The organism is Micromonospora sp. LOL_013 (assembly GCF_048060315.1).
Classification (GTDB): Bacteria; Actinomycetota; Actinomycetes; order Mycobacteriales; family Micromonosporaceae; genus Micromonospora_E.
This window is the reverse complement of the sequence record NZ_JBHMIQ010000002.1, coordinates 57,672-170,656: the sequence shown is the minus strand read 5'-3', so window position 1 is coordinate 170,656 and position 112,985 is coordinate 57,672. Positions and strand designations below refer to the sequence as shown.

Here is a 112,985-nt window from a genome sequence, read left to right as displayed (position 1 = left end):
AGGTGATCGTGAACCACCGCCGCAGCGCGTGCACGTCCCCCCGCTCCGCGGCGAACACCCCGATCTGGCAGGTGACCGAGGAGGCCACCAGGATCGCGGTGAAGACCGTCGCGTACGGGATGTTCAGCTGTGGGGTGTGCTCCTCCCACATGCTGTAGTCCGCCGCACGGATGGAGAAGTACATCGCGAACAGCGCCGCGAAGAACATCAGTTCGCTGGAGAGCCACACGATCGTCCCGACGCTGACCATGTTCGGTCGGGTCAGCGAGTGGATCCGGCTCTTGTCAATCGCTGGGGCCGCAGTCACGCGGTCATTATTGCTGCCGGTCAGTGCCCACGGACGGCGGGGTGGCAAACCCGACCCGTCGGTGGGCCGGATAACGTCGACCGAGGCCGCTGGCCTAGCCTCGTCATGTGGCAGATGTCGCTGCGATGGCCGTCCCGCCGTTCACGGTCTCGGCCCTGTTCACCGAGATCCAGCTGACCAACTGGCTGGCGCTGACACTCGTCGTGGCCGCCGGCCTCTACCTGTACGGGGTGCACCGGCTACGACTGCGCGGCGACCGGTGGCCGGTGTCACGCACCGTACTGTTCCTCGGCCCCGGACTGGGTGGCATCGCCGCCGTCACGGTGAGCGGACTGGGCGCCTACGACACCACTCTGCTGTCAGTGCACATGGTCCAGCACATGGTGCTGTCGATGATCGCGCCGATCTTTCTCGCCCTGGGCGCACCGATCACCCTGGCGCTGCGCACCCTGCCCGGCAACCCGCGGCGCCGCCTGCTCGCCGTCCTGCACAGCAGGTACGCCCGGGTGGTCGCCTTCCCGCTGGTCGCCTTCGGCCTGTTCGTGATCAACCCATTTGTGCTGTATTTCACTGATCTTTACCGGTTGACCCTGGAGAGCAGCCTCGCCCACGAGTTCGTCCACGCCCACTTCATCATGACCGGCTGCCTGTTCTTCTGGCCGCTGGTCGGGCTCGACCCGCTGCCCGGCCGCTGGCCGTACCCGGCCCGGGCGCTGCTGATGGTGCTCTCCGTGCCGTTCCACACCGTGCTCGGGCTCACCGTCATGCAGAGCAGCACCCTGTTCGGCGGCGACTGGTATCCGTCGCTCGGACTGACCTGGGCCGACCCGTGGGCCGACCAGGAGGTGGCCGGCGGCGTCCTGTGGGCCGGCGGGGAGTTCGTCAGCGTCACCATGCTCGCCGTGCTGGTGGTGCAGTGGATGCGCCAGTCCGAGCGGGAAGCCCGACGCATCGACCGGGAACTCGACCGCCAGGAGGCGCGACAGGCCCGCGTGGCGGCCGCCGCCGACTGACCCGCTCGCCGGACGCGACCCGGACGGACGGTACGATCAGCGCGCAGCTACGAGGTGGGAGTCGAGCGAGAAGATGACCGAGCGCGTGCACACCGTCCTGCTCTACAGCGATGACCCGCAGGTACGGGACCGGATGCGGCTGGCCGTCGGCACCCGCCCCGCCACCGACCTGACCGTCGAGTTCGTCGAGGCGTCCGACTACGCCGGCTGCGTCCGGCTGGTCGACGAGTACGAGATCGACCTGATGCTGCTCGACGGTGAGGCCACCCCCGGCGGCGGGCTTGGTATCGCCCGGCAGATCAAGGACGACCGCGCCGACGCGCCGCCGACCTGCGTGGTGATCGCCCGCGCCGCCGACCGCTGGCTGGCCTCGTTCGCCGAGGTCGACGCCACCCTGATGCACCCGCTCGACCCGGTGACCACCGGCCAGACCATCGCCGGCATGCTGCGCGGCCGGTCCGGCAAGCTGCCCGCCGCCTGACCCACCCCTGCACCGAGCCGCACCGTCCACGCTCCGCCGCACCGCCCCGCACCGCGCACGCCCCCATCGCACCTGGGAGAGGCCCCATGGGTGAACGGTCCTGGCCGAATCTGCTCAACGCGCTGCTCGCTGGCGAGCAGCTCTCCACCGCCGACACCACCTGGGCGATGGACGAGATCATGACAGGCTCCGCCACACCCGCGCAGATCGCCGGCTTCGCCGTCGCGCTGCGAGCCAAGGGCGAGACGTCGGCCGAACTGGTCGGGCTGGTGGAGGCGATGATCGCCAACGCGGTGCCGGTCGGTCTGCCGGACGCGCTGCGCGCCGACGCGGTGGACGTCGTCGGCACCGGCGGCGACCGGGCGCACACGGTCAACATCTCCACCATGGCTGCGATCGTGGTGGCTGCGGCCGGTGCCCGGGTGGTCAAGCACGGCAACCGGGCTGCCTCGTCGTCGTGCGGGGCCGCCGACCTGCTGGAGCACTTCGGCATCCCGCTCGACCTGGGCCCCGAGGGGGTGGCCCGGTGCGTCGCCGAGGTCGGCATCGGGTTCTGCTTCGCCGCCCGGTACCACCCGGGGATGCGGCACACCGGGACGACCCGGCGGGAGATCGGCGTACCGACCGTATTCAACTTCCTCGGCCCGCTGACCAACCCGGCCCGGCCCCGGGCCGGGGCGATCGGCTGTTTCGACACCCGGATGGCGCCGGTGATGGCCGAGGTGTTCGCCACCCGGGGCGACACTGCACTGGTGATGCGGGGTGAGGACGGGCTGGATGAGCTCAGCACCGCCGCCCCGACCAGGGTCTGGTTCGCCGCCGACGGCGTGGTGCGCGCGATGGTCGTGGACGCCGCCGAGGACCTGGGGGTCGCCCGCAGCGCCCCCGGTGATCTCCGGGGCGGAGATGCCGCCTTCAACGCCGACGTCACCCGCCGGCTGCTCGCCGGCCAGACCGGTCCGGTCCGGGACGCGGTGCTGGTCAACGCCGCAGCGGCGCTGACCGCTCAGGCGGTACAGACCGGCGCCGCGCCGGTTGACGAGCCGCTGGAGACGATGCGGGCACAGTTGGGCCGGGCCGCCGAGGCAGTGGACAGCGGCGCCGCCGCCGCACTGCTGGACCGGTGGGTGCAAGTGGCCCAGTCGGCTGCGGGTACCACCACCGGGCCGCAGATTCGATGACGTAGCGTAGTCGCCGACCGCAAGGCTACGCGTACCTGCCGCTGATCCTGCGCTGGGTGCTGTACGTGGCGAGCGCCTCGCTCACCGTATGGATGCTGGCTACCGCCGGACCGGGAGTTGCTGCCCGGACTGCTGCTATTGACCGTCGGTCAGGGTGTCTGGGTGGCACTGCGGCCTGGCGGCTGCGGCACCCGCAACTGCTGCTCATGGTCGGCGAGGTGATCTACCGGTGATCTTCGCCCACGCGGCGGTCAAGGTCATCCGCCGACCCACCGTCGACCGCTGCGTCTGGTCCTCGCCGGAGCGGATCGGCACCTCGGTAGCCGTCGCCGGCTGGGTGCGAAGCTGCGCCGCCGCAACAATCGGTGACGGCCGGCTCAGCCGAAGCGGGTGATAGTCAACTCAGTGCTCGGCCCGGCTCAGTGCTCGGCGGTACGCCGGGTGCCGGTGTAGTACTCGAACAGCAGGCCGGCTGCGGTGGCGATCACCGAGAGCAGGCCGAAGATCAGCAGCCACCACTGCCAGAAGACCAGGCCGAGACCGGCGATGGTGGCGGCCAGCGCCACCCCGAACGGCCAGTAGCTGCCCGGGCTGAAAAAGCCGACCTCGCCCGCTCCGTCGGAGATCTCAGCGTCCGGCCGGTCCTCGGGACGCAGATCGATCCGACGCGACACGAACCAGAAGAAGCCGCCACACATCGCGCAGAGCAGGAAGGACAGGATCAGCGCCGTGGTGCCGATCCACTCGACGTGCCCGAGCTGCCCGTAGGTCCACGCCGGGTAGACACCGGACACGACGAGCAGGAACGCCGCGACGATGCCGAACAGTCGCCACTCGGTCTTCATGACCGGCCCTCAGCTTCCCGCGCCCTGGGCGCTCGCGTTCCCGAAGTTCTGCGCGTCACGCTTGGTGTCGAACGGGAAGGTGGTCACCGCGTACGGCTCCTCCCCGATCGCGGCCAACGCGTCCGGCGTCGAGCTACCGGCCTGCTTGGCCGCGATGAACTGGTCGTACTGCTCCGGGTCGACCACCCGCATCTCGAAGTTCATCATCGAGTGGTACGTGCCACACAGCTCGGCGCACCGGCCGACGTAGGCACCGTTCTGTTCGACGGTCACCTCGAACTGGTTACGGATGCTGCCCGGGAAGACGTCCCGCTTGAACAGCAGCTCCGGCACCCAGAACGAGTGGATGACGTCGGTACTGGTCTCCTCGAACCGGATGGTCCGCTCCGACGGGACCACCAGCACCGGGATGAGGTCGGAGGAACCGACCGTCGACGCCACCGTGTTGGCGTCTTCACCGACCCCGTCGCGGTAGTTGAACTGCCAGTTCCACTTGAACGCGACGACCTCGACGGTGACGTCCGGGTCCTCACTGAGCCGGTCGACGTCGGTCTGCACGACGGCCGTGTAGTAGAACAGGACCGACACGACCAGAATCGGCGCGATGGTGTAGAGGAACTCCATCGGCATGTTGAACCGGGTCTGCACCGGCAGCTGGTCGCCGCGCTTGCGGTACCGGATGATGCACCAGAAGATCAGGCCCCAGACAAAGACGCCGACCGCGAGCGCCGCGATCACCGAGGCGATCCACAGGTCGTACATCCGGTGGGCCTGCGGGGTGATGCCCTGCGGCCAGCCGAAGCCGCCGAACGCCTCCCCGACGTCGCAGCCAGTGAGCAGGGTGAGCAGTGCCGCGCCGCCGAGACCGAGCCCAGCGGCCCGGAACCGGAGCTGTCGCCGGCCGGGCGCGCGCCATGCGTGCGTCGGCTGCCGGCCGTCGGCCGACGGCTGCCCTGCTGAATCGCTTGCGACCACCTGGTCCTGCCTCCCTCGCGGTGCCACCGATGCCACCTGTGGCAGCCGGATCGACCTGGCCACGCGTGACGACATCGGCGATCAAAGGCGTCACCGACGGTCGCAGATTACTCGACCCGACGGGTCACCATCGGCGTGGGGTCTGGTTTGTCACCCGCCACGACCACCTGCGGGCCAGCCCACGGCCGGTACCGTCGACGGCTGTGGACTATCTCGACGCCGCGACCGCCGCACCGCTGCACCCGGTTGCCCGGGAGGCGCTGTCGGCGGCGTTGACCGACGGCTGGGCCGACCCGGCCAAGCTGTACACCCGGGCCCGCCGGGCCGGTCAGCTCCTCGACGCGGCCCGGGAGGTCACCGCCGACCTGCTGCGGGTTCGCACCGACGAGATCTCCTTCACACCCAGCGGTACGGTCGCCGCGCACGCCGCCGTCCTCGGCGGTCTCGCCGGGCGGCGTCGGGTCGGGCGCACCCTGGTGCACTCGGCGATCGAGCATTCGGCGGTGCTGCACGCCGGGCAGCGGCACACCGCCGACGGCGGCGAGTCGGTGTCGGTGCCGGTGAACCGGCTCGGCCGGCTCGATATGGCCGCCTGGTCGGCGGCGGTGGCCCGGCCGGGTGTGGCGTTCGCCGCACTGATCAGTGCCAGCCACGAGGTGGGTACCGTCCAACCGGTCGCCGAGGCGGCCCGGGTGTGCGCCGCGCACGAGGTGCCGCTGTACGTCGACGCCGCCCAGTCGGTCGGCCGGGTGCCGGTGCCGGACGGCTGGTCGGTGCTGACGGCCAGCGCCCACAAGTGGGGCGGGCTGCCGGGCGTCGGGGTGCTGGCGGTCCGCAAGGGCACCCGGTGGGAGTCGCCCTACCCAACCGACGATCGGGAATTCGGCCGCACGCCCGGAGCGGTGAACCTGCCGGCGGTGGTCGCGTCGGCGGCGGCGCTGCGCGCGGCGGCCGCCGAGGCGGACACGCAGGCCGCCCGGCTGTCGGCACTGGTGGACCGGATCCGCGCGACGGTGGCGGCGACCGTGCCGGACGTGGAGGTGGTCGGCGACCCGACCGACCGGCTGCCGCACCTGGTCACCTTCTCCTGCCTGTACGTCGACGGCGAGGCGCTGCTGCACGCGCTGGACCGGCGCGGCTTCGCCGTCTCCTCCGGCTCGTCATGTACGTCGTCCACGCTGCGCCCGTCACACGTGCTGGAGGCGATGGGGGTGCTGTCGCACGGCAACGTCCGGGTGTCGCTGCACCGGGACACCACCGACGCGGAGGTGAACCGGTTCCTGGCCGAGCTGCCGCAGGTGGTGGCCGACCTGCGGGCCGAGGCCGGAGTGGTCGGCCTGTGACCGACGACGACGCGGTGGCGCAGCCCCCTGACGACGAGGTGGCGGAGACTCTCGACTGCCTCGGTCGGCGTTGCCCGCTGCCGGTGATCGCGCTGGCCCGGCGGCTGCCACAGCTGCCGGTCGGGTCGGTGGTCCGGGTGCTGGCCGACGATCCGGCGGCCGCCCTGGACATCCCGGCCTGGTGCCGGATCCGGGGCCAGGAGTTCGTCGCCGCGTCGACTGTCGCCGGCTCTCCCGCCTTCGACGTCCGCCGCACCCACTGAAGCCTCTCGCCGAACTGCTAGTGGATCAGCAGCACCACCGATGTGAGGCTGAGATACCTTACGACGCGCAGGTTAGGTATCTCAGCCTCACATCGGCGTGTCCAGAGGGTCGGCCGCCCGCGCACGCTACAGGTAACGGACGTCATGCTCGGGTCGAAGAGGTGCGTGCGAGGATGGCGGGTGTGAGCGCGCAGAACGGGTGGAGCAAGCTACTGGAGTCCAACCCTGGGCACTCACAGTGGTACGTCGACCGGTTCCGGTCGCTGGCCCGCGACGGGGCCGACCTCGACGGTGAGGCCCGGCTGGTCGACGCGATGCTGCCCCGTACGGCGCGAGTGCTGGACGCCGGCTGCGGTCCAGGCCGGGTCGGCGCGGCGCTGGCCGCCGCCGGTCACGACGTCGTCGGCGTCGACCTGGACCCAGTGCTGATCGACGCCGCCCGGCAGGACCACCCGGGCCCGCGGTGGCTGGTCGGCGATCTGGCCGAGTTGGACCTGCCCGCGCAGGGCATCACCGACGGCTTCGACGCGATCGTCAGCGCCGGCAACGTCATGACGTTCCTGGCTCCGGACACCCGTCAGGAGGTGCTGCGCCGGATGCGGCTGCACCTGCGCGACGGTGGCAGGATCGTAGTCGGGTTCGGCACCGACCGGGGCTATCCGGTCACCGACTTCCTGGCCGACCTGCAGGCCGCCGATCTGGTCGAGGATCTGCTGCTGGCGACCTGGGACCTGCGCCCGTACCGCGACGACTCCGGTTTCCTGGTCGCGGTGCTGCGGCCGGCCTGACTCACGCGGTTCAGGTCAGCTGGCGACCGTCGGGCGGGTCGACCCACACCAGCTGTACGGGGTGGACCATCCCGTACATCCGCAGCGCTGCCTTGATGCCGCTGAACGGGTTGGGCAGACCGCCGTTGGTCGGTACGACCACGGCTTCGTCGTCGAACGCCAGCCCCCAGCCGAGCACTCCACCGTCCTCGCCGGCCTCGGTCTCCGCACAGATGGCGAAGCGCGCCGGCACCTGCTCGGACGCCTGCTCTGTCATCATCTGCCGGACACGCTCAGGCATCTCCGACTGACGTCCTACCTCGTCGAGCTCCATAGCAGCCCCCTCGAACGTTTATGGATACGTATAGGTTAGCGGCTACGGATGCGCTCGGCTAGACTTCTCTGGGTACAAGAATCGGGAGACGGTGATGGGCACTCAGGTGGATCCACTTGCGCTACGTTGGCTGCTCGGCGTGGAACTGAGTCGGCACCGGCGAGCGGCGCAGCTCAGCCTGAGCGAGCTCGCCACGACGACCGGGATCGGCAAGCCGAAGCTCGGGCACATGGAATCCGGTCGCTACCACCAAGCGCCAGACGACGTTCAAGTTGTCCTGCAGGCCTGCGGAGTCCCGGCGGCGACCGTCCAGCAACTGGTGACACTGGCCGCTGCACGCGCGGACGCCAAGTCCTGGCTGAGTCGCTGGGCGGACCTGATTCCGGGCTTCCTCCGGACGTACGTAGGGTTGCTCGACATGGCCGAGCGGCTCTTCACGTTCGAGCCGATGGTGGTGCCCGGGCTGCTCCAGTCCCGCGACTACGCTCAAGCACTGACCTCGGCAAACCGCTTCTACCGGCCCGATCAGGCACAGTCGTTCGCCGAGTTCCGGCAAGTGCGGGCAAGCAGGCTGGCTGCCCGGCATGATCTGACCTTCCAGACCGTGATCGGCGAAGCTGCCATCCGCACACCCGTGGGCGAACCGTCGATCCGCCAGGCGCAGCTGGAGCATCTGATAAACGTGGCTCGCGGCGGACAAGTCACCGTGCAGTTGCTGCGGCCCGAGGACGGCCCGCATCAGGCCAGCGCCATTGGGCAGTTCGCACTACTCGAGTTCGGTCACGGCATCCGGCCGGTGGCATACACGGAGCTTCTCGACGACGCCATATTCGTACATGACCTCGATCGGGTCCGCACGTACCAGTGGGTCGCCGACAACCTTCGCGAGCTCGCGCTCCCGCCGGCTGAGACCCTCAACCACCTACAAGCGGAGCTGACCCGGTAGGCCCCCGATCAACGTGAGCTTGCCCAGGACCGAAGATCAGCGGGCCGGCCGAGTCAGGCCGGCAGGTGGGCGCGGACGTCGTCGGCGGCGGCGTCGCCGTACGAGTCGGCGAGCCGCTTGAGGAAGATGTCCGGCTTGACGGCGTACTCCTGCGGCCCGGTGGTCTCCAGCACCAGCGCGGCGAGCAGGCAGCCGACCTGCGCGGCGCGTTCCAGGCCGAGGCCCCAGCCGAGGGCGGCGAAGAAGCCGGCACGGAAGCCGTCGCCGACACCGGTCGGGTCGTCCGCGACCACGTCACGGGCCACCGGTACGTGGATCCGCTCGATGCCCCGGCCGGTGATCTCCACCCCGTCGGCACCGAGCGTGGTGACCCGTACCGTCACCAGGTTGAGCACCTGGTCGCCGGTGAGGCCGACCTTGCTCTCCAGCAGCGACCGCTCGTACTCGTTGGTCAGCAGGTACTCCGCACCGTCGATGAGCTGGCGGACGTCCTCGCCGCTCATCCGGGCCAGCTGCTGGGACGGGTCGGCGGCGAACCGGTAGCCCCGGTCGCGGCACTCGGCCGAGTGACGCAGCATCGCCTCGGGGTCGTTGGCGCTGACCAGCACCAGTTCGAGGCCACCCACCCGGGCGGCGACCGGCGCCAACTCGATGTTGCGGGCCTCGCTCATCGCACCGGCGTAGAACGACGCGATCTGGCACAGGTCGTCGTCGGTGGTGCAGACGAAGCGAGCCGTGTGCGCCAACTCGCTGACATGCACCGAGTCGCAGTCGACGCCGTGGCGTTCCAGCCAGGAACGGTAGTCGGCGAAGTCGGCGCCGACCGCGCCGAGCAGCACCGGACGCAGACCGAGCTGGGCCATCCCGAAGGCGATGTTCGCCGCCACCCCGCCCCGGCGGACGACCAGGTCGTCGACGAGGAACGACAGGGACACCTTGTCCAGCTGGTCCGCGATGAGCTGACCCGCGAACCGGCCGGGAAAGTGCATCAGATGGTCGGTGGCGATCGAGCCGGTGACGGCGATCTTCATGTCGGCCCTCGGGTGTCGGGGTACGGAAATCGTGCGCGGGCCAGCTTACCGGGACGGGGGCCACCGTACCCCGCACCTGTCTCAGCTATGCACGTTCAGCGCACAACTGACCGACTGCCGCCCAGGGCCGGACTGACGTCTGCCCCGGACGGCACCGAAACGGACCGGTCGGATCAGTGGAAGGAGTCGCCGCAGGCGCAGGAGTTCTGCGCGTTCGGGTTGTCGATGGTGAAACCCTGAGCGTCGATCCGGTCCGCAAAGTCGATCTTCGCGCCGGTCAGGTACGGGGCGCTCATCCGGTCCACCACGACCTCGACGCCGCCGAAGTCGTCGACGATGTCCCCGTCGAGCGACCGCTCGTCGAAGAACAGCTGGTACCGCAGGCCGGAGCAGCCGCCGGGCTGGACGGCGACCCGCAGCCGCAGGTCGTCGCGGCCTTCCTGGTCGAGCAGTGCCTTGACCTTTTCGGCCGCCACGTCGGTGAGGACGACGGTGGTCGAGGCGGCGGTCTCGGCCGTTTCGGACTGCGCTGATGTGCTCACGTGAAGGTCTCCCCTGCGACGGTGCGAATTCGTCCGTATCAGGTAACGCTAACCGGCCGGGCGACGATTCCCAATCCGGGTGGCCACAATCCGTACGTGATCCGCCGCGCATCCCAGCATCCGGAAGATCATCAGCGGAAGATCACCGGAAACTCGCCGTCCCCCGGCCACCGGCACGCCGTCAGCGGCTCCATTGGCCGGCCAGCCGGGCGGCGATCCCACGCAGCCCGTCCGCCGGCCGGGCCAGCGCCTGCGCCAGCCCACCGCCGGTCTCGCCGCCGAAGTGGTCGACCAGGGCGTACGCCTCGGTGACCCCGGCCGCGGCCGACTCCCGCCGGCCGGTGGACACCTGGCCGGCGACCACCACGCAGGGCAGTCCCCGGTCCCGGGCCGCGCCGGCCACCCCGGCGACCACCTTGCCGCGCAGCGACTGGTGGTCGAACGACCCTTCACCGGTGATCACCAGGTCGGCGGCGTCCAGCGCGGCGGGCAGCCCGATCAACGCGGTGACCAGGTCGATGCCCGACTCGCACCGCCCGCCGAGGGCGAGCAGCGCGGCGCCGATGCCTCCGGCGGCGCCGGCCCCGGGCAGCGCGGCCAGCTCCGGCGGGCAGCCGGGCAGGTCCGCGACCAGGACGACGGCGAACCGCTGCAGCGCGGCGTCGAGCAGCAGTACGTCGGCCCGGTCGGCGCCCTTCTGCGGCCCGTACACGTTGCTGGCCCCGTGCAGCCCGGTCAGCGGGTTGTCGACGTCGGTCGCGGCGACCAGCTCGACCCCGCGCAGCCGGGGTGCGCCGTCGAGGCGGTCGACCCCGGCGAGGGCCGCGCCGCCGTACGGCAGGGCGTAGCCGGCGGCGTCGAGCGGGGTGACCCCCAGCGCGGTGAGCATGCCGGCTCCGGCGTCGTTGGTGGCCGACCCGCCGAGCCCGACGACCACCCGGCGGGCACCGTGTTCGACCGCCGCGACCAGCAGCAGTCCCAGGCCGTACGAGGTGGTGTGTTTCGGGTCACGTTCGGCCTCGGTGAGCAGGTGCAGGCCGCACGCCCGGGCGCTCTCCACGTACGCGGTCGGTCCGGCGGTCGCGGTCCCCCCGGCCCCCGGGCCGTCGACCAGCAGGATCTCCCCCGGTACCGGTCGGCCGAGTGGGTCGACCGTCGGTACCGGGACCCGCCGGCCGGCGGTCGACTCGGCCAGCACCTCGACGAACCCCGGACCGCCGTCGGACAACGGGCGCAGCACCAGCTCGTCGGTGGGTGCCCGGTCCCGCCACCCGGTGGCGACGGCGGCGGCCACCTCGGCGGCGGTCAGGGTGCCGGCGAACTTGTCCGGACAGATCAGGACCCGCATGATCTGGCAGTGTGGCAGGCCACACTTGGGCTGGTCGCAGGCGGGCGGACCTGTGCGAGCATGGATCTCGTGACTTCGACGTGGGTTGAGCCTTCCAGCACCGCGACCGCTCTGTTGCTGCTCGGCCGGGGCAGCGACCCGGCCAGCGAGCGCGGCGTCGACTGCCCGGGTGAGCTCCCGGCACCCAGCGATCCGGACCTGGTCGCCCGGGCCACCGCCGCCAAGGCGGCGCTCGGCGACCGGGTCTTCGTGCTCGGTCACCACTACCAGCGCGACGAGGTCATCCAGTTCGCCGACGTCACCGGCGACTCGTTCAAGCTGGCCCGGGAGGCCGCCGCACGGCCGTCGGCCGAGTTCATCGTCTTCTGCGGTGTGCACTTCATGGCGGAGAGCGCCGACATCCTGACCGGCGACGCGCAGCGGGTGGTGCTGCCGGATCTGGCCGCCGGCTGTTCGATGGCGGACATGGCGGCCCTCGGCCAGGTGGAGACCGCCTGGGAGGCGCTGGCCGACGCGGGCGCGGCCGACTCGACGGTGCCGGTGACGTACATGAACTCGTCGGCGGACATCAAGGGCTTCGTCGGCCGTAACGGCGGGGTGGTCTGCACGTCGTCGAACGCCAAGCGGGCGTTGACCTGGGCGTTCGAGCGCGGCCAGCGGGTGCTGTTCCTGCCGGACCAGCATCTGGGTCGCAACACGGCGGTGCTGGAGATGGGGCTGGACGCCGACGACTGTGTGCTCTACGACCCGCACAAATCCGGTGGTGGGCTGACCGCGCAGCAGCTGCGCGAGGCGAAGATGGTGCTCTGGCGGGGACACTGTTCAGTGCACGGTCGGTTCACCCGCAGCAGCGTCGACGAGGTACGGATGCGGGTGCCCGGGGTCAACGTGCTGGTCCACCCGGAGTGCCGCTACGAGGTGGTCACCGCCGCCGACCAGATCGGCTCGACGGAGTACATCATCCGGACCATCGAGGCCGCCCCGGCCGGATCGGCGTGGGCGGTCGGCACGGAGCTGAACCTGGTCCGCCGGTTGGCGCTGGCCCACCCGGACAAGCAGGTCATGTTCCTGGACCGGACGGTCTGCTACTGCTCGACGATGAACCGGATCGACCTGCCGCACCTGGTGTGGGCGTTGGAGGAACTGACCGCCGGCCGGGTTCCGAACCAGATCACGGTCGAGGCGCGTACGGCGCATTTCGCCCGGGTCGCGTTGGACCAGATGCTGGCACTGCCCTGATCGGATAGCTGACGCCACACCGCCAGATCACTCAACGTAGTCTAAGTCCTACGTATACGTGCCGTCGTTCCCGAATTCGTGCCAATCGCAGCCGCTGCGGGATCCCACTTTCATCACGGAGCGCTATGCTGCCTCAGGCGACGAACGGGCAGCGCGGATCTTCGATGCTCCCCGGTGACAGCCGGTAACCGGATGTCACCCGAGGTCCACCGACCGCCGGCTCCGTACGTGGGTCGTCCGGTTTCACCCACCGCCGGCCGGGACATGTTCATCCCATCTCGCCGGGCCAGCTCCACCCCACAAGACGGCAGCATCGACGCGCTGGAGGTTTCCTTGACCGACGACGTCCTGATCGTGCACGGCGGCACTCCCCTGCACGGGCAGATCCGGGTCCGAGGTGCCAAAAATCTCGTCTCCAAGGCGATGGTGGCCGCCCTGCTCGGTGACGAGCCGAGCAGGTTGTACGACGTACCGCGGATCCGCGACGTCGAGATCGTCCGAGGCCTGCTCGAACTGCACGGGGTCAAGGTCAGCGACGGCGTCGAGGACGGCGAACTGGTACTCGATCCGTCCAATGTGGAAAGCGCCTCGTTCGACCAGATCAACGTGCACGCGGGGTCCAGCCGGATCCCGATCCTGTTCTGCGGCCCGCTGCTGCACCGGCTCGGCCACGCGTTCATCCCGGACCTCGGCGGTTGCCACATCGGTCCCCGGCCGATCGACTTCCACATGCAGGCGCTGCGCGAGTTCGGCGCGGTCGTCGAGAAGACCCCGCAAGGGCTGCACCTGACCGCGCCCAACGGTCTGCACGGCACCAAGTTCGAGCTGCCGTACCCGAGCGTAGGCGCCACCGAGCAGGTGCTGCTGACCGCCGTACTCGCCGACGGGGTGACCGAGCTGCGCAACGCCGCGGTCGAGCCGGAGATCGTCGACCTGATCTGCGTCATGCAGAAGATGGGCGCGATCATCAAGGTGCACACCGACCGGGTGATCGAGATCCACGGCGTTCCCCAGCTCGGCGGCTACTCGCACCGGCCGATCCCGGACCGGATCGAGGCGGCCAGCTGGGCGGCGGCGGCGCTCGCCACCGGCGGCGACGTCAACGTGCTCGGCGCGCAGCAGGCCGACATGATGACCTTCCTGAACGTGTTCCGGTCGGTCGGCGGCGCGTACCAGGTCACCGACGCCCGCCCACCGCGTGTCGGCAGCGCCGGCCAGGAGGGCGGCATCCGCTTCTGGCACCCGGGCAACGAACTGCGCGCGGTGGCCCTGGAGACCGACGTGCACCCGGGCTTCATGACCGACTGGCAGCAGCCGCTGGTCGTCGCATTGACCCAGGCCCGTGGGCTGTCGATCGTCCACGAGACGGTGTACGAGCAGCGGCTGGGCTACACCGAGGCGCTCAACACGATGGGCGCGACGATTCAGGTCTACCGGGAGTGCCTGGGCGGTACGCCGTGCCGGTTCGGCCGGCGCAACTTCAAGCACTCGGCGGTGATCGCCGGGCCCAGCAAGCTGCACGCCGCCGACCTGGTCATCCCGGACCTGCGGGCCGGGTTCAGCCACCTGATCGCGGCGCTCGCCGCCGAGGGCACTTCCCGGGTGTACGGCGTCGATCTGATCAACCGCGGGTACGAGGACTTCGAGGCCAAGCTGGCCGACCTCGGCGCCCACGTGGAACGCCCCTGATCCGGACGCGTCCAGTCGCTGACCCGACGCGTCCGCGCCCGGATTTGACGTACCCGTGCCCGGTTCGTGCTCTCGCGGGCCGGGCCGGGCCGGGCCGGGGCGTCCGGTGCCCTCGTTCGCCGTCCGGCGAACGACGACCGGGTGCGAGGTGCGGGTGACGCACCTGGTTGGCTACCCTTCACGCGTGCCGTCGCTGTTTCGCCGCAAGTCCGCCGATGTCGTGGAAGCCGACCTGCCGGAGGACGATGTTCCCCCGTCGCAGGACGAGGCCGGGTCCGTCCGTGCCCGCCGGTACACGCCGAGCAAGAAGGAACTCGGTGTGGTCACCCCGAAGCGGCCGGCCGCCGGCCGCCGACCGGCGGCGAACGCCAAGCCGCTGACCAAGCAGGAGGCCCGCGAGCAGCGGCGGGCCCGCCGGGCGGCGATTTCGGAGGAGTTTCGCCGCGAGGGCGGGCCACGCGACCGTGCCCCGGAGCGCGGGCTCGCCCGCGACGTGGTGGATTCCCGGCGTACGGTCGGCACCTGGTTCTTCGGTGGCGCGCTGCTCGTGCTGATCGGGTCCGGCCCGACGATGCCACCAGCGGTGCAGTTGGCGTCGAACCTGCTCTGGGTGACCTTGGCGGTGCTGGTGGTCGTCGACTCTTTGTTGATCTCCCGCCGGATCCGCAAACTGGTGCGGGAGCGGTTCCCCAAGTCGGACCAGCGGATGGGCGGCCTGTACTTCTACGCCATCATGCGCGCGATGACGTTCCGCCGGATGCGCACCCCGATCCCCCGGGTGGAGCTCGGCGACAAAATCTGACCTGCCCGGCAGGGGCTTGGCGGGCTACGGCACCCGAGAGCCGGAGCACCTCGGCGGGGCGGAAAAGACACTGTTTCGATTCAGTACGGGCGGTTCGGTGGCGTCGACCGAGCCCGCGCGGCTACCCTCCATCCGCAACCACGCCGCCACTGGGCCGGGGGGACCCGATCGGGTTGCCACGGTCGCTCAGCGAGTATTCGACGAGGTGACACGCCGTGAGCGAGCCACACGGACCGCTGACACGGTTCTCGCCTGCCCGGCGGGCCGCCCGTAACGACACCCCCGGCGAGGTGCCGGCGTGACTGAGGGGTACTTCGACCGCCGTTGGCAATCCTGGCAGTGGGAGGACGACGGCGCACCGGACCGTTCGGCCGACGGACATCGCGACGTCGGCTGGGACGACGACGACCGGTGGGAAGCGATGCGCCGGGCGCGGGACCACCGGCCGCAGGAACCGGCCTGGGCCACCGATCCGACCAACGAATGGGTGCCACTGCCGGGTCAGCGCTACCCCGGCGACAACGGTGCGGGTCGGTCGGCCCGACGGGAGCCGACCAGCCGCGGTGTCAGCCGTGGGCGAGCCAACGTATACCAGGCCGGTTCCGGATCCGGGCGGGCACCTGTCGGCGACCGGACAAACCAGCCCCCGGCCCGCAGGCCGCAGATTGACGCCGACCGGGCCCGGCGGGACGGTCGCCGCGAGACACCACGCCCGAACGAACCTACGCCGGAAGCCGCCGGGGCCGCCGGCTGGTTCGCCGAGGGCGACCAGCAACAGCCGTCCCACACCGACGGGACCGGCCGTCGGCAGCATCCCGACGACGTGTTCCACCAACGCCGCCGGCATCCGGACGATGTCGGCCACGAACGCCCCTACCCACCGGAGCGGCGCCGTGGTGGTCCGCCCGCCGATCGGGACCGGCCGCAATGGCAGCCGGCTGAGCCGTTCGACCGGGACCGGCCGCAGCCTCGGGATCAACGGCCGCCGGCGCGGCCGGACGGTCCGACGTCCCGGCGGGATCCGCACCACCTGGCAGGCCCACCGGACGGCCCTCGCCGGGACGGACAGCAGCCCCCGGGCACCGACCCGCGTCGCGCACCGCAGCGCTGGCATGCGCCACCACCGACGGCACCCGCACCGCCACCACCGACGGCACAGACGGCACCGCCCCGACCAGCCGATCCGGTAGCCCCGTCCCGTCCGACAGCGCCCCGGGGTCGTCCGATCTCCGGCGCGGTCCCGCCACCGCCGGGTCGGATACCCACGGCAGGGGCCGGCCCCGGCGGCCGGATCCACCGACCGGTTCCGGGTCAGACCGGCGAGCAACTGCCGATTCCGGTCTCCGCCCCGGCCGGGCCGCCCCCGGAGTTCCGGGTACAGACGCCGACCGGCGAGCACCCGCAGATCCGGCGGGTCCCCCGAGGGGGGGATGCCGCCGAACCGGAGTACGTGGTGCGGGCCAAGGCCGAGCCGCGGCACGCCCCGCCGCCGTACATCGTGCGGCCGCAGCCGGACCAGCCAGCACCGCCGCGACCAGTGCAGGTCTCCCCGGCGGTACCCGTGGCTGAGCCGCCGAGGCCGGTCTCCCCCACCGCCGCACCGTCCGGTCCGGTCCCGTCGGAGGCGCCGGTCCCGGCCGAGGCCCCAGTTCCGGCCGAGGCCCCAGTTCCGGCCGAGGCCCCGGTCCAGTCGGACGTCCCGGCGCCACCAGCCGCCGCGTCGGTCCGGCCGGATCCAGCGCCCGCTGCGGAGACCTCCGCTGCCGCCGCTGCCGCAGACAGCGTCGGCGTCGGCGTCGGCGAACCGTCCCCGCTGCCCGACCAACTCGATATTGACCCGGCTGCCGGACTCACCGACGATCCGATCGGTACCGCCCCGGACGACAACGATGGCGGGTCCGACTCCGGCCCAGCCGGGCCGCCGGCCAGTCCGGACACTGTCCTACCGGTCACCGGGACCGCCGCCGGCTCGGCCACGGCGCTCGGCGCACCCACCATGCTGGCCCCGCTCGTGCAGCCGGACCTGCCAACCGACGAACCCGACCCGGCGCAGGATCCCGAGACCGCACCGGACGACACCGAGCCTCAGCTCAGCGATCCCGAACAGATGCTGTCGGCGTACCACTGGCGTTTCCACCACGAGACGCTACGTGAGCTGGTGGACAATCCCGACGAGTTCCGGGCCATCCGGGACCGGCTCACCGAGAAGATCGAGCCGGCGACTGACAACGCCACCCGGGCCCGGCTGTTGAGCCTGCGGGCGGTCGTCTCCCGCATCCTCGGCGACCTCGGCAAGGCACTTGCCGACGCCAAACTGGCGCTAGCGCACGCCGAGGCGACCGGGGAACTACGCCGGGTCGCGATCGCCCAGGCGCGGCTGGCGCACGTGCTGCAGTGGCGGGGTGACTTCTCCGAGGCGGACCGGTTGTTCGAGGAGGCCAACTCGGCCGAACTACCGGACCGGCTGCGGGCGACGATGCATGAACACGCCGGTCGGTCCTGCTACGACCAGGGCCGCTACATGGAGGCGTGCAACCACTTCGAACGTGCGCTGGAGCTGCGTAAGGTCGAGGATCCGGACCTGATCGCGCGTACCGAGCTGGCGCTGGACGCGGTGTTCGCCAAGGTCGCCGAGAACGGTTGGGGGCCGTACCCCCGGGACCGGGAGGAGATTCTGCGGCTGCACCGTCCGCCGCGACCGACCTTCAGCGACCAGGCCCAGCAATGGGGGTACGCGGGGGTCGACGGTGAACTGGTGATCGCTCCCGGCTACGCCGACGTCCAGCCGTTCCACGAGGGGGTGGCCTGGGTCCGCCGGCCGGAGGCCAAATGGTGGGAGCTGATCGACGAGTCGGGGACGACGGTGATCGCACCAACCGCCGGCTACATCGGGGTCGGCTCGTTCTCCGACGGCCTCGCCTGGGTCACCGCCGACGGCACCGGCAGCTGGATCGCCATCGACCGGAACAACACCGTGGTGATCGGGACCGGCTTCGAGGACGTACGCCCGTTCCGGCGCGGCGTCGCGGTGGTCCGGCGCGGCGGCTGGGGCGCGGTCGACAAGACCGGCCGGATGCTGCTCCCGCCCCGGTTCGGCGGCTTCCCGACCGCGCTCACCGACGGCCGCTACATCGACGGCTTCACCGACGAGGGTCTGGCGATCATCGACTCGGGTGGGCGCAAGGGCGTGGTCGACCGGTCCGGACGGATGGTCGTACCACCGGTGCATCCGGCGATGGCGATCCATCCGGTGGCGTTCCTGGTCGCGGCCCCCGACGGACACTGGGGGGCGTTGGACCGGCGCGGGGAACCGCTGATCGACCCGGTGCTGCCCAGTCGCGCGGACGTGATGGACGAAATCGACCGGCTGCTGGCCGACACCAAACCGCTGCTGTGACGCCGCGGTACTCGGTGCCCGTACCGGACAACCGGTCCGTTGGCACCGTCGCGAGATCGATTTACCGCTGTACGCAAGCTTATGCCGAACGCCCCGGCGGGCCGACGGCCGACTAGGGTTGAGGCATGGAATTCCGACACCTAGGCCGCTCCGGCATGCTCGTCAGCGAGATCTCCTACGGAAACTGGATCACCCACGGATCGCAGGTGGAGGAAGAGGCAGCCAACGCCTGCGTACGCGCCGCGCTGGACGTCGGCATCACCACCTTCGACACCGCCGACACGTACGCCGGCACTCGAGCCGAGGAGGTGCTCGGCCGAGCGCTGCGTGGCGAACGCCGGGAAGGGCTGGAGATCCTGACCAAGGTCTTCTGGCCGACCGGCGAGGGACGCAACGACCGGGGATTGTCCCGCAAGCACATTATGGAGTCGATCAACGGCTCGCTGCGCCGGCTGCAGACCGACTACGTCGACCTCTACCAGGCACACCGGTTCGACTACGCCACTCCGCTGGAGGAGACGATGGAGGCTTTCGCCGACATCGTGCATTCCGGCAAGGCCCACTACATCGGGGTCTCCGAGTGGAACGCCGCACAGATCCGTCAGGGCCACGCTCTGGCCCGTGAGCTGAAGATCCCGCTGGTGTCCAACCAGCCGCAGTACTCGATGCTGTGGCGGGTCATCGAGGCCGAGGTGATCCCGGCCAGCGAGGAACTCGGCGTCGGGCAGATCGTCTTCTCGCCGCTGGGTCAGGGTGTGCTCACCGGCAAGTACCAGCCTGGTCAGCCACCGCCGGCCGGCTCGCGGGCCACCGACCAGTCCGGGGGTGCGACGTTCATCGCACGGTTCATGACCGACCAGACGCTGAGCACCGTGGCGCAGCTCAAGCCGCTGGCCGAGCAGGCCGGCCTGTCGATGGCCCAGCTGGCCCTCGCCTGGGTGCTGCAGAACCCCAACGTGTCGTCGGCCATCATCGGTGCCACCCGGCCCGAGCAGGTGCGCGACAACGTCAAGGCCAGCGGGGTCCAGCTGGACGGCGGTGTGATGAAGGCCATCGACGAGATCCTGGAGCCGATCGTCGAGCGGGACCCGGGTCGGACCGTCAGCCCGGCCAGTCGGCCGTAGCCGGCACCGTGCCAGGTCATGCCGCTGCGGCACACCGCAGCGGCATGACACACTGGCCGACGCGTTCGGCCCGGCACGGGTACCCCGCCGCCGGACCAGGCAGCCCTCAAGACCAGAACCGGATCAGCGCCAGACCGTAGCTGTAGAGCGGGGCGGGCAGCCCGAGCAGGTCGCCGAGCCGGAAAACGGCCTGGAAGAACGCGCCACCGATCTGGTCGTCCCACAGCAACGCGAACAGGCCGATGAAGCCGAACGGCGCGAGCACCTGGTAACCGCGCTGCCAGGCCGGCGGCAGCCACGGTTGGATCATGTTGCCGCCGTCCAGTCCGGGGACCGGCAGCAGGTTGAGCACACTGGCGGTCAACTGCAGAAAGCCCAGCAGGGCGATCCCTGCCCAGAACTCCTGTCGGGCACCCGGATCCACGCCGACGAGGAACGGCACCGCGAGCACCACCGCGAGGGACACGTTGACCGCCGGGCCGGCGAGGCTGACCAGGGTGTGCCGGACCCGGCCCGGAATGCGGTGCCGGTCCACCCAGACCGCGCCGCCGGGCAGGCCGATCCCGCCGAGCAGGACCACCAGCACCGGCAGCGCGACGGACAGCAGCGGATGGGTGTACCTGAACGGGTTCAGGGTCAGGTAGCCCCGGTGCGCCACGCTGCGGTCACCGAACCGGTAGGCGACCAGCGCGTGCGCGTACTCGTGCAGGCAGAGCGAGACCAGCCAGCCGCTGACCACCAGCACGAAGACGGCCAACCGGGCGTACCGCTCACTTGACCAGGCGAGTGCGCCGCTGCCGGCCACCAGGGCGACCAGGACGAGGAAGACCGGGCTGGGCCGCCAGCTCGTCGCCGGCCGACCGGCCAGCGGGCCACCCGACGGCCCGTCGGACGGCACCGGCCGCATCTCACTTGCCTGCCGGCAGCAGACTCATCTGGTACTCGGTGCGGCCGTCTTCCAGCAGCTCGACCGAGGCGACGCCCGCTGCGGCCAACTCCCGCCAGGTCTGGCCGATCCAGGACTCGGCGTCGGCCTGGGTGCCGAACGTCTCGGTCGGCCCCTGCGCGGGCTGACCTTCCGCGTCCACGTACCGCCAACTCCATGGCATATCGCTGCTCCCGTTAGCTTCCAGTGCGCTTCAACCCAGTGCGCTTCAACCCTCGGCGATGGATGCCCCCAAGCCTAGCCGCGACCGGTGACATCCCACCGCACCGGAGCACCGCCGGCACCGCCCCGGCAGGTCACGGCCGGCCGCGCCCGCCGTAAGGTACGGGCATGTCCGTTGGCGGGTGGCAGTCCATTCTCGTGCTCGGTGGGATCCGGTCCGGCAAGTCCGACTACGCCGAGTCCCTGGTCACCGGGAATCCGGTGGTGCGTTACGTGGCGACGGGAGCGGCGGATCCGTCCGACGCCGAGTGGCTCGCCCGGATCGAGGAGCACCGGGCACGCCGGCCGACCGACTGGCACACCGACGAGGCCACCGGGGATCCGGGCCGGCTGATCGAAGCGATCTCATCGGCCCGTGCGGAGGAGACGCTGCTCGTCGACGACGTGGGCGGCTGGGTCGCCGCGCTGCTCGATCCGGCTCGGCAACCGGCCGATGACCGGGGCGCCATCGCTGAGCTCGCCGCCGCGGTGCGGTCCTGTCCGGCCCGGTTGGTGCTGGTCAGCCCGGAGGTGGGGCTGGCGCTGGTGCCGTCCACACCGGTCGGCCGGGCGTTCGCGGATGCGCTCGGCCTGACCAACCAACTGTTGGCCGAGGTGGCCGACGCGGTGGTGCTGGTCGTGGCCGGACAGCCGGTGCAGCTGAAGTCGACCGGGCTGGCCGCAACCGAGCAGGCCAGGCCGGAGCCGACCGAGCAGGCCAGGCTGGCGAGCGGCCCGGAGCAGCCTGAGCAGGCCGGCCCGGAGCTGGCGGCGGCCGATGGTTCCGGCACGGCGGCGCAGATCACCCCCGGGATGACCCTGCCGATGCCGGCAGAGAGGACCCGGGCCGCCGGCGTCGCCCGGCTGGGCCGGCTGGACCTGCCCGGCGCCGGGTTCGGTGCGCTCGAGAATGTCATCGGGTTCGCCGCCGGTACGCAGGACGCGGCCAGCCCGCGACCGTGGGACCCGGTCCAGGTGGTGCTGATCCACGGCGACCACGAAGGTGGAGTCGCCGCCGGCGACAGCCCGCAGGACTCGGCGCGCCGGGCCGACCAGGCCCGCGCCGGCCACGGGGCCCTGGCGCGGCTGGCCGCCACCGCCGGTGCGGTCGTCGACGTCGTCGCCGCTCCCGTCGCCGCCCCGATCGAACACCGATCGGCGCTGACCCCCGACGAGGTGGACAGCGCGTTGGCGACCGGGTGGGAGATGGCGCAGCGGGCCGGCCGGGCCGGCGTGGCGGCGATCGTCATCGCCGCCTGCGGCGCGGGCGGTGCCGCCGCAGCGGCCGCGGTCGTCGCGGCGACCACCGGCGCGGAGCCGGCGGCGCTGCTCGGCCGGGTGCCGGCGGCGGGCGGAAAGGTCGACGACGACGCGTGGATGTCACGGTGCGCTGCGGTACGTGACGCGCTGCAACGCACTCGGCGCGGCACCCGTGGTGCCCGGGAGGTACTGGCCGAGTACGCCGGCGGGGAGATCGCGGTGGCCACCGGGGTGCTGCTCGGTGCGACCACCAACCGGATCCCGGTGCTGTTGGACGGTCCGGTCGGGGTGGCCGCCGCGCTGGTCAGCCGGGATCTCGCCGGCCAGGCCCGGCACTGGTGCCTGCTGCCCGACCATGGTCGGCAGCCGACTGTGCGGCACGCGGCGGACGTACTCGGCCTGACCCCGCTGCTGGACCTGCGGCTCGACCTGGGTGAGGGCGCCACCGCGCTGGCCGCGTTGCCGCTGCTGCGTTCGGCGCTCGCCCTGGCCGACACGCTCGACGAGCACCCGACGTTCGCCGGACCGGGGCCGGCCGGCCCCGGTCCGGCCGCTGCCGACCCGGTGCGGTGACCGGCGCGCGGCCCACCGGTGCGGTGCACACCGTCTCCGCCGGCGTCCGGCTCGCCGTCACCACCTTCACCGTGTTTCCGCTGCGGCCCGGCGCGGTGCACCGGGCGGCGGCGGCCGTGGCGATGTCGGTCGCCCCGGTGGTCGGCCTCGGGCTGGGCGTGCTCCTCGCAATGGCCCTGCTCGCGCTCTCGGCCGCCGGCACCCCCGCGCTGGTCGCCGCAGCGCTCGTGACGGGCCTGGCCGCAGCGTCGACCCGGGGACTGCACCTGGATGGGCTGGCCGACACCGTCGACGCGCTCGGCTCACACCGGCCCGCTGACGGCGCACTGGCGGTGATGCGCCGGCCGGACGTCGGTCCGTTCGGCGTGGTTGCCCTGGTCGTCGTACTGCTGGCGCAGACGGCGTCGCTCGGGTCGCTACCGGCCGGCCGGTCGTGGCCGGCGGTCCTGGCGACGGTCGCCGCCGCAGTCGCGGCAGGCCGGCTCGCGGTCACCTGGGCCTGCCGCCAGGCCGTGCCGGCCGCCCGACCGGACGGGCTCGGCGCGCTGGTGGCCGGCACCCAGCGGTGGCCGGCGGTGGCGGCCGGCACGGTCCTGGTCGCCGCCGTGGCGGTCGCCGCCGTACCCGACCGCCCCTGGCAGGGGCCGCTGGTCGTGCTGGGCGCGGTGCTGCTGTGGCTGATCTGGCTGCGCCATCTGGTACGCCGGTTCGGCGGGATCACCGGCGACGTGCTGGGTGCCGGCGTCGAGTTCACCAGCACCGCCGTCTACCTCGGCCTGGTGACCGTGCGGTAACCCGGTGGCCGGTGAGCGGCGGCGCCGACCGTGCGCCGGCCGCGGGCCATGGCGATCGGCAACCTCGGCCGCCACGGGTCCGGTGCGCGGTAGCGTTCACCTCGCCAGCCACGTACGACCCGGGGGGACAACCTGATGGCCGCGAGTTCGGACGACCTGCTGCTGCCGGTTCCGGTGCCGGAGTCGCTGGTCGCCACCTACCTGGTCCCGGTGGTACCGCCGGACGTGGCCGTACCGGATGCGCTGGACGCGGTGGACCGGCTCGGTGACCGGCTGTCCCGGCCGGTACGTGACCTGACCCGGCAGGTGCTCGGCAGCCCGCTGATGACCGTGCAGACCCGCCCGGTCGACCGGCTGCCGGAGCTGCCGCCGGACCTGTTGGCCGCGTTCGGGGCCACCGGCGGCCAGCTGGCCCGGCTGCGCACCGCGCAGCGTTGCGTGGTGGTGCAGGCCAGCTACCGGCCGGGTTGGCCGCCGGCGCACGAGTGGGCCGCGCGGGCGGTCGGCGCGGCGCTGGCCGACGCGCTCGGCGTCGACCTGATCGACCTGTTCGGGCTGCAGTTCCTCGACCCGGCCGGCGCGTTGCGGTCGCTGCCCGACGCCGACGGACGGATCCGCCTGGTCGACTGGGTCCTGGTGCCCTACTCCCCCGACGACGACGGGCTCTGGTTCACCACGAAAGGGCTACGTCGGTTCGGGCTGCTGGAGCTGCAGGCGCAGCAGGTGCCGCCGAGATTCGTCCGGGCCTGGGGGGCGATCATGACCGGGACCGCCCGACGGCTGCTGCGGATCTGGACCGAGGCGTTGGCTGAACCGGAGCCGCCGGCCTTCGTCCAGCTGCCGGTGAACCTGCCGGTGTCCGGCCACGACATCGCCGTCGCGTACGGCAACCAGGACCGGCACGATTCGGCGGGTTCTGCGCTCCTGCGGATCGTGCTGGACCCGTCGACCGATCCGGAGGCCGACTCCTTCCTCACCCTCCGTCCGCCGCCGCAGGTGGCCGACAGCGACGCCGGGGACTATTTCACCCAGGTCTGCGGCGAGCTCTTCGGCGCCGGGCAGCCGGAGATCCACTACGCTCGACAGAGCGACGCGATGGCGCAGGCGATCACCACCGCCCGCCGGTCGCTGGGCGAGGTCCGGGCCCGGTTCCTCGCCCGCACGCTCGGCGGTCAACTGCTGGTCAAGTACGGTCTCACCGCGCCGGACGGCCACGAGTACGTGTGGGCCAGCGTCACCGGCTGGCCGCATCCCGGCCGGATTCACGCGGCCAGCACGGTCGACGCGGTCTGCGACCCGACCGTACGGGTCGGCAGCCCGGTCGAGGTGCACGCCGCGGACGTGGTCGACTGGGCGCTGATCAGCGGGGACCGGATGGTGGAGGGTGGTTGGACCGAGTCGGTGCTCGATCAGGGCGACCGGGGCCCGATCGGGCGGTGAACGGCCCGGCCGGGCGCTGAGCCGGGACGCAGGCAGCGCAGCTGGCAGTCAACGCACCGATGACGGCACGAACGGCGGGGTCACCACCCGCATCGGCGCGCGCCGGCCGCGCACGTCGACCTGCACCTCGACACCTTCGGTCGGCACTGCGGCGGTGTCCAGCAGAGCCAGGCCGACGCCTGTCTTGCGGGTCGGCGAGAACGTACCGCTGGTCACCGCACCGACCTGCGCTCCGTCGAGCAGCACCGCCATGCCGGGTCGCGGGATGGCCCGCTGTACGGCCTGCAGACCGCGCAGCAGCCGGGCCGGCCCGGCCGCCTTCTCCGCCAGCAGTACGGTCCGACCCCAGAAGTCCGGTTTGCGCCAGCCAACCGCCCAACCGAGCCGGGCCTGCACCGGGGTGACCGCCACCGTAAGGTCCTGACCGTGCAGCGCATACCCCATCTCGGTACGCAGCGTGTCCCGCGCGCCCAGCCCGCAGGCCCGCGCGGCGACCGGTGTCTCGGCGGCCAGCAGCAGGTCCCACACCCGGCCCGCCGCCTCGGCCGGCACCACCAGTTCGTAGCCGTGCTCGCCGGTGTACCCGGTCCGGCAGACGACCAGGTCGGTGCCGGCCAGCCGACCGGCGGCGAAGCTCATGTACGGATGCCCGGTGGGCAGCCCCAGCCCGGCGAGCAGTCCGGCCGAGGCAGGTCCCTGCACCGCCAGTACGGCGTGCCCGGTGTGCTCGTCGGTCACCGTGACCCCGCCCGGCGCCGCCGCCCGCAGCCGGCCGACCACCTCGCCGGTGTTGGCCGCGTTGGGCACCAGGAACACGTGGTCGTCGGCGTACCGGTAGGCGATGATGTCGTCGACGACGCCGCCGGTGGCGTCGTCGCAGCAGAGCGTGTACTGGGCCGAGCCGGCGGTGATGCGGTCCAGGTCGTTGCTGAGACAGGAGTTGACGAACGCCGCCGCGCCGGGTCCGGTGACCCGGGCCTTGCCGAGGTGCGACACGTCGAACACGCCGACGGTGTCACGCACCGACTCGTGCTCACGCAGTACGCCGCCGCCGGCGTACTCCAGCGGCATCTGCCAGCCGCCGAAGGCCGCGAACTTCGCGCCGAGCGCGACGTGCCGGTCGTGCAGTGGGGATTTGCGCGGCGCGCCGTCCCCGGTCATGGTCACCTCGGTCATGGGAGGCAACTTACCGGCGGACCCGCAGGTGGCTAGCATCGGCGGGGCACCACCCCGTCCGGCGGAGCAAGTTGCGCCGGAGACCAACCCGCCGGTCGCCCACAAGGCGACCGGCCCAGCTGCCCGGAGATGCCGAGTGACATCAACCACCACAACCCTGGACCTGGTCGACACCGACCCCGCTGAGCTGGCCGTGGACGCGCTGGTGATCGGCGTACACAGTCAGGACCAGCCGGACGCAGACCAGGCGGCGGACGGCGCGCCGGGCACGACGCCCGCCCTGCTGCTGGCGACCGGGGCGGAGAGCATCGCGGTCGCGTTCGAGGGTCGACTGACCGAGACCCTTAGTCTACTCGGCGCCACCGGAGCCGCCGGCGAAGTGATCAAGCTGGCCACGCTCGGTACGGTCGGGCCGCCGCTGCTGGTCGCAGTCGGGCTGGGTCCGGAGCCGACCGGCGCGGCACCCGCCCCGGAGACGCTGCGCCGGGCCACCGGCGCGGCGGTACGGGCGCTCGCCGGCACCTCGCGGGTCGCCGTGGCGCTGCCGGTCCCGGATGACGCGGACGGACCGGCGGCACTGCGCGCGGTCGCCGAGGGCGCGCTGCTCGGTAGCTACCGGTTCGCCGGCTACAAGACCCGGCCGCAGCCGGGTCGACGGGCACCGGTCGCCTCGATCGCCCTGCACGTCACCGACGCCGCCGACCCCGCGGTGCGGGCCGAGGTGGCCCGGGCGGAGGCGGTCGCCGCGGCGGTGATCGCCTGCCGGGACTGGGTGAACACCCCGCCGAACGAGCTGCGGCCACCGGCGTTCGCCGATTCGGTACGGGACGCTGCGGTCGCCGCCGGGCTGACCGTGCAGGTGCTGGACGAGCAGGCGCTGGTCGACGGGGGCTACGGCGGGATCCTCGCCGTGGGCGGCGGCTCGGCCGCACCACCCCGGCTGGTGATCCTCTCCTATACCCCGCCGGAGGCGGCCCCGGACGCCCCACGGGTCGCGCTGGTCGGCAAGGGCATCACCTTCGACACCGGCGGAGTGTCGATCAAGCCGGCGCAGGGCATGTGGGAGATGAAGTCGGACATGGCCGGCGCGGCCGCCGTCGGGGCGGCGATGCTGGCGATCGCCGCGCTGCGGCCGTCGGTGCCGGTCACCGCGTACCTGCCGATGGCGGAGAACATGCCGTCGGGTATGGCGTACCGGCCCGGCGATGTGGTGACTATGTTCGACGGCAAGCGGGTGGAGGTGCTCAACACCGACGCCGAGGGCCGGATGGTGCTCGCCGACGCGATGGCCCGGGCCTGCGCGGACGGCTGCGACTACCTGCTCGAGACCTCGACGCTGACCGGCGGTCAGGTGGTCGCGCTGGGCAAGCGGATGGCCGGGGTGATGGGCAGCGACGAGCTGTGTGCCCGGGTACGGGCCGGCGGGGACGCGGTGGGTGAGCCGGCCTGGCCGATGCCGCTGCCCGACGACGTCCGCAAGGGCATGGAGTCGGAGGTGGCGGACATCAGCCAGGTGAACTCGGCGATGGACCGGGCCGGCCACATGCTGCAGGGCGGGGTGTTCCTCCGCGAGTTCGTCAGCGAGGGGGTCGCCTGGGCGCACCTCGACGTCGCCGGCCCGGCCTACCACTCCGGCGAGCCGTTCGGCTACTGGAGCAAGGGCGGCACCGGCGTACCGGTGCGCACGCTGGTGCACCTGGTGCAGGACATCGCGGCCAACGGCTGACCCGTCACAGCCCGACGCGGGTCGGGTGCCGGCCGGCACCCGACCCACGCGGGGACGTCAGCCCCGGTCGGCCCGGTCGGCCCGCTTGCGCCGTTCGTTGAAGTCCCGCATCCGCTGCGGGTAACCGACCAGCGCCACGTCGTAGATCGGGATGGCCATCTTGTGCGCGAAGCGACGGGCGGTGTCCGGGCCGTCGACCCGACGACGGGTCCACTCACCGTCGTACGCGATGAGCATCACCGTCGTCTCGGTAACCGTGGTCCGGGGCTCGATGAACGCCTCGACCCCGCGGCGGCTGCGGACGAACTCCTCGAGATGGTCGAGATCGGCCCGGTTCGCCGGCCGGCCTCCCGGTGCCCCGCTCGACTGCTTGCGCCGACGAAACCACGCCACCGGCGTTCCCCTCCCCCAGCTGACAAGACCGCGCAGGTGCCGGCCGGGCGGCCTGGTGCGGTCGGGCCGGCCCGGCTGTCCCACGCCCGCGCGCATAGACGGACAGGGCAAGCCTACGTTGCGACCACGTGTCCTTGGGCACCTCGTTGAGCGTTCAGACACTACAAGTGACAAGATGGCCGGGGAAAGTCTGCCCGTTCCATGGGACGACGCGGGGGACGGCCCTCCTGTGCAGCGACGTGACCTGGGAGTGAACTGTGAGTGAGCCGAACGGCGGGACCTTCGACCTGGTCATCCTCGGCGGCGGTAGTGGAGGCTACGCGGCTGCCCTGCGCGCCGTACAACTCGATTTGTCGGTAGCCCTGATCGAGAAGGACAAGGTCGGTGGCACCTGCCTGCACCGTGGCTGCATCCCCACCAAGGCGCTGCTGCACGCCGCCGAAGTGGCCGACAACGCGCGCGAGTCCGAGCAGTTCGGCGTCAAGGCGGACCTGGTCGGCATCGACATGGCCGGAGTGAACAGTTACAAGGACGGCGTGGTCGGCCGGCTGTACAAGGGCCTGCAGGGCATGATCAAGTCTTCGAAGATCACCTACGTGGCGGGCACCGGCCGGCTGGTCGGCCCGGACACCGTCGAGGTCGACGGGGCCCGGTACACCGGCCGCAACGTGATCCTGGCCACCGGGTCCTACTCGCGCAGCCTGCCCGGCATCGAGGTCGACGGCGAGCGGATCCTGACCAGCGAGCACGCGCTGGAGCTGGACCGGGTGCCGTCGTCGGCGATCGTGCTCGGCGGCGGGGTGATCGGTGTCGAGTTCGCCAGCGTCTGGCGCTCCTTCGGCGTCGACGTGACCATCGTCGAGGCGCTGCCCCGGCTGGTCGCCGCCGAGGACGAGGAGTCGTCCAAGGCGCTGGAGCGGGCGTTCCGCAAGCGCGGCATCGGGTTCAAGACCGGCAAGCCGTTCGAGAAGGTCGAGCGCACCGAGTCCGGCGTCCGGATGACGATCGCCGGTGGCGAGACCCTGGAGGCCGAGCTGCTGCTGGTCGCCGTCGGGCGTGGGCCGGTCACCGCCGACCTCGGGTACGAAGAGCAGGGTCTGAAGATGGACCGTGGCTTCGTGTTGACCGACGAGCGGCTGCGGACCAACCTGCCGAACGTCTACGCCGTGGGCGACATCGTGCCCGGCCTGCAGCTGGCCCACCGCGGCTTCCAGCAGGGCATCTTCGTCGCCGAGGAGATCGCCGGCCGCAGCCCAGCGGTGATCGACGAGAGCGGCATCCCCCGGGTCACCTACTCGGACCCGGAGCTCGCGTCGGTCGGGCTGACCGAGGCGAAGGCCAAGGAGCAGTACGGGGCCGACAAGGTCAAGACCTACAACTACAACCTCGGCGGCAACGGCAAGAGCCAGATCCTCAGGACGACCGGCTTCGTCAAGCTGGTCCGGGTCGTCGACGGCCCGGTCGTGGGACTGCACCTGGTCGGTGCCCGGGTCGGCGAGCTGATCGGCGAGGCGCAGTTGATCTACAACTGGGAGGCCGACCCGGCCGACGTCGCACCACTCGTACACGCCCACCCGACCCAGGGCGAGGCGCTGGGCGAGGCCCACCTGGCCCTGGCCGGCAAGCCGCTGCACGCACACGCCTGACTAGAGGAGTCTTGTAGATATGCCGGTATCGGTCACCATGCCCCGGCTCGGCGAGAGCGTCACCGAGGGCACCGTCACCCGCTGGTTGAAGCAGGAAGGCGACCGGGTCGAGGTCGACGAACCGCTGCTGGAGGTCTCCACCGACAAGGTCGACACCGAGATCCCGTCGCCTGCGGCCGGGGTGCTCACCCGGATCGTGGTGAGCGAGGACGAGACCGCCGAGGTGGGCAGCGAACTCGCGGTCATCTCCGGCGGTCAGGAGGACGGCGGCCAGCAGGACGACGGTGGACAGGACGACGGTGGGCAGACCGCCCCCGCCGAGCCCACCGCTGGCGCGCCGCAGGAACAGCCGGCCGAGCCGGAGCCGGCCCAGCCGGCGGCCGACAGCGCCCCACCGACGGCCGGTGGCGACGCCACCGCGGTCCGGATGCCGGCTCTCGGCGAGAGCGTCACCGAGGGCACCGTCACCCGCTGGCTCAAGCAGGTCGGTGACTCCGTGGAGGTCGACGAACCGCTGCTGGAGGTCTCCACCGACAAGGTCGACACCGAGATCCCGTCGCCGGTCGCGGGGACGCTGCTGGAGATCAAGGTGCCGGAGGACGACACCGCCGACGTCGGTGCCGAACTGGCACTGGTCGGCAGCCCGGGCGGGGCCTCGGCTCCGGCGGCGCCGGAGCCGGCCGCCGCATCGGAGCCGGCCGCCACGCCGCAGGCCCAACCCGCCCAACCGACGCCGGCGGCCCAGCCGGAGCCGGCCGCTCCCGCGCCGGCCCAGCCGGGTGCGTCGTACGCCAGCCCGGCCCCGGCCGCCGAGTCCGCCGCTCCGGCGCAGGCCACGCAGGCCGCAGCACCGGCACAGCAGAGCGCACCGGCGGCCCCGCCGGCCAGCGCCAACGGTGACGGCGGTTACGTCACCCCGCTGGTCCGCAAGCTCGCCGCCGAGCAGGGGGTCGACCTGGCCTCGGTGCGCGGCACCGGGGTCGGCGGGCGGATCCGCAAACAGGACGTGCTGACCGCGGCCGAACAGGCGCGGGCCGCCGCCGAGCGGGCCAAGGCCGAACAGGCCAAGCCGGCGGCACCGGCCGCGGCACCGACGGCGGCGAAGGCACAGCCCAGCCCGCTGCGGGGCCGGACCGAGAAGATGAGCCGGACCCGGACGGTCATCGCCAAGCGGATGCACGAGTCGCTGCAGAGCTCGGCGCAGCTGACCACGGTCGTCGAGGTCGACGTGACCAAGATCGCCCGGTTGCGGGCCCGGGTCAAGGGTGACTTCCAGGCCAAGCACGGCGTCAAGCTGTCGTTCCTGCCGTTCTTCGCGCTGGCGGCGGTGGAGGCACTGCGCACCTACCCGGTGGTGAACGCCTCCATCGACATGCAGGCCGGCACGATCACCTACCCCGACGGGGAGCACCTCGGCGTGGCGGTGGACACCGAGCGGGGTCTGCTGGTGCCGGTGATCCGTGACGCCGGCGACCTCAACCTCGGTGGGCTGGCGCGGCGGATCGCCGACGTGGCCGAGCGGACCCGGACCAACAAGATCGGGCCCGACGAGTTGTCCGGTGCCACCTTCACGCTGACCAACACCGGCAGCCGGGGGGCACTGTTCGACACCCCGATCGTGCCGTTGCCGCAGGCCGCCATCCTCGGCACCGGAGCGGTGGTGAAACGCGCCGCCGTGGTCGACGACCCGGAGCTCGGCGAGATCATCGCACCCCGGTCGATGGTCTTCCTGGCGCTGTCCTACGACCACCGGCTGGTCGACGGCGCGGACGCCGCCCGGTTCCTCAGCGCGGTCAAGGAGCGGCTGGAGGCCGGCGCGTTCGAAGGCGAGCTCGGCCTGTCCTGACGGCGTTCCACGACAGAGCGACCCCGGTTGCCGTAGCGGTGGGTGCCGGCCGATCCCGGCCGGCACCCACCGCCGTTTTGCACCGGATGGCGGTGGTCCGCATCCGGCACCACCGCGATCAGCGAAGATGTCCGCATGCGCATCCTGCTGGCCGGCGCGTCCGGCTTCCTCGGCACCAGACTGACCGACCACTTGCACAGCTGCGGACACGAGACCGTACAACTGGTCCGCCGGCCGGCGCGCGGGCCGGCGGAGTTCAGCTGGTCGCCGTCGGCCGGGCAGCTCGACCCGGCGGTGTTCACCGGCATCGACGCGGTGATCAACCTGGCCGGTGCCGGGGTCGGCGACAAGCGTTGGACCGACGGTTACAAGGCGTTGATCCGGTCCAGCCGGGTGGACAGCACCACCACGCTGGCCACCGCGATGGCCGGGCTTGCGGCAGCGGACCGACCGGCGGTGCTGCTGAACTCGTCAGCGGTCGGCTGGTACGGCGACACCGGCGACCAGCCGGTCGAGGAGAACGCCCCGGCCGGTGAGGGTTTCCTGGCCGACGTGGCCCGGGTCTGGGAGGCGGCCACCGGGCCGGCCGAGAACGCCGGCGTACGGGTGGTCCGGCTGCGCACCGGTCTGCCGTTGCACCGCGACGGCGGTCTGCTCAAGCCGCAGCTGCTGCCGTTCCGGCTCGGCCTGGGCGGCAAGCTCGGCAGCGGGCGGCAGTGGGTGCCGTGGATCGCCATGCAGGACTGGCTGCGGGCGGTGACCTTCCTGCTGGATCACGATGACATCTCCGGCCCGGTCAACGTGGTCGGGCCGGCGCCGGTGACCAACGCGGCGTTCGGCAAGGCGCTCGGGGCGGCGGTGCACCGACCGGCGGTGCTGCCGATCCCGGCGTTCGCGTTGCACGTGGCGCTGGGCGAGTTCGCCACCGAGGCGCTGCGGTCCTCCCGGGTGTTGCCTGGGGCGCTGACCGAGGCCGGGTTCACCTACCGGTACCCGGACCTGCCGGACGCGCTGCACGCCGCCCTGACGCAGGCGTGACCTCGCACCGGGTGGCTTCCGGACCGGTCAGAGCTCCGGACCGGTCAGAGCAGGGCCGGAAGCAGATCGGTGCCGATGGCGGTGATCAGGTCGCCGGTGCCGGCCGGGCCGGCGCCCTCGACCATCAGCACCAGCCGGTGGGCGCCGACGGTCGCCGCGCTGGCGGCGAGCCGCGCGGCGCACTCGGCCGCGCTGCCCAGTGGGTGGATTCGCAGCAGGCGCTCGGCGTAGCCGTCGAGGTCCCGGTGGGCCGGCGACGAGCCGTCGATCCGGACGTACTCCCGGGTGGTGGCCAGCCAGGGTGGCAGGGTCCGGCGAAGCTGACGCTCGGCGGCGGCCCGGGAGTCGGCGAGCCCGATCAGATGCACCGAGGCGTGCGGCACGACGGCCGGGTCGTGCCCGTTGGCGGCGGCGACGTCGGCGTACCGGGCCAGCGTGGCGGCCTTCGCCGCGTCGTCGTCGTGCACCCCGAGCAGCAGCGGATGCCCTCGGGCGGCCGCGAGGTCGACCGTCGCCGACGAGGTCGCCGCCACCCAGACCGGGATCGGGCGGGCCGGTCGGGGCACCACCGGCACGTCGCGGAACGTGAAGAACCCGCCGTCGGCCCCGACCGTCGCCGCGCCGGAGAGCCAGCACCCCAGCAGGTCCAGCGACTCGGCGAAGCCGTCCCGGTACCGGTCCAGGCCGGTACCGAAGACCTCCAGATCCACCCAGGGACCACCGCGGGCGACCCCGAGCCGGAACCGGCCGGCGGAGACCGTGTCCAGCAGGACCGTCTCCTCGGCGAGCGCGACCGGATGCCGGTTGGACAGTACGGCCGCCGCGGTGCCGACGGCGATCCGACGGGTGGCGCCGAGCAGGTAGCCGGCGAGGGTGGTGGCCGACGGGCACTGCCCGTACGAGACGAAGTGGTGTTCGGCCAGCCACACGCCGCCGAGGCCGGCTGCCTCGGCGGCGCGCGCGTAGTCGACGGTGGCCGGCAGACCGTGTGCCGCCAGCAGGAACAGGTCCACTGCCGGCCGGTTCAGGTCGCCGGCCACCGGCGCGGTGGTCGGATCAGCAGTCACGCAGCTCGGGTGACTGGTTGCGCAGCTGGGCCACCGGGGAGATGAACTCCTGGTAGGTCTCACCGCCGACGGCGGAGAGTTTGAAGGCGGCCACCCGGTGGCAGTTCTGGAAGGCGAACTTGACGCCGAAGTGCCGCTCCAGGCCGCCCCGGATCGCGTCGCTGGCCAGCGCCCGCAGCAGTTGGCCACGCTCGGCCTCGCTGGGAGGCGGCACCGCGTGGTCGGCGAACTCGGCCGTGCCGCCCTGGGCCTCGGCGGCCACCTGGGACACCACCGACCAGGCGTACGGCAGGGACTGGCGTACGCAGTCGACGAACTCAGCATCGTCGATCCGGCCGGCTTCGGCCCGCTCCAGCAGGGCGGCGGGTACGTCGAGGGACATGCTTTCTCCTCACGCTGACGGTCAGCGGACCAGCAGATCTGGCCCGAGTACGAACTCCGGGTCGACCTGGTCGGCGAGGTTCTCGCCGACCCGGTCGTTGGCCCAGGCGGCGGCGTTACGCAGGTGGAACTCCACCGCCTGCCGGGTGTAGCTGGCCCAGTCCTTGCCACAAGCATCGACGGCCGCACGCATCGTGTCCAGCGCGTCACGGTTCGCCGGCTCCATCGCGGTGATCGGCTGGTGTCGACCCCGCTCGGCCGCCTTGACAAAGGCCGACCGGCCGATCCAGGTCAGCAGGTCAGCGCCGACGTGCTCGCGCAGGAAGTCCACGTCCGACTCGTCGTCGATCTTGTTGCCGATCACGTGCACGCGTACGCCGTAGTCGCGGGCGTACCCGACGTACTGCCGGTAGACGCCGACGCTGCGCACCGTGGGCTCGCAAACCAGAAAGGTGGTGTCGAACCGGGTGAACAGCCCGGAAGCGAACGAGTCGGCCCCGGCGGTCATGTCGACGACCACGTACTCGCCGGCGCCGTCGACCAGGTGGTTGAGCAGCAGTTCCACCGCGCCGACCTTGGAGTGGTAGCAGGCGACACCGAGATCGTCGGTGGCGAACGGCCCGGTCACGGCGAGCCGAATGCCGGCCACCTCGCGGACCAGCGCGTCGTAGATCCGGTTGACCCCGGCGACGGTGAGCAGCCGCGAGCCACGTCCGGGCGGGGTGGTCTTGACCATCGCCGCGGCCGAGCTGATCCGGGAATTGTCGCCGCGCAGGTACTCCTTGATGTCGGCCAGGTGGTCGCCCAGCGCCGGCAGCAGCACCGCCTCGTCGTCGCTGGCGCCGAGGGCCGCGGCGAGATGCTGGTTGATGTCGGCGTCGACCGCCAGCAGCGGCGGCGCACCATCGACGCCGACCGGGGTGGCCGCGAGGTGGCGGGCGAACAGGGCCGCCAGGGTGGTCTTGCCGCTGCCACCCTTACCGACAAAACAGATCTTCACCGTGGATCTCTCCCAAACAACTCAACAGGTACGCGTACATTGGAAGTCATTTCCAATAACTTCGTCAAGCCTAGGTACGGCACGGGCGTGTCGGGCGAAATTGGTACTCTCCGCCGGTGCCGACCGCTCCGTCCCCACTGCCCGACAGCGCCGCGACCGACCGGCCGGTGACCAGCGGCCGTCCACCGGGCCGGGCCGGCGGCCCGGCCCGCCGGCGCGCCGACCTGGTCGTCGCGGTGGTCGCGGTGGCCCTCGCCGGCTGGGTCACCAGCGGGCTGTGGGCCGGGCCGGACAGCCGGGCGATCACCGTCAACTCCAGCGACCAGGCGCTGTTCGAGTGGCTACTCGGCTATGGGGCGTACGCGCTGACCCACGGCGAGAACCCGTTGTTCACGTACCTGCTCAACGCCCCCGACGGGGTGAATCTCGCGGTCAACACCTCGATCACCGTGTACGCGGTGCTGTTCGCGCCGCTGACCTTCCTGATCGGGCCACCGGCGACCTTCCTGGTCATCCTCACCCTCAACCTGGCCGGCACCGCTTTCGCCTGGTACTGGCTGCTGTCCCGGCTGCCCACCGGCGACAACGGCGCGCCGTTCGTGCCGTCCCGGCTGGCGGCCGCCGTCGGCGGACTGTTCTGCGGCTTCGCGCCGGCGATGGTGTCGCACGCCAACGCCCACCTCAACTGGACCGCCGGCTGGCTGGTGCCGATCATCGTCTGGCGGGTCCTCGCGCTGCGTGGGCGCCCCGGGGCGCGGCCGCTGGACCGGGGCGGCTGGGTGCGCAACGGCCTGATCCTCGGCCCGCTCGTCGCGGCGGCCTTCTCGATCGCCGCCGAGGGCCTGTTCTTCACCGCCCTGGCCTGCGGCGTGTTCCTCGGCGTCTCGGCGCTGGACCGCAGCCGCGCCGCCGAGGTCCGCGACGCGCTCCCCCGACTGCTGCGCGGCCTAGCGCTCACTGCGGTCGCGGCGACCGCACTGTTGGCGTACCCGTTGTGGTTGCACTTCTTCGGCCCGCAGGTGTTCCACGGCACCGGTTTCGACGCCCGGGTGCACAGCGAGGACATCCTCGCCTACGGGGCGTTCCCAGAACGCTCGCTCGCCGGTGTCGCCGGGCTGGGCACCGGGCTGGCGCCGAACGAGACCGAGGAGAACAGCTTCTTCGGCGTACCGCTGCTGATGTTGACCGTCGGCTGCCTGGTGCTGCTCTGGCGGGCCGCCGATCCCGGCCGCCGGGCCACGCTGCGGGCCCTCGCCGTCACCGCCGCACTGTTCGCGGTGCTATCCCTCGGCCCCCGACTGAAGATCGGCGGGACGATCACCGACATCCCGCTGCCGTACGCCCCGTTGGCCGGCGCACCGGTGTTCAACGCCGCGCTGCCGGCCCGGCTGGCCATGGTGGTCACCCCGGTCATCGGCATCCTGCTGGCGCTGACACTGAGCCTGCTACTCACCCGTCGGGCGGCCGGGCAGGCGCGGTACGGCCGGTGGTGGGCAGCAGCGTTCGCTGCGGCGCTGCTGCCGCTGACCCCGGCCAGTCTGCTCACCATCGAACGGGAGCCGATCCCGGACTTCATCACCTCCGGTGCCTGGCGCGACCACGTCAGCCGGGGCGGGGTGCTCGCCCCGGTGCCGTTCACCCTCGACGTGCTCCCCGACGGTCAACGCTGGCAGGCGTACGCGTTCGCGCACCGGCAGGGCGAGTTCGCCATCCCGTCCGGCTTCTTCCTCGGCCCCGGCGGACCGGACGGCCGGGGCCGGATCGGACCGGTCCCCCGGGCCACCGACGGGCTGCTGCACGAGGTCGCCCGCACCGGCGTGGTGCCGCCGATCACCGACGCCGACCGGGCCGCCGCCCGCGCCGACCTGCGGTACTGGGACGCCGAGGCGGTGGTGCTCGCCGACCAGGTGCACGGGGCGAAGTTCCCGGTCGACGCCGAGGCCCTGCTGACCGCGACCACCGAACTGCTCGGCCCGCCGCAGCGGATCACCGACGTCTGGCTCTGGCCGGCGCCCGAAGGCGGCTGGTGAGCCGGACCACGGACCGGCCCGACCGACCGGTAACGGACTAGGCTGGACGGCGTGACCAGCACCCTTCCCCGCGCGCGCGGGGTCCGAGCCGGAGTCGTCGACTACCAGATCGCCTGGCAGGAGCAGCGTCGACTGCACGCCGCCGTGGTCGCCGGCGAGGAGCCGGACACCGTGCTCCTGCTGGAGCACCCGAGCGTGTACACGGCCGGCAAGCGCACCGAACCGTGGGACCGCCCGGTGGACGGCACCCCGGTGGTGGACGTCAACCGGGGCGGCAAGATCACCTGGCACGGCCCGGGGCAGCTGGTCGGCTACCCCATCGTCCGGTTGCCGGAACCGATCGACGTGGTCGCCTACGTACGCCGGGTCGAACAGCTGCTGATCGACGTCTGCGCCGAGTTCGGGCTGGCCGCCACCCGCCTCGACGGGCCGAACCACAGCGGCGTCTGGGTGCCGGCCGACGACCGTGGACCGGCCCGCAAGGTGGCGGCGATCGGCATCCGGGTCGCCCGCGGGGTCACCCAGCACGGCTTCGCGATCAACTGCGATCCGGACCTGACGGCGTACGACCGGATCGTGCCGTGCGGTCTGCGCGACGTCGGCGTCACCTCGCTGAGCGCCGAGCTCGGCCGGCCGGTGACCGTCGCCGAGGTGCTGCCGGTCGTCGAACGGCACCTGGCCACGCTCGGGTGAGCCGGCAGCTCTCGGGTCCGCCGGCCGATCGATGCCTCGGGTGAGCCAACTCACCCGGTGAACGGCGGCCGCACGGTCGCCCAACCGCCCGAGCGGGCATCGGCCGGCGTAGGCTGGCAAGGGTGACCATTGCTCCGGAGGGACGACGCCTGCTGCGCCTGGAGGTCCGCAACGCCGAGACCCCGATCGAGCGCAAACCCCCGTGGATCAAGGTCAAGGCCAGGATGGGGCCCGAGTTCACCGAGCTGCGCGGGCTGGTGCAACGGGAAGGGCTGCACACCGTCTGTCAGGAGGCCGGCTGCCCCAACATCTACGAGTGTTGGGAAGACCGGGAGGCCACCTTCCTCATCGGTGGGGACCAGTGCACCCGGCGCTGCGACTTCTGTCAGATCGACACCGGCAAACCGGCCGAGTTCGACGCCGACGAGCCCCGCCGGGTCGGCGAGTCGGTCGCGGCGATGGATCTGCGCTACGCCACGGTCACCGGGGTGGCCCGCGACGACCTGCCCGACGGGGGTGCCTGGCTGTACGCCGAGACCGTCCGGCAGATTCACGCACTGCGGCCCGGCTGCGGCGTCGAGTTGCTGATCCCGGATTTCAACGGCGACGCCGGCCAGCTCGACGAGGTGTTCGCCGCCCGACCGGAGGTGCTCGCCCACAACGTCGAGACGGTGCCCCGGATCTTCAAGCGGATCCGGCCGGCCTTCCGGTACGAGCGCTCGCTCCAGGTGCTCACCCGGGCCCGCACGGCCGGTCTGGTGGCCAAGTCCAATTTGATCCTCGGCCTCGGCGAGGAGCGCTCCGAGGTGTCACAGGCGCTGTGCGATCTGCACGCCGCCGGGTGCGAGCTGGTCACCATCACCCAGTATCTGCGCCCGACGCCGCGGCATCACCCGGTGCAGCGCTGGGTCAAGCCGGAGGAGTTCGTCGAGCTGCGCGAGGAGGCCGAGCAGATCGGCTTTTCCGGGGTGATGAGCGGCCCGCTGGTGCGTTCGTCGTACCGCGCCGGCCGGCTCTACCGGCAGGCGCTGCGCCAGCGCGAGGCCCAGCCGCTGGCCGGCTGACCGCCCGGTGAACGGCTTCGCCCCCGGCAACTAGACTCCCTCGCATGGCGAAACCCCAGGAGAAGGTGTCGTTCGGCCAGCGGCTGAAGCAGATCGGCATGGTGTTCTCGTTCACCGCCAAGCGCGACAAGTGGTTCGTCCCGCTGGCGGTGGCCGCCGTCGTGCTGCCGCTGGCGATCACCGTACCGGTGGTGATCGCCTTGGGGTGGATGTGGCTACCGGTCGGCATCCTGGTGGCGCTGCTCGCCGTACTGATCGTGCTGAACCTGCGGTCGAACACGGCGATGATGAACGTCGCCGAGGGCCAGCCGGGTGCGGCGGCCTCGCTGCTGGAGAACATGCGCGGTGACTGGCGGGTGACGCCGGCGGTCAGTTCGACCACCCAGATGGACATGGTCCACCTGGTGATCGGGCGGCCCGGGGTGATCCTGCTCGCCGAGGGCAACCCACAGCGGGTCCGGGGGCTGCTCGGTCAGGAGAAGCGGCGGCTGGCGAAGGTGATCGGCAGTGCGCCGCTGTACGACTACGTGATCGGCACCGACGAGGGCGAGTTGTCGATCCGCAAGATGCGTACGACGTTGATGCGCTTGCCGCGCAACCTGACCGGCAAGGACGTCAACGCGTTGGACAAGCGGCTGACCGCGTTGTCGGCCCGGCCGCAAATACCCAAGGGCGCCATTCCGAAGAACATGCGCCCGCCGAAGGGCGCCTTCCGGCAGACCCGCGGCCGCTGACCGGCGGTCGCCGCCATTGCGGTCCGACCCGGGTCGCGGGCCGGGCGGTGCGGTCGTGGGTCAGCGGGGGGCGGCGACGACGACCGATCCGGCGGCCCGGTCGTGCAGGCCGCGCCGCCCGTCCATCACCAGGGGCGGGATCACCAGGGCCAGCAGCAGTCCGCGCAGCAGTGCCCGGGGTACGCCGATCCGGCCGCCGTCGGCGTCCGAGACGCACCGGATCCTGGCCAGCCACATCCCCGGGGTCTGGGCGAACAGGCCCAGGAAGAAGCCGTACTCGGCGATCAGCACCACCACCGGTGGCCAGCCGGAGCGGGCCGGGTCGGCGAAAAGGCTGGAGATTAGCACACAAAGTAGCCAATCAATCACCAGAGCGCCGGTTCGTCGTAGCAGACTCGGCACCTCGTCACCCTGCCCCGCCGGGCCACCGGTCGCTCCACCCGCAGCCGCATTTGCGCTTGCCGCCACGCTGCCCCCTCCCGATACCCACGAACGGCCAGACTAGTCTGGGCCGTCTGCCGTATCCTGCGGGGGACGATTGGTCGGGATCACGCTCCGCACCGGACGTAACACGGCGGAAACATTAGAGACATGGTGGGGCAACCCTGCGGCCATAGCGTCGCGACCAGCATAGCCATCAGTGCGACGTGCCAGGAGGACGTGTGTTCGCCAATCCCGAGGAACTACTGCGGTACCTCAAAGACGAGGGCGTGAAATTCGTCGACGTACGCTTCTGTGACCTGCCCGGCGTGATGCAGCACTTCAACTTGCCGGTCGAGTCGGTCGACGAGGACATTTTCACCACCGGCCTCGCCTTCGACGGGTCTTCGATCCGTGGTTTCCAGGCGATCCACGAGTCGGACATGCTGCTGCTGCCGGATGTCGCCACCGCCTTCATCGACCCGTTCCGGATCGAGAAGACGCTGGCGCTCAACTTCTTCATCCACGACCCGTTCACCCGGGAGCCGTACTCCCGGGACCCGCGCAACGTGGCCAAGAAGGCGGAGGCCTACCTGGCGGCGAGCGGCATCGCCGACACCGCCTACTTCGGGCCCGAGGCGGAGTTCTACATCTTCGACTCGATCCGCCACGAGACCTCCGCGAACCAGGCCTACTACTACATCGACTCGATTGAGGGCTGGTGGAACAGCGGTCGCGAGGAAGAGGGCGGCAACCGCGGGTACAAGACCAACTACAAGGGCGGCTACTTCCCGGTGCCACCGGTCGACCACTACGCCGACCTGCGTGACAAGATCGTCCGCAAGCTGATCGACACCGGCTTCACCGTGGAGCGGTCGCACCACGAGGTCGGCACCGCCGGCCAGGCCGAAATCAACTACAAGTTCTCCACCCTGCTGCACGCCGGCGACCAGCTGCAGCTGTTCAAGTACATCGTGAAGAACACCGCCTGGGCCAGCGGCAAGACGGCGACCTTCATGCCGAAGCCGCTGTTCGGCGACAACGGCTCCGGCATGCACACCCACCAGAGTCTGTGGCTCAATGGTGAGCCGCTGTTCTACGACGAGACCGGCTACGCCGGCCTGTCGGACACCGCCCGCTGGTACATCGGCGGTCTGCTGCACCACGCGCCGTCGCTGCTGGCCTTCACCAACCCGACGGTCAACTCGTACCGCCGGCTGGTGCCCGGCTTCGAGGCACCGGTCAACCTGGTGTACTCGCAGCGCAACCGGTCCGCCTGCACCCGCATCCCGGTTACCGGCAGCAACGGCAAGGCCAAGCGGGTCGAGTTCCGGGTGCCGGACCCGTCGGCCAACGTCTACCTGGCCTTCTCGGCCATGCTGATGGCCGGTCTGGACGGCATCAAGACCAAGATCGAGCCGCCGGAGCCAATCGACAAGGACCTGTACGACCTGCCGCCGGAGGAGTGGGGCAACGTCAAGCAGGTGCCGGGTTCGCTGCCGGCCGTGCTGGACTCGCTGGAGGCCGACCACGACTTCCTGCTTGAGGGTGGGGTCTTCACGCCGGACCTCGTCTCCACCTGGATCGACTGGAAGCGGTCCAACGAGGTCGACCCGGTCCGCCTGCGGCCGACCCCGCACGAGTTCGCAATGTACTTCGACTGCTGATTCCGGCCGCGCCGGTCCAGCACTGGACGACGGCGGTGGGGGCGGGCCTCGGCTCGCCCCCACCGCCGTTTCGCTGCCCGCCCCGGTCTCGTCCGACGTCCGTCAGCTCGCGTCGGGGTGCCGGGCGGATCGGACCGCCCGCACCACCAGCACGACGATCAGCGCGCACATGGCCACCGTGCCCGGCGCCTTGGTGAGCGCGGCGACCCCCGAACCGTCCGGCAGGACCAGGAAACCGGCGACCGCCACCGGCAGCAGGAACCACCCGGTGCGGTACGCGGCGGCGGCCAGCAACGCCAACGGCCAGCTCAGATACCACGGGTAGACGACCGGCGCGGCGAGCACCGTGGCGGCCAGCGCCAGCCCTGCCCCGAACACCACGGTCCCCCGGTCCCAGGTCGCCGGTGGGCCGACGGAGTCCGCCACCGGCACGGCACGACCGTCCGGGCCCCGCCAGCCGGACAACGGGTCACCGCCGCGCCACACCCGCCACCACAGCCACACGAGGAAACCGGCGAGCAGCGCCAGGCCCACCACGCGGACCGCCCCCACCGCGTCCAGTCGCACCCCGACCAGCCGCCCCAGGTAGTCGATCAGCAGCCCGACAGCGGTCGGCGGCGAGGTCCACTGCCGCGAGTCGCCGCTGCGGGACAGCCCGTTCACCCAGCCCAGACCGAGCCCGGACAGCGCCGTGGTGGCCGCGACCGCGCCGACCGCCCCCGCCACCACCAGCGCCCCGGCCCGTACCAGGGCGGCCGGTCGGCGCGGCCCGGCCACCGCGAGCACCGCCGCGAACGGTACGACCACCAGGGCCGTCGCCTTCACCGCGACGGCCAGCCCGAGCAGCAGCCCACCGGCGACGGTCGCCACCGACGCACCACCGATGCCGTCGGTCCCTGGATCGGTCACACGGGCCGATCCGGCGGCGATCACCCATAACGCCGCGACCAGCAGACCGACCATCAACGCGTCGTTGTGCGCCCCCGAGACCAGGTGGATCAGCGCCACCGGGCAGCCCAAGGTCAGCCAGAGCGCCCGGCCGGCCGGCAGGCCGCACCTGGCGGCCAGACCGGGCAGCGCCACCGCCACCAGCACCAGCCCGGCCACGGCGGTCAGCCGCAGCGCCAGCAGGGTGCCGGTCAGACCGGCACCGACCGCGACCGCCAGCCCGGCGAGCCAGACGACCAGTGGCCCGTACGGGGCCGGGGTGTCGCGCCACAACGGGGCGACCGCGTCGACCCAGGGACAGCCCTGACCGGCCACTCCGGAGTACGGGTCGCCACCGTCGCGCAGGATCCAGCCCTGGCAGGCGTACGAGTAGATGTCCCGGCTGCCCAGCGGCGGCGCCACCAGCAGCGGCACCGCCCAGATGCCGACGGTGGTCGACGCCCACCGTACCGACGGCACACCGTGCCGGGCCGACCACCAGGCCCACACCATCGCACCGGTGCCGGCGGCCCAGGCGAGCACGCTGAGCACGCCGGTTCCGCTGGTGAAGACCGCCCAGCCGGCGGCCGGTGGTTCGGGCAGCGCGCCGCCCAGGCCGGCGGCGACCGCGAGGGCGACCGCGCCGGCCAGACCGACGTAGCGGATGAGGTGGTACCGCGTTCCGGCGTCGCCGCAGCGGTCAGGCACCGAGGACCCGCTCCGCTGCGGCCCGGCAGCGGCGGGCGGTCCGCAGGTAGCCGTCCAGGAACTGGCCGGGGTCGGTACCGCCGAGCAACCGGACCACCCCGGCCAGCTCGGCACCGTGCCGGGGCAGTTGGTCGGTGGCCCGGCCCCGGACCAGCATCAGCGCGTCGCGGACCCGGGAGGCGAGGACCCATCCGTCGTGCAGCGCGGTCGCGTCGGCCCCGTCGACCAGGCCGGCGTCGCGGGCCGCAGCCAGCGCGACCAGGGTACGGGTGTCGCGCAGCGCCGGCACCGCGTGCCCGTGCCGCAGCTGGGTCAACTGCACCGCCCATTCGACGTCGGCGAGCCCGCCCCGGCCGAGCTTGGTGTGAGTGGCCGGGTCGGCGCCGCGCGGCAGTCGTTCGGTCTCCACCCGGGCCTTGATCCGGCGGATCTCGACGACCTGCTCCCGGCCCAACCCGCCGGCCGGGTAGCGGACCGGGTCGGCGACGGCGACGAACTCCTCGCCCAGCGACGGGTCGCCGCAGACGAACCGGGCCCGCAGCAAAGCTTGCGCCTCCCACACCTTCGCCCACCGGGCGTAGTACTGGGCGTACGCTGCGAGGCTGCGCACCAGCGGCCCCTGCCGGCCTTCGGGGCGCAGGTCGGCGTCCACCCCGAGCGGTGGATCGGGGGCCGGCATGCCGAGCAGCCGGCGCAGTTCCTCGGCGACCGCCCGGGCGGCGGCGCTGGCCTCGTCGTCGGCGAGGCCGGGCGGTGGGTCGTAGACGAAGAGCACGTCGGCGTCGGAGGAGTAGCTCATCTCGTACCCGCCGAGGCGGCCCATGCCGATGATCGCGAACCGCAGACCATCCGGCGGCGGCACAGTCTCGACCGCGACCCGCAGCGCGGCGGCGAGCGTGGCGTCGGCCACGGCGGACAGCCCGGCACCGACGGCGGCCACGTCGAGCCGGCCCCGGGCTTCCCGGGCCGGGGCCAGCGCGCCGGCCCGGTTGAGCACGTCGGCGCAGGCCAGCCGGAGCAGTTCGCGGCGGCGCAGGGCCCGCACGGCGCAGACCGCCTGGACCGGATCCGGCGGCTCGCCGCCACCGCTGCCAAGGTGGCGGGCCGCAGCGGCATCGAAGCCGGCGCGCAGCACCGCCGCGTCGCGCGGGGTGAGCTCGGCGTCGGCCGCCAGCATCCGCAGCGCCTCGGGCTCGCGGGCCAGCAGGTCGGCGGCGTACCGGGACAGCCCGAGGGTACGGGCGAGCCGGCCGGCGACCAGGCCTTCGTCGCGCAGCAGCCGCAGATACCAGGGGGTGCTGCCGAGCTTGTCGGAAACCTGCCGGTAGCTCAGCAGCCCCCGGTCCGGCTGGGGAGCGTCGGCGAACTCCTGCAGCAGCACCGGCAACAGGGTGCGCTGGATGGCGGCGGTCCGGGAGACGCCGCCGGTGAGCGCTTCCAGATGCCGCAGCGCCCCGGCCGGGTCGGCGAAGCCCAGCACCTCGAGCCGGCGCCGGGCGGCCTGCGGGGTCATCCGCAGCGACTCGGCCGGCACCCGGGCGACTGATTCGAGCAGCGGCCGGTAGAGCAGCTTGGCGTGCAGCCGGCGTACCTCGGTGGCGTGGCTGACCCAGTCGGCCCGGAATGCCTCGACGACGTCGGTTTCGGGCGTCGAGGCATAGCCGAGGGCCTGGGCGAGCCAGCGCAGCGCCACCGGGTCGGCCGGCACGGTATGGGTACGGCGCAGCCCCTGCAGTTGCAGCCGGTGCTCGACACCGCGCAGGAACCGGTAGCCGCGCAGCAGCGCCTCGCCGTCGGCGCGGCCGACGTACCCGCCGGCGACCAAGGCCCGCAGGGTGGGCAGCGTGCCGGGGGCCCGCAGCGTCTCGTCGACCCGACCATGCACCAGTTGCAGCAGCTGGACGGCGAACTCGATGTCGCGCAGCCCGCCGGGGCCGCGTTTGATCTCGCGTTCCAGCTCGCGGGGCGGGACGTTCTCGATGATCCGGCGGCGCATGGCGCGCACGTCCTCGACCGCCTCCGGGCGCTCGGCGGCATGCCAGACCAGCGGCGACAGCAGCCGGATCCACTCCTGCGCGAGGTCGCGGTCGCCGGCCGCCGGCCGGGCCTTGAGCAGCGCCTGGAACTCCCAGGTTCGGGCCCACCGCTGGTAGTAGGCGAGGTGGCTGCCGAGGGTACGGACCAGCGGCCCCCGGTTGCCTTCCGGGCGCAGCGCGGCGTCCACCGGCCAGGCCACCAACCCGCAGATGTGGATCAACCGGGTGGCGACGGTGGTGGCAACCGTCAGGTCGGCGTTGTCGGCGGCGACGAAAATCACGTCCACGTCGGAGACGTAGTTCAGCTCGTTGCCGCCGCACTTGCCCATCGCCACCACGGCGAGGCCGGGCGGGCCGCTGCCGTCGGGCAGCTCGGCGACGGCGATGTCGTACGCGGCGGACAGGGTCGCGTCGGCCAGCGCGGACAACGCCGCCATGGTCTGTTCCAGGCACCGTCCCCCGGTCAGGTCGGCCGCCGCGATACGCAGCAGGGCCAACCGGTACGCCTGGCGCAGCGCGGTGATCGCCGCCGCGCCGACCAGCGGGGTCGGCGCGGCGGTCGAACCAGCGGCCGTCTCGACGGTCGACGCGGCGTCGGCGATGGTCGGGGCGACGGCGAGGACACCGTCGGCGGTGGGGGCCACCCCGTTCTCGGTGGCGAGCACCGACCACTGGTCCGGGTTGGCGACCAGATGGTCGCCGAGACTGGATGAGGCACCGAGGACGGCGATCAGCCGTCGACGCAGACCGGGGTCGGCGTGCAGGGCGTCGAGCACCGGCGACCCGCCGGTGCCGAAGCCGCCGGTGCCGGTGCCGCGCCGCTGCGCCTCGACGAGCCGGTGCAGCTGGCGCAGCGCCAGATCGGGGTCGGCGGCCCGGGACAGTGCGGTCAGCAGTTCGGCGGCCGGCGGGTCGACGGGCTGCTGCGCCTGTACCTGCCACAGCCCGAGCCCGTCGGGGCCGAGCAGGTCGGCGGCCCGGACGGTGTCCGTGCCGCTGACGTCGAAGCCGTATCGGGCGAGCCGGCCGGTGGCACTGGTCGGTCTGGTCATCGGGGGCCTAACTGCCGAGCAGTGGAAGGGTCCGGGGGATGTCCGAGTCGGGCAGCTGGCCGAGGGCGAGCGCGGCGAACCGGACGGCGAACGGTTGCCAGACCTCCTCGATGTCAGCGAGCACCTCGACGCAGGCATCGACGACCACGTCGGCGGGCAGGCGCAGCTCGGTCAGGATGGTCGACCCGGCCGCCCAGGTGCTGACCATGTCCCGGTCGCACTCGATGTGGAACTGCAGCCCCCAGGCCCGGTCACCGAGGCGGAACGCCTGGTGGGGGTAGTGCGTGGAGGCGGCCAGCAGCACCGCGCCGTGCGGCAGCTCGGTGATCTCGTCGACGTGCCACTGCAGCACGTCCGGCGCGAGTGGCACGTACCGGAACAGCGGGTCGGTGGCGGCGGCGTCCCGCTTGCCGACCAGGGCGGGCCCGATCTCCGGGCCGGCGGCGCTGCGTTCGACGGTGCCGGCGTGCGCGGTGGCGAGCAGGTGCGCGCCGAGCCCGATGCCGAGGGTCGGGATCCGGTGGCGGACGGCCTTGCGCAGCAGCCCTTCGACCGCAGGCAGCCAGCTGGCGGCCGGGTCCGGACCGACGGCGGACGGCCGGCCGCCGAGGACGATCACCGCCGGTCGGTCGGCCAGGTCGGCCGGGACCGGGTCGTCGGCGTACGGGCGGCACACCTCGATCGGCAGGCCGGCTTCGGCGAGCCACTCCCCCAGCCGTCGCAGATCGTCGGTCGGGTCGTTCTCGATCACCAGAGCGCTGCCCACGTGTCGAGGCTATCCAATCGGCCGGGGCGGTGACCGTAGGTGGTCCCTGCGTGCTCGCGGTTGCGTACTCGTAAAATCTGCTCGCTCGGACCGGAACCAAATCTGCTCGTTCGGACCGGGAACCTCGCGTAGTCTCGCGCCGGTGACCGACCCGCGACCGGCCGACCGCCGAGGTGGCGAGCTGCTTTCCCCAGCCGCTGAGCCGGCCCGACCTGGCGCTGCGACGCTGCGCCCGCTCGCGCTGCACCCCGGTGACGAGGTCCGGATCGTGGCCCCGGGTGGGCCGGTCGCCGCGGAGCCGGTCGAGCGGGGAATGGCCGTGCTCGCCGGCTGGGGGCTGCGGCCCCGGTTGGGCCGGCACGCACTGGGCCGGCACGGTTTCCTGGCTGGGACCGACCAGCAGCGGGCCGCCGACCTCGCCGAGGCGTTCGCCGACCCGGCGGTACGCGGCATCGTCTGCGCCCGGGGCGGCTACGGCACCCAGCGGGTGGTGGACCTGCTGGACATGGCGGCGGTGCGCCGGGATCCGAAGGTGGTCTGCGGGTACTCGGACATCACCGCCCTGCACCTGGCGCTGTGGCGGGGTGCCCGGTTGGCGACGGTGCACGGGCCGGTGGCGGCCTGGGACGACGAGCGGACCCCGGCGGTGTCCGCCGGGTCGCTGTGCCGGGCGCTGATGAAGCCGGTGCCGACGGTGCTCGCCCGGTCGCCGGACGAGGCCGGCGCGGCGGTGCTAGTGCCGGGTCGGGCCGACGGCACCCTGCTCGGCGGCAACCTGACCGTGCTCGCGGCCTCGGTGGGCACCGCCGACCTGCCGGACCTGACCGGGTCGATCCTGCTGATCGAGGAGATCGGTGAGCCGCCGTACCGGGTGGACCGACTGCTCACTCAGCTGCGCCGGGCCGGCGCGCTGGATGGCCTGGCCGGGGTCGCCCTCGGCCAGTTCACCGGCTGCACCGACCGGCACGGGGTGGACGTCGCCGAGGTGCTCACTGAACGGCTCGGTGATCTCGGCGTACCGGTGCTGGGTGGGCTGCCGCTCGGGCACGGGCAGACCCCACGCACCGTTGGCCTCGGCGTACCGGCCACCGTCGACGCCGCCGCCGGCACCCTCATGGTCTCCCCCGCCGTGCGCTGACCCGAGCCGGCCGGATGCTCACAGCCCGTTGACAGCTTCGGCATGGGTTGTGTTGAGGACCGCCAGGCACCGTCGGTCAGGTCATCGCACCACACCGCAACGACATCCGGAGGTTGACTTGTCCAGACGGATCACGAGGAAGCGGGCGCTCGCGGGCCTGGCCGCGGCGGGCGTGCTCAGCGTCGGGATCGCGGCGCCGACCATCGCCTTCGCGCAGGAGGGCGCCGAGCCGAGCGCCAGTGCCAGTGCCAGTGCCAGTGCCGACGGATCGACCGGCGAGGAGCGCCGGGCGGCGAAGATGACCGAGTTGGCTGAGGCGCTGGCCGACGAACTCGGCGTCTCCGCCGACGACGTCACCGCCGCCCTGGAGAAGATCCGTGAGGAGCGGACCGGTGACCGGCCCGAACGCGGAGAGCGGCCGGAGGGGACGGCCGACCGGCAGGCAGCGCTGCAGGAACGGCTCGACGCGGCGGTCGCCGACGGAAAGCTCACCCGGGCCGAGGCCGACGCGGTGCTCAAGGCGTACGAGGAAAGGGTGCTCGCCGGCCCCGGACGCGGCGGTGGTCCGGGCCGTGGCGGCCCGATGGGCGGTACGGACGAGGGGCCGGCGGCCGACCAGTCGCCGGACGGCGCCTGATCCGCTCCCGCCCCGAAAGGTCCTGGCGCCGGAACGCCCCTCGCGGGGTTGCTCCGGCGCCAGGATCGTCTTCGCGCCGGCCGGCGGCGGCCGGGGACGACGAGCCGGCTCAGGCGATGCAGGCGCAGACGATCAGGGCGGCGCCGAAGTGCGTCGCGGCGCTGACCCGGGCGGCGGGGTGCGGCTCGTCGGAGCAGATCACCGCGCCGAGCCGGCCGGGGGTCAGCCAGTCGAGCACGGCGAAGGCCAACGCCATGATGCCGAGCCCGATCAGTCCGAAGAGGATCGTCGAGGCGAGCCCTTTGGCGAACGACGGGTAGCTCGTCAGGATCGCGGTGAAGACGATGCCGGCGACGCCGAGCTGGTTGGCGGCGAGCAGCAACGCCGCGTTGCCGTTGCGATGCACCCAGATCAGCTCGCGCAACTTCCCAGGGGTGAGCCAGTCGACCACCACGAAGCCGGCCGCCATCAGAGCAACGCCGACCGCTCCGAAGACGATGCTCTGCCAAGCTCCGGTGAGCAGATCCTCCAGCACGCACGTTCCTCCCGATCGAGTCGCCGCGGGGGCGGCGAGTGTCGGGAGGGACGATAGCGTGGCGGCGCCAGCCCGCTCAGAGCGCGCCGAGGTAGCGGCGACGCTCGTACGGGGTGACCTCGCGGCGGTACTGCTCCCACTCGGAGCGCTTGTTGCGCAGGAAGAAGTCGAAGACGTGCTCGCCGAGCACCTCGGCGATCAGCTCCGAGCTGGCCATCACCTCGATCGCCTCGGAGAGGTTCTCCGGCAGCGACTCGTACCCCATCGCCTTGCGCTCGGCGGCGGACAGCGCCGACACGTCGTCCTCGGAGCCGGGCGGCAGCTCGTAGCCCTCCTCGATGCCCTTGAGACCGGCACCGAGCATCACCGCGAAGGCCAGGTACGGGTTGGTCGCCGAGTCCAGCGAGCGGACCTCGACCCGGGCCGAGTTCGGCTTGCCGTACGCGGGAACCCGCACCAGCGCGGACCGGTTCAGGTGCCCCCAGCACACGTACGCCGGGGACTCGGTGATCCGGTCCGGCAGCGCCTGCGGGAACAGCCGCTTGTAGGAGTTGACCCACTGGTTGGTGACCGCGGTGTACTCGCGGGCGTGCACCAGCAGTCCAGCGATGAACGCCTTGGCGACCTTGGAGATCTTCATCGGGTCGCCGGCGTCGTGGAACGCGTTGCGCTCGCCCTCGAACAGCGACAGGTGGGTGTGCATCCCGCTGCCCGGCTGGTCGGTGAAGGGCTTGGGCATGAAGGTCGCCGCGACGCCGTGCGACAGGGCGACCTCCTTGACCACGTGGCGGAAGGTCATGATGTTGTCGGCGGTGGTCAGCGCGTCGGCGTAGCGCAGGTCGATCTCCTGCTGGCCGGGGGCGACCTCGTGGTGGCTGAACTCGACCGAGATGCCGATCCGTTCCAGGGCGAGCACCGCCTGGCGGCGGAAGTCGCGGGCAACCGCGTGGGTGGTGTGGTCGAAGTAGCCGCCGGAGTCGACCGGCACCGGGGTGGACCCGTCAGCCGGGCTGTTCTCCAGCAGGAAGAACTCGATCTCGGGATGGGTGTAGAAGGTGAAGCCCTTGTCGGCGGCCCGGGACAACGCCCGGCGCAGCACGTGCCGGGGATCGGCCCAGGACGGCGTACCGTCGGGCAGCAGGATGTCACAGAACATCCGGGCGCTCTCGCCGCTGACGCCGCCCTCGAACGGGAAAACCTGAAAGGTCGTGGGATCCGGCATGGCGACCATGTCGGACTCGAAGACCCGGGCGAACCCTTCGATGGCGGAGCCATCGAAGCCGATGCCTTCTTCGAATGCCGCCTCAAGCTCAGCCGGCGCGACCGAGACGCTCTTGAGCGTGCCGAGCACGTCGGTAAACCACAACCGAACGAAACGGATGTCGCGCTCTTCCAGAGTACGGAGCACGAACTCCTGCTGACGGTCCACGTCTACCCCTCGTGACACTGGTCTGCCCGGACCGGTTCCATTCTCCGCGCTGCTGCCCTCCAGCGCAGGACCAGGTGCTGTCGGCTCCCACCTGAGCTGCCCAGTCTTTACCGACCTCGTTACACCGACGTTACGGGACCGCTCCGGTCGCGCACCTGGCGGGGCCAGCCGACAATCCACGCCATTCCGGCGCTTTTCTATTGGCCACCACGAAAGGGATATTAGACCACGATCACCGGGGCACGCCGGAGCATGTCCGCACAGTCACCTGACCGGTCCCCCGTAGCGAGGCGTCGGCGACCGGCGGGTTGGTCGGGGTCGCGCTGGGGGAAGATAGCGACATGCCGACGCTGCGCATCGCCCTCGCCCAGGTCAACCCCACCGTTGGCGATCTACCGGGCAACGCCCGGCTGGTCCGCGACTTCACCCGTACGGCGGTGGACGCCGGCGGGCAACTGGTCGTGTTCCCGGAGATGATGCTCACCGGTTACCCGGTGGAGGACCTGGTGTTCCGGGAGTCGTTCGTCGCCGCCGCCCGGTCCGGCGTCCGGCAACTCGCCGCCGACCTGGCCGCCGACGGGTTCGGCGACGTACCTGTGCTGGTCGGCTACCTCGACGCCGACGGGCCGGCCGCGATCAGCGCCGAGGCCGACCCGGGCCGGGGCCCGCGCAACGCCCTCGCCGTGTTGCACGGCGGCACCGTGGCGGCCACCTACTTCAAACACCACCTGCCCAACTACGGTGTCTTCGACGAGGACCGCTACTTCGTGCCGGGCATCGCGTTGACCGTCGTGCGCGTCTGCGGGGTCGACGTGGCGTTGACCATCTGCGAGGACCTGTGGCAGGCCGGCGGGCCGTTCACCGCCGCCCGCCGCGCCGGCGTCGGCCTGGTCGTCACGGTCAACGGGTCGCCGTACGAGTTGGACAAGGACGACGCCCGGCTGCCGTTGGTGCGGCGGCGGGCCGCCGAGGCCGGCGCCACCGTGGCGTACGTCAACCTGGTCGGCGGCCAGGACGAACTGGTCTTCGACGGCGACTCGATGATCGTCGCCGCGGACGGCACGCTGCTGGCCCGCGCGCCGCAGTTCGTCGAGCATCTGCTGCTGCACGACCTGACGCTGCCGGCCGCGGACGCCCCGGCGCAGGACCCCGCCGCGACCCCGGAGACCGCCGACGCGACGGCCACCCCGGAGACCCCGGACGGCCCGGACCGGATGAGCATCGACCGGGTGGTGGTCGGTGACCGGCCGGCCGACCCGACGGGCGGGCCGGTCAGCGGCGGGGTCGCCGAGCCGCTGCCGACCGAGGCGGAGATCTGGTCGGCACTGGTGCTCGGGCTGCGCGACTACGTCCGCAAGAACGGCTTCTCCTCGGTGGTGCTGGGGTTGTCCGGCGGGATCGACTCGGCGGTGGTGGCCGCGATCGCGGTGGACGCGCTCGGCCCGGACCGGGTCGTCGGCGTCTCGCTGCCCAGTCAGTTCTCCTCCGAACACTCCCGGGCCGACGCCGCCGAGCTGGCCAAACGGACCGGCCTGGACTACCGGATCGAGCCGATCCAACCGATGGTGGACCCGTTCCTGGCCAACATCTCGCTCTCCGGGCTGGCCGTGGAGAACCTGCAGGCCCGGGTACGCGGGGTGATCCTGATGGCGCTGTCCAACCAGGAGGGCCATCTGGTGCTGACCACCGGCAACAAGAGCGAATTGGCGGTTGGCTACTCCACCCTGTACGGCGACTCGGTCGGCGGCTTCAACCCGATCAAGGACGTCTGGAAGTCGCTGGTGTGGACGCTGGCCCGGTGGCGCAACGACGACGCCGTCCGGCGGGGCGACGATCCGCCGATCCCGGAGAACTCGATCGCCAAGCCACCGAGCGCGGAGCTGCGTCCCGGTCAGCTCGACACCGACTCGCTGCCCGACTACGCGCTCCTCGACGGGGTGCTCACCGGCTACATCGACGGCGATGCCGGCCGCGACGACCTGGTCGCCGCCGGGCACGATCCGGAACTGGTCGACCGGGTGCTGCGGATGGTGGACCTGGCGGAGTACAAGCGGCGACAGTCGGCGCCCGGCACCAAGATATCGATCAAGGCGTTCGGTCGTGATCGACGGCTGCCGATCACCAACCGGTGGCGGGAGCCCGGCGACGGATGAGACCCCCGGGTGACCGGGTGAGGTGTGAATTCCTGCACTGAAGCCTCTCCGCGCCGGTGCCACCGGTGGCACCATCGGGACGTACCCCGGGGACCGCGACCGCGGCCACGAGGGTGAGAGGAGACGACGATGTCCCGATCCACGCCAGCCGAGGCCGTCGCACTGTACGGCGGACCGGTCAGCCGCCGGGTCCGCACCCGAGACCTGATCGCCGCCAAGGAACGCGGCGAACGGTGGGCCATGCTCACCTCGTACGACCAGTACACCGCCGCGATCTTCGACCAGGCCGGCATACCGGTGCTGCTGGTCGGTGACTCCGCGGCGAACAACGTGTTCGGCCACGAGACCACCGTGCCGGTCACCGTCGACGAACTACTGCCGCTGGTCCGGGCCGTGGTCCGGGCCACCCGGGGCGCGCTGGTCGTCGGTGACCTGCCGTTCGGCTCCTACGAGGAGGGGCCGACGCAGGCGCTGCGCACCGCCGTACGGTTCATGAAGGAAGGCGGCTGCGGCGCGGTCAAACTCGAGGGCGGCCGCCGGGTCGCCGACCAGATCGCCGCGCTGACCGGGGCCGGCATCCCGGTGATGGCGCACGTCGGCTTCACTCCGCAGCGGGAGCACACCATCGGCGGCTACCGGGTGCAGGGCCGTGGCGACGCCGCCGACGAGGTGATCGCCGACGCCCACGCGGTCGCCGAGGCCGGCGCGTTCGCCGTGGTGCTGGAGATGGTGCCGGGGGTGGTCGCCAAGCGGATCACCCACGACCTGCCGGTGCCGACGGTCGGCATCGGCGCCGGCCCGGAGACCGATGCGCAGGTGCTGGTCTGGCAGGACATGTCCGGCTTGCGGTCCGGCCCGACCCAACGGTTCGTGAAGACCTACGCCGACCTCGCCGGGGTGCTCGCCGACGCGACCCGCCGGTACGCCGACGACGTCCGTGACGGCCGGTTCCCGACCGCCGCGCACACCTTCTGACCGACCGCCGTCACCGTCCGGTCCGGTCGCAACGGGATTCGTCCGGGTCCCGGGGCGGATCCGCCGATCGCCCGGGATCCGGCGGATCTCACAGATCGGTGACCCGTACCCCGGAATGCGCCTTGTACCGGCGGTTGATGGCGATCAGGTTGGCGGTGAACGCCTCGATCTGGTGAGCGTTGCGCAGCCGGCCGGCGTAGATCCCCCGCATGTCCGGGATCCGGGCGGCGAGCGCGGCGACGACCCCCGCCGCCTCCCGGTCCTCGGCGCAGATCAGTACGTCCAGGTCGATCCGCTCGATTCTCGGGTCGGCCAGCAACGGCGCGCTCAGGTGGTTGAAGGCGGCGCAGACCCGTGAGTCGGGCAGCAGCGCCGCGGCTTGCTGCGCGGCGCTGCCCTGCGCCACCGGCAACGGGTACGGGCCCTGCTTGTCGAAGCCGAGCGGATTCACGCAGTCGACCACGATCTTGCCGGCGAGCGGGTCGCGCAGTGCGGCGACGGTCGCCTCGTGACCCTCCCACGGCACCGCGATGATCACCAGGTCGGACCCGCCGGCCACCTCGTCGTTGCCGTCGCCGCTGATCACCCCGGCCGCGACCCCGGGCAACGCGGCGATCTCCTTGGCCGCGGCGACAGCCCGGGTGCCGTCGCGGGACCCGATGCGGACCGGCTGGCCGGCGCGGGCGAGCCGGTACGCCAGGCCCCGTCCCTGGTCGCCGGTGCCACCGATGATGCCGACCGTCAGGCCGGAGACGTCGGGCAGTGTGCTGGCGTCATATCCCATCCGCTCATCCTCACCCACCGGACGGCCGCACGGGACCGGACCGTGACGTCGACCACCCCGGACCAGGCCGGTCACCTGGTCTGACGTGCGTCAACGGCCGTCGACGGCATCGACCGGCCCGGGCTCGTACCGGTCGGCCAGCCGCCGCAACGGCGCGGTGACGTGGGCGTACAAGGCACCGACCGCGCCGTGGCCGGCGGCCACCAGACACCCAGGGCACGGACCATTCCTAGCAGCCGGCCGCCACGTGACGCGTCGGTGGTACGGCGGCGGCCGGCCGGACACGGTGTGCAGATACGGTGGCCGGTATGCCCCCCGGGTCAGCGGCCGGCCTTGCGGGCGGTCTGGGTCCCGGCCTTCTTGGTGGTCTTCTTCGCGGTCTTGCGGGTGGCCGCCGCCTTCTTGGCGGTGCCCCGCTGGGCGGGGGTGGCGTTCCTCGGTGAGGTGGCCCGCTGCACCCGGCCCGCGGTGCGTTTCGTCGCGGCGGCGACCTTCTTCCCGGCCCGGCCGGTGGTGCCCTTGGCCGGCGTGGACCTGGTCGCGGTCGTCGTCGCCGTGGCTTTCGTGGCCGTGCTCCTGCCTGCGGTCGCGGTCTTCTTCGCCGGACTGGTCTTCCTCGCTGGACTGGCCTTGCGAGCGGTGGCCGTCGCCTTCTTGGCTGGACTGGTCTTGCGCGCCGTGGCCGTCGTCCTGCGCGCCGCCGGGCTGGTCTTCTTGGCCGCTGCCTTCTTCGCCGTCGGGCTGGTCTTGCTCGCCGTCGGGCTGGTCTTCTTCGTAGCGGGCTTCTTCGCCGCCGTCGCGGATGCCTTCCGCGCGGACGTCTTCTTCGCCGCCGGACTCGTCTTGCGCGCCGCTGTCTTCGTGGTGCCGGTGCTCGACGCCCGCCGGGCGGCGGGACGGGTCGCGGCTTTGGTGCCAGCAACCATGGCTTTCTCCTCCTTGCGGACTTTCAATGGATTTGCCCCCTATGGAGACAATGGAGTCTCCGGTCCCCGACCCAGGTACGGCCGGACCGGCCTAGCCCTGCTCCCCGGTCCAGCGGGCGTCCTCGGTCTCCCACTCCTCGTTGCGTTCCGACACCCGCTGCAGCGCCTGCTCAGCTTCGGCCTTCGAGGTGTAGGGACCGAGCCGGTACTTGGCGGCACACAGGTCCGCCCCGGACTCCACGCGCTGATGACGAAGGCACCAGAAGTACTCGCCACCAGGTCCGCTGTCGCTCATGAGAACACTGTGCACGGAAAAACGGCAAAGCGCTACCGTTTCGCCCAAAATGTCGCCGCTTCTCCATAATAGACGTGCGCCATTGCGGCCGGCTCCCATGCCGGCAATTGACAGCTCGATACGAAAGGCCGGCAACGCCCCGAGCCAAGTCGAGTCGAGTCGAGTCCATCCTGGGCGGAGCGGACCGGGTGCCGTCGCGGAAACAGAGCCAGGTCAACCGGTCGCGAACGCGGTCTCGATCAGCCGCCGCAGCCCGTGGCCGTCATCGACGGTCACGTCCGGCACCCCGCCGGGCTGGCCACGTTCCCGACCGGTGCGGGCCGAGACCATCAGCACCGCCGCACCGGCTCCGGCCCGCCGGGCGCACGGGACGTCCCGGGCCGGGCTGTCCCCGACGAACCAGCAGTCCGCCACCGGCACGTCGAGTGCCCGCGCGGCGAGCCAGGCGACTTCAGGGTTGGGTTTACGCACCCCGGCCTCGTCGCTGTAGATCTGCACAGCGAACCGGTCGCCGAGATCCACCGCGTCGAGATAGTCGCGGTGCGCCGCGCCGCACAACGTGTTGCTGACGATCGCCAGCGGCAGGCCGGCGGCAGCGGCGGCGTCCAACGCCGCACGGATGCCGGGGCGTACCGCCCAGTCCGCGCGCCGGGTCCACGCGTAGCTCAACGCGGTCGCCTCGCGCAGCACCGCGTCGCGGGCCGGGGCCGGCCAGCCGGGTGTGATGAACTCCCGCCAGACCTGTTCGTGGCCGTACTCCCGGGGGCGGTCCTGCTCGCCGATCCGGTCCCGCCAGGCGGCGTACTCACGTTGCCCGTCGACCAGCGACCGGGTGATCCGTTCGGCGGACAACGCGTCGCCGACGAGCGCACGAAGCCGGTCGACCAGGTGGGTCGGCTGCGGTGAGATCGAGGGGGCGTCGACGAGGACACCGCCGAAATCGAGCAGGAGGGCGCGAGGGGTGGGCAACATCCGACCATCATCCCGGCGGGTGGGCTCACCGGCGACTCCGGGATCCCGCCATGTTTACGCAAACACGGCGAGCACTGCTAGTGTCAGCGCGGCTACCGGCGTACCCCCGACACCGGGCGTCGCCGACGCCGGGAGAGGAAGGTGTCGACGCCCGATGAGTTCGACTGCAGCCGACCCGCCGGGACGTCGCCGACGCCGGGTGTCGATGGCCGACGTGGCCCGGCTGGCCGGGGTCTCCACCCAGACCGTCTCCCGGGTGTCCACCGGGCACCCAGGTGTCATCCCCAGCACCCGCGAGCAGGTCGTCGCCGCGATGCAGCAGCTCGGCTACCGGCCCAACAGCGCCGCCCGGGCACTCAAGTACGGCGAGTTCCGCACCATCGGCGTGATCACCTTCACCCTGTCCACCACCGGCAACAGCAACACCGTGGAGGCGATCGCCACCCACGCCGCAGCCGAGGGTTACGTGATCACGCTGATCCCGGTCGCCGCTCCCACCCAGGACCGGGTACTCGGCGCCTTCACCCGGCTCGGCGAACTCGCGGTCGACGCGGTCATCGTGATCATGGAGGTGCACCTGCTCGACACCAGCACCGTGCTGCTGCCTCCCGACGTGCATCTCGTCGTGGTCGACTCGGATGCCGGTGACCGCTACCGGGTGATCGACACCAACCAGGCCGACGGTGCCCGGCAGGCCGTCCGGCACCTGCTCGACCTCGGCCACCGTACGGTGTGGCATGTCGCCGGACCGCCGGAGTCGTACGCCGCAGAGCGGCGAGCGACCGCCTGGCGTACCACCTTGTCGCAGGCCGGCCGGGAGGTGCCGGCGCTGCGCCGCGGCGACTGGTCGGCCGAGGCCGGCTACCGGGCCGGCCTCGAACTGGCCGACGAACCGGACTGCACCGCGATCTTCGTCGCCAACGACCAGATGGCGCTCGGGGTGCTGCGGGCCATGCACGAACGCGGCCGGGTGGTGCCGCGTGACGTCAGCGTGGTTGGCTTCGACGACATCGCCGAGGCCGGGTCGTTCATCCCGCCGCTGGCCACCGTCCATCAGGACTTCGCCGAGGTCGGCCGGCGCTGCGTCGAGGCGGTGCTGCACCAGGTCCGCACCGGCACCGCACAGACCGGCACCACCCTGGTGCCGACCCGCCTGGTGGTCCGGTCCAGTACCGCCCCGCCGCCGGCACGCTGACCCAGCGGTGCCGACGGCGCGCTGACCGGATCCCACGTCCGGTCAGTGCGCCGTCGGCACCGCCCGTACCGCGACCCCCCGGGGCGGCAGCGTCTCGGCCGGCCCGACCAGCGGTACGCTCGCCACGTCGGCCAACGACACCGGCTCGTCGGTCCGGTTGATCAGGAACCAGTGCTCGCCCCGGACGGCCAACTCGACCCTGCCCCGCAACCGCTCCGGCAGGTCGCTGGTCACCCCGGCCGCCGTCGCGAAGCTGGCCAGTACACCGGCCAGATCGGACACTCCGAGCCGGGTGGAGACGTAGCCGGCTGAACCGGCACCGACCGTACGGCGGGTGACCGCCGGCCGGCCGGCGTACTCGCCGGTGCGGTACGCCGCCAGCACCTCGACCTGCGAATCGGTCACCGTGACGCGGTCGGTCCACAGCTGCCCGGTCGCGCCGGTGTCCAGCAGCACCTCGGCGCCGTCGGGCAGCGGGCCGAACTCCTCGATCCGGATTCCGAGCAGGTCCCGCAGCGCCCCCGGGTACCCGCCGAGCCAGATGTGGTCGTGCTCGTCGACGATCCCGGAGAAGTAGGTGGTCACCAGGTGGCCGCCGGCGGCGACGTGACCGCGCAGCCGGCCGGCGAGCGCCGCCGGCACCAGATGCAGGATCGGGGCGACCACCAGGCGGTACCCGGAAAAATCGGCGGCGACCGGCAGCACGTCGGCCCGGATGCCGAGCGCGAGGAACGCCGAGTACCAGTCGAGCGCCTCCTGCTTGTAGCGCAGCCGCGACGTCGGATGGGAGTCCTGCTCGCAGGCCCACCACGACTCCCAGTCGAACAGGATCGCCGCCGGTGCCGGGGTGCGCCCGGTGCCGGCGACACCGGCCAGGTCGGACAGCGTACGGCCGAGCGCGGCGACCGAGCGGAACAGGTCGCTGTCGGCCCCGGCATGCGGCAGCATCGCCGAGTGGTACTTCTCCGCACCGGCCGCCGACTGGCGCCACTGGAAGAAGCAGACCGCGTCGGCGCCGTGCGCCACATGGGTCAACGAGTCCCGGGCCAGCTCACCGGCGCGTTTGGGCAGGTTGACCGGCTGCCAGTTGACGGCACTGGTGGAGTGCTCCATCAGGAACCAGGGCCGTCCGCCGGCCAGGTTGCCGGTCAGGTTCGCCGAGAAGGACAGTTCGTCGAGGGCCTGCGGTCCCGGGTGCACGTAGTGGTCATTGGCGACGAAATCGACCTCACTCGCCCAGTCGGCGTAGTTCATCCCGGACGACTCCCCCATCACCATGAAGTTGGTGGTGACCGGCACGCCCGGGGTGACCTCGCGCAGGATGTCGCGTTCGGCGCGCAGGTGCGCGCGCAGCGCGTCGGAGGAGAACCGTTTGAAGTCCAGCTGCTGGGTCGGATTCGGGTAGGAGGCGGCCTGTCGGGGCGGCAGGATCTGGGCGAAGTCGGTGTAGCGCTGCGACCAGAACGCCGTGCCCCAGGCGTGGTTGAGCGTGTCGATGTCGCCGTAGCGGTCCCGCAGCCAGGTCCGGAACGCGGCGGCGGCGTCGTCGGAGAAGTCGTAGACGTTGTGGCAGCCGAGCTCGTTGGAGACGTGCCAGGCAGCCAACGCCGGATGGTCACGGTAGCGCTCGGCGATCGCCCGGACCAGGCGCAACGCGTACGCCCGGAAGATCGGTGAGGTGGGCCGCCAGTGTTGCCGGGCACCCGGCCAGACGGTGGCGCCGTGCCGGTCGACCGGCAGGATCTGCGGGTGGGCGGCGGTCAGCCACGGCGGCGGCGAAGCGGTCGCGGTGGCCAGGTCGACGGCGATGCCGTTGGCGTGCAGCAGGTCCATGATGTCGTCGAGCCAGGCGAAGTCGAACTCGTCCGGGCCGGGCTGCAGCCGGGCCCAGGAGAAGATGGCCAGCGAGACGATGTTCACCCCGGCGGCGCGCATGGCCGCCACATCGTCGTCCCAGACCGACCGGGGCCACTGTTCGGGGTTGTAGTCGGCACCGTAGCCGATCCGGGGGCCGCCGTTGCCCGGCCAGCGCAGCCAGCGGTAGTCGACGCCGAATGCCACGTACTTCTCCTCGATGGTCGGGGTGGTAGCGCCACGGGCCCGGCACCGCCGTCGCGGCGGTGCCGGGCCGGGTGGATCAGCTGACGGTGAAGCCCTGGTCGGTGCCGTAGCTGACGCAGGTGTCCCGCCAGGCGTCGAGCGCCTCGGTCAGCGGGGTGTCCGACACGTACGCCTGCCCGACGGTGTCGTTGAACACGCTGTTGGCGTACACCTGGAACGGCAGGTAGGACCAGCCGTCGACGACGCCGCCGGCCGACTGGGCGAAGATCTCGTTGGCCCGCTGCCCGCCGAAGTACGCGAACTCGGTGCCGAGGAACTCCGGCGACCGCAGCTGAGCGGTGGTGGCCGGGAAGGCGCCGCCGTCGACGCGGATCTGCACCCCGTCGCCGGCGTTGGCGTACTCGATGAACCCGTACGCGAGGGCCTTGTTCGCCGCCGCCGACGGCACGGCCAGCGAGCTGCCGCCGTTCTCGGCGCTGGCGGTGCCGCCGGCCTCCCACTGCGGCAGCGGGGCGACCCGCCACTTCCCCGCGCCGTCGGCGACGCCGGAGATCAGGTTGGCCGGCATCCAGGCGCCGGTGGCGAGGCTGGCGATGGTCCCGTCGGCCAGCCCCTGGTACCACTGGTCGCTCCACGAGCTGACCGGGGCGAGCAGGTCCTCACTGATCAGCTGCTGCCAGGTGTCGGCGAACCGGGACGAGCCGTCGTCGGTGAAGTCGATGCGCACCTCGGTGCCGTCGACCTGGAACGGCTGGCCGCCGGACTGCCAGATCAGGCTGGTGGTGAAGCCGGCGTCGCCGACGTCGTTGGTGATGTACACCTGCGGGTCGGCCCGGTGCAGTTCGCGGGCGGCGTCGACGTACTCCGCCCAGGTGGCCGGCACGTCGATGCCGTGCTCGTCGAAGACCTCCTGGTTGTAGAACAGCGCCATCGGGCCGGAGTCCATCGGCAAACCGTGGACGCCGCCGCCGGTGTTCACCGACGACCAGGGTCCGGGGGTAAAGGTGCCGGCCAGGTCGCCGGCCCCGTAGTCGGTGAGGTCGGTGACCGACCCGGCGAGGGCGAACTGCGGCAGCGCGTAGTACTCGATCTGGGCGACGTCGGGCAGCCCGTCGCCGGCGGCGATCGCGTTCTGCAGGGCGGTGTACTGGTCGTCGCCGGTGCCGGCGTTGACCAGTTCCACCGTGACGTTCGGGTAGGCGGCCTGGAATCCGGTGACGACCTCGGCGAGGGTCGGTTCCCAGGCCCAGACGGTCAACTCGCCGCCGGCCTCCAGAGCGGCCCGCACGTCGGCGGCGGAGACCTGCTCGTCACCGGCGGAGTCGGTCGGGTCGTCGCCGGAGCCGCAGCCGGCCAGCGCCAGGGTGGCCGCTGCGGCGACCGCGACCGCCCGCACAGTGGTGCCGTTCATGGGGTGTCCCTTCGGTGATGGGTGGTCACTCCTTGACGCCGCCGGCGGCCAGCCCCGACTGCCAGTAGCGCTGCAGGAGCAGGAAGGCCGCCAGCAGCGGCAGGATGGTCAGCAGCGACCCGGTGATGACCAGGTGGAACACCGGCTGGCCGCCGGCGGTGGCGGCCTGGGCGTTCCAGGCGTCCAGGCCGAGGGTCAGCGGATACCAGTCCGGGTCCTTCAGCATGATCAGCGGCAGGAAGTAGTTGTTCCAGGTGGCGACCATGCTGAACAGCAGCACCGTGACGATGCCGGGTGCCAGCAGCGGCAGGCAGATCTGGAACAGGGTGCGCAGCTCGCTCGCCCCGTCACACCGCGCCGCCTCCAGCAGTTCGTCGGGGATCGCCTCGGCGGCGAAGACCCACATCAGATAGAGCCCGAACGGTGTGATCAGCGACGGGATGATCACCGCCCACGGGGTGTTGGTCAGGCCGAGGCGGCTGAACATCAAAAAGGTCGGCACGGCCAGCGCGGTGCCGGGCACGGCAACCGCGCCGATAACGATCGCGAAGACCGCCCGGCGGCCGACGAAGTCGAACTTGGCCAGGCCGTACCCACCGAGGGTCGCGAGCAGGGTGGCGCCGCCGGCACCGGCGAGCACGTACAACAGGGTGTTGGCCAGCCAGCGGAGGAAGATCCCGTCGTCGTAGCGCAACGTCTCGACGACGTTGTCCCACAGCGCGAAGTCGTCGGCGAACCACAGCCCGAACGAGGAGAACAGACCCGGCTGCGACTTGGTGGCGTTGACCAGCAGCCAGAGCAGCGGGACGAGGCTGTAGACGAGGACGATCCCGGTCAGCGCGGTCAGGGTCAGACTGCGGCCGGGCCGACGCACCCGAGTGAGGCCGGGCGTCATCGACCGTCCTCCCGGATGCCGCGCAACTGGACGAGGTACGCGATCGCCATGGTCACCAGGCCCATCACGATGGCGACGGTGGCCGAGTAGTTGTACTGCTGCCCCGAGAACGACAGCGAGTACGCGTACAGGTTGGGGGTGAAGTAGGTAGTGATGGCGTTGGGTGCCAGGTGCTGCAGGATGCTCGGTTCGTTGAACAGCTGGAAGCTGCCGATGATGGAGAAGATGGTGGCGATGACCAGCGCCCCCCGGATGGCCGGCAGTTTGATGGCGCGGATGACCCGCAGCTGACCGGCACCGTCGACCTCGGCCGCCTCGTACAGCGATGTCGGCACCACGCGCAGCGCCGAATAGAAGATGACCATGTTGTAGCCGACGAACTCCCAGGTGACGATGTTGCCGATGGACAGCAGCACCAGGTCGGGGCGCAGCGGGTCGGGCAGCGTCACGCCGAGCGTGTCGTTGATGTTGCCGACCAGCCCGAACCGGGTGCCGTACATGAAGCCCCACATCAGGGTGGCGACGACGGCCGGGACCGCGTACGGCAGGAAGATCGCGACCCGGAAGAAGCTCCTGCCGTACAGCCGACCGCTGTCGATGGCCAGCGCCACCAGCAGTGCGAGGAACAGCATGATCGGCACCTGGACGGCGAGGAAGACGGCCACCCGGCCGAGCGCCGACCAGAACTGGGGGTCGGTCAGCGCCCGCTGGTAGTTGTCCAGCCCGACGAAGGAGTTGCCGCCGATCAGTTGCCGTCGGTAGAGGCTGAGGTGGATCGCGTAGCCGATCGGTGCGATGAAGACGAGCGCGAAGACCAGCATGAACGGCGCGACGAACTGCCAGCCGGCCAGCGAGCGCCGGCGCGGCAGCCAGCGGGGTCGCGCCGGCGGAATGGTCATCACGCCCAACCTTCGGTTGCTGAGGGGCCGAGGAGCCGAGGGACCGATGTTTGCGCAAACATCGACCTTAGCCAGGTGATGTTAGCGCAAACATCGGGGTCCGATGTTTGCACCAGCCCGACGCCGCGTCAACCCCGTCGCGCGTCACCGGCACGCCGGCCGGACCGACCAATTCAGCCGGTTCAGCCGACTCGTCCGGATCACCGAGATGCTGGTACGCGTACCCCAGGCTGTGCCAGGTGGTTGCCTGCCCGGGTCCGTCCCCGAACTCCCGCAGCAGGCGCAACGCCCGACCGCACCAGTCCAGCGTCTCGGCGTACTCGCCGAGCTGGGCGTGCTGCCAGCCGACCACGTTGAGCGCCTTGCCCTCCCCCCGTCGGTCACCGGCCGCCGCGTAGAACTCGTACGCCGTCCGCCCGTGCGCCAACGCCTCGCGATGACGTTCCTGCCGCTCCCGCAGCAACGACAGGCTCAACTGCAAGGCGGACCGCTGCAGGACGGTCAACGCCGACCAGTGCCCGCGTCGGTCCAGATAGGTGTACGTCACCTGAGTGAGATGCAGCGCTTCAGACCTCAGCCCGGCGGCGACGGCCGCGTCGAACACCGCTTCCAGCACGATGTGCTCGGCGGCGAACCAGGTCAGCGCCGCCTGGCTGTCCGTCGGCAGCTCGGCGACGACACCGGGGCAAGCCGGAACGGGCACCGTCGGCGCCGGGGCCGACACGGTAGGACCGGGGTGAGTACCGAGCAGCCGGAACAGCTGCGCCGCCGACGGACTCAGCGCCTGGTAGGACCAGGAGAAGACGGCGCGCCCCGAGCTGCGGGTCGTCCGGTGCCAGCGCGTCGAGGCGGTGCCGGGCGACCCGCAGCTCGGTGGCGAGCGCCGCCAACGGCATCTGCGGTGCGATGACGGCACGCGCCGCGACCACCGCCAACGCCAACGGCAGACCGGCGCACCGGGCGACGATCTCGTCCACCGCCATCGGCTCGGCGGCGCACCGCCGCTGGCCGACCCGCCGCCGCAGCAGTTCCGCCGCATCCGACGGGTGCAGCAGGTCGAGGGTCAACGGCTGGGCGCCGTGCGCGGCGACCAGCCCGGTGAGCTGGTTCCGGCTGGTCATCACCACCAGGCACTGCGGCGAGCTGGGCAGCAGCAGCCGCACGTGAGCGCTGTCGCGGGCATTGTCCAGCACGATCAACAGCCGACGACCGGCCAACGTGGTGCGGTACAGGGCGGCCTGAGCGTCCGGGTCGAAACCGCGCAGGTTCAGGTAGAGCTGTCCATCGGGGAACCGGTCGGCGACCTGGTGCGCCCACTGCACGACGAGGGTCGTCTTGCCGACCCCGGCGGTGCCGCCGACCGCCACGATCCGGACCGTACCGGCCGGGGTGATCTGCCGCGCCGGGTCGGTGACCGGCGCGAGCCGGGCCAGCTGCGCCAACTCGGTACGGCGGCCGCTGAAGTGCCCGAGCGCCGGTGGCAACTGCCGGGGCACCGCCCGGACGACCAGCTCGACGGGCCCGACCGCCGGGTCCGTCGGCACGGCGACGCGACGCTGCTCGTCGACCCGGTCCCGGGCGCTGGCCAGCGCACCACGCTCGACCGCACTGGCACCGAGCACCGCGACCAGCACGTCGAACCGGTCCGTCGGCGGCAGCGTCTTCCCGGTGAGATACTCCGCCACCGCCGTGTGCGACCAGCCGGCGCGGGTAGCCAGCACCCGGTAGGACAGCACCCGCTGACCCTCGCGGCGGGCGTGCCGCCGCCGCAGCGCCCGCAGCAACGCGGCAAGGTCATCCACTGTCCGCACCCCGGCGGCGTCGCGCACCAGCCGGTCCGGCGGCCGCGTGTCCACTCCGTGCACCATCGCGACTCTCACGACCTTCACCGGTCAGCCGTCACTGTGGCGACCCGCCGTGCGGCGACCCGCTCCACAGCGGATGTTAGTCGATGTACGCCGATGTACGGAGATGATCGTGATCACCATCCCGCCACCGGTCGGCACCGCACCCTGGACGCGTACCGATCCACGGCGGACAGAGAGGATACCGACCCATGTACTGGTCCACGCGGGTACGCGGGTGGCGAAGGCGCACTACGGTCAGGCGGCGGGTGACCGGACGGGGCCCCGGTCACCCGCGTGTTCGTTCCCGGCGTACCGCCCACCACAGGGTCCACCGGCCGGCAGACTGGCCTGGTGAACGACGAGCAGACCGCTGAACGCCGGTCGCCACGTTGGCGGACCTGGGCGCCGCTGGCGGCGCTGACCGCCGTGGTGCTGGCCGGCGGCGTGCTGCGGCTCGCCGGTGCCGGCCCGGTCGCCGACGGGGTGTGGGCGGCCGCCACGTTCGCCGCGCTGCTGCCGGCGCTGCGCTGGATGGGTCAGTCGCTGCGACGGCGACGGATCGGCGTCGACGTCATCGCCGTACTCGCCCTGGTCGGCGCGCTACTGGCCGCCGAGTACCTGGCCGGCGCGGTGGTGGCGCTGATGTTGGCCAGCGGGCACACCCTGGAGACGTACGCGCAGCGACGGGCCAGCCGGGACCTGCAGGCGCTGGTGGCGCACGCACCGCGTACCGCCCGGCGGCGGGCCGCAGACGGCACCGTCGCCGCCGTCGACGTGGGTGAGGTCGTCGCCGGGGACCGGCTGGTTGTCGGCCCCGGCGACGTGGTCCCGGTCGACGGCGTCGTCGAGGAGCCGGCCACCCTCGACGAGTCGGTGGTGACCGGCGAGTCGCGGCCGGTGGAGCGGGCCGCCGGGGAGCGCGTCGCCAGCGGAGTGGTCAACGCCGGGGTCGCGTTCGGGTTGCGGGCCGTCGAGACCGCGCAGGGCAGCACGTACGCCGGGATCGTCCGGCTGGCCACCGAGGCCGGTGCCGGCAAGGCGCCGACGGTACGGCTCGCCGACCGGTACGCCGCCGCGTTCGTCCCGTTCACCCTGGTGCTGGCCGGTGCCGGCTGGCTCGTCTCCGGTGAGTTCGTCCGGGCGGTCGCCGTGCTCGTCGTCGCCACCCCCTGCCCGCTGCTGCTGGCCACCCCGATCGCGATCGTCGCCGGGCTGTCCCGGGCGGCCCGCCGCGGCGTGCTGGTCCGCGACGGCGGCGCGCTGGAGCAGCTCGGCCGCGCCCGTACCCTGCTGGTCGACAAGACCGGGACGTTGACCACCGGCCGGCCGGAGACTACCGACGTGGTCACCGGCGACGGGGCCGACCCGGCCGACCTGCTGCGGCTGGCCGCCTCGGTGGAACAGCTCTCCCCGCACGTGCTGGCCGGTGCGGTGGTACGGGCCGCCGGCAACCGGGGCCTGCGGCTGACCGCCCCGGCCGAGGTGACCGAGGATCCCGGCCGGGGCGTCCACGGCCGGGTCGACGGCCGTACGGTGCGGGTCGGCCAGCCGGACGGGCCGCTGCCGGACTGGGCGGTCCGGGTCCGGGACCGGGCCGAGGCCGACGGGCTGTCGGCGGTGTGGGTCGGCGTGGACGGCGTACCCGCCGGGGCGATCCTGCTGCGCGACCCGGTGCGGCCCGACGCCGCCGGCACGGTGCGGCGGCTGCGGCAAGCCGGGTTCACCCGGCTGGTCATGCTGACCGGCGACCGGCGGGAGGTGGCCGAGCGGGTCGCCGCGCAGGTCGAGGTGGACGACATCGTGGCGCGCTGCCCGCCGCAGGAGAAGACCGCCCGGGTACGCGACGAGTCGGCCCGCGCGGTGACGGTGATGGTCGGCGACGGGGTGAACGACGCCCCGGCGTTGGCCGCCGCTGACGTTGGCGTGGCGGTCGGCGGCACCGGGACCAGCGCCGCGGCCGGGGCCGCCGACGCGGTGCTCACCGGTGACCGGCTGGACCGGCTCGCCGACGCGGTCGACATCGCCCACCGGTCCCGGCGGATCGCGGTGCAGAGCGCCTCGGTCGGCATGGGCCTGGCGGTGGTGGCGATGGCGGTCGCCGCGTTCGGCCTGCTGCCGCCGGTGGCCGGCGCGTTCACTCAGGAGGGCATCGACGTCGCGGTGATCCTCAACGCGCTGCGCGCGCTGCGCCCCGGCCGCCGACCCGCCACGTCGTCACCCGGCATGCCATGACCCTGGTTCAGGCCGCCGACAGGTCCGACAGCGCCGTCATGTGCGGCACCTCGCCACGGTGTTGCCGAGCCTGCAGCACCAGGTTGGCCACGACGAGCGACGGGTCGACCTGCGGCAACTCGCCACGCTCGGCCTGGCACCGAACACCTTCCTGGGCGTCGTCGCCCCGGACCGGTGCTCACCGCTGCCGCCGGCAGAGTAGGCGCAGCCCGTCCCGCTGCACGAAGATCTCCCGCCGTTCGACGGCTGTACCGTCGCGGCCCAGCACGTAGCCGGTGAGCCACACCCAGTCGGCGTAGGTCCAGCGCTTGTCGACGACGGTGACCCGGAAGCGGAAGCCCCGGTCACCGGCGAACTGGACGCTGGCGGCGGCCCCGATCGCCAGCACGTCACCCGGCTCAGGCGCCGGGGTCGATGTCGAGTTCACCGACATACGGCAGCCGGGCCTGATCGTTCTGCCAGTCCCGCAACGCCTGCTTGAGCAGGGACAACTCTTCGACGAGTTGGGCGATACTCTGGTCGCGGCGACGCAGCTCGACGGCGACCTGGGCGACGTACGCCGCGACGTGCCGTGGGTCGAGGCCACGCCAGCGGGTGCGGAACCGCACCCGGGCGACCTGCTCGGCGGTCAGTGGCACCGGCGCGACGTCCCCCTCGTACGTCTCGCCGTTGACGCTGACCGCCGGCGGCCGGTGCCGGCCGGATGAGCTCGCGGATGCCCTGGTCACAGCGCTTCTCCCTCCGGCGGCGGCGGTCCGGGCCAGGTCGACCGCCCGCACCAGGGACACCATCTGACTTTCACCTTGAAGGCGAACAGTCCGGCCAGGAACCCCAGCAGGACCGCGCCGACCAACGCACCGACTTCCACGAGGACCTACCCCCTCTTCAGGTCGGGACGCCGGCCGGCCTCCTTGCCGCGACGCCGGCCGGCGCCCAGGTGGACGGGGATGTGCGAGGCGACGAGGCGGTACGCCGACTTCGGGTCTGCCGGCCCGGCTCTCGCAACCAGAGGCAGATTGACATCTCTGTCGTACGGCTACAAGACTTCAGTGTAAGTTTTCTCCAGACGGCCGACTGGATGGAGTCAGGTCTTGAAAGTTGCGGTAATCAAGGGAAGACTGCCTACCGGCAGGTCCGAAAAGGATCCGGAGGAGGTCTACATGTCACGAGCAAGCGGACCCACGATCGCCCGATGGCAGCTCGGCAGGCAGCTCAAGGCCGCCCGCGAGGCGGCCGGCATCACCCAGATCGCCATCGCCGAGGTGCTCGCCTGCAGCGAGTCGAAGATCTACAAGATCGAGGCCGGTGACGTCGGCGTCGGCCGTGGCGACCTGATCGTCATGCTCGACCGCTACGGTGTCACCGACGAAGATCGCCGCACCACCATCTTCGACCTGCAGAAGCAGGGCAAGCAGCGCGGCTGGTGGTCCAAGTACGGCACCATCCCGATGAACTACAGCATGTACGTCGGTCTCGAAGGCGCCGCCCGCGAGGTGCGCAACTTCGAGCTGGCCATCGTCCCCGGCCTGCTCCAGACCGAGGAGTACGCCCGAGCCGTCGTCGAAGCTGCCTGGCCGGACGATCTCGGCGAGGTGAATCGGCGGGTCGAGCTACGAATGGCGCGACAGGATCGCCTCACCGAGGACCCACCACTGAAGTTCTGGGCCATCGTGGACGAGGCTGCGCTACACCGACGTACGGGTGGCGACGCGGTGATGCGCCGCCAGCTCGACCACCTGACCGAAGTGAGCACCCGGCCGAACGTCATGCTGCAGGTGCTGCCGTTCAGCGAAGGCCATCATCCCGGCACCACCGGATCGTTCTCGATCCTGGACTTCGACGAGGACGTGCACAGCCCTGTCGCGTACGTGATCAGCCCAGCTGGAGACGTGTATCTGGAACGTCCCGAGGACATGAATCGGGTTACGCTTACCTACACCCACCTGCAGACGGCGGCGCTCAGCCCAGGCAAGTCCCGGGACCTGATCGCCGCGATCGCCAAGGACTTGGCGTAGACCAGAAGGAGGGGCGCGATGGACCTCACCCGCGCCGTGTGGATCAAGAGCAGCCGCAGCGACTCGAACAGCCAGTGCGTCGAGGTCGCCCGCAACCTGCCGGGAGTCGTCGCCACCCGCGACAGCAAGGACCCGACCGGCCCGGCGCTGACCTTCGCCCCCTCCGCCTGGACCGCCTTCACCACCGCGCTCAAGTCGTCCCAGCTCTCCGCGTAACCGCCAGCGGCGTGGATGTCTTTCACCACGTCGCTGGCGAAGTTGCGAACCAGAGGTAGCGGAACAGTGACCGCGTTGCGACTGCGTTGCGGTCACGCCAGCTGTTTCGACAGCAAGTTGACCGCCATCGCCCGCGAGCACGCCTCATGACCGCTGAACTCGCCGCCGTCATCGGCCGCGCCCGGTTCCTGCTGCTCGACTTCGACGGACCCGTCTGCAAGGTCTTCGCCAACCACCCCGCGCCCCAGGTCGCCGCCACCCTGCGCCGGCTGCTCGTCGACCAGGGCGTCACCGTCCCGCCCAACCTGCTCGATGAACCCGACCCGCTCGCCGTGCTGCGCTGGAGCGCCACCCTTGACCGGCCAACCATCGTGCGCCAAGTCGACGACGCCCTGCGCGCTGCCGAGTTGGACGCCGTCGCCGTGGCCGAACCCACCCCGTACGCCCAGGAAGTCATCGTGGCCGCCCATCGCGCCCGACGCGGCATCGCGATCGTCTCCAACAACAGCGCCGACGCCGTCAACCGGTACCTGATCGCGCGACAGCTGGACGTCTACATCCACCCCGTCATCGGCCGCCCGTACGCCGACCCCGCCGGCATGAAACCGAACCCGGCACCGGTGCTCGCCGCCATCGGTGAACTGCACGCCCACCCCGAGGAATGCGTACTCATCGGCGACTCACCCACCGACATCGAAGCTGCCCGGGCCGCCGGGGTACCCACGATCGGCTACGCCAACAAACCCCGCAAATACCACAGCCTCAGCGGATCAGACGCCATCATCGGCAGCATGGCCGAAGTCGTCGCCGCCCTCACCGACCGCCGGGTGCAAGGCGGTAGACCCGCGAGTCACGGAGACTGAAGCCGAGTCGTTCGTAGAGCCGGTTCGCGGCAGCACGAGACGGGCGCGACGTCAGGTCAACGGTCCGAGCGCCAGCCTCCCGAGCCAGCCTGACGGCCTCCTGAGTCAGCGCCGCGCCGACCCCGAGACCGCGCGCCACCTCGTCGACCACCACATCCTCGATCCACGCCCGTCTACCGGTCGGGATCGGAAACATCACCAGGGTCAGCGCGCCGACGATCTCGCCCTCGCGGCGAGCGATGAGCAAAGTACTTGCGTCCGACGCCACCAGCTCGTCCAGCGCCGTCAGGTCGAGCGGCTGGGCGGAACGGGACAGCTGTGGAAGGAGCCGTCCGAACGCTTTCACGACCTCGTCGGTGGCGACTCGGACGGCTTCGATCTCGACGCTCATGCTCGCGACTCTATCCACCGGATGCCCCACGCGAGGCGGCCCAGCGAGTTCGGTAAGTCAGCCAGGGTCACCACACTCTGATGACACCCTCGGGTTCGGCAGCGGGCGTGCCGGCCTACGCCGTCGTTGCCGACCGCCTCCTCATCGGGTAATTGGCTCGCCTCGTCGGCGGGAATGCCGGTGCAATCACTGCCATGCGCATCACCTCGGAGACCGTCGATGACGGCATCCGCGAGCAGCTCTTCAGCGTCGGAGACATCCCCGGGGTTCTCTGGACGCCCGCCGAGGGCTCCGGTCCCCGTCCGCTGGTCTTGATCGGGCACGGCGGCGGCCAGCACAAAAAGGGCTGGGAGGTCGTCTCCCGAGCCTTCCCCTACGTCACCTCCGGTGGCTTCGCGGTCGCCGCGATCGACGCGCCCGGTACTGGCGACAGGCCGGAGCACCCGGAAATCCGACGGCTTGTCGCGCTCATCGAGGAACGGGAGGCTGCGGGCGAGCCCTTCGGCCCGGCGTGGCCCGCCCTGAACGACACCGTGGCGGCGCAGCTCATACCCGACTGGCGGACCACGCTGGACGCGCTGCAGAACCTGGACTCCGTCGGCGACAGCCAGCCCGTCGGGTACTACGGCCTGTCCCAGGCCGGTGAGACGGGTATCCGCCTGGTCGCGGCCGAGCCTCGGATCACGGCTGCGGTCCTCGGCCTCGTTGGAAGCGAGTGGCTCACCGGCATCGCAGCGCGGATCACGATCCCGGTCGAGTTCCTGCTGCAGTGGGACGACGAAGGCAATCCACGGGACTCCGTCCTGAAGCTCTTCGACGCACTTGGCTCCGCAGAAAAGACGCTGCACGCCAACCCTGGCAGCCACTTCCGAGTCCCGTCGTTCGAAATCGAGAGCTCGATCCGGTTCTTCGCCCGGCACCTGGGTAGCTCTGGCACCGCAAGCAGTTCCTGACACCACCGAGCGATCACCGATCTGACTCTGCGCGCCCTACGGCCCCCCTACCCGATTGCCGCCCTCAAGGTAGGCAGTCCCGCTGTCCGTCGCCGCTTCCAGCGCGGCGGCGGCCCGCCGAGCCAGCAGCGGCGAGAGCCGCTGCTGCGCCTGCGGCAGGGTCGACCACGCCCAGTTCCGCAACTCCTGCGGCGGAAGCCGGATCGCGTCGGTCTGCGACGCCTCCAGGACGCCGCCGTCGTACACGAACATCACTCCTTCGGTACGGCCGGGGCGAGGCGGCACCCAGTCGACCACCAGCAGCCGGCCGGGAGTGACCGCCAGGCCAAGTTCTTCGGCCAGCTCACGGACCGCCGCGTCGTACGGCGACTCGTCGGCCTCCACCACGCCACCTGGCAGCTCCCAGTAGTCCTTGTACGTCGGCTCGACAAGCAGGATTCGTCCGTCATGGTCGCGCAGCAGCACAGCCGAGCCCATCCGCTTTCGCGGCAATGTCGCGGTGTAATCGTCAGACGGGGAGCTCACCACCGGAGGCTAACCGCCCGAATGTCCGGCTCGCGGCGTCTTCTGCCAGTCAGGACTCGTGGCGGCGGGCCGCCTGTGCCGATCAGGATTTGAGAAGCACCAGCCGTCGCAGCACGGCTAGCGTGACCCTCGGTCACACCCGACAACGACCAGGAGCGACACGACGGGCAAGGCAGACACGGAGGGTTTCTCCGAGGGCGAGCGCACCGCCATGAAGAAACGCGCCGCAGAGCTCAGGAGGGAGACAACCCGCAGTCGTGGTGGCAAGGCAGCCGCCGAGGAACTCGACGTGCTGTCAAAGATCGCCCAAATGGAACCGTCGGACCGCGCACTGGCCGAACGCATCCACGCCATCGTCACCACCAACGCCCCCGAACTGTCCCCGAAGCTCTGGTACGGCCAGCCGGCGTACGCGAGGAAGGGCAAGGTCTTGTGCTTCTTCCGCTGCGGCCAACCTCGCCGACGACAGCGGCCTGTGGCCGACGTCCTTCGCCGTCGCCCAGCTCAGCGAGCAGGCCGCAGAGACCATCGCCGCCCTCGTCAAGAAGGCCGTGAGCTGACCTGCGGGTACGGCTTCGACCGACAGGTGAGCGCCGATAGCGGGGTGAGGTTACGGTACGCTCGCTGCGCCGTGCATGACTGCTGCCCGAGGAGGTGAGTCCGATCAACGCTGTGACAGGTCGGGACTCCCTCCCCCGCATGGTCTAGGGAGCGCCCGCACAAGGCACTCTCGAAAGGCGCGTACGCGCATGCACAACATCCAGGAAGAACACTTCGCCATCGACGGCGTACCCGCTGTGCTCTGGACCTCAGCCGGCAGCGGCACCGACCGACCGCCGCTGATCGTCATCGGCCACGGCGGCGGCCAGCACAAGACCGCTCCCGGCGTCCTGCACCGGGCCCATTGCTTCGTGTCCAGCGGCTTCACCGCCGTCTGCGTCGACGTGCCGAACCACGGCGAGCGGCCGACCGACGAGCGCTACCAGGACATCGTCACCGAGATTCAGACCGCTGCCAGCTCCGGCGGCGACCTGGCCGCGCTGCTCGGCGACTTCCATGCCCTGGTCGCCCGGCAGACCGTCCCGGAGTGGCGGGCCGTCCTCGACCACCTCGGCGCCGGGCCGGTCGGCTACTGGGGAGTCTCGTTGGGCTGCGGGCTCGGCGTACCGTTCGTCGCCGCCGAGCCGCGAGTCCGCGCGGCGGTCCTCGGCCTGGGTGGAGCCAGCGCCGCAGCCACGCTGGACGCTGCGGCACGGATCGCCGTGCCGGTCGAGTTCCTGATCCAGTGGGACGACGAACGGGTCCCCCGCGAGCAGAGCCTGTCCCTGTTCGACGGGTTCGGCTCGACCGAGAAGACGCTGCACGCCAACCCGGGCCGGCACGCCGACCGGCTCCCGGAACACGAACTGGACAGCACGGTACGGTTCTTCATCCGCCACCTCATGCCGCCCTGACCAGCACTGATCGAAGCTGGCATCCGTCCGGATCGGCTCGACCTCAGCAGACCCGGTTGCCGTTCTCGAGACGGCGGGTCCGGCATGCTTGCGCGAGCGCGGCACTCGATCAGCTGCTGCCCCGTACGGCTCCTGACGCAACGCGGACGAACAATCCGTGACCGGCGGAGCGCTGCTGGGCCAGGGCCTCGGGCCAAGGCACCTGGCCCAGCGGCACCTTACGGGCTGGAACAGGTCAGAGACGGCGAGGACGGTGAGCCGGAGCCGAGGAACCCGAAGGTCGCGGTCCCACCGGCCGGTAGTGTGCCGTTGTAGTCCACATTGCGTACCGTCACGCTGGAGCCGCTGGTGCTGAGGCTTCCGTTCCAGAGCTGGTTGATGTTCTGCCCGCTGCCGAGGGTCCAGCGGACGGTCCAGCCGTTGATCGCCGTGCTTCCTGCTCGTACGACCACCTCGCCCTGGAAGCCGCCGGGCCACGAGCTGACGGTCTGGTAGGAGGCGCTGCAGGCACCAGTGGCCGGTGGCGCGGTGGTAGGTGGTGGCGTGGTGGGCGGCGCCGTCGTCGGCGGCGCGGTCGTCGGTGGTGGCGTAGTGGGCGGCGGCGCCGTCGTCGGCGGCAGCGGCGTCCCGGACAGCCTCGGGCCCGCGCAGGCACTGACGATGCCGGGGACGTCGTTTGCGGCGTCGAGCGAGTAGCTGTACGGCGGGTTCGTGAACGGAGTGACGCCACTACCCTGGGCACCTGTGTGACGCCGACCGCTGGTGTTGTCGTAGACGTTTCCCCGCGCGGTGATGTACGTGGGGTTCGAGTCCTGGAACCGGTGCGGGTCCCGTATGTCCTTGAAGTAGTTGTTCTCCACGAGAACGGAGGCGTACGATCCGGTGCCAATGGCGTACGCGTTCCCGGGGGAATTGTAGTAGCTGTTGTAGACGTGGCCTTTGCCAAACAGCATTCGTGGTCCACGCTGGTCAACCAGATCAGCGAACCAGTTGTGGTGGTAGGTGGCGTTCAGCTTTCCGCTGTCGGTGTCGCCGTGGTTCGAGCCTCCACCCACCAGGCTGGCCAGCCTGTGCGAGTGGGAACTGTTGGTGTACCAGAACTTGACCCAGGACACCGTCATGTAGTCGACGCCTCGGGTTAGGTCCAGCAACCCGTCGCTGGCGTCCCACAGGTTCAGGTGGTCGAACCATAGGTGGTGGGCGTTGCGCGCGGCGATCGTGTCGGCCGGGCTGCTGCCCTGGCCGCCACCCTGCACGTTCAAGTTGCGGATGATGATGTTGCTACCGCCGTTGATGTTGATGCCGCCACGGATCGTCGCGTTCGCGTCTGCGCCGATCAGGGTCTTGTTGCTGCCGACCTCCACGGCCGCCGACCCAGTGCTGATCGTGCCGGAGATCCGCAGGACGCGTGGGGTCGAGTCGTTGGCGTACCGCCGTAGGTCGCTAAGCGATGTGACCGTCTGCGGGGCGGCGTTGCCGCCGCCGGTCGTCGTGGCGACACCGTTCGCCGACACTGACGCCCAGCCGAACAGCCGGTCATCGCAACTTGCCAACATTGATGCCGCTGGCTCGTCGGCCGCAGCCTGAACAGCGGCAGCCGACATGCCGGACACGGCGAGTGCCCCGACAGCGGCGAGGGTGACAGCCACACCAAGCACGGTTGTTGTACCTGGTGAACGTCCTGTTGTGAAAACGCTGGTCCCAACGTTCTTCACGAAGTGCCTCCTGATTTCTCCTGCGGTAGACGCGGCCAGAAGTCAGCGGAATCCGACTCAGATGAGCCCAGTTCCCGGGCTACGCAGACCCGTCAGCAGTGCCCATGCCGTTCGGACGCGCTGGCGATCCCGGCCCTGTGGCACCGAAAGTCAGCCGGAAGCGGTCGACCGCACACCGTTCCGTTAGCGTTGAACACACGGCCGTGAACCGTCGGAACGGCGGCCCGGTCACCGGCCGACGGATGCCCTCAACGAAGCACAGATTTCACAGCGCATAGATATTCGACTATGAACGAGATTAACTGGGGCGGCGTCGAGCGTCAAGCAGCTCCAGCCACTCGGGCAACAGCCCGACCGACCGATCCACCTCTCGGAGCTACCGCCGGTCACCTGACCGCCGCCGGTCGGCGTCTCGGATGGCGTGCCGGACAGCAAGGCGGATGACCCAGTAGAGGACGACGAACCCGACCGCGTAGACGACGAGGGCACCAACGGGGACGGCGAGGGAGCCGATCTGCAGGATGTCGGACACGGCACCGACGATAGAACCTTGGCACGAACGTCGATGCCCGCCCTGTTGACGCAGCCGGCGGTACGCGCGTGGCTGTGAGCTGGGGTGGACGGACGAGTCGACCTGTACGCCGGATTCTGTCCCGTACGCGCCGGTTGCCCGGGTCGCGCAGCGGTGGCGGCCATCCATCTAGGCCTACCGTCGCCGGCAGGCTCCAGCGGCCTACCCGCAGACTCGGGCGGGCAGCCCTCAAACGCCTGCGCAGGTCGACGTCTGGCGACGCCGGCCCTCTTGGCCTTGCTCCGGGTGGGGTTTACCGAGCCATCCCGGTCACCCGGGATGCTGGTGGGCTCTTACCCCACCGTTTCACCCTTACCGGGCGTTTCACCGCCCGGCGGTCTGTTTTCTGTGGCACTGTCCCGCGGGTCGCCCCGGGTTGCCGTTAGCAACCACCCTGCCCTGTGGAGTCCGGACGTTCCTCGGCAGCAGGGGACGTATCCCCCCGCTGACGCGGCCGCCCGGTCGACTCGTCCGTCCGAGGATCAATCGTACGCAGCCCACGATCATTGCCCGCCCGCAGGCCCGGCGGACCACCACGACCAGCCCAACAGTGATCTAGAAGAACCATGGTCGATATACCGGCCTAGTCCTTCTAGATCCAAGGCACGACACACGCCCCACAGCCAGGCGGCTCAGGTCAGCAACTCCACCGGTGGCTGGCCCCGCTCGCCCGGCGGCAGGTGGCCGATGTCGTTGAAGCTCACCAGGGTCGGCGGAGCGTCGCTGCGCCACTGCACGATCGTCAAGCCGCAGTTGAACTGGTTCAGCCCGAGCCACCGCCAGAACGGCGCGTCCAACGTGTGCCTGACGGCCCACCCGATCACGAAGTTGTGCGTCACCACCAGCTCATGCCGGTCGACGTCGCCGACCCACCCCCAGTGGGCCACGGCCGCCCGCAAGTGCATAGCGCCGGGGTCGCGCTCCGGCTTCGGGACCGCGTCAAGGAAGTCGGCGTACCGCTGCGGCACCGCCTGGTTGGCGCGCCCGGGTGCCGGGACCGGCGTCACGTCGGCGGCGAGCCGACACTCGTGCACCGCAACCCCGGGCAGGAGAGCCGCGATCTCCTCGGCGGTCTGCGCGGCCCGCGCTGCCGGACCGTGGTGGACGGCGTCGAATGGCACCGCACGCAACCGCTGACCGAGCCGGCGTGCCTGGCGCCGGCCCAGCTCTGACAGGCCAGGGTCGGGCCCGGTCCCGTCGCTGTTCTGCTCGCCGTGCCGGACCAGATACACCAGCGTTCGCGCCATCCGACCATTATCGTCAAAGGATCGGCCAGCGGGTCAGCGTAGGGCGCGGGCATGCAGCAGTACGCCGATACCGACGCCGAAGGCGACGATGCCGAAGCGCAGTACGGTCGGCGGCAGCTTGCGCACCACCCGCGCGCCGACATAGCCGCCGACGATGGTGGCCGGGGCGACCGTCACCGCCGCGGCCCAGTCGACCGGGCCGAAGATGGCAAACACGGCGGCGGTGGTCACCCCGACCGCCGCCGACAGCAGGTTCTTCAGCGCGACGACGCCGTTGAGCGCCTCGTCGAGCACCAGGGCCAGGCCGGCGACCAGCATCACCCCAAGCGCGGCACCGAAATAGCCGCCGTACGCGGCGCAGAAGAAGGTCATCGCCTGCAGTGACATCTGTTCGCGCCCGGCTGGCAGGTCGCGGGGTTCGCCGACGAGGCGCCGCAGCTGGTTCTGGAAGCCGAGCACCGCCGCCGCGCTGATCACCAGGAACGGCACGATCAGCTCGAAGGCCCGGGGCGGGGTGATCAGCAGCAGGACGCAGCCGAGGACCGCCCCGGCGACGGCGGTCGGGACGAGGCGCCACAGCCCGCGTCGGCGCGGCAGGTCGTCGCGGCTGCCGACGGTGCTGGCCACGTAGCCGGGGCAGACCGCGATCGCGTTGGTGACGTTCGCCGACACCGGCGGCAGGCCGACGGCGATCAACGCCGGGAAGGTGATCAACGAGCCGCCGCCGGCCGCCGCGTTGACGGTGCCGGCCGCCAGCCCGGCCCCGACCAGCAACGCGAACGCGGGAAGATCCATCCTGCGAGGCTAGCGGCGCACCGGCCGCCCGGGTCAGACGGTGGCGATCCCAGCGAGGTCAGGGGGTGGCGATGGCGGCGAGGTGGGCGGTGTCGTTGACGGTACGCACCGCCACGCCGCCGTCCGGCCAGGTGTCGATCACCGAGATGCCGGTCGGGTCGAGGTAGAGCCGGTGCAGCAGCGCGTCCCCGGCACCCAGCGCGTCACGCAGCATGATCTTCAGCGGGGAGACGTGCGAGACCACCACCACGGTCTTTCCCCGGTACGCGGTGAGCAGTTCCCGCACTACCCGGCGGACCCGGCCGGCGACCTGGGCGAACGACTCCCCGCCGGGCGGGGACAGTTCGGTGGAGGCCAGCCAGGCGGTCAACTCGGCCGGCCAGCGTTCCCGTACCTCAGCGAAGGTACGGCCCTCCCATTCGCCGAAGTCGCACTCGATCAGGTCGGCCTCGGCGCGTACCGGCGGGTCGCCGACCTCGGCGGCGATCGACCGTGCCGTGTCGACGCAGCGCGACAGCGGCGAGCAGACGATGACGTCGACCTTGGCCCGGATCACCGCGATCCGGGCGGCGGCGGCGGTGGCCTGCGCCGCGCCCTGCTCGGACAGCGGTACGTCGCCGCGCCCGGAGTAGCGGCTCTGCTTGTTCAGCCCGGTCTCGCCGTGCCGGACCAGGATGAGCCGGGTGGCGGTGGCGGTGGTCGGCGGCTCCCAGGAGGCGGCCGGGGCGTCACCGGCCCCGGCGATGGCGAACATCGACGGCTGGGCCTCGACGACCGATCCGACGGAGGCCGGCGGGGCCGCAGACGCAGCCGACGCGGCAGGTGCCGGCGGAGCCTTGGCGGCCTTGGCCGGTTTGCCGGCGGCCTGGTCCATCGCCTGGTTGGCCAGGGTGTCGGCGCGCTTGTTCTGCTCCCGGGGGATCCAGCTGAACCTGACCAGGTCGAACTCGCGGACCAGTGTGGCGGCCTGCGCGGCGAGTGGCCGCAGCCCCGGATTCTTGATCTGCCACCGGCCGCACATCTGCTCGACGACCAGCTTCGAGTCCATCCGTACGTCGACCGAGGTGGCGCCGATCTCAGCGGCGGCCCGCAGCCCGGCGATCAGCCCCTGGTACTCGGCGACGTTGTTGGTGGCGACGCCGAGCGCCTCGCCCCGTTCGGCGAGCACCGTGCCGGTGTCGGCGTCGAGCACCACCGCCCCGTACCCGGCGGGCCCGGGGTTGCCCCGGGCGCCCCCGTCGGCTTCGACGACGACCTTCAAGGCGGCCGTCACAGGCCCGACTCGGCGGTGCGCACCATGATCCGGCGGCAGTCCTCGCAGCGGAGGACCTCGGCCGGGTCGGCCGCCTTGATCCGGCCCCGTTCGGTGGCGGAGAGTTCGAGTCGGCAGCCGCCGCAGCGGCCGGCGCGCATCAGCGCGGCGGCCAGCCCACCCGAGTTTTCCCGGATCTTGTCGTAGAGGGCGACCAGGTCGGCTGGGAGGTCGCCGGCCAGCGGGGCGCGGGCGGAGGTCTTGAACTGTTCCTCGCTGGCGATCTCGGCGAGGTTGCGTTCCCGGGTCTGCTCGACCTCAGCACGCCGTTGCCGGGTGCTGTCGATGCGTCCGGTGACCTGGTCGAGTGCGGCTTGGGCGGTTTCCCGCTGTTCCATCAGCTCCAGTTCGGCGTCCTCCAGCTCGGTCTGCCGGCGGGTCAGTGACGCGAGTTCGTGCTGCAGCGCCTCCAACTCCCGGGCCGGGCCGGAGCCGGCGGTGAGCCGGGCCTGGTCCTTGTCCTTGCGGGCGCGGACCTGGTCGACGTCGCGTTCCAGTCGGGCGATGTCGCGGTCCAGGTCGTCGACGGCGACCTGGGCGCGGACCCGCTCGTCCTCCAACGCCGACAGTTCCCGCGCCAGGGCGTCCAGCTCAGCGTGCTCGGGCAGGGTCCGTCGCCGGTGGGCGAGTTGGGCGAGCGCGGTGTCGATCGCCTGCAGGTCGAGCAGGCGGCGCTGGGCTTGCGGGTCTGCCTTCACGGATGGGGCTCCTCATGGGTGGATGCGGCGGGCGCGGAACGGGCGGGTGCCGTAGGCGTAGGGCGGGCGGGCGCCGTAGGCGTAGGGCCGGCGGGTGCCGTAGGCGTAGGGCGGGCGGGCGCCGTAGGCGTAGAGCCAGTGGGTGCCACGCGGGAGCGGCCGGCGGACGCTGTGTGCAGCGTCCACGGGTCGGTGTCGAGGTCGGAGACGGTGGCGTCGACCCCGAGTTCGCCGGTGAGGTACGCGGCGAGGTCGTCCAGCCAGGGGCGTTCGGTGGCCCAGTGGGCGGCGTCGAGCAGCGTCGGGCCGCCGCTGGCGATCTGTTCGCTGACCGGGTGGTGGCGCAGGTCGGCGGTCAGAAAGGCGTCGACTCCGGCGGCGGTCGCGGCGGCCAGGTAGGCGTCGCCGGCACCGCCGCAGACCGCCACCGTGGTGACGAGGCGTCCCGGGTCGCCGGCGGCCCGCACCCCCCAGGCGGTGGCCGGCAGCACCTCCGCGGCGTGCCGGGTGAGTGCGGCGAGGGTGAGCGGCTGGCGCAGCGTGCCGATCCGGCCGGCGCCCTGGCCGGCGACGGCGGCGGCAGGGCTGCCGGGTGCCGCCGGCGCCAGGGGCCGCAGGTTGGTCAGGCCGAGCCGGTCGGCGAGTGCGTCGGAGACCCCGGGGCGGGCCACGTCGGCGTTGGTGTGTGCGACGTACAGCGCGACGCCGGCCCGGATCAGGTCGTGGACGATCCGCCCCTTGTACGTGGTGGGGGCGACCGAGGAGACGCCGCGCAGCAGCAGCGGATGGTGAGCGATGATCATGTCGGCTCCGGCGTCGACCGCCTCGGCGACGGTTTCCGGTACGCAGTCGACGACGCACCACACGTGCCGTACCGGGGCATCCGGTTCGCCGAGGACCAGGCCGACGCGGTCCCACTGCTCAGCCCAGGCCGTCGGGTAGCGCCGCTCGACGGCGGCGGTCACGTCGGCGACCCGTACCGGTGATGCTGCAGTTGTGTCCACGGCGGCCCAGCTTACCCATCCACCCGCCGCGCTCCGGACGTTCAGGCGCGGCGGCGTCCGTTCGGCTGTGGGGCGTCGCGCCCCGTCGGTCCGGCGGCGTCCCGGTCAGCCGTCAGTGGTGCCGGCGGACAACTGTTCGTCGAGCGCATCGAGGGTGAGGTGCCAGGGGATCCGGTCGATGATCTGGTCCCCCTCACCGGGCGGCCGCAACGGCAGCACGTCGTCACCGAGCAGCACCCGCACCCCCCAGCCACGCAGCCGTGCGACGCTCGCCTGGAACGCCGGATGCCGGGCGAGCGCGGTGTTGGTGAACGGCAGTGTGACGATCGGCAGGCCTTTGCCCTGTGCTTCGACGACCAGTCCGAGGGCGAGGGTGTCGGTGATCCCGGCGGCCCACTTGTTGATCGTGTTGGCGGTGGCCGGTGCAACGATCATCGCGTCGGCGGGGGGTAGTACGTCCGGGTCGCCGGGGTTCTTGTAGTCGACCCGGACCGGGTGACCGGTCTGTGCGGCCAGCGCCGGCAGGTCGACGAACTTGCGTCCGTCCGGGGTCACCACCACGCAGACCGACCAGCCGCGTTGTCGGGCGAGCGTGACCAGCCTCCCGACGTGGCGGGAGGCTGGGCTGCCGCAAGCGATCACGTAAAGAATCCGGGCACCGGCCGGGGTCACACCCTCACCTCTCCATCGATGGGTACGTGGCTGTTGCGAGGTGACGGGTCACACGCCGACCCCCATCTGTTCGGCGAGTTCGGCGACTGGCGCCGACGGCGTACCCCGGGTACGGCGCAGCACGTCGGACATGACGGCATGGGCCACCGGTCGGCAACGGATCTCCGCCGGGGCGAGCCGGTCGCCCTCCAGCAGCATCTCGGTGGCCTTCTCCAGCTCGCCGAACTGGGCGTAGCCGCGGGCGATGTCGAGCAGGTGGTGCGCCCGCCGTTCGGGCAGCAGGGCGCTGAAGCCCGGATCCTCCATGACCACCCGGTGGGTCTCGACCGCCGCCCGTCCCTCGCCGAGCTCCACGGCGGCCGCAGCCCGGTGCAGTTGCACGTTGGTCGGGCCGAAGCAGGTCCAGTAGTGGTTGCGGTTCTCGCCGAGCGCCCGGGCCGCATCGTCGGCACCGTTGACCAGTTCCCGGACAGTTGCGCTGTCGCCGAGCCGGGCAGCGGCCATCGCACCCTGCAGCAGCAGCAGGCCGTAGACGGACAGCTGCTCCGGGGTGCTGCTGCGGCTGTCCGCCGGGGCGAGTCGGTTGGCGATGTTCACGTTTACCTCGAGGGCTGCACGGGACCGGCCGAGGGCCAGGAGCGCGTTGCCGACCCGGCAGGTCGCCACCCCGGTCAGCAGCCGGTCGCCGGCCCGGTGCGACACCGCGATCGAACGGTCGGCGGCCAGCCAGGCGAGATCGTGCTCACCGAGCTTGCGCAGCGTGGACGAGGCAATCTGGTAGAGCTGGCCGAGCAGACTCGCCGCCTGCTGCGCATCGTCGTCACCGGTGTAGTGGGCGTCGGCGGCCTGCGCGTCACGCAGCAGCCGGGGCAGGGCCCGGGCCAGCACCCCGTACTTGGCGTGCTGGAAGGTCAGCCAGGCGTGGTTGGTCGCCTTGTGCATCTCGGCGAGCGGCGGCAGGCTGTTCGTGGGTCGGAAGAACGTACTGATCGAGTCGTAGCGTTCCAGTGCGGCTCGAATCTCCTCCACCTCCACCTGGTCTATGCAGGTGACGCTCTCCGGCCGCCGCTCCGGGTCCTTGCCGAGCAGCAGTTGCGCGTCGAGCTGTAGCACGTCGGCGATCTCGTGGATTACCGAGAACTTGTCCAGTCGGCGCACCCCCCGTTCGACCTTGTCCACCCAACTCTTGGATTTGCCGAGCCGGTCGGCGAACACCTGTTGGGACATTTTGCGTCGGCCACGCCAGTAGGCGACCCGTCGACCGATGGGTAACTCTTCCACGCTCATGTTCCCCCTCGCGGTGCCGGGCACCTAGGAGCCGGCAAACGTGCTGGTCGATGCGGCATCCCCCCGGACACCGGGACCACTGACCGTGCTCATCGCACAGGCAGTGCGTTAGGTCCATCACAGATGGTCGTAGTTTTCGATGCAACTTGCAAAGGGTTGGCAGTCGAAAGTTCCGGCGTGTCGCCGGGGGCGTACCCGCCCCGGCCACGCCGGATCCGGCTGCCCTGATCCGACCGGCCGGACCCGGCAGTGGTCCGGCCGGCACCCAGATGTCTTGGAGGAATCTCGATCATGCGGTGGACGGTCCAACCGCCTTTCGTCCGCCTGCGGCTACGCCGCGGCGCGCTGCGCTACGCCAGGCACGGCTGGCCGGTGACGCCAGGGGCGTACCTGCACCAGGGGCGCTTCCGGTGCGACCGCCCCGGCTGCCCCACCACAGGCTGTCATCCAGCGTTGCAGCACTGGGAACGGGACGCCAGCGACCAGCGCCACCAGGTCGGCTCGTGGTGGCGCCAGCAGCCGCATACCGTCCTGCTGACCACCGGACAGGCGTTCGACGTACTCGACGTGCCGGCCCGGCTCGGCCTGCGGACGCTGTGCACGCTGCGGCTGCGCGGCGGTGCCGCGGCGCCCGGCCGGGGCCAGCTGCGCGGGCCGGTCGCGGTCACCCCGACCGGGCGGTGGATGTTCCTGGTACGCCCGGGTGACGCGCTGCGCCCGGAGCTGGCCGATTCCCTGGACGTCATCCAGCACGGGCCGGGCTCCTGGATCCCCGCCCCACCGACGGTACTGCCACAGGGGCCGGTCCGCTGGGCGGTCGATCCGGACGAGGTCGGCTGGCGGCTACCTGACTCGTACGCCGTGCAGCGGATCATCGTCGACGCCCGGGAAGCCGCCGCCGCGCCACCACGGCTGCCGCAGCCCCGCAGCGCGCCGGTCGGGCCGCTGCCGGGCACCGTACCGCTCGCTCCGGCGGCCGCGGTGTTCGTCCCCCGGCAGACGTCCACCCTGCGCCGGGCGTTGTGACCTTCCCAGCAGTCACCTGCGGGCGACTCCACCGGCCCGGGTGCTCACCCGGGTAGGCGGATCTTCCCGGCTGCCGCCGGCCCGGGACCTGACGGTCCCGGGCCGGCGGCCGTCCTGTTTGCCGGTTGAGGCGCAAGCTGCAGGACCGGGCTGCGTGAGCGGCGGGCGATTGGGTAATGCCCCGATGGCCGTTCGGTACGCATCGGTTCGGTACGGATCCGGGTTACCGGACCTCGCCACCACGGCACGGCCGTCGGGACGTTCGGAGGGAAGGCACGCCATGCTCAGCAGGGAGGATCAACGCCGGTTCGACCAGATCGCCCGCCATCTGCGGACGACCGATCCGGACTTCGTCGCCCGCCTGGGCGATCAGGCCGCCAACCGGCGGAATCGGGCGGCGATCATCGCCTGTGTGCTGCTCTGGGCGGTGGTGCCGCTGCTCGCCCTGTTCGGCGGCTGGATCGCCGCGTCGATCTGCACGGTGGCGCTCACCGCCGCCGGGCTCCTCGCGCTGCGGGCCCGCCGCTGGTAGCCGCGTCCGCCGTCGGCCGCCCGGCGGGAACAGTCGCCGGCCGGCCGCACCGGCAGCCCGGGTCAGTCGTCGGCCGGCGCGGGTTCGGCGAACCGCCGGTAGGCCCGGCCCAGCACCGTCACCAGGGCCGGTCCGCCGATCGCCGGTGACGGCGCGCCAAGCTGGCGCAGCAGCAGGTCGGCGCGGGCCGGCAGGACCGGCTCACGGTCCGGCAGCGGCACCGGTGCACGCCAGAATCCGGCGTCCGACGTGGCGACGGGTTCGGACAGGCCAGCCAGCGCGGGGCCGGCACCGACCGGGGACCTCACCGGCAGCGCACTGGAGTCGGTGGACGGCGGGGCAGCGTCGGCGGACGACGCACCGCCGTCGCCACGGGCAGACGGCCCGTCGCCGCCACGGGCGAGCCGCAACTGACGCAGTAGGGTGGCCCGGTCCCGCCCCCGCCAATGCAAGATCTGGAACGGGTCGGTGTCGAACTCCTCGGCGAGCAGATAGCAGGTAGCGGCCAGATGCTTGCACGGCACCGCCGTGTCGGGACAGCTGCAGCTCATCGCCAGCTCGTCGACCCCGGCCGGGAACAGGGGTGCCCCGGCGGCGACGAACACCTGCTCCAGCTCCGGCGGCAGGTCACCGGCGAGCAGCCGGGCGCTGTACAGCGCCTGACCGGCCAGGGTGCCTTCGATCCGCCGCCACACCGCATCGCCGTAGCGCCGCAGCCCGATCCGTGCCTGGTACGGCCGGGGCCGGGAACCCTGTACCTGGGCGGTCACCACGCCAGGTGCCACAGTCAGGGCGAGCACCTGCCCGGCTCGGGCGTAGGAGCGGCCCCGGGTCAGCCGGGTGCCGAGCGCGAACGACTCCAGCACGTCGACGAAGCGGCGCGACCACCAGGACTGACCGATCGCGCCCCGGGTGCTGCGGGCCCGCAGCCCGCCGTCGACCCGCCGGGGCCGGCCGAAATCGGCGAACGAGCTCATTCGACCACCGCCCCTGCCTCCAATGTAAACAGATCCCGCAGCTGCGCGGTCGACAGCTCGGTCAGCCACTGCTCACCGCTGCCGACCACGGTCGCGGCGAGGCCACGCTTGTCCGCCACCATCGCCGCGATCTTCTCCTCCACGGTGCCGGCGCAAACGAACTTGCGGACCTGCACCGCCCGCCGCTGGCCGATCCGGAACGCCCGGTCGGTGGCCTGGTCCTCCACCGCCGGGTTCCACCACCGGTCCACATGCACGACATGGTTGGCGGCGGTCAGGGTCAGCCCGGTGCCGCCGGCCTTCAACGACAGAACGAACAGCGGCGGACCGGCCCGCCCGTCGCCGTCGGCGTCGCCGCCGGCCTGGAACCGGGCCACCAGGTCGTCGCGGTCCGCCTTGCCCAGGCCGCCGTGCAGGAACAGCACCTCCCGACCGGTGTACGACGACAGGTACCCGCGCAGCATCGCGCCGAACTCGGCGTACTGGGTGAACAGCAGCGCCTTCTCCCCCGCCGCCAACACTTCGTCGAGGATCCCGGTGAGCCGGGCCAGTTTGCCGGAGCGTCCGGCCAGGTGCGAGCCATCGCGCAGGAACTGCGCCGGGTGGTTGCAGATCTGCTTGAGCTTGGTCATGGTGGCCAGCACCAGGCCGCGACGCTCGACGCCGTCGCTGGACTCGATCCGCCCCATCATGTCGTCAACCACGGCCTGGTAGAGCGACGCCTGCTCGGCGGTGAGGTTGCACACCACCTCCATCTCCAACTTGGCCGGCAGGTCGGAGATGATCGAGGTGTCGGTCTTGAGCCGGCGCAGCACGAACGGGCTGGTGATCCGGCGCAGCCGCTGGGCGGCCTCGGCGTCGCCGTGGCGTTCCACCGGTTCGGCGTAGCGGCGGCGGAAACTGGCCGCGCCGCCGAGCAGGCCCGGATTCGCGAACTCCATGATCGACCACAGGTCGGCGAGGCGGTTCTCCACCGGCGTACCGGTGATCGCGACCCGGTGCCGGGCGGGCAGTGACCGGATCGCGACGGCCTGCCGGGTCGCCGCGTTCTTGATCGCCTGCGCCTCGTCGACCATGATCCGGTGCCAGCCGACGCCGGCCAGGTCGGCGGCGTCCCGGGCGGCCACCGCGTAGGTGGTGACCACCAGCCGGGCGTCGGTCACCGCCGCGACGAATTCCGGGCCGCGGGGTCGGTCGGCGCCGTGGTGCACGTGCACCGTCAGGTCCGGCACGAACCGGGCAGCCTCCCGCTGCCAGTTGCCGACCAGCGACATCGGACAGATCAGCAGCGTCGGTCCGGCGTCGGGTTCGTCGGCGGCGAGCAAGGCGAGCAGCTGTACGGTCTTGCCGAGTCCCATGTCGTCGGCGAGTACCCCGCCGAGTCCCAACGAGTCCAGGAACCGCAGCCAGGCCAGACCCCGCTGCTGGTACGGGCGCAGCCGGCCCCGGAAACCGGCCGGCTCGGTCACCGGGGTGAGCCGGCGCTCCACCTCTCCGCTGAGCAGGTCACCGAGCGCCCCGTCGGCGTCGATGCCGAGCACCGGCAGCGGCAGCGCGACACCGTCGCCGTCGCCGTCGAGAGCGACCCGCAGCAGATCGGTGACGGCCAGCTCACCCCCGGAGCGCAGCAGTTTCAGTCCGGCGGCGAGCCGGGTCGGGTCGACCTCGACCCATTCGCCGCGTAGCCGTACCAGCGGGCTCTTGGCCCGGGCCAGGTCCCGCAGCTCCTGTTCGGTCAGCGGCTGGTCGCCGAGGGCGACCTCCCAGCGGTAGTCGACCAGGGCGGACGTGCCGAAGTCGCGGTCGACGGCGACGGTACCCGGGGCGGTACGGCTGCTCGCCCGCAGCCGGGCACCGAGTCGGGCGGTGGGCCGCCGCCACCACGACGGCAGCAGGACGCCGAACCCGGCGGCGTGCAGGGCCGGCGCGCCGTCGCGCAGGAACCGGTGGGCGGCGGCGACGTCCAGGTCCATCCCGTCGGGGGCGGCGGTGCGCAGCGCGTCGTCGATCGCCGGCCACAGGCGGCTGGCCCGGCCGAGCTCGGCCAGCAACGTCTCCTGCGGGTCGGCGGTGTGCCGGGTGAGCGGCTGAAGCTGCCGGCCGCCGCGCCAGATCGCAGCGGCGTCGACCAGCAGGCTCGGCTCGGCGGTGGCCTGCAACGCGAACTCCAGCCGCCAGCCGACGGTGGCGGCACCGTCAGTGGTGTCACCGTCGGTGCCGGAATCGTCGATGGCGGGATCGGGGTCGCGTTCGGGTTCGCGCAGCCGGAACAGGGCCCGCACCGGGCCGCCGGCCGCGTCCCGCTGCCAGTGCTCCAGCTCGGCGACGAGCGCGTCGAGTGCCGCGACCGGGGCGGTGAAGTCCCGCCGGGGCCCGGTCAACGCGGCCAGCCAGGCGTCGCGGGCGGCCAACGGCCCGGACCGGGCACGGTCCTCGGCCAGCCGTACACCGTGCAGCGCGGCGCGGGCGGCGGCGTCGGTCAGCGCGTCCAGTGCCTCGGCGACACGCCGGTGTCCGGTGCCGGACGCCCCGGCGGCCAGCGCCGCCGCCGGGGTGGCCAACGCCAGCGACCGGGCCCACCGTTGGTCGACACCGGTCAGCAGCGGCAGCCAGCAGGCGGTGGCCGACCCGGGTGCCGCGCCGGGCCGGGCAGCGGGTAGCACCCGGCCCCGGGCGACCAGTTCGGCGGCGAACCCGGCGAACAGCGCCAGGTGGCGCACCCCGGCGCCGATCACGAGCCCGCCCGGCAGATCGTCGCCCGGCAGACCGTCACCAGGCGCGATGTCGGCTGCCGGATCGACCTCGTGCAGAGTGCAGAGCACCGGCAACGCCTCGTCGGCGTCGAACTCCAGGGTGGACACCAGCCAGTCGGCGCGGCCGCCGTCGCGGGCCAGCCCGGTGGTCGGCGCGTCGGACTGGGTACGGACCAGCTCCGGTGACTCGACCGGAGCACCGGTGATGGTCGGCAGCCGGACCGCCGTACTGCCGGTGACCGCCTTCACCGCCACCGGCCCGAGCAGTGGGCTCAGCGCGGCGACCAGGGTCTCGTGGCCGGCGGCGAACGGGTGCGGCCGGCGGCGCGGCGGCCGCCCCGGCCGCCGGGGCGGCGCCGACGGCAATGTCGAGTCCTCGGCCCAGACGGCGAGCCGACCGGCGGGGCCGAGTAGCCCCTGCACCACCAGCACACTCACTCCTTCGCCGTCGCACCTGCGCCGATGGTACGGGTGGTCCGGCTGGCACGGCCGACGCCACCGCCGGGGGCGGTCAGCCGTGCCAGGAGCGCCACAAGGCGGCGTATGCGCCGTCGGCGGCGATCAACTCGTCGTGGCTGCCCTGCTCGGTAATTCGACCCTGGTCCAGCACCGCCACCCGGTCGGCGTCGTGGGCCGAGTTCAACCGGTGTGCGATGGCGATGACGGTCCGCCCGGCCAGTACCGCCGCCAACGCCTGCTCGGTCCGGCGAGCGGTGGTCGGGTCCAGTGCCGCGGTCGCCTCGTCCAGGATAAGGATGTCCGGATCGGCGAGCACCAGCCGGGCGAGCGCCACCTGCTGGGCGTGCGCGGCCGGCAGGTCGAGCGCGCCGTCGCCGAGCAACGTGTCCAGGCCGGCGGACAGGTCGGCGTACCAGTCGGCACCGACGGTGACCAACGCGGACCGCAACGCCTGGTCGGACGCTTCGGGGGCGGCGAACCGCAGGTTCTCACGCAGCGTACCGATGAAAACGTGGTGTTCCTGGGTAACCAGGGCGATCCGGCGGCGCCGCTGCGCCGGGTCGAGTTCGGTGACCGGGCAGCCGCCGAGGAGCACCGCGCCGTCGCGGGGCGCCTCGATGCCGGCGATCAGCCGGGCCAGGGTGGACTTGCCCGCCCCGGACGGGCCGACGATCGCCAGCCGTTGCCCGGCGGCCACCGTCAGGTCGATGCCGCGCAGCACGTCGACGCCGCCGCCGTAGCCGAAGGTCAGACCGGTCACCCGCACCTCACGGCCGGTCGGCGTGGCGTTCCGGCCGCGCGGCTCCGGCGGCACCTGCCCGACGCCGAGCACCCGGGCGTACGACGCCAGCCCACGCTGGGCCTGTTCGATCCACTGCAGGATGGTGTCCAACGGCTCGACGGCCTGCTGCAGGTAGAGCGCGGCGGCGACCACCGCGCCGAGGGTGACGGTCTCCCGGTGCAGCAGCAGCCCGCCGACCAGCAACGCGGCACCGATCGGCAACGCGACACTGGCCTCGGCCACCGGAAAGTACACCGAACGCAGTGCGAGGGTGGCCCGCCGGGCGGCCCACAGGTCGGCGATCCGGGTCCGGCCGGCGCGGATCCGTTCGTCGCCCAGCCGCAGCGCCTCCACCGTACGGGCACCGTCGGCGGTGGTGGTCAACGTGTCGGTCAACGCGGCCATCGCCGCGCCCTCGGTCAGGTAGGCCGGGCGCGCCCGACGCAGGTACCACCGGGTCACCGCCACGATCGACGGCAGGCCGATCAGGCCGGCCAGCCCCAGCAGCGGATGCAGCCAGAACACCGCGCCGAGCAGCAGGACCAGCTGCGCGGTGGCGATCACCACCACCGGCACCACATCGCGGACCATGGTGCCGACCGTGGCGACGTCACTGGAGCTGCGGGTGGCGAGGTCGCCGGTGCCGGCTCGTTCGACCACCGACACCGGTAGTCCGAGGACGCGGTGCACGAAGTCCTCGCGGAGCCGGGCAACCGCCCGTTCGCCGAAGCGCAGCCCGACGTACCGGGCGAAGCGGGTGAGCAGCCCTTCCAGCAGGACGAACCCGATCAGCGCCGCCGCCAGCCGATTGACCGCCGCCACCGACGCACCGACGGTGACCACGTCGACGATCCGGCCGAGCAGCCACGGCCCGGCCAGGCCGGCCAGGGCCGCGCCGACGTGCAGCACCAGGATGCCGGCGACCACCCAGCGTTGCTGACCGAGTAGTTCACCGGTCGCCCGCCGGACGGTACGCGGATCGGCCACCGGCAACCGACCGGAGGCGGTCACGGTTGCCCCGCCCCGGGCGTCGGCCCCGCGGCCGGCCCCGCAGTCGGCCCCGCAGTCGGCCCCAGGGTCGGTCCGGCCGCGTCGGTCAGTTCGCCGCCCCGGGCGACCAGCGCTCGGTAGTCCGGGTCGCCGACCAGCAGCTCCGGGTGGCCGCCGATCCCGACAACCCGACCGCCGCGCAGGTACGCCACCGTGTCGGTGACCGCGAGCAGCAGCGGGGACGTGGTTACCAGCACCGTGGTCCGGTCTGCCCGCGCGACCCGCAGCCGGTCGGCGACCCGTGCCTCGGTATGCGCGTCGACCGCCGAGGTCGGCTCGATCAGGATCAGCACCTCCGGCTCCACCAGCAGCGCCCGGGCCAGCCGGACCCGCTGGCGCTGGCCACCGGAGAGGGTACGGGCGCGACTGCCGATCGGGGTAGCCAGGCCGTCCGGCAGCGACGTCAGCACGTCGTCGGCGGACGCGACCCGGACCGCCGCCCGCACCCGTCGGTCACCGGCCGCGTCCGGCTCGTCCGCCCGCCCACCCTGCAGGATCTGCCGCAGCGTGCCGGCGAACAGGTACGCGTCGTGGTCAGCGACCAGGATCCGGGCCCGCACCTCGTCGAGCGCGACCGCGCCCAGCGGCACCGCGCCCCAGGTCACCCCGGACCGGCGGAACCGGCCCAGCCGGTCGGCCAGGGCCTGCCCGTCGCCCGGGTCGTCGGCCGCCACCCCGATCATCCGTCCCGCCGGCACGGTCAACCCACTGTCGGGGTCGTGCAGGTCTGCCGGCTGCCGTGGAGCGGCGGTGCGCCGCACCGCCAGTTCCGTCACCGGGTCAGGGGTGAGCCGCAGCAGGGCCACGATCCGGCGGGCCGCGACCCGGCCCCGGATGAACTGGTAGCTGCCCTCCTGCAGGAACCAGACCGGGACGGTCAGCGCGGCCACGTACCCGTAGACGGCGACCAGCTCCCCGATGGTGATCTCGTCGGCGACCGCCATCCGGGCGGAGATCCACACCACGGCGGCGAGGAACAGGCCGGGGACGGTGACGGTGAGTGCCTCGATCCAGCTGTTCACCGCTGCGACCCGGTAGCCGTGCCCACGCAGCCGCTGAGAGTGCTCGACGTAGCGGTCGGCGAACAGGGACCGACCGCCGACCCCGGCCAGCACCCGCAGCCCGGCGACGATGTCACCGGCGCGGGCGGTGAGCTGGCCCTGTTCCCGCCGATAGGTCTGCTCGGCCCGGTCCAACCGGCGCAGCAGCGGGCCGAGCAGCGCCGCGACCACCGGCACGCCGATCAGGATGACCGCAGCAAGCACCGGCGAGACCGTCCAGAGCAGGACCGCGACCACCAGGTACGCCAGCACCGCGCCGACGCCCGGCCCGGTCAGGGTGAGCACGTGCGAGGTGTGGGTGATGTCGGTGCCGCCGACGGTGGCCACCTCGCCGGTGGCGAGCCGGCTCGGTAGGACCGCGCCGATGCGCGCCAGCTGCCGCGACAGCACCCCGGCGGACCGGGCGGTGGCGTCCTCGCGGATGTAGGTCATCGTGCGGTGCCGCAGCACACCGACCACGGAGATCAGCACCCCGGCGACCAGGACGGCGCCGACCCACCACGCCAGTACGGCCCACCGGCCGGGACGCAGTCCGTCGTCGATCGCCCGGGCCACCAGGTACGGCCGACCGGCCAGGCCGACCATCCACACCGTACTGAGCAACGCGCCGCGCAGTACCCGCCACGGTTGGCGACACACCAGCCACCACAGGTAGCGCACCGGCCCCCGGATATCGGGACTGCCCGGATCGGGGTGCGGGATCAGCGGCGGCACCGGCCCAGGCTAAAACGTCCCAACTCACACCGCCGACACATTTTCCCCCGTCGGCCGGCTGTGTCGTCGGTCACCGGGCACCGCCGAGCTGGGCCGCACCGCGACCGGGCAGCTGGCACCGGTCGGGCAGAATCGGCGGCAGTCCGATGATTCGATCATCGGGGTGGGTCGACCCTGGGATGGTCCTGGCTGGTGTGGCCGGTCGGGGCTGCCGTGCTGACGGCCGCCGGATATGTCACGGCGACGCTGCCCCGACGTCGGGCGCACCAGCACGCCCGGCGCGCCGACGAGCTGTGGCGTGCCGCAGCCGGACCGCAGGACCGGGCATGGGACGCGCCGTCGGCACCGAGGTGGTGACGGCACGTCGCCGACGGCGCGACCCTGGCCGACGCGCCGCGACCGGATGCGTCGGCCGCCGCTGCCACGCTCGGCCAGCAGATCATCGACCTGGACCGCCGGTACGTGCGGGCGAACGAGGTACGCCGGCGACGAACAGGACACGGTCGGCGGCACCGGGGAGCGAGGTGACTTCGTCCGGCGGTACCGTCGACTCACCATGGACTACACCGACCTGCTTGCCGACATCGTCGCCGCCGACCGGGCCGACCGGCTCACCGCCCGGCTGGAGCAGTTGATCGGACGCGGCCGCGAGCTGGCTGGCTCCCCCGCCGTACCGGGGGGCTGAGCGGATGCGCGGCGCGCGGCCGGCGGCCGGCGGTGGCCGGTGGGTGGAGATCTCCCCGGAGCGTCTGCGGGGCTGGCTGGACGGCTTCTACGGCCGGCACGACGGCGCCACCGAGGACGGGCTGACCCTGACCGGGGCCAGCAACGGCGACACGGCGACCCTGCATCCGCCGCCCGGAGTCGACGGGATCAACGACGTCGACGGTCTGCTCGCCGCACTGATCCGGCCGCCGCGCATCGGCCTGCTGCTGGCCCGCAAGGGCGCGGTGGCGGTCGGTGTCGTCGACGGCACCAATGTTGCGGTGTCCAAGGTGGAGCGCCACTACGTGCAGGGACGCACCGCCGCCGGCGGGCAGTCACAGCAGCGGTACGCCCGGCGGCGCGACAACCAGGCGACGGCGGCGGCCGGCCGGGCCGCCGACATCGTGGCCCGGGTGCTGCTGCCATTCTGTCCCGCCGACGCTGAGGAGCCGATCCGCGCGCTGGTCTGCGGCGGCGACCGGTTGATGGTCGACGCGGTCCTCGCCGACCGGCGGCTGGCACCGTTGCTGCCGGTGCGCCACCCGCACCTGCTGGACTGCCCCGAGCCACGGCTCGCCGTGCTGCAGGACGCCGCAGTCGCCGCCCGTCGCGTCCGCATCCACCTGGTGCCGTAGGCCGGACGCCGTCGGCTCAGGAACGAACGAACGTCGCGGTGCCGGTGTTGCTCGGCGAACCCGCGTCCACCCAGTGCATGTCCGCCCGGTCCGACTCCTGCAGGATCAGGGTCCACTGCGCCGCGCCGACGCACAGGGACCGCGAGTTGACCGTCGTACGCTGACGCAGGTGGATCTCCCGGTCTCGAACTGCTCCCGGCCCAGCGGCACCTCCGTCTCCAGCATCAGGACGTGGACCGACGTCGCCGCCGCCCGCTCGTCAGCCACAGTGGCCGTCGCGCCGAACGTACCTCGCCGACCGCCACGTCGGGCGGCGACCTGGGACATCTACCAGGGCCTACATCCATTGGCCGCCACCGCCGCCGTCGTGCTGGCCTGGTTCTACACCGCACCGCCCGGCCGGTTCAACTACCGAGGCTTGGGTGAGGTGACCGTCGCGGCGATCCTCAACGGGCTGTGGCCGATGGTCGCAGTGCTGCTGCAGACCGTTCGGATGATGGTGATGAACCTCGGCGACCGCGGCGATGCTCGGCGTCCTGCTCGGCGCGGTGCTCGCCGGATACCTGGGCCTGTTCGCCCACCGGATGTGGCTGGCCGGACGGACCTGCCCGACCAGCGCACCGGTCGACCACCGCTGATCACAACGACTGGGGCACCAACTGGTCCGGCACCGCCGTCGGTGCCGGACCGGTGTCGTCGGCCGCTGACCGGTCGGCGTCGGCGACCGCCGGCCCGGTGGGTGGCTCGGCGGCCAGCAGTTCGTTGAGCACCTGGATGGCACCGGTGATCCGCAGCAGGGTCTGCTGGATGTCGGCCCGCCTGGCCTCCACCTCGGCGAGCATCTGCTGGCCGGCGCGCAACTCGGCCTCCAGCTCGGCAACCCGCTGTTCCAGTTGTTCCCGCATAGGTTCGTCCGTCCCGTCGAAGGTCGCTTGTCACTCGTTGGAGATTTCGAACTGCCAGAAGGTCCTCGTGTGCGAAGCAGGAGGCTGCCCCGGAATCCAGGTCAGGGCGTGGAAGTATGGGCCGCCGTCATACTTTCTGCCACTGTCCCAGATGTAGCTGTCGTAGAAGGTGTTCCGTAGCTTGCAGACCAGCTCGTTGTCGGCCAGCTTCTTCAGGATCTTCAGCTCACGCTCACCGATGACGACGTCACCGATCCGCACCGTCCTCGCGGTCACCTGCCCGGCATGTACACCGCGATACTCGCCATCGCCCGATCTGAAATGGAAACCGTCCGGGTCCACTTCGAGCTGGTACGCGTAGCGGCCACCGTGCTGGAACCGGATGGCGAGCGTCGTGGGCGGCACGGTGGGCGGCGCCGCGTCGGCCTGTAGCAGCTCCAGGAAGACGAGCTTGCGTCCCGGCTCGACGTCGCGGGCGTCGCGGCGCAACAGCAGATGCCGGTGCTCGGCCCGCACGGCCAACTGGTGACCCTCGACGGCATTCATGCCGACCCCGACCTGGCCGGCCGGGTTGATGGTGAGCCGGGCGGCCTGACTGGTGACCAGCGTCAGCGGGCTCGTCGTCCCGGTGCCCACGATCATCCCGGCCGGCGCACCGAACATCCCGGTGTCGTGCGCCATCACCCGGCCGTCCACCTTCGCCGTGCGTACCGACAGCTTGGTGGTCGCCGTGCCGACCACGTCGACCACCCGCCCCCAGCCGTCGGCACCCGACAGGTCGGTGGTGCCGATGCCGACGTGGCCGTCCGCGCCGACGAAGAGCCGGGTCGTTCCGGCCGGATCCGAGTTGTGGGTCCGCACGTGCAGGCCACGCCCGGCGGCCGACCGTCCGTCGTACTCCACCGAGAAGCCCTGGTTGGCCGCGCCGGCCCAGAACCTTATCCCGCCGCGACGCTGATCGTCGGCGGCGAGCCGGAACGTCAGATGCCGGTCCTGCGGGTCGAAGTCGCCCACGTCCAGACCGCCGCCGACGGCGTCGGTGCCGATCCCGATGCCGCCGGACATCGACAGGCTGGACCGATGGGCGGTGGTCGGGTCGACCGTGACGTCGCCGTTGTCGGCCACCGTGAGCCGGCCGAGCAGCACCGTCGGCCCCTCCAGCTCGGGCGGGGCCTCGGCGGGGGCGACCGCCGTCGCGCCGTTCGGGGCGACCGCCACGACCTTTGGCCGCTCCTCCCAGCGTCGGGCGCCTACCCCTCCGTCCCCGGTCTGCCCCACGTCCGTCGGGGACTCCTGGTAGGCCAGATGCACCTCGATGTTCTGCTGGTTGGCGAATCCCGGACCCAGCGACAGGTCGGTGCCGGCGGCCAGGACGAGGTGCCGGCCCAGGGCGTCGACCGCCATCCCGGCGGAGACGGTGACCGTGGTCGGCTCGTCCGCCGCGGTCAGGGTCAGGCCGTCGCTGACGCCGGTGAGCCGCAGCAGCCGACTCTGCCGGCGCTCGCGGTCCAGGTGGAACTTCTGCTCGTCGATGAAGTCCTGGTCCTCCAGGAACTGCCCGTCGAAGAAGCGGACACGCTTCGATACGACGTCAGGTTGGGTGTAGTCCGCCATCGGACCTCCTCCGGTTTCAGGTCGAGTCGCGCGTGCCGAGCAACGTGTTGCGGTTGAGGACGAGCCGCTCCGGCTTGCCGCCCTCGCGTTCCTTCAGCTCCTCGGATACCAGCCGCATCGTGGGCACCACGACCTTGAGCGCATAGAACGTGTGGGCCGGCTTCTCCCGGTCGATGATCGCCCGCGCGGTCTCCTGCACCCTGCGCAGCTCGTCGCGATCGGCGGCGCCCAGAGTCAGCTGGACCTGGAAGTAGTGGGCGGGAGTGTCGTAATCGTCGAGGATCACCACATCCTCCCGGGTCACCTGGTCGGCCAACGGCCGCAGGTAGATCTCCAGCATGCGGCGCAGCCCGGCCAGGGTCCCCCGCTGCCGGTACAGCGGCACGACCTCCCGGATGAAGCCACGCTTGGTGGCCGCGTCCCAGTCCGCGCGTAGGCTCAGCGCCACCCACCCGGCCAGCCACGGCAGGAAGTCCTCACCGGTGTGCACCGGGTCGATGTAGTCGGCGGACCGCTCAATGGTCTGTTCCAGGCCCTCGACGTCGTCGCGGCCGGTCAGGATCGCTTCGAAGGCCAGCAGGAAACGGCCGGCGAACGGGTCCTCCCGGAACATCGCCGGCAGGTGGTCGAGGTACCGACTCATGGCGTGCCCTCCCCACTCGGCAGGTGGGTGCGGCCGTACGTGTCGTAACCGACCAGGGCCAGCCGGGCCAGCCGGGGCAGCTGGTGCACATCCAACTCGATGCTGCCCGCCACACCGTCGACGCTGGCGGCGGCGACTCCGGCGGCGGCACCATTTGCGTTGACCGGGGTGAGCCGAACGTTCTCGATGTAGTCGAGCAGCGGTGACTGCTCGAGTACGGCGTACACCTCGGACGGGTGGATGCCCTGCCCGAAGGGCCAGCCGGTGCCGGCGGCACCGCCGGTGAGCGGGTCGTAGAACCGGTGCAGCCGGGCCTGTGCGTCGGCGAGGGCGTCGGCCGGCGGGGCGTCCTCGCGCAGCGCCAGGTCGGCCGAGACGCCGATGTCGACGTACTGCGGGCCGACGACATGGTGGCGTACGGTCAGCAGCCGACGCGGCTCGAGAAAGTCGTGCAGCTCGGTGGTCAGCGCGTCGGTGGGCACCGGATGGGTGTCGGTCGCCGCGCCCGGCTCAGGGACGACGATGACGCTGACGTGCGCCGGGGCGGGCGCGGCCGGATCGGCGGCAGCGAGGTTGCGGCCGGCGACGCACCGGACCCGTTGGACCGGGGCCAGCCCGGCGGCCTGCGACTGAGTTGGCCAGGTCCGACGGACCAGGTACTCGTAGTCGTCGGCGGTCGCGGCCCGGTAGCGCTCGTGCAGGTCGGCCACGGTCTGCCGGACGGCGTCGTCGAGCCCACCGGTGGCCGGTGGTGTCCACTCCGGGCCGTTGAGCAGCTGCAGGAAGTTGCGGGTGTGGCTCTGCGGGATCTGGTTGACCTGGTACAGCTGCATCTCGGTCAGCCAGGCCAGCATCTCGACCAGGACGATGCCGGGGTCGCTCGGGTTGTGGTCGGTCCACTCCGGCAGCAGGGCCGGGATCAGCGACCGCGCCTCGCCTACGAGGTCGTCGTAGTCGCGGTCGTCGAGATTCGGCAACGGAATCGGCACGGCGGTCCTCACGCTGGAAGGGTCACGGTGATCTGGTGCCGCCCGGAGTAGACCAGCGCCCGCGCCAGCCACCGGGTCAGGTCCGCGGCCACCGGCTCTGCCGCACCCTGCGCGAGCGAACGGTCCAGGACCGCCGCCAGCCGCTCACCGAGGGCTTCGGATTCGGCCACCTGCGCCACCGCGAGCTCGCGGACATGGTCGACTCCGTCGACGGCGGTGACCGCCGCGTACAGGTCCGAGCGGTGCGGCTTGCGGCCGAACGCCCAGCCGGTGCCGTCCGGTCCGCCGGTCAGCGGATGCAGGAAGCGGTCCAGGGTCTGCTCGACCCGCGCCCGGACCAGCCCGGCGGACTCAGGCGTGGTGGCCACCACCGTGGCGGTGACGGTCACCTCGATCCACTCCGGTCCGGCGACCCAGAGGCCGACGGTCGGCGCGCACCGGGCCCGCAGGTGCTGATCCACCTGGCGCAGCAACCCCAGGCTGGGCGCCGGTCGGGCGGCGGTGGAGACCGGAACCACGATGACCCCGACCCCGCCGACGTCGGCCTGCTGATGCTCACCGCCCGGCTGCTCGCCCGGATCGAGCCACAGGTTGAACGGGTCGAACCCGCTCGGCGGCACCGCCTGGGCCCGGGCCACCTCCGCCGAGGACTCGAACGCAAGGTCCACGAAGTCGTCGACCGTGACCGCCCGGTCACGGTGGCGCAGCGCCTTCGGTCCCCGGGCCCGCACCCGGTCCAGCGGCTCCCAGCCGGCACCGCCGGAAGCCGGCTCGTGGTTGGTCACCGAGTCCAGGTAGGGCACCGCAGATTTCAGGGTGACGACGGTGCCCGCCGGACGGTTTCCCTGCTCACCGCCGCCGGTGCGGTAGGTGATCCGGACGTTGTTCTGCCCGAGCGGCACCACCCGCCCCGCCTGGCCGTCGCCGAATCCGATCTCACCGGTGGCGGCGTCGATGGTGTAGTGCCGGTCGCCCGGCCCGGAACGGTGGAAGTCCGTGACCTCGTGCCAGCGTACCCAGGCCTGCTCAGCATCGTCGGTGACCGCGCCTGGGCCGTCGGCCGCGACGAGCGCGGCCTCCTCTGCCGGCGACGGCCGCTGCGGCTCGCGGACGACGAGCTGCTGGCCGGCCAGCACCGGCGTCTGCGCGGTGGTCAGCCGTTGGCCGGCCTCGGCGACGCCCGATCCGAGGATCTCCTCGGTGCTGGTCGTCGTCTGCGTCGCCCAGGTCGTGTTGGGTGCGACCCGGCGCAGCCGGGGCGGGGTCGCGAAGCTGCCGCGCCGGTGCCGTAGGCGCAGCCAGCGCCGATGCTGACCGAAACGTTCCCGGGCGGTCAGGTCCGGCGGACCGACGAAGCGGACCACGCCACGGTCGCCCAGCGTCCCGGTCTCGTCGATCGCGGCCAATGGCCGCCAGCCGTCGACGCCGCTGTACTCCCACACCAGGTCGGCCCGGTCGGTCAGGTCGGCCCCGGCGAGCCGGTCGGCGGCCACCTCCTCCGGCGCCGGTGGCTCGACCTGGAGGTAGAGCGTGACCGGGCGGTTGCCGAACGGCTGGTCGAAGCCGAGGTAGAGGGCGGGCTCGCGGCTCGGATTGGGGACGAACGGGGTGACCTCCCACGGCTCGTCGCCGTCGCGGTGGTGGGTGACGAGGCGGAAGTCGTTCTCGGTCACGCAGGCCTGTGCCGGGACCGCGGCGGCGAGACCAGCGCGGGACCGCCACGACAACGTGGTGACGACCGGCGGCGCGAAGGTCGCGTCGACCAGTTCGTAGCCGCCGTCGTCGTTGCGCGTGTAGTGGGCCGCGGCCCCGTAGTCGCCACCGATCAGCCGGACCCGCACCCAGTACTCCTCGACCCCGTTGACCCCGGTGGGCGCGAAGCCGACCGGCGGGGTGAGCGTCACGGTGGCGCTGTCGGTGAAGGCGTACTCCGGATCGTCGACGGTCACCGAACGCCAGGCCGCGCCGTCCCAGGCCTCCCAGACGAGCCGTGGGTGACCCTCGGTGCGTACCGGCGGCACCGCAGGGCCGGCCGGGTCGTCCGGGCCCGGCGGGTCGGCCGGCCCGTTGGTCAGCGTCACCTCGACGACGAGCTCCGCGCCCGGCCAGACCAGGTTCGCCGGGCAGGCCAGGTAGCAGGTGTCGTTGAACCGGGGCTGCTCGCCGAAGGGACGGAAGTCCTTGGTCACGTCGATCGGGCTGGTGTTGCTGACGGCTCGCGGCAGCGCCACCGGATCCGGTTCCGTCTGCATCGATACGTCGATGGCGGTGATGACGGGCAGCTCCCAGTCATAGCCGACGGTCACCGCCGCCAGCTGGGGCAGGGTGGCGTACGTCGCACCGTCGTCGACGATCTCGGCCCGCAGCCAGTGGCCGGACCGTCCCTGGAACAGCTCGGCCGGCCACTCGGCCGGCATTCGGAAGCTGATGTCGCCGGCGCGGGTCAGCGCCTGCGTACCGTCGCGCAGCCTGGCGGGAGTGTCGAATCCGGACGCCACCTGCGCCGTGCTGGACTGGCCCAGCGGCTGCCATTCGTCGCCGACCTTGTACGACCACACCACCTGCACCCTGGTGTCCGGGACGGCCGTTGCCGGTCGGGCGAGGGTGACGGTCAGTCGGACGACGGCACCGGGAAGAGCCGTCGCCGTCGGGACGCTGAGGTAGCACCGCCTGACCTGGCTGCTCTCACCGAACGGGAAGACCCCCGCGACGTCAACCTGCGGGGTGCGCTGACCGGCCGCGACGGCGTCGAGGGCCAGCCCGGGGACCGGGTGGGGCAGCGGCATGTCGAGCTGTGCCCGTAACCATCCGGCGGTGGTGCCGTTCACGTCGTACGCGGGCAGGGGCGGCAGGCCGGCGAGGGTCACCACCAACGCGGTGTCCGTCAGCACCGTGTCGGCATCGACCGGCTGCCACCGGGCGCCGTCCCAGTACGCCCAGGAAATCGGCCAACCGCCGAGCATCGTGACGTCCGTGGTGGTCAACCGCACGGCGACGGTCTTGGTCCCCTCGGTGACGAGGACCGGGTCGCAGGCCAGGTAGAACCGGTGCGGCACCGGCTGGTCACCGGTGAAGGCAGCGAACGACTCGTCGCGCTGGCCGGTACCCGCGGCGCTGCGGTCGGCGTAACTGTCCCGCAGCGCGTCGTCCACGAGCACGGCCTGCAGCTGGGCCGGGGTGACCACCAGGTCGGTCGCGGTCTCGAAGACGACCTCGTCGTCCTCGCCGTCGCGCGGGGTGGCCGCGACCTGGGTGCCGGCCGGGACCACCGCTTCGGTGCGGCCGCCCGGGGCCAGGGCGAAGGTGAGCGGTACGCGGGCCGGTCGCGGCGGCACCGGCCGGGTCCCGATCAGGTTGAGGAACGCGAGGTAGTCGCGTTCGGGCACCTGGTTCAGCCGCTGCACCACCAACTCGGCGTAGCGGGCGAAGATGCCGATCAGTGCCTGGCCGGCGTCGGGTCGCCCGTCGGCGGGTGGCCGCCAGTCGCTGTACCGGGTCACCAGCGCGGTGGTCTGCGCGGCGAGCGCTGCCCGGTCGCGGGGATCGATGGGTGGGGGCTGTCCGGTCATGCCAGGTAGAAGGGGTAGACGAGGTTGAACCGGCTGTTGGTCGAGCGCACCTGGTAGTTGATCTCGATGAGCAGGCGGCGCCGGTCGGCGGGGTCAGGTGCGGCGTAGACGTCCAGCACGTCGATCCGGGGTTCCCAGCGGGCCAGTGCCTCGCGCACCGACCGGCTGACCCGACCGGCGGTGCCGATGTCGTTGACGTCGAACACGATGTCGTGGATGCCGCAGCCGAATTCCGGCCGCATCACCCGCTCGCCGGGTGCGGTGCCGAGGATGAGTCCGATCGATTGGCGGATCAGTGCCGCGCCGTCGTCGCTGAGCCGGATGCCCTGCGCCGGCTCGTGGCCGACCGGGAACGCCCAACCGGTGCCGAGGAAGCCGTGTTTCACCGTGCCGGTCACCCGATCGTCACCGTGCCCGTGGCCAGCACCGTGCCGCTCGGCAGGTCCTGCGGATCGTTGCAGGTCGAGGCCAGGTCACCGGACCTGATCGCCGGCTTTCCGTTGATCTTCACTGTCGCGCTGCCGCCTTCGAGGGTGGCCGTGTTCGACGGCTGCTTCTGGAACGACGTGCCGGGCGCGGTGGGTACGTGTGCCGGGGTGTTCTCGGCGGTGGAGCCGGCCACCGCCGCCGGCTTACCCATGATCTTGACGTCGGCGCTCAGCCCGCCGTTGATGATCCCGGTGAAGGGATGCGGCAACGGTGTCGGTGTCGGCGCGGGTGCCCCGGGCACCATGACGATGTGGATGTCGGTCGCGTTGACCCGGTCACCCTGCTTCGCCGCGAACTGCCCCATGAGAACTCACCCCCCATTCAGTTGATGTTGACTTGACTGCCCTTGATGTCCAACTGTCCACTGGACTTGACCGCGAGCGCGGACTTCGCCTCGACCTTGACGTCGGCCGTGGAGGTGATCTCGACGCCGGCACCGGCCAGCCGCAGCCGCCCGCCGGCGGAGATCACCACGTCCGCGTCCGCGGTGACGGTGATCTGGTTGTCCTTCGTACTGATCACGATGCTGTTCCTGCCGCTGCCGTCGACGATCTCGATCCGCTCGTCCTGCTTGGTGTCGATCAGCCGGATCACGTGCTTGCTGCGGGAGACCATCACCCGTACGTCGTTGCGGCCGTCGGCGTTGGTGACCGGTGGGGTGTCCTTGCCGTTCCACAACGCACCGACGACGTAGGGGACCTCCGGATTGCCGTGTTCGAAGGCGACCAGCACCTCGTCGCCGACCTCCGGTAGGAAGTAGCAGCCACGGCCGGGGCCGGCCATCGGCGAGGCCACCCGCGCCCAGTCGGTCTCGACATCGTCGGCCAGCCAGGGCAGCGCCACCTTGACCCGGGCCAGACCGTCCGGGTCGTTGTTGTTGGTGACGATGCCGATGACCACCCCGTGGTACCGCCCGTCCGGGTGGGCCGGCTCGCCACCCGCCAACTGGTGGTAGACGTCCGTCACGCCGCGTTCCTCCGTACTTCGAAGCTGGACCGGTAGCCGGCCGCTGCGGTCACCGAGTGTTCGACGGAGACGACGTAGTACTCACCGCCGAAGGTCTCACCCGCTCCCTCGATCCGCACCACCTCGCCGGCGTGCAGGCGAGGCTGCCCGCCGCACTCGGCCTCGCCGGTGATGTAGCTCAACGCCAGGTCGTTGAACTGTCCCCGGGCAAGCTGGTCGGCACGGTCCTGGTTCGGCACCGGCAGGTCCGCCCTGGTCGATCTGGTTCGGCCGAAGACCCGGCCGACCTCGCGGGGTCCGGTGACAGCACCCATCGCCGTGGACTCGGATCCGGAGCCGAACGTGGCGACGACGGCCTTCTTGGCGGCCACGTCCCAGCCCCGTACGGAGTGTTCGGCAGCCTGGCCCATGGTCCGCAGCCGGGGGGTGAACTGGGAGATGTCGTCGCCGACGCGCAGCTTCGCCGCCGGCACCCGGCCGTGCTGCGGCGGCCGGAAGGACAGCACCTTGTCCCGTACGTGAATCTCGTACCCGAGAAGCCCCGCCCGCCGCTGCAGGAACTCCAGATCGGTCTGGTTGTTCTGCAGTACGTAGTCGAGGTCGGTGCGGGTGTCGGGTACGTCGGCGCGCAGACCCGCTTCCTTGGCCAACTGCCGAGCGATGGTGCTGTCCCTGGTGCGGGTGAAGGTCCTGGTCCGCTGCCGGCGGGCCAACCGGTGTCGCAGGTCGTAGCCGCGGATGGTCAGCGTCGGCGGCCGGCCTTCCGCGAACGACGGCTCCAGGCTGGTGATCTCCCCGGTGATCGCCAGGTGCAGGTCCTTCACGTACCCGAGCGAGATCCGCACCTCGGTGCCGACCGCGAACAGCGTGGAGTCCGACCAGGTGACCGCGAGCCGCTCCGCGTCCCAGTTCTTCAACGTGACGGAGAACATGCTCAGCGCGTTCAGGTCCTCCAGCACGGTCACCGACTCCACGTCCTTGTGGGCGTTCGGCGGCAGGCGCCGGCCACCACACCGGATCTCGAAGTCCGGCCCCGACTCGGCGGTTTCCATCGTCTGACCCTCCGCTCAGCTCAGCCGCGGTATGGTCAGGACCGTGCCGGGACGCAGGTCACGGGGGTTGACGATGCCGTTGGCCGAGGCGATGTGCCGCCACAGCCGCGGATCCCGGTACTCGGCGGCGGCGATGCTGTGCAGCGTGTCGTTGCGCCGCACCACCCACGTCTTGTGCACGTCGGAGGAGTGCAGCTCACGCTCCTTGAGCTGGGCGTCGGTGAGCGACTCCACGAAGCTGCAGGAAACCGTCGCCCGCACCGGCGTGCCGTCGGGCAGGAACATGGTGAACCGTTCGCTGATCTGGGTGAGCACGCCGGTGAAGATGTCGGCGAAGGCCCCCCAGGACAGGGTGCACAGCGGTGGCCGGTGCAGTTCCTTGTCGAACTCGGCCAGCCGGGCCACCCGGCTGGTCAGCGCGGTGACGTCGGTCGCGTCGCCGGTCTGGAACGGATTGGGAGGCGTCACCAGCGAGGTGGCCCGGGCCCACATGGACGCCTCCGCCCTCGACTCGTAGGTGTCGAAGAACAGCTCGAGCGACAACGTCGCGGGCTGCATGGCCGCGAACTCCTGCTGCAACCCGCTCCACGTCCAGGCGCTGCCCTTGCCTGCGCTCTCGTGCGCGTGCCAGTTGACCGACCGCGACCGGATGATCTCGTGCGGATTGAACAGCGCCTCGATCGGGCCGTTGCGATCGAAGTCCGTGCCGTCGTGGGCGATGGTCAGTTTCTGCAACCCACCACCGCCCGGGCCGAACCCGAGCGCGGCGTTGGCCAGACCCGCCTTGTTGAGACTCACCGCCGCACCCCCCGACGCTCGGCCTCGACCGACAGTCGGCGCATGATCCGGCCGTGTACCTGCTCGGTGACCTGCCCGACGTCGACCTGCGGGGCCGGCTGAACGGGCGGCTGCGGCACACCCCGGTCGGCCCGGGGCGGCACGGACCCTGAACTGCCGGGCAGGGTGCCGGCGCCGTCGCGCGAGCCGAATCCACGGCCGCCATGGCCGGTCGCACCGTACCCGGGGCCACCGGAAGCCGCTGGCACCGGGCCCGCGACGGCCGGGTGGTACGGCACGCCGGCCGCCGACGGTACGCCGACGGCGCCGGGTACCGACCGGACCTGCGGGCCGGCCGCCGACGGTGCGGCCAGCGGAAGCTGCGGCGCCGGTCGGGCCGCCGGCTGCCGCGCGGTGACCACCTGGGCCGGCGGTACGGCGGGCGGGCGCTGCCCGACGGCGGACGGCACACCGGCGGCGGGCCGACTGGCGTGATCTGCCGTCGGTGGGGTGCGGAAGGTCAGGTGGGATCCGCTGGCCATCCGGCCAGGGACGCCGATCAGCCCGGTCCAGTCGGCGGAGCCGGCCACCGTCGGACCCGCGGCAGTGGGAGTCCACGACCCGGCGGCGGCACCGGGAGCACCCGTCGGCACCGCCGGCCTGGTGGGCGACGGCCTGGTGGACGACGGGCCAACGGACGCCGGCGCTTCGGCCGGGCGGGCCGGCAGTGGCGCGGAACCCTGATCGGTGGGTGCGGCCACCTTGCGTTGAATGGTCAGCGGTCGGCCGGCACCCGGCCGGGGCGTCACCGGCGGCACGGCCGGGCCGGCGATCCCGGGACCGGTGGCGGTCCACACCGGGCTCAGCTCGGCGGCCGGGCGGGCCGGACGCGCCGACACCACCGGGCCGGACGAGGCGGCCGGCGATCCGCCGGCCGGGTCGGCCGCCGGGCGGCGGGCCGCCGCGACCGGCCCGGGGTGCGCCGGGGCAGGTGGCCCGGCGTTCGCCGGGGCGGCGGGCGGGCTGGTCGGCAGAGCACCGACCGGGGCAGGGCTTCCGGCGGACGGTCGCGGTACCGGTTGCGCGTACACGATGGGTGTCGTCGGCCCGGCGTGCTGCTGGGTGGCCAGGTTGACGTAGCGCGAAGCGACCTCGGCCAGCGGCAGACCCGCCGGCATGGTGTGGTGGCGGGTGAGCGCGGACCGGGCCTGGCCCAGGTCGATCAGGCCGGGTCGCCGGGCCGGCCGGGACAGCCGGTGGACCAGCGCCGGGTCGAAGGTCGTGTCGTCGTCGTTCATCCGAGGCTCCCGGTCAGCCGACCATGCCGGCCACGCCGTGCGCCAGCGCGGCGGCCTGGCCCAGCAGCGGCTTGGTCAGACCCTCGTGCACCAGCTCCAGCGACTCGAAGCCGACGTCGTCGCCACTCGCGCTGAACGTCGGGCCGGTCCAGCGCACCGGCAACGCGTTGCGGAAGTTCCACCACATCACCGGGATCTGCCGGCGGTCGAGCAGCACGATCGTGCCGCTGCGGCGTTGGATGACGCCCCGGGTGGTGTTGTCGTACCAGCCCCACAGACCGCTGAGCGGGCTCAGCCCCTGCCGCAGCACCAGGTGCGCGGGAGTGGCCGCGCCGGGCAGCTGGTGAACGAAGCTGTTGACCCCGCCCTCCCGGTAGGACTCCATTTCGATCTGGCTCTCCAGGCCGCTGACCTCGTTGAACCCGGCCAGCAGCAGGCCCTCGATCTCCACCGCGAAGTTGAAGGTCTGGAACGGGTCCGGCAGCCGCAGGCCGGTCCAGTTGCCCACGGCGGCAGGTGCCCAGCTGAGCCCGAGCGGAATCCCGGTCGACATCATCTCCGTGCCCCTCCCTGTTCGTTGAGTCGCTCGTTGATCCGCGCGACCTCCGCGACCCAGCGCTGCCGTTCCCGGTGGTCCAGCTGCATGATCTCGTGATAGGGCCAGTGAAAGTGATAGGCCAGGTACGCTACTTCCTCGTGCAGCCGGTCCGGGGAGTAGCGCGTCATCCCCCCAGGCTGGGCGGCTCCACTTCGAACGATCCGCTGCAGTGTGGGCAGTCGACCTGCAGCCGGGCGTGCCCGTTGAGGTTGATCCGCTGGTAGAAGTCCTGCAGGTAGGCGAGATCGGCGGAGTAGAGGTTCTCGACCACGTTGGTGTTGATGTACTCCAGCCCGCCCAGCCGGGTGATCACCCGGGCCAGCAGGATGATCACCAGGTAGCCCGGGTTCGACCGTACCCGGGGATCCTTGATCGGCTCGATCTCGTCGAGCGCGGTGGCCATCCGCATGGTTCCCTCGCGGTGCACCGTGCCGTCCGGCGCGACCAGCCCGTGCGGCAGGGTGAACGGGAACTCGGTACGGCGGGCCTCGGCGACGCCGGTCAGCTCCACTGGTCGACCTCGATGCGTTCACAGGCGAGGATGAGCTGCTCCACGGCGATCTCGTCGCTGGTAGCGCTGAGGCTGGGCCCGCTCCACGACCTGGGCCAGCAGTCGAACAGGTTCCAGGTCACCTTCGGGTTGCCCTGCTGGTCGAGCAGGGTGATCGACACGTTGTGCCGTTCCACGGTGCCCTTCATCACCTTCTGCCGCCACTCCCACAGCTTGCTGTCGCTGGTGAGGCCACGGCTGAGCGTGATGTCACCGTAACTGTTCAGCCCGGGGATCTTGCGTGGCGCCAGGTTTCGGTCCGTACCCTCCCGGTACTCGGCGGCGTTCTGGCTGGTCTCCAGCCCGGAAGCCTCCCGGAATCCGGCCCGGGTAATGCCGTCGAGCTCCACCGCGAAGTTGTACCCGAAGTAGGGGTCGAGTCTGTCCACAACCGCACCTCACTGTCTGTCCGCACCGAACTTGTTGTCCGCACCGGTCACGCCACGCCGACCGTCACCCCGCTCGCGCCGTGGATAACGCGGACGGTGACGAACTCGGCTGGCGCGGTCGGTGCCACTCCGATGTGTGTCACTACCACCCCGGCCTCGATGACCGCAGGTGGGTTCGTCTCGTGGTCGCACTTGACGTAGAACGCCTCGGCGGGCGTGCGGCCCTGCAGGGCACCGCGCTGGAACAGCCCGTCAAGGTACGCGGTGAGTTCCCGCATGATCCGCACCCACAGCCGGACGTCGTTCGGCTCGTGGACCAGACCGGTCATGAACCGTTCGATCCACCGGCCGATCGTGCTCACCAGGCGACGGGCGGTCACGTCCCGCCAGGCGGGGTCGGCACCGAGGGTACGCGCGCCCCAGACCCGTACGCCCCGGCCGGGCAACGCCCGCAGACAGTTGACCCGCTGCCCGTACAACGTGCCGACCTCTGCCGCGGTGAGCTGCACCTGCAGGTCGACGACGCCCTCGACCACGGTGTTGGCCGGCGCCTTGTGGACGCCGACCCGCTGGTCGGCGGTGGAGTACACGCCGGCGACATGACCGGACGGGGGCAGGTGACGCAGCCGTCCGTCGGCACCGGACGCGCCAAGCCAGGGGTAGTACAGCGCACCGAACGCACCGTCCGGCGCGGTCAACGCCGCGCACTGCTCGGCGACCTTCGTCGGATCGACGGCCGGGACGCCGTCGAGCAGCGCGAACCGGTCACCGCGCTGCCGGCAGTGCCGCAGCATCGCCTGCTGCGCCTTGACGACCGGGTCGATATCCTTGTCGACCGGCCACGGTGCTGCGGTGACGATGTCGGGGGCGCAGACCAGGTCGACGTCGTCCAGGTCGTCCAACATCGCCAGCCCCGCCTGCACCGCCTCGACGGACGACAGCGCCCTGGGCAGTCGGACCACGTGACACAGCGTCCCGCCGTTGTCGAAGAACCCGCGGACCGCGTCGGCCAGGAAACCTTCCGGGGCGTCACCGGAGGTCGCAGTGCCGAAGATCGCCTCGAACTGCGGCCACAGGGTCAGCCGCTGCGGGGTGTACGGGCCGGCGGCGGCCCGACCGAGGAAGGCGGGCACCCCGGTGAGCTGGGTCGGTGGTGGCGGCGGGAACACATCCTGCCGGTGCACACCGGGTGTCAGCTGCTGGGTCACGGTCTCGTCCGGCCGTCCACTACTGGACCCCGCCGGCCCACTGGCTGATCCGGAACACCACGAACTCGGCCGGACGCACCATCGCCACCCCGATCTCGACCACCAGCTGGCCGGCGTCGCGGACCGCGGCCGGGTTGACGGTCTCGTCACAGCGTACGTAGAACGCCTGCTCCGGGGTGTTGCCCAGCAACGCACCGGAGGCCCACACCGTGGTCAGGAAGGCGCCGACGTTGCGCCGGATCTTCGACCACAGCTCCGGCGCGTTCGGCTCGAAGACCACCCACTGGGTGCCCTCGTCGATGGACTCGCGCAGGAAGTTGAACAGCCGCCGGGAGGAGATGTAGCGCCACTCGGCCTGCTCCTTGCCGGCGAGGGTACGGGCACCCCAGATCGTGATGTTGCCGCCGAACTTGCGGATCACGTTGATGTCGTCCGGGTTGAGCCCAGCCTGCTGCTGCTTGCTGACCAGCGCCTCGACGCCCAGCGCGCCCCGGATCACCTCGTTGGCCGGTGCCTTGTGCACGCCGCGCTCGGCGTCCACCCGGGCGTACACCCCGGCGATGTGCCCGCTCGGCGGCTGGTACACCTTGTTGCCGTCGGCGTCGGTGGCGCCCACGTCGATCCACGGGTAGTAGATCGCGCCGTAGCTGCTGTCCCGGACGTCGCCCTGGATCGCTGCCTTGGTCAACGTGGTGGTCTGCCGACCGTCGAGGATCGCGAACCGGTCCTGCAGATACTGGTTCTCGCAGTGGTCGAGCAGCGCGGTCTGCACCGCGTCGCTCACCGCGCCGGGAATCGCGACCAGGGCGATCTCGTCGATCGCAGCGAACGTCGCCAACGCGTCGATCAGGTCGCTGTCCGGGGATCCGGTGGCGGCATCGTCGTCAGCGTCGTCGGCGGCGGCGGCGACCCGGGTGATCCAGCAGCGGCCGCCACCGTTGTTGAAGAAGCCGTACACGGCGTGGGCGAGGGTGTGGTTGCCGGGTTGGATGTCGCCGAAGAGGTTCTTGAACGTCTCCCAGCCGTCGACCAGCTGGGCCTCGCCGGCCGGCGCCACCACGTGGAAGTCCGCCGGTACGGGTTCGCCTTCCGCCGTCACGCCGGCGCGACCGGGCAGCAGCGGCATCGTGACGTCGTCGGTGACGACGCCGACGAAGCCGGCGGTGCTGGTTCCCACACCGGCGATCGGCTTGATCGCCGAGGGGACCTCCTCGACGTACACGCCCGGCGCTAGATACTGCGGCATCTGTGGGTACTCCCCCTCGTCAGGACTCGTGGCCCACGCCCTGGCCGACCCGGACGACCGTCCCGGTCACCTCGGGCCCGACCGGCGTGGATTCGAACACGTCGACGCTGAGCGTGACGCTGTAGTGCAGAACCGCCTTGGGCCGACCGCCCATGGCCTGCCAGAACTCGCCGATGCCCTGCAGTTGGCTCTCGGCGGTGACCATCGCGCGCAATGGCGGCTGCTGGCCGGCCAGGTCGCCCCGCAGGTAGTCGGCGGGAATCTCCCGGTGGCGCAGTAGCACCCGCAGTACGTCGCCGAGCAATCGGTGCTCGTCCTGCGCCGGATTGGGCGCGCTGTCGTTGGGCCACGCGGTGACCAGATAGGAGCAGTCGACCCGGGCCGGCACCCGCCGGCGGGTGATCATCCCGGACTCCTGCCGGGTGTTCTCCCACTGGTTGGTCCGCAGCTCGTGGTTCTCCCGGACGTCGTAGAGGAAGAACGCGATCGCGGGCAGGGTGACGCCCGACGGCGGGAACTGGTCGTCCGGCGTAGCGAAGCTGACGGTGATACCGGGCAACGCCAGTTCGCCCTGCACGAGAGCGGCGAGTGACGCGTCCAGATCATGAAACACAGCCCTGTCCCGCCCCCAATTGCGTCCTTCGCGCCGGTCGACAGGTTTACCGGACGGGCGTCCCACGGGCGTCTGCGCCGGCGTCTACCGAACCGCCTTGGATGATCCTGGCCGACGAGGCAAGAGGCCTTGACCTGGCAATCCGCACGCTATTGTGATGTGCACCACATGCACTTCAGGCCGTCCCGACCGCCACAGTCACGAGATGAACAGCCCTCTGAAGATCTCTCCTGCCTTGGTGACCTCCCCCGGCGCGTACCCCTGTCTGGCCCGCAGGCTGTCGCGGACCCGGACCGCCATGTCCGCCCACTCGTTGGGCTGGTACGTGTGCGAGTAGGCGTGCCCCTCGGTCTGGGCGAACCGCCGGTTCTCGACGACCACACCGGTCCCCCGCTTGGCACCCCGACCGACGCGAGGAGTGACCAGCTCGACAGCGTTCGCACCACTGTTGGCGGAGGTGTCGAAGACTTTGTCACCCGTTCCAGCGAGGACCTCCTGGACCCACATGCCGCACATCAAGTCCAGGGCGACACCGGCCAACGGCTCCTGCATGTTTGGAAAGACTGGTTGCACATATCCGCGCCCGGCACGCCGCAGCAGTTCGTCGACGAGCTCGTCGTTGCCAAAGAGCCCTTCAAGCTCGGGATGCGAATGGACAATCTGATCTCTGACCGTGGAAAGTCTCGTCTTGTAGAAGAAGATGCCGGCATGGTTCTTGTGCAACCTGGCCCAATGGGGCACTTTACCGATGATCAAGTAGTTGATGATGAGGGCGAACAGTCCACGCGCCTCGGCGAGCGCCGCGTCGCTGTAGTCTTCATCGATGTTGTCTCGAATCCATTGAACGATATCACCAGCCCGGGTGTTGGCCAGACCCAGGGCAACCTTGGAATGCCTCACCTTGCTCTGCGCCGTCCCGGGGGCCGTCGGCTGCGCACTCCGGTCGGCGAATTCGTCGCCGACCTGGGTGATCGACAGGCCGTAGGTCGCCTGCACGTGCGCGTGCGCACCCGTCAGTGTGCCCGCCGGGGCGGTGGATCCGTTCGGGTATCCGACGAAGTTCACGCCGGCCGGGTTCGCGGTCATGCCGGGGAGACCGTCCAGCGGCACGTTCGTGTTCGGCGTAAGCGCCCGGTTCTCGATGTGCGTCGCCACCCGCACGAGCCGGTTCATGACGCCGCGTACCGTGCTCTCGGAATCCTTGAACTCATCCATCGGTCCAGTCACGAGCTCAAGGATCGGAGCCGGCTGGCCGGCGCCACGAAGCGCATCCGGCACGACGGTAGCGTCCAGGCCCGCGGAATGGTCGACATGCGCCTCGAAACGCCTGCCGCGAGCAACCGCTGTGGCGTTCGCCACGGGCCGGCTCTCCACCCCGCCCTGCCGGCTGAACAACGGCACATGATGGAGCTCCAACTCGAACCCGAACTTGCGCTGCGCGACAGCCGGCCCCGCCGTGGGCGTCGCCCCGGTGGCGCACGGCCCGGCAGCTCCCTGCTGGACGGTGTGCGTCAACTCGTGCCCCAGCAGCGCATCACCCCGCGCGCTGCCCGGCCGGTACTCGCTGCGGCGCACGAACACGTCGGCGCCGACGGTGAAGGCCCGCGACCCGAGCGAATCGTTCAGCCGGTCCGACTCGGCACCGACGTGCACCCGGACCCCACTGAAGTCCGCCCCCGACACCCGCTCCATCCGCTCCCGCACACCGCCCGGCACCGCCCGCCCACCGCTGCCCCGGGCCCGGTCCACCGCCCGCGCGAGGTCAGCACTCGCCGCGCCACCGGTCGGCGCGGGCACCCGACGGATCGCCTCCGGGGCACGCTGCACGGACGACCCGAACGCCAGCTGGGAGATCCGGTCCGCCTCCCGCTCGTACGGGTCGTCCACCGGCCCGACGTTCAGTTTCGTCTGGAGGATCGCCCGCGCACCGCGATTGCCGTACCGCCGCTGCAACGTGTCGCGAGGCAGGGCGGCTCGACGCGGAGCCGGCGCGGACCCGGATGCCGCTACCGGGGTCCGGTGGGCCACACCGCTGTCGTGCTGTGCCGATTGCACGTCGAAACCTCCACAGTC

General features: G+C 71.7%; 107 protein-coding genes, 1 other RNA gene and 1 pseudogene (1 of these 109 only partly in view). 42 read left to right on the top strand and 67 right to left on the bottom strand.

Annotated elements, in window-relative coordinates; translation table 11 throughout:
* Positions 1–307, bottom strand: the 5' portion of a protein-coding gene (locus tag ACFHWS_RS02635) for a cytochrome c oxidase subunit 3 (RefSeq protein WP_282231574.1). It extends 293 nt beyond the left edge of the window; the window shows 307 of its 600 coding nt (coding positions 1–307); the start codon lies at positions 305–307; its stop codon lies beyond the left edge, outside the window.
* Positions 308–414: 107 nt separating this feature from the next.
* Between ACFHWS_RS02635 and ACFHWS_RS02630 the strand changes: the two genes are divergently transcribed.
* The 4 genes from ACFHWS_RS02630 to ACFHWS_RS02615 all read left to right on the top strand — a co-directional run bounded on the left by ACFHWS_RS02630 (position 415) and on the right by ACFHWS_RS02615 (position 3,376).
* Complete coding sequence (locus ACFHWS_RS02630) at positions 415–1,320, top strand: cytochrome c oxidase assembly protein (protein WP_416551527.1); 906 nt, start codon at positions 415–417, stop codon at positions 1,318–1,320.
* A 73-nt stretch (positions 1,321–1,393) separates the two neighbouring features.
* A complete protein-coding gene (locus tag ACFHWS_RS02625) occupies positions 1,394–1,801 on the top strand; it encodes a hypothetical protein (RefSeq protein ID WP_416551525.1) in 408 nt (135 codons plus the stop codon).
* Positions 1,802–1,887: 86 nt separating this feature from the next.
* Entirely contained in the window at positions 1,888–2,982 is a 1,095-nt protein-coding gene (gene trpD, locus ACFHWS_RS02620; protein WP_416551523.1) for an anthranilate phosphoribosyltransferase, read from the top strand.
* Between the two features lie 229 nt (positions 2,983–3,211).
* Entirely contained in the window at positions 3,212–3,376 is a 165-nt protein-coding gene (locus tag ACFHWS_RS02615) for a hypothetical protein (protein ID WP_416567551.1), read from the top strand.
* 25 nt (positions 3,377–3,401) lie between these two features.
* Here ACFHWS_RS02615 and ACFHWS_RS02610 read toward each other — a convergent pair whose 3' ends face one another.
* Together ACFHWS_RS02610 and coxB are read right to left on the bottom strand one after the other, a co-directional pair.
* Entirely contained in the window at positions 3,402–3,827 is a 426-nt protein-coding gene (locus tag ACFHWS_RS02610) for a cytochrome c oxidase subunit 4 (RefSeq protein ID WP_416551521.1), read from the bottom strand.
* A gap of 9 nt (positions 3,828–3,836) precedes the next feature.
* Entirely contained in the window at positions 3,837–4,676 is an 840-nt protein-coding gene (gene coxB, locus ACFHWS_RS02605; RefSeq protein WP_416551806.1) for a cytochrome c oxidase subunit II, read from the bottom strand.
* Positions 4,677–4,969: 293 nt separating this feature from the next.
* On the opposite strand from coxB, the gene ACFHWS_RS02600 reads away from it, so the two are divergent.
* The 3 genes from ACFHWS_RS02600 to ACFHWS_RS02590 all read left to right on the top strand — a co-directional run bounded on the left by ACFHWS_RS02600 (position 4,970) and on the right by ACFHWS_RS02590 (position 7,196).
* Positions 4,970–6,145, top strand: a complete 1,176-nt coding sequence (locus tag ACFHWS_RS02600; RefSeq protein ID WP_416567569.1) for a cysteine desulfurase family protein — start codon at positions 4,970–4,972, stop codon at positions 6,143–6,145.
* A gap of 38 nt (positions 6,146–6,183) precedes the next feature.
* The gene (locus ACFHWS_RS02595) at positions 6,184–6,408 is read left to right on the top strand and encodes a sulfurtransferase TusA family protein (protein ID WP_416551804.1); all 225 of its coding nucleotides are present in this window, start codon (positions 6,184–6,186) and stop codon (positions 6,406–6,408) included.
* A gap of 173 nt (positions 6,409–6,581) precedes the next feature.
* Complete coding sequence (locus ACFHWS_RS02590; RefSeq protein ID WP_416551519.1) at positions 6,582–7,196, top strand: class I SAM-dependent methyltransferase; 615 nt, start codon at positions 6,582–6,584, stop codon at positions 7,194–7,196.
* Between the two features lie 10 nt (positions 7,197–7,206).
* Here the strand turns inward: ACFHWS_RS02590 and ACFHWS_RS02585 are convergent, their stop codons facing one another.
* The gene (locus tag ACFHWS_RS02585) at positions 7,207–7,476 is read right to left on the bottom strand and encodes a hypothetical protein (protein ID WP_416551517.1); all 270 of its coding nucleotides are present in this window, start codon (positions 7,474–7,476) and stop codon (positions 7,207–7,209) included.
* Between the two features lie 127 nt (positions 7,477–7,603).
* Here ACFHWS_RS02585 and ACFHWS_RS02580 point away from each other — a divergent pair, with 127 nt between their 5' ends.
* Positions 7,604–8,455 (top strand): helix-turn-helix domain-containing protein, encoded by an 852-nt coding sequence (locus ACFHWS_RS02580; RefSeq protein WP_416551516.1) that lies wholly within the window; start codon positions 7,604–7,606, stop codon positions 8,453–8,455.
* Positions 8,456–8,508: 53 nt separating this feature from the next.
* Here ACFHWS_RS02580 and ACFHWS_RS02575 read toward each other — a convergent pair whose 3' ends face one another.
* The 3 genes from ACFHWS_RS02575 to ACFHWS_RS02565 form a co-directional block, all read right to left on the bottom strand.
* A complete protein-coding gene (locus ACFHWS_RS02575) occupies positions 8,509–9,486 on the bottom strand; it encodes a carbohydrate kinase family protein (protein WP_416551514.1) in 978 nt (325 codons plus the stop codon).
* A gap of 173 nt (positions 9,487–9,659) precedes the next feature.
* Positions 9,660–10,028: an iron-sulfur cluster insertion protein ErpA gene (gene erpA, locus ACFHWS_RS02570; RefSeq protein WP_278170370.1), complete on the bottom strand. Its 369-nt coding sequence runs from the start codon at positions 10,026–10,028 to the stop codon at positions 9,660–9,662.
* A gap of 181 nt (positions 10,029–10,209) precedes the next feature.
* Complete coding sequence (locus ACFHWS_RS02565) at positions 10,210–11,376, bottom strand: glycerate kinase (protein WP_416567550.1); 1,167 nt, start codon at positions 11,374–11,376, stop codon at positions 10,210–10,212.
* 69 nt (positions 11,377–11,445) lie between these two features.
* Between ACFHWS_RS02565 and nadA the strand changes: the two genes are divergently transcribed.
* The 5 genes from nadA (at position 11,446) to ACFHWS_RS02540 (ending at position 19,627) form a co-directional block, all read left to right on the top strand.
* On the top strand, positions 11,446–12,615 hold the full coding sequence (gene nadA, locus ACFHWS_RS02560) for a quinolinate synthase NadA (RefSeq protein WP_416551510.1): 1,170 nt from the start codon (positions 11,446–11,448) through the stop codon (positions 12,613–12,615).
* Between the two features lie 264 nt (positions 12,616–12,879).
* Positions 12,880–14,304: a UDP-N-acetylglucosamine 1-carboxyvinyltransferase gene (gene murA / locus ACFHWS_RS02555; RefSeq protein WP_416551803.1), complete on the top strand. Its 1,425-nt coding sequence runs from the start codon at positions 12,880–12,882 to the stop codon at positions 14,302–14,304.
* 184 nt (positions 14,305–14,488) lie between these two features.
* Entirely contained in the window at positions 14,489–15,106 is a 618-nt protein-coding gene (locus tag ACFHWS_RS02550; RefSeq protein WP_416551508.1) for a DUF3043 domain-containing protein, read from the top strand.
* Between the two features lie 298 nt (positions 15,107–15,404).
* Positions 15,405–18,503 carry a WG repeat-containing protein gene (locus ACFHWS_RS02545; RefSeq protein WP_416567549.1) on the top strand — a complete coding sequence of 1,033 codons (3,099 nt, stop codon included), beginning with the start codon at positions 15,405–15,407 and terminating at the stop codon, positions 18,501–18,503.
* 125 nt (positions 18,504–18,628) lie between these two features.
* On the top strand, positions 18,629–19,627 hold the full coding sequence (locus ACFHWS_RS02540; RefSeq protein ID WP_416551504.1) for an aldo/keto reductase family protein: 999 nt from the start codon (positions 18,629–18,631) through the stop codon (positions 19,625–19,627).
* A 106-nt stretch (positions 19,628–19,733) separates the two neighbouring features.
* Here the strand turns inward: ACFHWS_RS02540 and ACFHWS_RS02535 are convergent, their stop codons facing one another.
* Both ACFHWS_RS02535 and ACFHWS_RS02530 read right to left on the bottom strand, forming a co-directional pair.
* On the bottom strand, positions 19,734–20,525 hold the full coding sequence (locus ACFHWS_RS02535) for a site-2 protease family protein (RefSeq protein ID WP_416551502.1): 792 nt from the start codon (positions 20,523–20,525) through the stop codon (positions 19,734–19,736).
* Between the two features lie 10 nt (positions 20,526–20,535).
* Positions 20,536–20,736, bottom strand: a complete 201-nt coding sequence (locus tag ACFHWS_RS02530) for a hypothetical protein (RefSeq protein ID WP_416551500.1) — start codon at positions 20,734–20,736, stop codon at positions 20,536–20,538.
* Between the two features lie 167 nt (positions 20,737–20,903).
* On the opposite strand from ACFHWS_RS02530, the gene ACFHWS_RS02525 reads away from it, so the two are divergent.
* From ACFHWS_RS02525 to ACFHWS_RS02515, 3 genes are all read left to right on the top strand, one after another.
* Positions 20,904–22,607 carry a bifunctional adenosylcobinamide kinase/adenosylcobinamide-phosphate guanylyltransferase gene (locus ACFHWS_RS02525; RefSeq protein ID WP_416567548.1) on the top strand — a complete coding sequence of 568 codons (1,704 nt, stop codon included), beginning with the start codon at positions 20,904–20,906 and terminating at the stop codon, positions 22,605–22,607.
* Entirely contained in the window at positions 22,604–23,401 is a 798-nt protein-coding gene (locus ACFHWS_RS02520; RefSeq protein ID WP_416551496.1) for an adenosylcobinamide-GDP ribazoletransferase, read from the top strand. The genes ACFHWS_RS02525 and ACFHWS_RS02520 overlap by 4 nt, the downstream gene beginning before the upstream one ends.
* A gap of 135 nt (positions 23,402–23,536) precedes the next feature.
* Positions 23,537–24,841, top strand: a complete 1,305-nt coding sequence (locus tag ACFHWS_RS02515; RefSeq protein WP_416551494.1) for a DUF2314 domain-containing protein — start codon at positions 23,537–23,539, stop codon at positions 24,839–24,841.
* A 48-nt stretch (positions 24,842–24,889) separates the two neighbouring features.
* Here ACFHWS_RS02515 and gcvT read toward each other — a convergent pair whose 3' ends face one another.
* Entirely contained in the window at positions 24,890–26,017 is a 1,128-nt protein-coding gene (gcvT, locus tag ACFHWS_RS02510) for a glycine cleavage system aminomethyltransferase GcvT (RefSeq protein ID WP_416551492.1), read from the bottom strand.
* A 136-nt stretch (positions 26,018–26,153) separates the two neighbouring features.
* Here gcvT and ACFHWS_RS02505 point away from each other — a divergent pair, with 136 nt between their 5' ends.
* Positions 26,154–27,743 (top strand): leucyl aminopeptidase, encoded by a 1,590-nt coding sequence (locus tag ACFHWS_RS02505; protein WP_416551490.1) that lies wholly within the window; start codon positions 26,154–26,156, stop codon positions 27,741–27,743.
* Between the two features lie 57 nt (positions 27,744–27,800).
* On the opposite strand, the gene ACFHWS_RS02500 is transcribed toward ACFHWS_RS02505, so the two are convergent.
* A complete protein-coding gene (locus ACFHWS_RS02500; protein WP_278170383.1) occupies positions 27,801–28,136 on the bottom strand; it encodes a hypothetical protein in 336 nt (111 codons plus the stop codon).
* A gap of 257 nt (positions 28,137–28,393) precedes the next feature.
* Here ACFHWS_RS02500 and lpdA point away from each other — a divergent pair, with 257 nt between their 5' ends.
* The 3 genes from lpdA to ACFHWS_RS02485 all read left to right on the top strand — a co-directional run bounded on the left by lpdA (position 28,394) and on the right by ACFHWS_RS02485 (position 32,666).
* On the top strand, positions 28,394–29,782 hold the full coding sequence (gene lpdA / locus ACFHWS_RS02495; RefSeq protein ID WP_416567547.1) for a dihydrolipoyl dehydrogenase: 1,389 nt from the start codon (positions 28,394–28,396) through the stop codon (positions 29,780–29,782).
* Positions 29,783–29,801: 19 nt separating this feature from the next.
* On the top strand, positions 29,802–31,628 hold the full coding sequence (gene sucB / locus ACFHWS_RS02490) for a 2-oxoglutarate dehydrogenase, E2 component, dihydrolipoamide succinyltransferase (RefSeq protein ID WP_416567546.1): 1,827 nt from the start codon (positions 29,802–29,804) through the stop codon (positions 31,626–31,628).
* Positions 31,629–31,763: 135 nt separating this feature from the next.
* Positions 31,764–32,666 (top strand): TIGR01777 family oxidoreductase, encoded by a 903-nt coding sequence (locus ACFHWS_RS02485; RefSeq protein ID WP_416567545.1) that lies wholly within the window; start codon positions 31,764–31,766, stop codon positions 32,664–32,666.
* Positions 32,667–32,710: 44 nt separating this feature from the next.
* Here the strand turns inward: ACFHWS_RS02485 and ACFHWS_RS02480 are convergent, their stop codons facing one another.
* Genes ACFHWS_RS02480 through ACFHWS_RS02470 form a run of 3 tightly spaced genes read right to left on the bottom strand, consistent with a single transcriptional unit; the run spans position 32,711 to position 35,114 of the window.
* Complete coding sequence (locus tag ACFHWS_RS02480) at positions 32,711–33,733, bottom strand: LLM class flavin-dependent oxidoreductase (protein WP_416551481.1); 1,023 nt, start codon at positions 33,731–33,733, stop codon at positions 32,711–32,713.
* Positions 33,723–34,115: an SCO5389 family protein gene (locus ACFHWS_RS02475; protein ID WP_416551479.1), complete on the bottom strand. Its 393-nt coding sequence runs from the start codon at positions 34,113–34,115 to the stop codon at positions 33,723–33,725. The genes ACFHWS_RS02480 and ACFHWS_RS02475 overlap by 11 nt, the downstream gene beginning before the upstream one ends.
* 21 nt (positions 34,116–34,136) lie before the next feature.
* The gene (locus ACFHWS_RS02470) at positions 34,137–35,114 is read right to left on the bottom strand and encodes an ATP-binding protein (protein ID WP_416551477.1); all 978 of its coding nucleotides are present in this window, start codon (positions 35,112–35,114) and stop codon (positions 34,137–34,139) included.
* A 116-nt stretch (positions 35,115–35,230) separates the two neighbouring features.
* Here ACFHWS_RS02470 and ACFHWS_RS02465 point away from each other — a divergent pair, with 116 nt between their 5' ends.
* The 4 genes from ACFHWS_RS02465 to ACFHWS_RS02450 all read left to right on the top strand — a co-directional run bounded on the left by ACFHWS_RS02465 (position 35,231) and on the right by ACFHWS_RS02450 (position 39,635).
* On the top strand, positions 35,231–37,144 hold the full coding sequence (locus ACFHWS_RS02465; RefSeq protein ID WP_416551475.1) for a DUF2079 domain-containing protein: 1,914 nt from the start codon (positions 35,231–35,233) through the stop codon (positions 37,142–37,144).
* Between the two features lie 51 nt (positions 37,145–37,195).
* Positions 37,196–37,837 carry a lipoyl(octanoyl) transferase LipB gene (lipB, locus tag ACFHWS_RS02460; protein WP_416551473.1) on the top strand — a complete coding sequence of 214 codons (642 nt, stop codon included), beginning with the start codon at positions 37,196–37,198 and terminating at the stop codon, positions 37,835–37,837.
* Between the two features lie 122 nt (positions 37,838–37,959).
* Positions 37,960–38,901: a lipoyl synthase gene (gene lipA / locus ACFHWS_RS02455; RefSeq protein WP_416567544.1), complete on the top strand. Its 942-nt coding sequence runs from the start codon at positions 37,960–37,962 to the stop codon at positions 38,899–38,901.
* Between the two features lie 44 nt (positions 38,902–38,945).
* Positions 38,946–39,635: a DUF4191 domain-containing protein gene (locus ACFHWS_RS02450; RefSeq protein WP_416551469.1), complete on the top strand. Its 690-nt coding sequence runs from the start codon at positions 38,946–38,948 to the stop codon at positions 39,633–39,635.
* 60 nt (positions 39,636–39,695) lie between these two features.
* On the opposite strand, the gene ACFHWS_RS02445 is transcribed toward ACFHWS_RS02450, so the two are convergent.
* Positions 39,696–40,037, bottom strand: coding sequence for an RDD family protein (locus ACFHWS_RS02445; protein ID WP_416567568.1), 342 nt, complete (start codon positions 40,035–40,037; stop codon positions 39,696–39,698).
* A gap of 260 nt (positions 40,038–40,297) precedes the next feature.
* On the opposite strand from ACFHWS_RS02445, the gene glnA (ACFHWS_RS02440) reads away from it, so the two are divergent.
* Positions 40,298–41,722 (top strand): type I glutamate--ammonia ligase, encoded by a 1,425-nt coding sequence (gene glnA / locus ACFHWS_RS02440; protein ID WP_416551467.1) that lies wholly within the window; start codon positions 40,298–40,300, stop codon positions 41,720–41,722.
* Between the two features lie 102 nt (positions 41,723–41,824).
* On the opposite strand, the gene mptB is transcribed toward glnA (ACFHWS_RS02440), so the two are convergent.
* From mptB to ACFHWS_RS02425, 3 genes are read right to left on the bottom strand one after another with little or no spacing between them, the layout of a single operon-like run.
* Positions 41,825–43,357, bottom strand: a complete 1,533-nt coding sequence (mptB, locus tag ACFHWS_RS02435; protein ID WP_416551465.1) for a polyprenol phosphomannose-dependent alpha 1,6 mannosyltransferase MptB — start codon at positions 43,355–43,357, stop codon at positions 41,825–41,827.
* A complete protein-coding gene (locus ACFHWS_RS02430; RefSeq protein WP_416567543.1) occupies positions 43,350–46,445 on the bottom strand; it encodes a bifunctional [glutamine synthetase] adenylyltransferase/[glutamine synthetase]-adenylyl-L-tyrosine phosphorylase in 3,096 nt (1,031 codons plus the stop codon). The genes mptB and ACFHWS_RS02430 overlap by 8 nt, the downstream gene beginning before the upstream one ends.
* A 7-nt stretch (positions 46,446–46,452) precedes the next feature.
* Positions 46,453–47,211, bottom strand: a complete 759-nt coding sequence (locus tag ACFHWS_RS02425) for a type 1 glutamine amidotransferase (RefSeq protein WP_416551461.1) — start codon at positions 47,209–47,211, stop codon at positions 46,453–46,455.
* Between the two features lie 226 nt (positions 47,212–47,437).
* On the opposite strand from ACFHWS_RS02425, the gene ACFHWS_RS02420 reads away from it, so the two are divergent.
* Both ACFHWS_RS02420 and ACFHWS_RS02415 read left to right on the top strand, forming a co-directional pair.
* On the top strand, positions 47,438–48,349 hold the full coding sequence (locus tag ACFHWS_RS02420) for a S66 peptidase family protein (RefSeq protein WP_416551802.1): 912 nt from the start codon (positions 47,438–47,440) through the stop codon (positions 48,347–48,349).
* Positions 48,350–48,467: 118 nt separating this feature from the next.
* Positions 48,468–48,986: a hypothetical protein gene (locus ACFHWS_RS02415; protein ID WP_416551459.1), complete on the top strand. Its 519-nt coding sequence runs from the start codon at positions 48,468–48,470 to the stop codon at positions 48,984–48,986.
* 109 nt (positions 48,987–49,095) lie between these two features.
* On the opposite strand, the gene ACFHWS_RS02410 is transcribed toward ACFHWS_RS02415, so the two are convergent.
* Together ACFHWS_RS02410 and glnA (ACFHWS_RS02405) are read right to left on the bottom strand one after the other, a co-directional pair.
* Positions 49,096–49,521 carry a DUF350 domain-containing protein gene (locus tag ACFHWS_RS02410; protein WP_416567542.1) on the bottom strand — a complete coding sequence of 142 codons (426 nt, stop codon included), beginning with the start codon at positions 49,519–49,521 and terminating at the stop codon, positions 49,096–49,098.
* Between the two features lie 76 nt (positions 49,522–49,597).
* The gene (gene glnA / locus ACFHWS_RS02405; RefSeq protein WP_123602782.1) at positions 49,598–50,950 is read right to left on the bottom strand and encodes a type I glutamate--ammonia ligase; all 1,353 of its coding nucleotides are present in this window, start codon (positions 50,948–50,950) and stop codon (positions 49,598–49,600) included.
* A gap of 341 nt (positions 50,951–51,291) precedes the next feature.
* Here glnA (ACFHWS_RS02405) and ACFHWS_RS02400 point away from each other — a divergent pair, with 341 nt between their 5' ends.
* Positions 51,292–53,103 (top strand): NAD+ synthase, encoded by a 1,812-nt coding sequence (locus tag ACFHWS_RS02400; RefSeq protein ID WP_416567541.1) that lies wholly within the window; start codon positions 51,292–51,294, stop codon positions 53,101–53,103.
* Positions 53,104–53,232: 129 nt separating this feature from the next.
* Positions 53,233–54,078 (top strand): 3-methyl-2-oxobutanoate hydroxymethyltransferase, encoded by an 846-nt coding sequence (gene panB, locus ACFHWS_RS02395; RefSeq protein WP_416551453.1) that lies wholly within the window; start codon positions 53,233–53,235, stop codon positions 54,076–54,078.
* 88 nt (positions 54,079–54,166) lie between these two features.
* Here panB and npdG read toward each other — a convergent pair whose 3' ends face one another.
* The 4 genes from npdG to ACFHWS_RS02375 all read right to left on the bottom strand — a co-directional run bounded on the left by npdG (position 54,167) and on the right by ACFHWS_RS02375 (position 57,055).
* Positions 54,167–54,862, bottom strand: coding sequence for an NADPH-dependent F420 reductase (gene npdG / locus ACFHWS_RS02390; protein ID WP_416551451.1), 696 nt, complete (start codon positions 54,860–54,862; stop codon positions 54,167–54,169).
* Positions 54,863–55,182: 320 nt separating this feature from the next.
* On the bottom strand, positions 55,183–55,788 hold the full coding sequence (locus ACFHWS_RS02385) for a histone (RefSeq protein WP_416567540.1): 606 nt from the start codon (positions 55,786–55,788) through the stop codon (positions 55,183–55,185).
* Positions 55,789–55,879: 91 nt separating this feature from the next.
* Positions 55,880–56,083: an SPOR domain-containing protein gene (locus ACFHWS_RS02380; protein ID WP_123604862.1), complete on the bottom strand. Its 204-nt coding sequence runs from the start codon at positions 56,081–56,083 to the stop codon at positions 55,880–55,882.
* A gap of 213 nt (positions 56,084–56,296) precedes the next feature.
* Positions 56,297–57,055, bottom strand: coding sequence for an HAD family hydrolase (locus ACFHWS_RS02375; RefSeq protein WP_416567539.1), 759 nt, complete (start codon positions 57,053–57,055; stop codon positions 56,297–56,299).
* A 154-nt stretch (positions 57,056–57,209) separates the two neighbouring features.
* Between ACFHWS_RS02375 and ACFHWS_RS02370 the strand changes: the two genes are divergently transcribed.
* Positions 57,210–58,250, top strand: a complete 1,041-nt coding sequence (locus tag ACFHWS_RS02370; RefSeq protein WP_416567538.1) for a LacI family DNA-binding transcriptional regulator — start codon at positions 57,210–57,212, stop codon at positions 58,248–58,250.
* 42 nt (positions 58,251–58,292) lie between these two features.
* Here ACFHWS_RS02370 and ACFHWS_RS02365 read toward each other — a convergent pair whose 3' ends face one another.
* The 6 genes from ACFHWS_RS02365 to ACFHWS_RS02340 all read right to left on the bottom strand — a co-directional run bounded on the left by ACFHWS_RS02365 (position 58,293) and on the right by ACFHWS_RS02340 (position 65,396).
* Positions 58,293–60,311 (bottom strand): beta-galactosidase, encoded by a 2,019-nt coding sequence (locus tag ACFHWS_RS02365; protein WP_416567537.1) that lies wholly within the window; start codon positions 60,309–60,311, stop codon positions 58,293–58,295.
* A gap of 76 nt (positions 60,312–60,387) precedes the next feature.
* On the bottom strand, positions 60,388–61,722 hold the full coding sequence (locus ACFHWS_RS02360) for an ABC transporter substrate-binding protein (protein ID WP_416551440.1): 1,335 nt from the start codon (positions 61,720–61,722) through the stop codon (positions 60,388–60,390).
* 25 nt (positions 61,723–61,747) lie between these two features.
* On the bottom strand, positions 61,748–62,617 hold the full coding sequence (locus ACFHWS_RS02355) for a carbohydrate ABC transporter permease (protein WP_416551438.1): 870 nt from the start codon (positions 62,615–62,617) through the stop codon (positions 61,748–61,750).
* Positions 62,614–63,516 (bottom strand): carbohydrate ABC transporter permease, encoded by a 903-nt coding sequence (locus tag ACFHWS_RS02350; protein WP_416551436.1) that lies wholly within the window; start codon positions 63,514–63,516, stop codon positions 62,614–62,616. Before ACFHWS_RS02350 ends, ACFHWS_RS02355 begins: the two co-directional genes overlap by 4 nt.
* 67 nt (positions 63,517–63,583) lie before the next feature.
* Entirely contained in the window at positions 63,584–64,132 is a 549-nt protein-coding gene (locus tag ACFHWS_RS02345; protein WP_416567536.1) for a tetratricopeptide repeat protein, read from the bottom strand.
* Complete coding sequence (locus ACFHWS_RS02340) at positions 64,083–65,396, bottom strand: NB-ARC domain-containing protein (protein ID WP_416567535.1); 1,314 nt, start codon at positions 65,394–65,396, stop codon at positions 64,083–64,085. Before ACFHWS_RS02340 ends, ACFHWS_RS02345 begins: the two co-directional genes overlap by 50 nt.
* A gap of 318 nt (positions 65,397–65,714) precedes the next feature.
* Between ACFHWS_RS02340 and ACFHWS_RS02335 the strand changes: the two genes are divergently transcribed.
* On the top strand, positions 65,715–67,595 hold the full coding sequence (locus ACFHWS_RS02335; RefSeq protein ID WP_416567534.1) for a heavy metal translocating P-type ATPase: 1,881 nt from the start codon (positions 65,715–65,717) through the stop codon (positions 67,593–67,595).
* Between the two features lie 178 nt (positions 67,596–67,773).
* On the opposite strand, the gene ACFHWS_RS02330 is transcribed toward ACFHWS_RS02335, so the two are convergent.
* Entirely contained in the window at positions 67,774–68,022 is a 249-nt protein-coding gene (locus ACFHWS_RS02330; protein ID WP_416551431.1) for a hypothetical protein, read from the bottom strand.
* Positions 67,994–68,386: a DivIVA domain-containing protein gene (locus tag ACFHWS_RS02325; RefSeq protein ID WP_416551430.1), complete on the bottom strand. Its 393-nt coding sequence runs from the start codon at positions 68,384–68,386 to the stop codon at positions 67,994–67,996. The genes ACFHWS_RS02330 and ACFHWS_RS02325 overlap by 29 nt, the downstream gene beginning before the upstream one ends.
* A gap of 369 nt (positions 68,387–68,755) precedes the next feature.
* Between ACFHWS_RS02325 and ACFHWS_RS02320 the strand changes: the two genes are divergently transcribed.
* The 3 genes from ACFHWS_RS02320 to ACFHWS_RS02310 all read left to right on the top strand — a co-directional run bounded on the left by ACFHWS_RS02320 (position 68,756) and on the right by ACFHWS_RS02310 (position 70,689).
* The gene (locus ACFHWS_RS02320; RefSeq protein ID WP_416551429.1) at positions 68,756–69,610 is read left to right on the top strand and encodes a helix-turn-helix domain-containing protein; all 855 of its coding nucleotides are present in this window, start codon (positions 68,756–68,758) and stop codon (positions 69,608–69,610) included.
* An 18-nt stretch (positions 69,611–69,628) separates the two neighbouring features.
* On the top strand, positions 69,629–69,826 hold the full coding sequence (locus ACFHWS_RS02315) for a DUF397 domain-containing protein (RefSeq protein ID WP_416551428.1): 198 nt from the start codon (positions 69,629–69,631) through the stop codon (positions 69,824–69,826).
* A 146-nt stretch (positions 69,827–69,972) separates the two neighbouring features.
* Complete coding sequence (locus tag ACFHWS_RS02310; protein ID WP_416551427.1) at positions 69,973–70,689, top strand: HAD family hydrolase; 717 nt, start codon at positions 69,973–69,975, stop codon at positions 70,687–70,689.
* On the opposite strand, the gene ACFHWS_RS02305 is transcribed toward ACFHWS_RS02310, so the two are convergent.
* The gene (locus ACFHWS_RS02305) at positions 70,640–71,080 is read right to left on the bottom strand and encodes a GNAT family N-acetyltransferase (protein WP_416551426.1); all 441 of its coding nucleotides are present in this window, start codon (positions 71,078–71,080) and stop codon (positions 70,640–70,642) included. The genes ACFHWS_RS02310 and ACFHWS_RS02305 overlap by 50 nt on opposite strands.
* 194 nt (positions 71,081–71,274) lie before the next feature.
* Here ACFHWS_RS02305 and ACFHWS_RS02300 point away from each other — a divergent pair, with 194 nt between their 5' ends.
* Positions 71,275–72,033: an alpha/beta hydrolase gene (locus tag ACFHWS_RS02300; protein ID WP_416567533.1), complete on the top strand. Its 759-nt coding sequence runs from the start codon at positions 71,275–71,277 to the stop codon at positions 72,031–72,033.
* Positions 72,034–72,069: 36 nt separating this feature from the next.
* Here the strand turns inward: ACFHWS_RS02300 and ACFHWS_RS02295 are convergent, their stop codons facing one another.
* On the bottom strand, positions 72,070–72,558 hold the full coding sequence (locus tag ACFHWS_RS02295) for an NUDIX domain-containing protein (protein WP_416551424.1): 489 nt from the start codon (positions 72,556–72,558) through the stop codon (positions 72,070–72,072).
* Between the two features lie 211 nt (positions 72,559–72,769).
* On the opposite strand from ACFHWS_RS02295, the pseudogene ACFHWS_RS02290 reads away from it, so the two are divergent.
* Positions 72,770–73,118: pseudogene (locus ACFHWS_RS02290) on the top strand (iron chaperone).
* 189 nt (positions 73,119–73,307) lie between these two features.
* Positions 73,308–74,012: an alpha/beta hydrolase gene (locus tag ACFHWS_RS02285; protein ID WP_416567532.1), complete on the top strand. Its 705-nt coding sequence runs from the start codon at positions 73,308–73,310 to the stop codon at positions 74,010–74,012.
* A gap of 218 nt (positions 74,013–74,230) precedes the next feature.
* On the opposite strand, the gene ACFHWS_RS02280 is transcribed toward ACFHWS_RS02285, so the two are convergent.
* The 10 genes from ACFHWS_RS02280 to ACFHWS_RS02235 all read right to left on the bottom strand — a co-directional run bounded on the left by ACFHWS_RS02280 (position 74,231) and on the right by ACFHWS_RS02235 (position 83,307).
* Positions 74,231–75,661 (bottom strand): cellulose binding domain-containing protein, encoded by a 1,431-nt coding sequence (locus ACFHWS_RS02280; protein ID WP_416567531.1) that lies wholly within the window; start codon positions 75,659–75,661, stop codon positions 74,231–74,233.
* 442 nt (positions 75,662–76,103) lie between these two features.
* On the bottom strand, positions 76,104–76,259 hold the full coding sequence (locus ACFHWS_RS02275; protein WP_416556353.1) for a hypothetical protein: 156 nt from the start codon (positions 76,257–76,259) through the stop codon (positions 76,104–76,106).
* A gap of 89 nt (positions 76,260–76,348) precedes the next feature.
* Positions 76,349–76,768, bottom strand: an RNA gene (gene rnpB, locus ACFHWS_RS02270) — RNase P RNA component class A.
* Positions 76,769–76,930: 162 nt separating this feature from the next.
* Complete coding sequence (locus ACFHWS_RS02265; protein WP_416556352.1) at positions 76,931–77,545, bottom strand: histidine phosphatase family protein; 615 nt, start codon at positions 77,543–77,545, stop codon at positions 76,931–76,933.
* A gap of 33 nt (positions 77,546–77,578) precedes the next feature.
* A complete protein-coding gene (locus ACFHWS_RS02260) occupies positions 77,579–78,340 on the bottom strand; it encodes a sulfite exporter TauE/SafE family protein (protein ID WP_416556351.1) in 762 nt (253 codons plus the stop codon).
* Between the two features lie 58 nt (positions 78,341–78,398).
* On the bottom strand, positions 78,399–79,613 hold the full coding sequence (locus tag ACFHWS_RS02255; protein ID WP_416556350.1) for a bifunctional RNase H/acid phosphatase: 1,215 nt from the start codon (positions 79,611–79,613) through the stop codon (positions 78,399–78,401).
* Complete coding sequence (locus tag ACFHWS_RS02250; protein ID WP_282231635.1) at positions 79,610–80,350, bottom strand: zinc ribbon domain-containing protein; 741 nt, start codon at positions 80,348–80,350, stop codon at positions 79,610–79,612. Before ACFHWS_RS02250 ends, ACFHWS_RS02255 begins: the two co-directional genes overlap by 4 nt.
* Positions 80,347–81,354: a Nif3-like dinuclear metal center hexameric protein gene (locus ACFHWS_RS02245; RefSeq protein WP_416567530.1), complete on the bottom strand. Its 1,008-nt coding sequence runs from the start codon at positions 81,352–81,354 to the stop codon at positions 80,347–80,349. The genes ACFHWS_RS02250 and ACFHWS_RS02245 overlap by 4 nt, the downstream gene beginning before the upstream one ends.
* A gap of 105 nt (positions 81,355–81,459) precedes the next feature.
* Entirely contained in the window at positions 81,460–82,026 is a 567-nt protein-coding gene (locus tag ACFHWS_RS02240) for a flavoprotein (protein WP_416556348.1), read from the bottom strand.
* A 48-nt stretch (positions 82,027–82,074) separates the two neighbouring features.
* Positions 82,075–83,307 (bottom strand): helix-turn-helix domain-containing protein, encoded by a 1,233-nt coding sequence (locus ACFHWS_RS02235; protein ID WP_416556347.1) that lies wholly within the window; start codon positions 83,305–83,307, stop codon positions 82,075–82,077.
* Positions 83,308–83,604: 297 nt separating this feature from the next.
* On the opposite strand from ACFHWS_RS02235, the gene ACFHWS_RS02230 reads away from it, so the two are divergent.
* A complete protein-coding gene (locus tag ACFHWS_RS02230) occupies positions 83,605–84,339 on the top strand; it encodes a bifunctional DNA primase/polymerase (protein ID WP_416556346.1) in 735 nt (244 codons plus the stop codon).
* A 280-nt stretch (positions 84,340–84,619) separates the two neighbouring features.
* Positions 84,620–84,871 (top strand): DUF3040 domain-containing protein, encoded by a 252-nt coding sequence (locus ACFHWS_RS02225; protein ID WP_416556345.1) that lies wholly within the window; start codon positions 84,620–84,622, stop codon positions 84,869–84,871.
* Between the two features lie 62 nt (positions 84,872–84,933).
* Here the strand turns inward: ACFHWS_RS02225 and ACFHWS_RS02220 are convergent, their stop codons facing one another.
* The 4 genes from ACFHWS_RS02220 to ACFHWS_RS02205 form a co-directional block, all read right to left on the bottom strand.
* Entirely contained in the window at positions 84,934–85,848 is a 915-nt protein-coding gene (locus tag ACFHWS_RS02220) for an SWIM zinc finger family protein (protein ID WP_416556344.1), read from the bottom strand.
* Entirely contained in the window at positions 85,845–89,033 is a 3,189-nt protein-coding gene (locus ACFHWS_RS02215; protein WP_416567529.1) for an SNF2-related protein, read from the bottom strand. Before ACFHWS_RS02215 ends, ACFHWS_RS02220 begins: the two co-directional genes overlap by 4 nt.
* A gap of 79 nt (positions 89,034–89,112) precedes the next feature.
* On the bottom strand, positions 89,113–90,852 hold the full coding sequence (locus ACFHWS_RS02210) for an ABC transporter ATP-binding protein (protein ID WP_416556342.1): 1,740 nt from the start codon (positions 90,850–90,852) through the stop codon (positions 89,113–89,115).
* Positions 90,849–92,666, bottom strand: a complete 1,818-nt coding sequence (locus ACFHWS_RS02205) for an ABC transporter transmembrane domain-containing protein (RefSeq protein WP_416556341.1) — start codon at positions 92,664–92,666, stop codon at positions 90,849–90,851. The genes ACFHWS_RS02210 and ACFHWS_RS02205 overlap by 4 nt, the downstream gene beginning before the upstream one ends.
* A gap of 192 nt (positions 92,667–92,858) precedes the next feature.
* Here ACFHWS_RS02205 and ACFHWS_RS02200 point away from each other — a divergent pair, with 192 nt between their 5' ends.
* The 3 genes from ACFHWS_RS02200 to ACFHWS_RS02190 all read left to right on the top strand — a co-directional run bounded on the left by ACFHWS_RS02200 (position 92,859) and on the right by ACFHWS_RS02190 (position 94,006).
* A complete protein-coding gene (locus ACFHWS_RS02200) occupies positions 92,859–93,023 on the top strand; it encodes a hypothetical protein (RefSeq protein WP_416556340.1) in 165 nt (54 codons plus the stop codon).
* 199 nt (positions 93,024–93,222) lie between these two features.
* A complete protein-coding gene (locus tag ACFHWS_RS02195) occupies positions 93,223–93,351 on the top strand; it encodes a hypothetical protein (protein ID WP_416556339.1) in 129 nt (42 codons plus the stop codon).
* Between the two features lie 4 nt (positions 93,352–93,355).
* A complete protein-coding gene (locus ACFHWS_RS02190; protein ID WP_416556338.1) occupies positions 93,356–94,006 on the top strand; it encodes an acVLRF1 family peptidyl-tRNA hydrolase in 651 nt (216 codons plus the stop codon).
* A 638-nt stretch (positions 94,007–94,644) separates the two neighbouring features.
* Here the strand turns inward: ACFHWS_RS02190 and ACFHWS_RS02185 are convergent.
* The 19 genes from ACFHWS_RS02185 to ACFHWS_RS02095 all read right to left on the bottom strand — a co-directional run bounded on the left by ACFHWS_RS02185 (position 94,645) and on the right by ACFHWS_RS02095 (position 112,799).
* Positions 94,645–94,911, bottom strand: coding sequence for a hypothetical protein (locus ACFHWS_RS02185; RefSeq protein WP_416556337.1), 267 nt, complete (start codon positions 94,909–94,911; stop codon positions 94,645–94,647).
* A 30-nt stretch (positions 94,912–94,941) separates the two neighbouring features.
* Positions 94,942–96,525 (bottom strand): hypothetical protein, encoded by a 1,584-nt coding sequence (locus tag ACFHWS_RS02180; RefSeq protein WP_416567528.1) that lies wholly within the window; start codon positions 96,523–96,525, stop codon positions 94,942–94,944.
* A 16-nt stretch (positions 96,526–96,541) separates the two neighbouring features.
* Positions 96,542–97,168: a phage tail protein gene (locus tag ACFHWS_RS02175; protein WP_416556335.1), complete on the bottom strand. Its 627-nt coding sequence runs from the start codon at positions 97,166–97,168 to the stop codon at positions 96,542–96,544.
* On the bottom strand, positions 97,165–98,169 hold the full coding sequence (locus ACFHWS_RS02170; RefSeq protein WP_416556334.1) for a hypothetical protein: 1,005 nt from the start codon (positions 98,167–98,169) through the stop codon (positions 97,165–97,167). The genes ACFHWS_RS02175 and ACFHWS_RS02170 overlap by 4 nt, the downstream gene beginning before the upstream one ends.
* Positions 98,166–101,726, bottom strand: a complete 3,561-nt coding sequence (locus ACFHWS_RS02165; RefSeq protein WP_416567527.1) for a putative baseplate assembly protein — start codon at positions 101,724–101,726, stop codon at positions 98,166–98,168. Before ACFHWS_RS02165 ends, ACFHWS_RS02170 begins: the two co-directional genes overlap by 4 nt.
* Positions 101,723–102,124: a GPW/gp25 family protein gene (locus tag ACFHWS_RS02160; RefSeq protein WP_416567526.1), complete on the bottom strand. Its 402-nt coding sequence runs from the start codon at positions 102,122–102,124 to the stop codon at positions 101,723–101,725. The genes ACFHWS_RS02165 and ACFHWS_RS02160 overlap by 4 nt, the downstream gene beginning before the upstream one ends.
* On the bottom strand, positions 102,121–102,519 hold the full coding sequence (locus ACFHWS_RS02155; protein ID WP_289210482.1) for a PAAR domain-containing protein: 399 nt from the start codon (positions 102,517–102,519) through the stop codon (positions 102,121–102,123). The genes ACFHWS_RS02160 and ACFHWS_RS02155 overlap by 4 nt, the downstream gene beginning before the upstream one ends.
* Positions 102,520–102,536: 17 nt before the next feature.
* Positions 102,537–103,181: a phage baseplate assembly protein V gene (locus tag ACFHWS_RS02150; protein WP_416556330.1), complete on the bottom strand. Its 645-nt coding sequence runs from the start codon at positions 103,179–103,181 to the stop codon at positions 102,537–102,539.
* Complete coding sequence (locus ACFHWS_RS02145) at positions 103,178–104,233, bottom strand: phage late control D family protein (protein ID WP_416567525.1); 1,056 nt, start codon at positions 104,231–104,233, stop codon at positions 103,178–103,180. Before ACFHWS_RS02145 ends, ACFHWS_RS02150 begins: the two co-directional genes overlap by 4 nt.
* A 15-nt stretch (positions 104,234–104,248) precedes the next feature.
* Complete coding sequence (locus ACFHWS_RS02140; protein ID WP_416556328.1) at positions 104,249–105,031, bottom strand: LysM peptidoglycan-binding domain-containing protein; 783 nt, start codon at positions 105,029–105,031, stop codon at positions 104,249–104,251.
* Positions 105,028–106,308, bottom strand: a complete 1,281-nt coding sequence (locus ACFHWS_RS02135; protein ID WP_416567524.1) for a hypothetical protein — start codon at positions 106,306–106,308, stop codon at positions 105,028–105,030. Before ACFHWS_RS02135 ends, ACFHWS_RS02140 begins: the two co-directional genes overlap by 4 nt.
* 13 nt (positions 106,309–106,321) lie before the next feature.
* Positions 106,322–106,864: a phage tail protein gene (locus ACFHWS_RS02130; RefSeq protein WP_416556326.1), complete on the bottom strand. Its 543-nt coding sequence runs from the start codon at positions 106,862–106,864 to the stop codon at positions 106,322–106,324.
* Positions 106,861–107,034, bottom strand: a complete 174-nt coding sequence (locus ACFHWS_RS02125) for a DUF6760 family protein (protein ID WP_199757663.1) — start codon at positions 107,032–107,034, stop codon at positions 106,861–106,863. Before ACFHWS_RS02125 ends, ACFHWS_RS02130 begins: the two co-directional genes overlap by 4 nt.
* On the bottom strand, positions 107,031–107,417 hold the full coding sequence (locus ACFHWS_RS02120; protein WP_199757664.1) for a hypothetical protein: 387 nt from the start codon (positions 107,415–107,417) through the stop codon (positions 107,031–107,033). Before ACFHWS_RS02120 ends, ACFHWS_RS02125 begins: the two co-directional genes overlap by 4 nt.
* Complete coding sequence (locus tag ACFHWS_RS02115) at positions 107,408–107,845, bottom strand: phage tail protein (RefSeq protein ID WP_416567523.1); 438 nt, start codon at positions 107,843–107,845, stop codon at positions 107,408–107,410. Before ACFHWS_RS02115 ends, ACFHWS_RS02120 begins: the two co-directional genes overlap by 10 nt.
* A 47-nt stretch (positions 107,846–107,892) precedes the next feature.
* Positions 107,893–109,053 carry a phage tail sheath family protein gene (locus tag ACFHWS_RS02110; RefSeq protein WP_416556324.1) on the bottom strand — a complete coding sequence of 387 codons (1,161 nt, stop codon included), beginning with the start codon at positions 109,051–109,053 and terminating at the stop codon, positions 107,893–107,895.
* Between the two features lie 19 nt (positions 109,054–109,072).
* Positions 109,073–110,299, bottom strand: coding sequence for a phage tail sheath family protein (locus ACFHWS_RS02105; RefSeq protein WP_416556323.1), 1,227 nt, complete (start codon positions 110,297–110,299; stop codon positions 109,073–109,075).
* A gap of 19 nt (positions 110,300–110,318) precedes the next feature.
* The gene (locus tag ACFHWS_RS02100; protein WP_416556322.1) at positions 110,319–110,912 is read right to left on the bottom strand and encodes a DUF4255 domain-containing protein; all 594 of its coding nucleotides are present in this window, start codon (positions 110,910–110,912) and stop codon (positions 110,319–110,321) included.
* A 198-nt stretch (positions 110,913–111,110) separates the two neighbouring features.
* Positions 111,111–112,799: a DUF4157 domain-containing protein gene (locus tag ACFHWS_RS02095; RefSeq protein ID WP_416556321.1), complete on the bottom strand. Its 1,689-nt coding sequence runs from the start codon at positions 112,797–112,799 to the stop codon at positions 111,111–111,113.
* Positions 112,800–112,985: the final 186 nt, after the last annotated feature.

What these genes read in the sequence shown, in the direction of transcription:
- ACFHWS_RS02625 (WP_416551525.1), top strand. Translation starts at nt 1,394, where the DNA reads ATGACCGAGCGCGTGCACACCGTCCTGCTCTACAGCGATGACCCGCAG.
- trpD (WP_416551523.1), top strand. Translation starts at nt 1,888, where the DNA reads ATGGGTGAACGGTCCTGGCCGAATCTGCTCAACGCGCTGCTCGCTGGC.
- ACFHWS_RS02610 (WP_416551521.1), bottom strand. Translation starts at nt 3,827, where the DNA reads ATGAAGACCGAGTGGCGACTGTTCGGCATCGTCGCGGCGTTCCTGCTC.
- ACFHWS_RS02590 (WP_416551519.1), top strand. Translation starts at nt 6,582, where the DNA reads ATGGCGGGTGTGAGCGCGCAGAACGGGTGGAGCAAGCTACTGGAGTCC.
- ACFHWS_RS02585 (WP_416551517.1), bottom strand. Translation starts at nt 7,476, where the DNA reads ATGCCTGAGCGTGTCCGGCAGATGATGACAGAGCAGGCGTCCGAGCAG.
- ACFHWS_RS02580 (WP_416551516.1), top strand. Translation starts at nt 7,604, where the DNA reads ATGGGCACTCAGGTGGATCCACTTGCGCTACGTTGGCTGCTCGGCGTG.
- ACFHWS_RS02575 (WP_416551514.1), bottom strand. Translation starts at nt 9,486, where the DNA reads ATGAAGATCGCCGTCACCGGCTCGATCGCCACCGACCATCTGATGCAC.
- ACFHWS_RS02565 (WP_416567550.1), bottom strand. Translation starts at nt 11,376, where the DNA reads ATGCGGGTCCTGATCTGTCCGGACAAGTTCGCCGGCACCCTGACCGCC.
- murA (WP_416551803.1), top strand. Translation starts at nt 12,880, where the DNA reads ATGTTCATCCCATCTCGCCGGGCCAGCTCCACCCCACAAGACGGCAGC.
- ACFHWS_RS02540 (WP_416551504.1), top strand. Translation starts at nt 18,629, where the DNA reads ATGGAATTCCGACACCTAGGCCGCTCCGGCATGCTCGTCAGCGAGATC.
- ACFHWS_RS02530 (WP_416551500.1), bottom strand. Translation starts at nt 20,736, where the DNA reads ATGCCATGGAGTTGGCGGTACGTGGACGCGGAAGGTCAGCCCGCGCAG.
- ACFHWS_RS02525 (WP_416567548.1), top strand. Translation starts at nt 20,904, where the DNA reads ATGTCCGTTGGCGGGTGGCAGTCCATTCTCGTGCTCGGTGGGATCCGG.
- ACFHWS_RS02515 (WP_416551494.1), top strand. Translation starts at nt 23,537, where the DNA reads ATGGCCGCGAGTTCGGACGACCTGCTGCTGCCGGTTCCGGTGCCGGAG.
- gcvT (WP_416551492.1), bottom strand. Translation starts at nt 26,017, where the DNA reads ATGACCGAGGTGACCATGACCGGGGACGGCGCGCCGCGCAAATCCCCA.
- sucB (WP_416567546.1), top strand. Translation starts at nt 29,802, where the DNA reads ATGCCGGTATCGGTCACCATGCCCCGGCTCGGCGAGAGCGTCACCGAG.
- ACFHWS_RS02485 (WP_416567545.1), top strand. Translation starts at nt 31,764, where the DNA reads ATGCGCATCCTGCTGGCCGGCGCGTCCGGCTTCCTCGGCACCAGACTG.
- ACFHWS_RS02475 (WP_416551479.1), bottom strand. Translation starts at nt 34,115, where the DNA reads ATGTCCCTCGACGTACCCGCCGCCCTGCTGGAGCGGGCCGAAGCCGGC.
- ACFHWS_RS02450 (WP_416551469.1), top strand. Translation starts at nt 38,946, where the DNA reads ATGGCGAAACCCCAGGAGAAGGTGTCGTTCGGCCAGCGGCTGAAGCAG.
- ACFHWS_RS02430 (WP_416567543.1), bottom strand. Translation starts at nt 46,445, where the DNA reads ATGACCAGACCGACCAGTGCCACCGGCCGGCTCGCCCGATACGGCTTC.
- ACFHWS_RS02400 (WP_416567541.1), top strand. Translation starts at nt 51,292, where the DNA reads ATGCCGACGCTGCGCATCGCCCTCGCCCAGGTCAACCCCACCGTTGGC.
- panB (WP_416551453.1), top strand. Translation starts at nt 53,233, where the DNA reads ATGTCCCGATCCACGCCAGCCGAGGCCGTCGCACTGTACGGCGGACCG.
- npdG (WP_416551451.1), bottom strand. Translation starts at nt 54,862, where the DNA reads ATGGGATATGACGCCAGCACACTGCCCGACGTCTCCGGCCTGACGGTC.
- ACFHWS_RS02385 (WP_416567540.1), bottom strand. Translation starts at nt 55,788, where the DNA reads ATGGTTGCTGGCACCAAAGCCGCGACCCGTCCCGCCGCCCGGCGGGCG.
- ACFHWS_RS02380 (WP_123604862.1), bottom strand. Translation starts at nt 56,083, where the DNA reads ATGAGCGACAGCGGACCTGGTGGCGAGTACTTCTGGTGCCTTCGTCAT.
- ACFHWS_RS02375 (WP_416567539.1), bottom strand. Translation starts at nt 57,055, where the DNA reads ATGTTGCCCACCCCTCGCGCCCTCCTGCTCGATTTCGGCGGTGTCCTC.
- ACFHWS_RS02370 (WP_416567538.1), top strand. Translation starts at nt 57,210, where the DNA reads ATGAGTTCGACTGCAGCCGACCCGCCGGGACGTCGCCGACGCCGGGTG.
- ACFHWS_RS02360 (WP_416551440.1), bottom strand. Translation starts at nt 61,722, where the DNA reads ATGAACGGCACCACTGTGCGGGCGGTCGCGGTCGCCGCAGCGGCCACC.
- ACFHWS_RS02355 (WP_416551438.1), bottom strand. Translation starts at nt 62,617, where the DNA reads ATGACGCCCGGCCTCACTCGGGTGCGTCGGCCCGGCCGCAGTCTGACC.
- ACFHWS_RS02350 (WP_416551436.1), bottom strand. Translation starts at nt 63,516, where the DNA reads ATGACCATTCCGCCGGCGCGACCCCGCTGGCTGCCGCGCCGGCGCTCG.
- ACFHWS_RS02325 (WP_416551430.1), bottom strand. Translation starts at nt 68,386, where the DNA reads ATGGTGTCCCTGGTGCGGGCGGTCGACCTGGCCCGGACCGCCGCCGCC.
- ACFHWS_RS02320 (WP_416551429.1), top strand. Translation starts at nt 68,756, where the DNA reads ATGTCACGAGCAAGCGGACCCACGATCGCCCGATGGCAGCTCGGCAGG.
- ACFHWS_RS02315 (WP_416551428.1), top strand. Translation starts at nt 69,629, where the DNA reads ATGGACCTCACCCGCGCCGTGTGGATCAAGAGCAGCCGCAGCGACTCG.
- ACFHWS_RS02310 (WP_416551427.1), top strand. Translation starts at nt 69,973, where the DNA reads ATGACCGCTGAACTCGCCGCCGTCATCGGCCGCGCCCGGTTCCTGCTG.
- ACFHWS_RS02305 (WP_416551426.1), bottom strand. Translation starts at nt 71,080, where the DNA reads ATGAGCGTCGAGATCGAAGCCGTCCGAGTCGCCACCGACGAGGTCGTG.
- ACFHWS_RS02300 (WP_416567533.1), top strand. Translation starts at nt 71,275, where the DNA reads ATGCGCATCACCTCGGAGACCGTCGATGACGGCATCCGCGAGCAGCTC.
- ACFHWS_RS02285 (WP_416567532.1), top strand. Translation starts at nt 73,308, where the DNA reads ATGCACAACATCCAGGAAGAACACTTCGCCATCGACGGCGTACCCGCT.
- ACFHWS_RS02265 (WP_416556352.1), bottom strand. Translation starts at nt 77,545, where the DNA reads ATGGCGCGAACGCTGGTGTATCTGGTCCGGCACGGCGAGCAGAACAGC.
- ACFHWS_RS02260 (WP_416556351.1), bottom strand. Translation starts at nt 78,340, where the DNA reads ATGGATCTTCCCGCGTTCGCGTTGCTGGTCGGGGCCGGGCTGGCGGCC.
- ACFHWS_RS02230 (WP_416556346.1), top strand. Translation starts at nt 83,605, where the DNA reads ATGCGGTGGACGGTCCAACCGCCTTTCGTCCGCCTGCGGCTACGCCGC.
- ACFHWS_RS02225 (WP_416556345.1), top strand. Translation starts at nt 84,620, where the DNA reads ATGCTCAGCAGGGAGGATCAACGCCGGTTCGACCAGATCGCCCGCCAT.
- ACFHWS_RS02220 (WP_416556344.1), bottom strand. Translation starts at nt 85,848, where the DNA reads ATGAGCTCGTTCGCCGATTTCGGCCGGCCCCGGCGGGTCGACGGCGGG.
- ACFHWS_RS02195 (WP_416556339.1), top strand. Translation starts at nt 93,223, where the DNA reads ATGGACTACACCGACCTGCTTGCCGACATCGTCGCCGCCGACCGGGCC.
- ACFHWS_RS02190 (WP_416556338.1), top strand. Translation starts at nt 93,356, where the DNA reads ATGCGCGGCGCGCGGCCGGCGGCCGGCGGTGGCCGGTGGGTGGAGATC.
- ACFHWS_RS02185 (WP_416556337.1), bottom strand. Translation starts at nt 94,911, where the DNA reads ATGCGGGAACAACTGGAACAGCGGGTTGCCGAGCTGGAGGCCGAGTTG.
- ACFHWS_RS02180 (WP_416567528.1), bottom strand. Translation starts at nt 96,525, where the DNA reads ATGGCGGACTACACCCAACCTGACGTCGTATCGAAGCGTGTCCGCTTC.
- ACFHWS_RS02175 (WP_416556335.1), bottom strand. Translation starts at nt 97,168, where the DNA reads ATGAGTCGGTACCTCGACCACCTGCCGGCGATGTTCCGGGAGGACCCG.
- ACFHWS_RS02165 (WP_416567527.1), bottom strand. Translation starts at nt 101,726, where the DNA reads ATGACCGGACAGCCCCCACCCATCGATCCCCGCGACCGGGCAGCGCTC.
- ACFHWS_RS02155 (WP_289210482.1), bottom strand. Translation starts at nt 102,519, where the DNA reads ATGGGGCAGTTCGCGGCGAAGCAGGGTGACCGGGTCAACGCGACCGAC.
- ACFHWS_RS02145 (WP_416567525.1), bottom strand. Translation starts at nt 104,233, where the DNA reads ATGGAAACCGCCGAGTCGGGGCCGGACTTCGAGATCCGGTGTGGTGGC.
- ACFHWS_RS02135 (WP_416567524.1), bottom strand. Translation starts at nt 106,308, where the DNA reads ATGAACGACGACGACACGACCTTCGACCCGGCGCTGGTCCACCGGCTG.
- ACFHWS_RS02130 (WP_416556326.1), bottom strand. Translation starts at nt 106,864, where the DNA reads ATGATGTCGACCGGGATTCCGCTCGGGCTCAGCTGGGCACCTGCCGCC.
- ACFHWS_RS02125 (WP_199757663.1), bottom strand. Translation starts at nt 107,034, where the DNA reads ATGACGCGCTACTCCCCGGACCGGCTGCACGAGGAAGTAGCGTACCTG.
- ACFHWS_RS02105 (WP_416556323.1), bottom strand. Translation starts at nt 110,299, where the DNA reads ATGCCGCAGTATCTAGCGCCGGGCGTGTACGTCGAGGAGGTCCCCTCG.